At 60.8% G+C, this 115,343-nt stretch carries 90 protein-coding genes, 2 tRNA genes and 1 other RNA gene (2 of these 93 running past the window's edge); 70 read left to right on the forward strand and 23 right to left on the reverse strand.

Annotation, left to right across the window (positions count from 1 at the left end; genetic code table 11):
• Positions 1-1,470, forward strand: the 3' portion of a protein-coding gene (locus ACUIAD_RS05550; RefSeq protein ID WP_445343016.1) for an HAD-IC family P-type ATPase. The gene continues 1,017 nt to the left of window position 1, outside the view; only the last 1,470 of its 2,487 coding nucleotides appear in the window; the start codon falls outside the window, past its left edge; its stop codon occupies positions 1,468-1,470.
• A gap of 110 nt (positions 1,471-1,580) precedes the next feature.
• Complete coding sequence (acnA, locus tag ACUIAD_RS05555) at positions 1,581-4,307, forward strand: aconitate hydratase AcnA (RefSeq protein ID WP_445343017.1); 2,727 nt, start codon at positions 1,581-1,583, stop codon at positions 4,305-4,307.
• A 73-nt stretch (positions 4,308-4,380) separates the two neighbouring features.
• On the opposite strand, the gene ACUIAD_RS05560 is transcribed toward acnA, so the two are convergent.
• Positions 4,381-5,184: a Bax inhibitor-1/YccA family protein gene (locus ACUIAD_RS05560; protein WP_445343018.1), complete on the reverse strand. Its 804-nt coding sequence runs from the start codon at positions 5,182-5,184 to the stop codon at positions 4,381-4,383.
• 416 nt (positions 5,185-5,600) lie between these two features.
• Between ACUIAD_RS05560 and ACUIAD_RS05565 the strand changes: the two genes are divergently transcribed.
• Entirely contained in the window at positions 5,601-6,440 is an 840-nt protein-coding gene (locus ACUIAD_RS05565) for an aldo/keto reductase (protein WP_445343019.1), read from the forward strand.
• A 121-nt stretch (positions 6,441-6,561) separates the two neighbouring features.
• Here the strand turns inward: ACUIAD_RS05565 and ACUIAD_RS05570 are convergent, their stop codons facing one another.
• Positions 6,562-7,272 (reverse strand): GTP pyrophosphokinase, encoded by a 711-nt coding sequence (locus tag ACUIAD_RS05570; protein WP_258333156.1) that lies wholly within the window; start codon positions 7,270-7,272, stop codon positions 6,562-6,564.
• Positions 7,273-7,423: 151 nt separating this feature from the next.
• Here ACUIAD_RS05570 and miaB point away from each other — a divergent pair, with 151 nt between their 5' ends.
• The 3 genes from miaB to ACUIAD_RS05585 are packed head-to-tail and all read left to right on the forward strand — an operon-like array spanning position 7,424 to position 10,380.
• Positions 7,424-8,824 (forward strand): tRNA (N6-isopentenyl adenosine(37)-C2)-methylthiotransferase MiaB, encoded by a 1,401-nt coding sequence (gene miaB, locus ACUIAD_RS05575; protein ID WP_445343020.1) that lies wholly within the window; start codon positions 7,424-7,426, stop codon positions 8,822-8,824.
• A complete protein-coding gene (gene miaA, locus ACUIAD_RS05580) occupies positions 8,811-9,839 on the forward strand; it encodes a tRNA (adenosine(37)-N6)-dimethylallyltransferase MiaA (RefSeq protein WP_445343021.1) in 1,029 nt (342 codons plus the stop codon). Before miaB ends, miaA begins: the two co-directional genes overlap by 14 nt.
• 34 nt (positions 9,840-9,873) lie before the next feature.
• A complete protein-coding gene (locus tag ACUIAD_RS05585) occupies positions 9,874-10,380 on the forward strand; it encodes a MerR family transcriptional regulator (RefSeq protein ID WP_445343022.1) in 507 nt (168 codons plus the stop codon).
• Positions 10,381-10,411: 31 nt separating this feature from the next.
• On the opposite strand, the gene ACUIAD_RS05590 is transcribed toward ACUIAD_RS05585, so the two are convergent.
• Positions 10,412-11,131: a Fic family protein gene (locus ACUIAD_RS05590; protein ID WP_445343023.1), complete on the reverse strand. Its 720-nt coding sequence runs from the start codon at positions 11,129-11,131 to the stop codon at positions 10,412-10,414.
• Positions 11,132-11,231: 100 nt separating this feature from the next.
• On the opposite strand from ACUIAD_RS05590, the gene ACUIAD_RS05595 reads away from it, so the two are divergent.
• The 7 genes from ACUIAD_RS05595 to ACUIAD_RS05625 all read left to right on the forward strand — a co-directional run bounded on the left by ACUIAD_RS05595 (position 11,232) and on the right by ACUIAD_RS05625 (position 18,760).
• The gene (locus tag ACUIAD_RS05595; protein ID WP_445343024.1) at positions 11,232-13,958 is read left to right on the forward strand and encodes a DNA translocase FtsK; all 2,727 of its coding nucleotides are present in this window, start codon (positions 11,232-11,234) and stop codon (positions 13,956-13,958) included.
• A gap of 107 nt (positions 13,959-14,065) precedes the next feature.
• Positions 14,066-14,671: a CDP-diacylglycerol--glycerol-3-phosphate 3-phosphatidyltransferase gene (gene pgsA / locus ACUIAD_RS05600; protein WP_445343025.1), complete on the forward strand. Its 606-nt coding sequence runs from the start codon at positions 14,066-14,068 to the stop codon at positions 14,669-14,671.
• Complete coding sequence (locus ACUIAD_RS05605; protein WP_110451938.1) at positions 14,668-15,237, forward strand: CinA family protein; 570 nt, start codon at positions 14,668-14,670, stop codon at positions 15,235-15,237. Before pgsA ends, ACUIAD_RS05605 begins: the two co-directional genes overlap by 4 nt.
• Positions 15,238-15,417: 180 nt before the next feature.
• Positions 15,418-15,936 carry a helix-turn-helix domain-containing protein gene (locus ACUIAD_RS05610; RefSeq protein ID WP_445343026.1) on the forward strand — a complete coding sequence of 173 codons (519 nt, stop codon included), beginning with the start codon at positions 15,418-15,420 and terminating at the stop codon, positions 15,934-15,936.
• Between the two features lie 234 nt (positions 15,937-16,170).
• Positions 16,171-16,404, forward strand: coding sequence for a DUF3046 domain-containing protein (locus ACUIAD_RS05615; protein ID WP_110451939.1), 234 nt, complete (start codon positions 16,171-16,173; stop codon positions 16,402-16,404).
• 225 nt (positions 16,405-16,629) lie between these two features.
• Complete coding sequence (recA, locus tag ACUIAD_RS05620; protein WP_110451940.1) at positions 16,630-17,784, forward strand: recombinase RecA; 1,155 nt, start codon at positions 16,630-16,632, stop codon at positions 17,782-17,784.
• 508 nt (positions 17,785-18,292) lie between these two features.
• A complete protein-coding gene (locus tag ACUIAD_RS05625; RefSeq protein ID WP_445343027.1) occupies positions 18,293-18,760 on the forward strand; it encodes a regulatory protein RecX in 468 nt (155 codons plus the stop codon).
• Between the two features lie 44 nt (positions 18,761-18,804).
• Here ACUIAD_RS05625 and rnpB read toward each other — a convergent pair.
• Positions 18,805-19,182, reverse strand: an RNA gene (gene rnpB / locus ACUIAD_RS05630) — RNase P RNA component class A.
• A gap of 177 nt (positions 19,183-19,359) precedes the next feature.
• Between rnpB and hpf the strand changes: the two genes are divergently transcribed.
• From hpf to trpD, 3 genes are all read left to right on the forward strand, one after another.
• Positions 19,360-20,034: a ribosome hibernation-promoting factor, HPF/YfiA family gene (gene hpf, locus ACUIAD_RS05635; RefSeq protein WP_110451941.1), complete on the forward strand. Its 675-nt coding sequence runs from the start codon at positions 19,360-19,362 to the stop codon at positions 20,032-20,034.
• A gap of 318 nt (positions 20,035-20,352) precedes the next feature.
• Positions 20,353-23,304: a preprotein translocase subunit SecA gene (secA, locus tag ACUIAD_RS05640; protein ID WP_445343028.1), complete on the forward strand. Its 2,952-nt coding sequence runs from the start codon at positions 20,353-20,355 to the stop codon at positions 23,302-23,304.
• Positions 23,305-23,564: 260 nt separating this feature from the next.
• Complete coding sequence (gene trpD, locus ACUIAD_RS05645; protein ID WP_110451943.1) at positions 23,565-24,665, forward strand: anthranilate phosphoribosyltransferase; 1,101 nt, start codon at positions 23,565-23,567, stop codon at positions 24,663-24,665.
• A gap of 82 nt (positions 24,666-24,747) precedes the next feature.
• On the opposite strand, the gene ACUIAD_RS05650 is transcribed toward trpD, so the two are convergent.
• Entirely contained in the window at positions 24,748-25,293 is a 546-nt protein-coding gene (locus ACUIAD_RS05650) for a hypothetical protein (RefSeq protein ID WP_445343029.1), read from the reverse strand.
• Between the two features lie 48 nt (positions 25,294-25,341).
• On the opposite strand from ACUIAD_RS05650, the gene ACUIAD_RS05655 reads away from it, so the two are divergent.
• Positions 25,342-26,031 carry a lysophospholipid acyltransferase family protein gene (locus ACUIAD_RS05655; RefSeq protein ID WP_445343030.1) on the forward strand — a complete coding sequence of 230 codons (690 nt, stop codon included), beginning with the start codon at positions 25,342-25,344 and terminating at the stop codon, positions 26,029-26,031.
• Positions 26,032-26,043: 12 nt separating this feature from the next.
• On the opposite strand, the gene ACUIAD_RS05660 is transcribed toward ACUIAD_RS05655, so the two are convergent.
• Together ACUIAD_RS05660 and ACUIAD_RS05665 are read right to left on the reverse strand one after the other, a co-directional pair.
• Positions 26,044-28,284, reverse strand: a complete 2,241-nt coding sequence (locus ACUIAD_RS05660) for a protein kinase domain-containing protein (protein ID WP_445343031.1) — start codon at positions 28,282-28,284, stop codon at positions 26,044-26,046.
• Entirely contained in the window at positions 28,277-29,503 is a 1,227-nt protein-coding gene (locus ACUIAD_RS05665) for a polyprenyl synthetase family protein (RefSeq protein ID WP_445343032.1), read from the reverse strand. Before ACUIAD_RS05665 ends, ACUIAD_RS05660 begins: the two co-directional genes overlap by 8 nt.
• Before the next feature lie 189 nt (positions 29,504-29,692).
• Between ACUIAD_RS05665 and ACUIAD_RS05670 the strand changes: the two genes are divergently transcribed.
• From ACUIAD_RS05670 to ACUIAD_RS05685, 4 genes are all read left to right on the forward strand, one after another.
• Positions 29,693-30,316, forward strand: a complete 624-nt coding sequence (locus tag ACUIAD_RS05670) for a DUF4192 family protein (RefSeq protein WP_445343033.1) — start codon at positions 29,693-29,695, stop codon at positions 30,314-30,316.
• A 113-nt stretch (positions 30,317-30,429) separates the two neighbouring features.
• The gene (locus ACUIAD_RS05675; protein WP_445343034.1) at positions 30,430-31,851 is read left to right on the forward strand and encodes an RNA polymerase sigma factor; all 1,422 of its coding nucleotides are present in this window, start codon (positions 30,430-30,432) and stop codon (positions 31,849-31,851) included.
• 130 nt (positions 31,852-31,981) lie between these two features.
• On the forward strand, positions 31,982-34,402 hold the full coding sequence (locus ACUIAD_RS05680; protein WP_445343035.1) for a DNA gyrase/topoisomerase IV subunit B: 2,421 nt from the start codon (positions 31,982-31,984) through the stop codon (positions 34,400-34,402).
• Between the two features lie 47 nt (positions 34,403-34,449).
• Complete coding sequence (locus ACUIAD_RS05685; protein ID WP_445343036.1) at positions 34,450-39,351, forward strand: ATP-dependent helicase; 4,902 nt, start codon at positions 34,450-34,452, stop codon at positions 39,349-39,351.
• 17 nt (positions 39,352-39,368) lie between these two features.
• Here the strand turns inward: ACUIAD_RS05685 and ACUIAD_RS05690 are convergent, their stop codons facing one another.
• Entirely contained in the window at positions 39,369-42,002 is a 2,634-nt protein-coding gene (locus ACUIAD_RS05690; RefSeq protein WP_445343810.1) for a DNA gyrase/topoisomerase IV subunit A, read from the reverse strand.
• A 114-nt stretch (positions 42,003-42,116) separates the two neighbouring features.
• On the opposite strand from ACUIAD_RS05690, the gene ACUIAD_RS05695 reads away from it, so the two are divergent.
• A complete protein-coding gene (locus tag ACUIAD_RS05695) occupies positions 42,117-43,340 on the forward strand; it encodes an alkaline phosphatase family protein (protein WP_445343037.1) in 1,224 nt (407 codons plus the stop codon).
• A 46-nt stretch (positions 43,341-43,386) separates the two neighbouring features.
• On the opposite strand, the gene sepH is transcribed toward ACUIAD_RS05695, so the two are convergent.
• Complete coding sequence (gene sepH, locus ACUIAD_RS05700) at positions 43,387-44,508, reverse strand: septation protein SepH (protein ID WP_445343038.1); 1,122 nt, start codon at positions 44,506-44,508, stop codon at positions 43,387-43,389.
• A 167-nt stretch (positions 44,509-44,675) separates the two neighbouring features.
• On the opposite strand from sepH, the gene ACUIAD_RS05705 reads away from it, so the two are divergent.
• The 3 genes from ACUIAD_RS05705 (at position 44,676) to ACUIAD_RS05715 (ending at position 47,876) form a co-directional block, all read left to right on the forward strand.
• On the forward strand, positions 44,676-44,969 hold the full coding sequence (locus ACUIAD_RS05705; RefSeq protein ID WP_110451955.1) for a DUF4193 domain-containing protein: 294 nt from the start codon (positions 44,676-44,678) through the stop codon (positions 44,967-44,969).
• Positions 44,969-45,433: a dUTP diphosphatase gene (dut, locus tag ACUIAD_RS05710; RefSeq protein WP_445343039.1), complete on the forward strand. Its 465-nt coding sequence runs from the start codon at positions 44,969-44,971 to the stop codon at positions 45,431-45,433. The genes ACUIAD_RS05705 and dut overlap by 1 nt, the downstream gene beginning before the upstream one ends.
• Positions 45,434-45,515: 82 nt before the next feature.
• On the forward strand, positions 45,516-47,876 hold the full coding sequence (locus tag ACUIAD_RS05715) for a RelA/SpoT family protein (RefSeq protein ID WP_445343040.1): 2,361 nt from the start codon (positions 45,516-45,518) through the stop codon (positions 47,874-47,876).
• 153 nt (positions 47,877-48,029) lie between these two features.
• Here the strand turns inward: ACUIAD_RS05715 and ACUIAD_RS05720 are convergent, their stop codons facing one another.
• Positions 48,030-49,601 (reverse strand): DUF349 domain-containing protein, encoded by a 1,572-nt coding sequence (locus tag ACUIAD_RS05720; RefSeq protein WP_445343041.1) that lies wholly within the window; start codon positions 49,599-49,601, stop codon positions 48,030-48,032.
• An 82-nt stretch (positions 49,602-49,683) separates the two neighbouring features.
• Here ACUIAD_RS05720 and hisS point away from each other — a divergent pair, with 82 nt between their 5' ends.
• From hisS to ACUIAD_RS05755, 7 genes are all read left to right on the forward strand, one after another.
• Entirely contained in the window at positions 49,684-51,069 is a 1,386-nt protein-coding gene (gene hisS, locus ACUIAD_RS05725) for a histidine--tRNA ligase (protein WP_445343042.1), read from the forward strand.
• A gap of 39 nt (positions 51,070-51,108) precedes the next feature.
• Complete coding sequence (aspS, locus tag ACUIAD_RS05730) at positions 51,109-52,911, forward strand: aspartate--tRNA ligase (protein WP_445343043.1); 1,803 nt, start codon at positions 51,109-51,111, stop codon at positions 52,909-52,911.
• A 182-nt stretch (positions 52,912-53,093) separates the two neighbouring features.
• On the forward strand, positions 53,094-53,909 hold the full coding sequence (locus ACUIAD_RS05735) for an amino acid ABC transporter ATP-binding protein (RefSeq protein ID WP_445343044.1): 816 nt from the start codon (positions 53,094-53,096) through the stop codon (positions 53,907-53,909).
• A gap of 43 nt (positions 53,910-53,952) precedes the next feature.
• Positions 53,953-54,783, forward strand: coding sequence for a glutamate ABC transporter substrate-binding protein (locus tag ACUIAD_RS05740; protein WP_445343811.1), 831 nt, complete (start codon positions 53,953-53,955; stop codon positions 54,781-54,783).
• A gap of 1 nt (position 54,784) precedes the next feature.
• Positions 54,785-55,462: an amino acid ABC transporter permease gene (locus tag ACUIAD_RS05745; protein ID WP_110451961.1), complete on the forward strand. Its 678-nt coding sequence runs from the start codon at positions 54,785-54,787 to the stop codon at positions 55,460-55,462.
• A 6-nt stretch (positions 55,463-55,468) separates the two neighbouring features.
• Positions 55,469-56,662, forward strand: a complete 1,194-nt coding sequence (locus tag ACUIAD_RS05750) for an amino acid ABC transporter permease (RefSeq protein ID WP_445343045.1) — start codon at positions 55,469-55,471, stop codon at positions 56,660-56,662.
• Between the two features lie 96 nt (positions 56,663-56,758).
• On the forward strand, positions 56,759-59,362 hold the full coding sequence (locus tag ACUIAD_RS05755) for a DEAD/DEAH box helicase (protein WP_445343046.1): 2,604 nt from the start codon (positions 56,759-56,761) through the stop codon (positions 59,360-59,362).
• A 10-nt stretch (positions 59,363-59,372) separates the two neighbouring features.
• Here ACUIAD_RS05755 and ACUIAD_RS05760 read toward each other — a convergent pair whose 3' ends face one another.
• Positions 59,373-60,098 carry an amino acid ABC transporter ATP-binding protein gene (locus ACUIAD_RS05760; protein ID WP_445343812.1) on the reverse strand — a complete coding sequence of 242 codons (726 nt, stop codon included), beginning with the start codon at positions 60,096-60,098 and terminating at the stop codon, positions 59,373-59,375.
• A gap of 86 nt (positions 60,099-60,184) precedes the next feature.
• A complete protein-coding gene (locus ACUIAD_RS05765) occupies positions 60,185-61,699 on the reverse strand; it encodes an amino acid ABC transporter substrate-binding protein/permease (RefSeq protein ID WP_445343047.1) in 1,515 nt (504 codons plus the stop codon).
• Between the two features lie 267 nt (positions 61,700-61,966).
• Between ACUIAD_RS05765 and ACUIAD_RS05770 the strand changes: the two genes are divergently transcribed.
• Together ACUIAD_RS05770 and ACUIAD_RS05775 are read left to right on the forward strand one after the other, a co-directional pair.
• Entirely contained in the window at positions 61,967-63,361 is a 1,395-nt protein-coding gene (locus ACUIAD_RS05770) for a replication-associated recombination protein A (protein ID WP_110451964.1), read from the forward strand.
• Positions 63,362-63,599: 238 nt separating this feature from the next.
• Complete coding sequence (locus ACUIAD_RS05775; RefSeq protein WP_445343813.1) at positions 63,600-64,940, forward strand: MFS transporter; 1,341 nt, start codon at positions 63,600-63,602, stop codon at positions 64,938-64,940.
• 107 nt (positions 64,941-65,047) lie between these two features.
• Here ACUIAD_RS05775 and ACUIAD_RS05780 read toward each other — a convergent pair whose 3' ends face one another.
• On the reverse strand, positions 65,048-65,488 hold the full coding sequence (locus ACUIAD_RS05780; RefSeq protein ID WP_445343048.1) for a MarR family winged helix-turn-helix transcriptional regulator: 441 nt from the start codon (positions 65,486-65,488) through the stop codon (positions 65,048-65,050).
• Positions 65,489-65,891: 403 nt separating this feature from the next.
• On the opposite strand from ACUIAD_RS05780, the gene ACUIAD_RS05785 reads away from it, so the two are divergent.
• Positions 65,892-66,470: a haloacid dehalogenase-like hydrolase gene (locus ACUIAD_RS05785; RefSeq protein WP_110451967.1), complete on the forward strand. Its 579-nt coding sequence runs from the start codon at positions 65,892-65,894 to the stop codon at positions 66,468-66,470.
• 325 nt (positions 66,471-66,795) lie between these two features.
• On the opposite strand, the gene ACUIAD_RS05790 is transcribed toward ACUIAD_RS05785, so the two are convergent.
• The 5 genes from ACUIAD_RS05790 to ACUIAD_RS05810 are packed head-to-tail and all read right to left on the reverse strand — an operon-like array spanning position 66,796 to position 69,934.
• Positions 66,796-67,842: a Gfo/Idh/MocA family protein gene (locus tag ACUIAD_RS05790; protein ID WP_445343049.1), complete on the reverse strand. Its 1,047-nt coding sequence runs from the start codon at positions 67,840-67,842 to the stop codon at positions 66,796-66,798.
• Positions 67,808-68,299 (reverse strand): very short patch repair endonuclease, encoded by a 492-nt coding sequence (locus ACUIAD_RS05795; protein WP_445343050.1) that lies wholly within the window; start codon positions 68,297-68,299, stop codon positions 67,808-67,810. The genes ACUIAD_RS05790 and ACUIAD_RS05795 overlap by 35 nt, the downstream gene beginning before the upstream one ends.
• 12 nt (positions 68,300-68,311) lie before the next feature.
• Positions 68,312-68,851 carry a peptidylprolyl isomerase gene (locus tag ACUIAD_RS05800; protein ID WP_110451970.1) on the reverse strand — a complete coding sequence of 180 codons (540 nt, stop codon included), beginning with the start codon at positions 68,849-68,851 and terminating at the stop codon, positions 68,312-68,314.
• 13 nt (positions 68,852-68,864) lie between these two features.
• Entirely contained in the window at positions 68,865-69,236 is a 372-nt protein-coding gene (locus ACUIAD_RS05805; RefSeq protein WP_110451971.1) for a YccF domain-containing protein, read from the reverse strand.
• Entirely contained in the window at positions 69,227-69,934 is a 708-nt protein-coding gene (locus tag ACUIAD_RS05810) for a TetR/AcrR family transcriptional regulator (protein ID WP_445343051.1), read from the reverse strand. The genes ACUIAD_RS05805 and ACUIAD_RS05810 overlap by 10 nt, the downstream gene beginning before the upstream one ends.
• Before the next feature lie 207 nt (positions 69,935-70,141).
• On the opposite strand from ACUIAD_RS05810, the gene ACUIAD_RS05815 reads away from it, so the two are divergent.
• From ACUIAD_RS05815 to ACUIAD_RS05885, 15 genes are all read left to right on the forward strand, one after another.
• Positions 70,142-71,824, forward strand: a complete 1,683-nt coding sequence (locus ACUIAD_RS05815) for an MFS transporter (protein ID WP_445343052.1) — start codon at positions 70,142-70,144, stop codon at positions 71,822-71,824.
• Between the two features lie 90 nt (positions 71,825-71,914).
• Positions 71,915-73,594: an NAD+ synthase gene (locus ACUIAD_RS05820; RefSeq protein ID WP_445343053.1), complete on the forward strand. Its 1,680-nt coding sequence runs from the start codon at positions 71,915-71,917 to the stop codon at positions 73,592-73,594.
• A 5-nt stretch (positions 73,595-73,599) separates the two neighbouring features.
• The gene (locus tag ACUIAD_RS05825; protein ID WP_110451975.1) at positions 73,600-73,836 is read left to right on the forward strand and encodes a hypothetical protein; all 237 of its coding nucleotides are present in this window, start codon (positions 73,600-73,602) and stop codon (positions 73,834-73,836) included.
• A gap of 241 nt (positions 73,837-74,077) precedes the next feature.
• Positions 74,078-76,453, forward strand: coding sequence for a formate C-acetyltransferase (gene pflB / locus ACUIAD_RS05830; protein ID WP_110451976.1), 2,376 nt, complete (start codon positions 74,078-74,080; stop codon positions 76,451-76,453).
• A gap of 97 nt (positions 76,454-76,550) precedes the next feature.
• Positions 76,551-77,432, forward strand: coding sequence for a pyruvate formate-lyase-activating protein (pflA, locus tag ACUIAD_RS05835; RefSeq protein ID WP_445343054.1), 882 nt, complete (start codon positions 76,551-76,553; stop codon positions 77,430-77,432).
• A 255-nt stretch (positions 77,433-77,687) separates the two neighbouring features.
• Positions 77,688-78,974, forward strand: coding sequence for an HRDC domain-containing protein (locus tag ACUIAD_RS05840; RefSeq protein WP_445343055.1), 1,287 nt, complete (start codon positions 77,688-77,690; stop codon positions 78,972-78,974).
• A gap of 49 nt (positions 78,975-79,023) precedes the next feature.
• Entirely contained in the window at positions 79,024-80,400 is a 1,377-nt protein-coding gene (gene tig / locus ACUIAD_RS05845; protein ID WP_110451979.1) for a trigger factor, read from the forward strand.
• A gap of 177 nt (positions 80,401-80,577) precedes the next feature.
• A complete protein-coding gene (locus tag ACUIAD_RS05850) occupies positions 80,578-81,165 on the forward strand; it encodes an ATP-dependent Clp protease proteolytic subunit (RefSeq protein WP_181414463.1) in 588 nt (195 codons plus the stop codon).
• A gap of 9 nt (positions 81,166-81,174) precedes the next feature.
• Positions 81,175-81,843, forward strand: a complete 669-nt coding sequence (locus ACUIAD_RS05855; protein WP_110451981.1) for an ATP-dependent Clp protease proteolytic subunit — start codon at positions 81,175-81,177, stop codon at positions 81,841-81,843.
• A gap of 141 nt (positions 81,844-81,984) precedes the next feature.
• A complete protein-coding gene (gene clpX, locus ACUIAD_RS05860) occupies positions 81,985-83,298 on the forward strand; it encodes an ATP-dependent Clp protease ATP-binding subunit ClpX (RefSeq protein ID WP_110451982.1) in 1,314 nt (437 codons plus the stop codon).
• 69 nt (positions 83,299-83,367) lie between these two features.
• The gene (locus ACUIAD_RS05865; RefSeq protein ID WP_110451983.1) at positions 83,368-84,306 is read left to right on the forward strand and encodes an NAD kinase; all 939 of its coding nucleotides are present in this window, start codon (positions 83,368-83,370) and stop codon (positions 84,304-84,306) included.
• Positions 84,306-86,078, forward strand: coding sequence for a DNA repair protein RecN (locus ACUIAD_RS05870; RefSeq protein ID WP_445343056.1), 1,773 nt, complete (start codon positions 84,306-84,308; stop codon positions 86,076-86,078). Before ACUIAD_RS05865 ends, ACUIAD_RS05870 begins: the two co-directional genes overlap by 1 nt.
• Before the next feature lie 428 nt (positions 86,079-86,506).
• The gene (locus ACUIAD_RS05875) at positions 86,507-86,914 is read left to right on the forward strand and encodes a GntR family transcriptional regulator (RefSeq protein ID WP_110451985.1); all 408 of its coding nucleotides are present in this window, start codon (positions 86,507-86,509) and stop codon (positions 86,912-86,914) included.
• Positions 86,915-86,936: 22 nt separating this feature from the next.
• Positions 86,937-87,893: an ABC transporter ATP-binding protein gene (locus ACUIAD_RS05880; protein WP_258333132.1), complete on the forward strand. Its 957-nt coding sequence runs from the start codon at positions 86,937-86,939 to the stop codon at positions 87,891-87,893.
• Entirely contained in the window at positions 87,890-88,612 is a 723-nt protein-coding gene (locus ACUIAD_RS05885) for a hypothetical protein (protein WP_445343057.1), read from the forward strand. Before ACUIAD_RS05880 ends, ACUIAD_RS05885 begins: the two co-directional genes overlap by 4 nt.
• Positions 88,613-88,673: 61 nt before the next feature.
• On the opposite strand, the gene thrC is transcribed toward ACUIAD_RS05885, so the two are convergent.
• Positions 88,674-90,155: a threonine synthase gene (gene thrC, locus ACUIAD_RS05890; RefSeq protein ID WP_445343058.1), complete on the reverse strand. Its 1,482-nt coding sequence runs from the start codon at positions 90,153-90,155 to the stop codon at positions 88,674-88,676.
• Between the two features lie 203 nt (positions 90,156-90,358).
• On the opposite strand from thrC, the gene glyA reads away from it, so the two are divergent.
• The 12 genes from glyA to ACUIAD_RS05950 all read left to right on the forward strand — a co-directional run bounded on the left by glyA (position 90,359) and on the right by ACUIAD_RS05950 (position 101,383).
• Positions 90,359-91,666, forward strand: coding sequence for a serine hydroxymethyltransferase (gene glyA, locus ACUIAD_RS05895; protein ID WP_045935291.1), 1,308 nt, complete (start codon positions 90,359-90,361; stop codon positions 91,664-91,666).
• 118 nt (positions 91,667-91,784) lie between these two features.
• The gene (locus ACUIAD_RS05900) at positions 91,785-93,098 is read left to right on the forward strand and encodes a glutamate-5-semialdehyde dehydrogenase (RefSeq protein ID WP_445343814.1); all 1,314 of its coding nucleotides are present in this window, start codon (positions 91,785-91,787) and stop codon (positions 93,096-93,098) included.
• Entirely contained in the window at positions 93,095-93,652 is a 558-nt protein-coding gene (locus tag ACUIAD_RS05905; protein WP_110452289.1) for a phosphoribosylglycinamide synthetase, read from the forward strand. The genes ACUIAD_RS05900 and ACUIAD_RS05905 overlap by 4 nt, the downstream gene beginning before the upstream one ends.
• Before the next feature lie 5 nt (positions 93,653-93,657).
• Positions 93,658-94,338, forward strand: coding sequence for a nicotinate-nucleotide adenylyltransferase (nadD, locus tag ACUIAD_RS05910; protein WP_110451989.1), 681 nt, complete (start codon positions 93,658-93,660; stop codon positions 94,336-94,338).
• 103 nt (positions 94,339-94,441) lie between these two features.
• A complete protein-coding gene (locus tag ACUIAD_RS05915; protein WP_110451990.1) occupies positions 94,442-95,458 on the forward strand; it encodes a ribose-phosphate diphosphokinase in 1,017 nt (338 codons plus the stop codon).
• 81 nt (positions 95,459-95,539) lie between these two features.
• Positions 95,540-95,610: transfer RNA gene (locus ACUIAD_RS05920), tRNA-Gln, on the forward strand.
• A gap of 67 nt (positions 95,611-95,677) precedes the next feature.
• Positions 95,678-96,475, forward strand: coding sequence for an HAD-IIA family hydrolase (locus ACUIAD_RS05925; protein WP_110451991.1), 798 nt, complete (start codon positions 95,678-95,680; stop codon positions 96,473-96,475).
• 14 nt (positions 96,476-96,489) lie between these two features.
• Positions 96,490-97,866 (forward strand): bifunctional UDP-N-acetylglucosamine diphosphorylase/glucosamine-1-phosphate N-acetyltransferase GlmU, encoded by a 1,377-nt coding sequence (glmU, locus tag ACUIAD_RS05930; protein WP_258333157.1) that lies wholly within the window; start codon positions 96,490-96,492, stop codon positions 97,864-97,866.
• A gap of 41 nt (positions 97,867-97,907) precedes the next feature.
• A complete protein-coding gene (gene rsfS / locus ACUIAD_RS05935) occupies positions 97,908-98,387 on the forward strand; it encodes a ribosome silencing factor (protein WP_110451993.1) in 480 nt (159 codons plus the stop codon).
• Positions 98,380-99,120 (forward strand): histidine phosphatase family protein, encoded by a 741-nt coding sequence (locus tag ACUIAD_RS05940; RefSeq protein ID WP_181414436.1) that lies wholly within the window; start codon positions 98,380-98,382, stop codon positions 99,118-99,120. Before rsfS ends, ACUIAD_RS05940 begins: the two co-directional genes overlap by 8 nt.
• 95 nt (positions 99,121-99,215) lie before the next feature.
• Complete coding sequence (locus ACUIAD_RS05945) at positions 99,216-100,169, forward strand: hypothetical protein (protein WP_445343059.1); 954 nt, start codon at positions 99,216-99,218, stop codon at positions 100,167-100,169.
• A 128-nt stretch (positions 100,170-100,297) separates the two neighbouring features.
• Positions 100,298-101,383 (forward strand): glycerol dehydrogenase, encoded by a 1,086-nt coding sequence (locus tag ACUIAD_RS05950; protein ID WP_110451995.1) that lies wholly within the window; start codon positions 100,298-100,300, stop codon positions 101,381-101,383.
• Between the two features lie 86 nt (positions 101,384-101,469).
• Here the strand turns inward: ACUIAD_RS05950 and ACUIAD_RS05955 are convergent, their stop codons facing one another.
• The 3 genes from ACUIAD_RS05955 to ACUIAD_RS05965 form a co-directional block, all read right to left on the reverse strand.
• Positions 101,470-102,459, reverse strand: a complete 990-nt coding sequence (locus ACUIAD_RS05955) for a PfkB family carbohydrate kinase (RefSeq protein ID WP_110451996.1) — start codon at positions 102,457-102,459, stop codon at positions 101,470-101,472.
• Positions 102,452-103,918, reverse strand: a complete 1,467-nt coding sequence (locus tag ACUIAD_RS05960; RefSeq protein WP_110451997.1) for a purine-cytosine permease family protein — start codon at positions 103,916-103,918, stop codon at positions 102,452-102,454. Before ACUIAD_RS05960 ends, ACUIAD_RS05955 begins: the two co-directional genes overlap by 8 nt.
• A 132-nt stretch (positions 103,919-104,050) precedes the next feature.
• Complete coding sequence (locus tag ACUIAD_RS05965; protein WP_445343060.1) at positions 104,051-105,061, reverse strand: ADP-ribosylglycohydrolase family protein; 1,011 nt, start codon at positions 105,059-105,061, stop codon at positions 104,051-104,053.
• A 585-nt stretch (positions 105,062-105,646) separates the two neighbouring features.
• Between ACUIAD_RS05965 and ACUIAD_RS05970 the strand changes: the two genes are divergently transcribed.
• Genes ACUIAD_RS05970 through ACUIAD_RS05980 form a run of 3 tightly spaced genes read left to right on the forward strand, consistent with a single transcriptional unit; the run spans position 105,647 to position 109,249 of the window.
• The gene (locus ACUIAD_RS05970) at positions 105,647-107,068 is read left to right on the forward strand and encodes an MFS transporter (RefSeq protein ID WP_445343061.1); all 1,422 of its coding nucleotides are present in this window, start codon (positions 105,647-105,649) and stop codon (positions 107,066-107,068) included.
• A gap of 52 nt (positions 107,069-107,120) precedes the next feature.
• Positions 107,121-108,230, forward strand: coding sequence for a LacI family DNA-binding transcriptional regulator (locus ACUIAD_RS05975; protein ID WP_445343062.1), 1,110 nt, complete (start codon positions 107,121-107,123; stop codon positions 108,228-108,230).
• Positions 108,227-109,249 carry a nucleoside hydrolase gene (locus ACUIAD_RS05980; RefSeq protein ID WP_445343063.1) on the forward strand — a complete coding sequence of 341 codons (1,023 nt, stop codon included), beginning with the start codon at positions 108,227-108,229 and terminating at the stop codon, positions 109,247-109,249. Before ACUIAD_RS05975 ends, ACUIAD_RS05980 begins: the two co-directional genes overlap by 4 nt.
• Before the next feature lie 493 nt (positions 109,250-109,742).
• Here ACUIAD_RS05980 and ACUIAD_RS05985 read toward each other — a convergent pair.
• Positions 109,743-109,815: transfer RNA gene (locus ACUIAD_RS05985), tRNA-Ala, on the reverse strand.
• Between the two features lie 212 nt (positions 109,816-110,027).
• Here ACUIAD_RS05985 and ACUIAD_RS05990 point away from each other — a divergent pair.
• The 5 genes from ACUIAD_RS05990 to leuS all read left to right on the forward strand — a co-directional run.
• The gene (locus tag ACUIAD_RS05990; RefSeq protein WP_445343064.1) at positions 110,028-111,053 is read left to right on the forward strand and encodes a D-2-hydroxyacid dehydrogenase; all 1,026 of its coding nucleotides are present in this window, start codon (positions 110,028-110,030) and stop codon (positions 111,051-111,053) included.
• Positions 111,054-111,058: 5 nt separating this feature from the next.
• Entirely contained in the window at positions 111,059-111,892 is an 834-nt protein-coding gene (locus tag ACUIAD_RS05995; protein WP_445343065.1) for a DUF1287 domain-containing protein, read from the forward strand.
• A 106-nt stretch (positions 111,893-111,998) separates the two neighbouring features.
• The gene (locus ACUIAD_RS06000; RefSeq protein ID WP_445340349.1) at positions 111,999-112,949 is read left to right on the forward strand and encodes a magnesium transporter CorA family protein; all 951 of its coding nucleotides are present in this window, start codon (positions 111,999-112,001) and stop codon (positions 112,947-112,949) included.
• A gap of 9 nt (positions 112,950-112,958) precedes the next feature.
• Positions 112,959-113,789 carry a glutamate ABC transporter substrate-binding protein gene (locus tag ACUIAD_RS06005; protein ID WP_029676253.1) on the forward strand — a complete coding sequence of 277 codons (831 nt, stop codon included), beginning with the start codon at positions 112,959-112,961 and terminating at the stop codon, positions 113,787-113,789.
• Between the two features lie 75 nt (positions 113,790-113,864).
• Positions 113,865-115,343: the 5' portion of a leucine--tRNA ligase gene (gene leuS / locus ACUIAD_RS06010; RefSeq protein ID WP_445343066.1), read on the forward strand. 1,491 nt of this gene lie beyond the right edge of the window; only the first 1,479 of its 2,970 coding nucleotides appear in the window; its start codon is at positions 113,865-113,867; the stop codon falls past the right edge of the window.

Raw genomic sequence — 115,343 nt, forward strand, 5'->3', positions numbered from 1 at the left:
GCCGAAGACCTGCCGGCTCAGCAGCTGCGGCAGGCCCTGGTGGATGTCTGCGCGGAGGAGAGCCCCAACGCCACCGGCCGTGCCATCCTCAAGGGGATGGATGATCTGCGCCCGGGCAGGGCCGTCAGCCGTCTACCTTTCTCGTCTGCCCGTAAATGGAGCGCTGTGGCCGACCAGTCCGGGCGAATCTGGTACTTCGGCGCCCCGGAGGTACTCCTGGCATCCCAAGTAGGCAGATGGCCTAAGGTGGACAAGCAGGTGGCTGACCTGGCCGATCGTGGCTACCGTGTGCTGATGCTGACGGCCCCCAATGGGTATCCGAGCACCGACCAGCCTGACTACTTCACCAGCAGCCCCGAACTGCCTGGGAGTCTGAAGCCTCTGGCGCTGATCACCTGTTCAGAGCACATTCGCGACGACGCTGCCGAGACTCTGGCCTGGTTCCGCCAACAGGGCGTGCGCTGCCGGGTCATCTCAGGCGACAATCCGGCTACTGTGGCGGCCATCGCCAACAAGGTGGGCCTGACCGGCGACCGGGCGCCTCGGGCCATGGATGCCCGTCAGCTGCCCGAGGACACGGCGGCCCTGGCCGAGGTCCTGGAGAACGTCGACGTGTTGGGCCGGGTCCTGCCCGACCAGAAGAAGGCCATCGTTCAGGCCCTGCATCTGAAGGGCCACACGGTGGCTATGACCGGCGACGGAGTCAATGACTCCCTGGCCCTGAAGGAGGCGGATCTGGGCATCGCCATGGGCAATGCGGCAGCCGCCACCAAGGCCGTGGCCCAGCTGGTCCTAGTGGATTCGCGCTTCTCGCACCTGCCAGACGTTGTGGCCCGGGGTCGGCAGGTCATGGCCAACATGGAGCGGGTGGCCGGCCTCTTCCTGGTCAAGACCGTCTACTCGGCCCTGATCTCCCTAGGGGTGGTCCTGACCGGCATCCCCTTCCCCTACCTGCCCCGGCACATCACCTACATCGGTGCTTTGACCATAGGAACGCCGGCCTTCTTCCTGGCGTTGGCCCCCAACACCAGGCGCTACCGGCCCGGCTTCCTGCGGCGGGTGGTCACCTTCGCCCTGCCCTCGGGCATCGCCACAGCCCTGATCGTGCTGGCGGCGGCCTGGAGCTTGCCCGGCCTGCTTGGCATGGATCTGGCCCGGCCTGGCGATCTGGAGCGCTGGCGGTCGGTCTGCGCCATCGTTCTCTTCTGCATGGGCGTGCTGGTCCTGACCCAGGTGGCCCGGCCCCTGCGTTCCTGGAGGGGCCTGCTGGTCCTCTTCTTTGCTGCAGCCGGGGTGATCGGAGCCCTGATCCCTATAGTGGCGCGGTTCTTCGCCATAAGCCGGCCCACAGGTCCGGCCCTGGCCGCCACCGCGGCCTTCGCCCTAGTGGGAGCTGTGCTCATGGTCCTGGCGGTTCTGGGTTATCCGGCATGTGCACGTTACATCCGTCAGGTAACACATAGGCGCTAAGAATGAACCGCAAAAGCACAGATAAGCGTCGCTGACGGCTTGGGGTTCTCCCGCCGCCGGTCCACATGGGCGCAAGGGCCAATCCTCAGCGTCCAAGGAAGGGGTGGTGCATGTCAGAATCCGCACAGAATACCGGCCGTTCCAAGCTCAAGGTGGGCTCCGAGGAGTTCGAATACTACCGGATCAGCGATCTGCCGGGAATCGGCCACCTGCCCTATAGTCTGCGCATCTTGGCTGAGAATCTGCTGCGCCACCAGAACGGGACCACGGTGACCCGGGACCAGCTGGATAGGCTTCTGGCCTGGGACCCCAAGGCCCAGCCCGACAGAGAGATCCAGTTCACCCCTGCCCGAGTGCTTATGCAGGACTTCACCGGCGTACCCTGCATGGTCGACTTGGCCACCATGCGCGATGCCGTCAAGGCCATGGGTGACGATCCCTCACTGGTCAACCCGCTCATCCCCGCGCAGATGGTCATCGACCACTCCGTCCAGGTGGACAGCTCGGGCGCGCCCGGCGCCCTGGAACACAACATGGACCTGGAATACCAGCGCAATAGTGAGCGTTACCGCTTCTTACGCTGGAGTCAGCAGGCCTTCAGGAACTTCCGCGTGGTGCCTCCGGGCACCGGCATCATTCACCAGGTCAACCTGGAGTACCTGGCCCAGGTGGTCATGCGCAGGGACAGGACCCGGGGGAAAAACCCAGCCTTGGTCTACCCGGACTCCTGCGTCGGCACTGATTCCCACACCACCATGGTCAACGGCCTGGGCGTGCTGGGCTGGGGCGTGGGCGGCATTGAGGCCGAGGCGGCCATGCTGGGCCAGCCTATCTCCATGCTGGTGCCCCAGGTCTTAGGCTTCAAGCTGACCGGATCCATCCCCGAGGGAGTCACCGCCACCGACGTGGTGCTGACTGTGACCCAGATGCTGCGCGAGGTGGGCGTGGTGGGCCGGTTCGTGGAGTTCCATGGCAAGGGACTGGCCCAGGTCCCCTTGGCCAACCGGGCCACCCTGGGCAACATGAGCCCCGAGTTCGGCTCCACCTGCGCCATCTTTCCTATTGACCAAGTTACCCTGGACTACCTGCGTCTGACCGGTCGCAGCGACGACCATGTGCGCCTGGTGGAGGCCTATGCCAAGGCCAACGGCCTGTGGATGGATCCGGACGATGCTGACTGCCTCGAACCTGAGTATTCCCAGGTGCTGGAACTGGATCTGTCCACAGTGCGTCCGTCCATTGCCGGTCCCCGGCGGCCCCAGGACCGCATCCTGCTGGACCAGGCCCAGAAGACCTACCAACGGGATCTGAAGGACTACAGCGGCCAGGGGAGGGACAGCGAGCCTGTGCCGGTCAGGAAGGCTGACGGCAGCGAGTTCAGCCTGCGCGACGGGGACGTGGTCATTGCGGCCATCACCTCCTGCACCAACACCTCGAACCCTTCAGTCATGGTGGCTGCCGGACTGCTGGCCCGCCAGGCGCGTGCCCGTGGACTGCGACCCAAGCCCTGGGTCAAGACGTCGCTGGCTCCTGGATCCCAGGTGGTGACGGATTACCTGAATCGGACCGGCCTGAGCGAGGACCTGGACGCCTTGGGCTTCGAGCTGGTCGGCTACGGGTGCACAACCTGCATCGGCAACTCCGGTCCCCTGGATCCGGCCATCCACCAGGCCATCGCCGATCATGATCTGACGGTGACGGCCGTGCTTTCGGGCAACAGGAACTTCGAGGGGCGCATCAGCCCTGATGTGAAGATGAACTATCTGGCCTCGCCGCCCCTGGTGGTGGCATACGCCCTGGCCGGCACCATGGACTTCGACCCCTGGCACGACCCTCTGGGCCGGGACAGCCAAGGCAGCCCGGTCATGCTGGCGGACATCTGGCCCTCCCAGGAGGCCATCGAGTCCGTGGTGGGCACCGCCCTCGACCGGGATATGTACCTGCACGACTATGCAGACGTCTTCGGCGGGGACGAGCGCTGGCGGAAACTGGATGTGCCGGAGGGAGAGCTCTTCCACTGGGATCAGGATTCCACCTACATCCGTCGCCAAACCTTCTTCGACGGCATGAAGGCCCAGCCCGACCCCTTGGAGGACATTCATGGAGCTAGGGTGCTGGCCCTGCTGGGGGATTCGGTCACCACCGACCACATTTCACCCGCAGGGGCTATCAAGGCTGACGCTCCGGCTGGTCGCTACCTGCAGGAACACGGCATAGCCCCCAGGGATTTCAACTCCTATGGCTCTCGGCGTGGCAACCACGAGGTCATGGTCCGAGGCACTTTCGGCAACATTCGTCTGCGCAACCAGCTGCTTGCCTCGGTGGGATTGGGCGTGCGCCCAGGAGGATTCACTTACGACTTCCTGAACGGTCAGGAGACGACCATCTTCGAGGCGGCGCAGGACTATGCCGGGCAGGGCACGCCCTTGGTGGTACTGGCCGGCAGCGAGTACGGCACGGGCTCCTCAAGAGACTGGGCGGCCAAGGGCACCCGGATGCTGGGCGTAAGGGCTGTGATCGCCAGGTCCTTCGAGCGCATCCACCGCAGTAACCTGATCGGCATGGGTGTGCTGCCGCTGGAGTTTCCTGCAGGTCAGTCGGCCCAGAGCCTGGGGCTGGACGGTCAGGAGACCTATGATCTGATCGGCGTCGATGCCCTGAACAGCTCCCTGCCCGAGCAGGTCCAGGTGCGGGCTCAGCGGCCTGACGGCAGCAGGGTGGAGTTTGCGGCCAAGGTGCGCATTGACACCCCTGGCGAGGCCGAATACTACCGCAACGGCGGCATCCTGCAGTACGTGCTGCGTGGTCTGCTGGCCAGGGCCGACCAGGCGGCCTGAAGAAGATACGAAAATCCCCCGCCTCAACGCTTTTGATTAATTTCGGAAGCGCTAGGGGTGGGGGATTTCTTTGTCAGTTGCGGTCGCCAAGCAGATTCAGGATGTAGAGGAAGAGATTGACGAAGTCCAGGTAGAGGTTGAGAGCGCAGAGGATCGAGACCCGCTTGATGGCTTCCGGCCCCTGGCTGCGGTAGGCGGCGAAGATGACCCTGGTCTGCTGGGCATCGTACATGGTAAGCCCGGCGAAGAGGATGATGCCAATGGCCGAAACCACGCGCAGGGCCGTGTTGGACGGGGCCAGGAAGAGCATGACCGCCTGGACCAGGATCAGCATGAGCAGGCCGACCATGAAGACGGAACCCAGGCTCAGCATGTTGCGCCGCGTGGTCAGTCCCAGCATGCTGAGGACGAAGAAGAAGCCTGCGCTGATCACCAAGGTCAGCATGATGGATGGCAGGGAGTAGGTTATGAAGATAGTGCTCAGGGTGAAGCCCATCAGAGCCGCATACACGTAGAACATGACTCGGGCGGTGGAAGTGCGTATGCGCATGATCCGGGCGCTCAGGACCATGGCGAAGACCACCTGGACCACGGCCATGCCGATCCAGCCCAGGGCGCCTGTGGCCTGCATGAAAGCCAGGAGCAGTCCGGTCCGGGCAGTCAGGTAGGCCGTCAGGGCAGTGACCAGCAGGCCGACGGCCATCTCCGCATAGGCGCGCGACATGGAGACCCGCTCCGCCTTTTCAAAGCTGTATGCTGCGTTCGTATCGATGGGCGAGCTCATGCCGTAGGGCTGACCGCCCTGCATGGTCGGCATCGGCTGCTGCGTGTACTGACTGTATGGGGCCTGCGGCCCCGGGTTCCCGTTGAATGCCATCTGCTGCTCCTTTGTCATTGCCGCCTGTGGCGGATGGTCATCTTGTTCAAGTATACATGGCGGGTTTAGCGTTATACAGGGTGTTTGCTCTGACTGGAAACAGGCTGGAATTGCTGCTATGGCGGGCTGGTCGCATACCCCCTGTTTTTGTCAGTAGGTTGTCCGTCCTGGCAATGCTTGTCATTGGCTCAAATGCATAAACTATGGCGCAAACCAGCCGTCTTACCTGCAACCCCGCCCCACAACACCACCCAGCCGATAAACAACGCACAAGAAGTGATTGTGCGAGGAGAGCCTACACGACAGCCGCTAATCAATACATGCCGTGATCAGGTGCTGCTTCCATCTTGTCTTGCGGATAGAATGAGCACACAATACGTCTCGGCCTGAGATTGGCCAACAAGGAGCATGCCCATATGACCGGAAACGTCACCGACACCGCCATCACCCTCAACAATGGGGTCAGCATTCCTCAGCTGGGGCTTGGGGTCTTTCAAACCCCCGACGGCGAGGCCACCAGCCAGGCCGTCACCTGGGCCCTGCAGTCGGGCTATCGCCACATCGACACCGCCATGATATACGGCAACGAGCAGTCCGTGGGGGAGGGTCTGCGCCGCTCTGGGGTTGACAGGAGGGATGTCTTCCTGACCACCAAGCTCTGGAACGACGACATTCGCGCAGGACGAGCCAAAGAGGCCTTCAAGGAGAGCTTGGACCGGCTGGGCGTGGACTATCTGGACCTCTATCTGATCCACTGGCCCGCCAAGGGCTGGCAGCAGGCCTGGGAGGACATGGAGGAGCTCTATACGCAGCGGCGGGTGAGGGCCATCGGGGTCTGCAACTTCCAGAAGCACCACCTGGACGAGCTGCACACCATCAGCGGCACCAAGCCGGCGGTCGACCAGATCGAGTCTTCGCCCCAGTTCGTCAACGGCGACCTGATCGATTATTGCCATGGCATCCTGCGTGTGGATGTGGAGGCCTACAGTCCCTTGGGTGGCACCGGCGGCAACCTGCTGGCTGATCCCAGGCTCAGGGCCATCGCCGAGCGCTACGACCGCTCCCCGGCACAGATCGTGCTGCGCTGGCACCTTCAGCGCGGGGTGATCGTCATTCCCAAGTCCACCCACAAGGAGCGGATCGAGCAGAACGCGCAAGTCTTCGACTTTGAGCTGAACGAGGATGACATGAAGACCATCACCGCGTTGAACAGAGACGAGCGCACTGGCGCGGACCCCGACAACTTCGACTTCTAGGGGATAGCGATGCGGGAGGAGGCCCGACCTTGCAAGCGGTGCCTCCTCCCGGTGACCCGTCGGGAAGCTCCAACCTTCCGCCTGACCCGAATCCTATGGTCAATGATTTGACGGAATTCAGCTATTCAGCATTGCCGCTGATGGCATCGTCATCAGACTCCTGCTCCTGGGGCGAGCCTGAGATGTCGCGGTGGATCGACTGCATCTGCACCTCGATGTTCTGCAGGGAGCGGGCGCAGTCCAACAGGGTCTGTGAGTGCTCGGCCAGGCGGGCGTCGGGCAGGTCGGACTTGTAACGCAACTGGTGCTCCAGGGAGGCCCAGTAGTCCATGGCAATGGTGCGGAACTGCACCTCGACCGGCGTGTAGTGAGGGCCTGAGGTCAGGAAGACCGGCACGGCGTAGATGACGTGCAGGCTGCGGTAGCCATTCATCTTGGGATTGCGGATGTAATCCTTGACCCGCAGCACCTGAATGTCCGACTGGTCGGAAAGGTAGCGGGAGACCGAGTAGACGTCGTCCCGATAGTTGCAAATGACGCGCACGCCGGCCACGTCGAAGATGTGATCGCGCACCGAGGGGATGGTGACAGGCAGGTTCTTACGGTGCAGCTTGCCGATCAGAGAGTCCACGCTCTTGAGCCGGCGCTCCATGTGGTGTATGGGGTTGTGGCTGAAACGGACCTGGAATTCGGTGTCCAGCACATCCAGCTTGGTCGAAATCTCGTACATGGCCCCCTCGTAGGTCTGCATGAGATTGACGAATTCCGTTATCTCGTCGATGTCCAGCTTGGGGCGGTCATTCTCGTCCAGGTCGGACAGCCGCTGCTTCATCTCGGATGCGCTCATGGCACTGTTACGGTCGAGTATCACGCGAACCTCCCATGCCGACGTTCGTAACCATGACTCATGGTACGCACAGGTCACGATGGCTGCGGGACCCGGCCTGCGCATACAATCGTGGCTTATGGAAGCAGGCGAAGACATGAGCGTCACCGCTCAGCATAAGGACAGCAGGGGCGTCTACTATGTGCGGACTCTGGGCTGTCAGATGAACGAGCACGATTCTGAACGGATTGCCGGGGTGCTCCGGGCCCAAGGCTATCAGCAGGCCACGCCCGAGCAGGTCCGTGCGCGCGAGGTCGACGTGATGGTGCTCAACACCTGCGCTGTACGCGACAACGCCACCAAACGCATGTATGGGACCATCGGGCGCTGGCATAGGTTTAAGCAGCACAAGCCTGACACTCGCATCGCCGTAGGCGGCTGCATGGCTCAGAAGGACCGAGAGCGGATCGTGCGAGCGGCGCCCTGGGTTGATGCAGTCTTTGGTACCAGGGACATTGGCTCGCTGCCCGGTCTGCTGGACAAGGCCCGCGAGTATGGACAGCCCCAGGTGGGGGTTTCGAAGGAGCTCCGGGATCTGCCCGGTCGGCTGCCAGCGGTCAGGGCCTCGCGCTCGCAGGCCTGGGTGTCCATTTCGGTCGGCTGCAACAACACCTGCACCTTCTGCATCGTGCCATCGGTGCGCGGGCGGGAGCGAGACCGGTCCATGGACGACATCCTGCAGGAGGTTGAGGGCTGCGTGCGCTCCGGTGCCCGCCAGGTGACGCTGCTGGGGCAGAACGTCAACTCCTACGGCTGGGCCACGGGGGACCGCTACGCTTTTGCCCGGCTCCTGCGCGCCTGCGGCCGGGTGCCTGGGCTGGAGCGGGTCCGCTTCACCTCGCCCCATCCTGCGGCATTCACCGACGATGTGATTGCTGCCATGGCCGAGACGCCCACGGTCATGCACCAGCTGCACATGCCCCTGCAGTCTGGTTCCGACCGGATTCTGCGGGCCATGCGGCGCTCCTACCGGTCCCAGCGCTTTCTGGACATACTCGACAAAGTACGGGCCGCCATGCCCGATGCCCTGATCACCACCGATATTATCGTGGGGTTCCCCGGGGAGACCGAGGAGGATTTCCAGGCCACCATGGACGTAGTGCGCCGGGCGTGCTTCTCGTCGGCCTATATCTTCGAGTATTCGCCCCGTCCGGGCACTCCGGCCGCGCGCATGCCGCAGCTGCCCAAGGCCGTGGTCCAGGACAGGTTCGAGCGCCTGCAGGCCCTGCAGGAGTCCATCACCATGGATCACATGCAGGACTTCCTGGGCAGGCAGGTGGAGGTGCTGATCGGCGACGGGCACGGCCGACACGACGGCAGCACCCATCGGGTGACTGGCCATGAGCGCACCGGAGTGCTGGTCCATGTCGGTGCGCCCCATGGGATGCCTGCGCCAAAGCCTGGGGACCTGGTCACCTGCACCGTCACTCAAGCCGGGCCCCACTATCTGATCGCTGACCCGGATCCCCAGGCGGGGCAGGTCTATGACGTCCGCTGAGCAGGAGCAGCCTGCCGGTCAGGGACCTCGCATCGTCTCCATCGTGGGCCCCACTGCCTCGGGCAAGACCGCCCTGGGAGTGGCTCTGGCGCAGGCTCTCCAGGCACGCGGGCAAAGGGCTCATATCATCAATGCCGATGCCTACCAGATGTACCGGGGGATGGATGTGGGGACAGCCAAGCCTTCGGTCCAGGAGCGGCAGGCGGTGGTCCACCACCTGATCGACATCATCGAGCCGGAGGAGGCCATGAGCGTGGCCCGCTTCCAGGCCATGGCCCGGTCCTTGATAGCCGACCTGCGGGCGCAGAAGATTCGCCCCATTCTGGTCGGCGGCTCCGGGCTCTATACTCGGGCGGTCATCGATGATCTGTCTTTCCCTGGCACCGATCCGGCGGTCAGGGCCAGGCTGGAGGAGCGGGCCCAGGAGGAGGGCCCCGGGCTGCTCTTCCGCGAGCTGCAGGAGCGCGATCCGGAGGCTGCGGCCAGGATGGATCCTAGGAATGTGCGACGAACCGTGCGGGCTCTGGAGGTCATGAACATCACCGGACGGCCATATTCGGCCAGTCTGCCTCGATACCGCTACCTGTTGCCCGCCCTGCAGCTGGGCCTGGATCTGCCTCGGGAGGAACTGGACAGCAGGATCGACCAGCGAACCCAGGCCATGCGCGACCAAGGACTGGTCGATGAGGTGAGAGGGCTGCAGAACCGTCTGGGGACCACGGCTGCCCGCGCCCTGGGATATCAGCAGATTCTTGACTATCTGGAAGGCCGCACCGACCTGGTTTCAGCCTTCGAGCTGATAGCGCAGAAGACCAAGCGTCTGGCCCGCAAGCAGATGGGCTGGTTCGGCCGGGATCCGCGCATCCACTGGCTGAATGCCCTGGCTCCGGACCTGGCTGAGCAGGCCCTGAGCCTGGTGGACCAGGCCGACCAAGGCCGCTTCGACCAGGCGGACGCTCAGGTCGACCAGACGGACCAGGGGAGGGTGACCAGACACCATCTGGGTGCCCTTTGACTTCAAGTACTTGAAGTTCCTAAGCTGGACGGATATGACCTCTATCACGCAGCCCCAGGCTGAAACCCAGACCGCCCAGGAATCCGGACCCTGGTACAGCATTCGCCAAGCCTCGCTCATGTCCGGGATGCCGGAGACCACCCTGCGCTACTACGAGACCATCGGCATCATTCCGCCCATCACCAGGGATCCATCAAGCGGACATCGTTGCTACAGCCAGGAGGATCTGGACCTGCTGGAGACCATCTCCTGCCTGAGCGCCACGGGCATGTCCCTGGAGCACATGCGAGAGTACCTGGGCAACCGGGCGGGGGGAGCCGAGGCTGCTGGACGGCAGATCGATCTCCTGAACGAGCAAGGACGGCGGTTGGACCAGCGGATGGCCGATCTGCGTGCACGGAAGCGGTATGTAAGGCTCAAGATCGAATACTGGGGGCACATCCGGGACCACGATCAGACTGGTGCAACCCGCCTGATCAATCAAAGCGCCCAGATTATCGAGGCTGCCAAGCGCAGCGGCAACGAACGGCTCGCAGGCTGAGACTGCCGGAATTGCTGGGTGGCGTATCGACTCAGTGGGCTGGACCCTGGTCCCATCCGGCGATCAGAAATATTCTGGTTGGGTTGACCGGGCGGACCATACCCGCGATCAGAGCTCGCAGCTCATCGGTATTGCCCAGTAGCGCTCGGTGGATGGCTCGGCGGTGGGCACCCGGATCAGCCCGTCCCCAGTCCAGGTCCCAGCCTGCATCGTGGGACAGGCGCGACAGGAAAATGCGCAGGGTCATGTCGTCACAGTCGGCGAAGGGGTGCAGGTAGGAGAGCTCATCGTAGAAATGGGCCAGGCTATCCACGAAGACCGGGCGGTCCAGGCTAACCAGGTTGTGTTTGGCCGCCAGCTCTTGGCTAATGGCCGCAGCACCATGCTCCAGCATCGACGCCGGATATAGGCTGGCGCCGCCGTCCGGTTGAGTTCGGCGCAGCATTCGCCCTTCCGGCAGGCTGGGCAGCAGTCGGCGGTGGATGGCTTTCAGCTCGTCAAGATCGCCCTCGGGCGCCCATGGCCGCTCGCAGACCAGGATGGTCCGCAGAAACAGGGCATCTGTATGGGCATTCCCATGACTGGTCTGGGCCTCTAAGTGTTGAGCCTGGTCAGACAGCTCCTCGGCTACCGCTCTGCCCGCCACGAAGTCGTTCGCCGCTTCAAGAATCGAAGAACCGGGCTGACAGTAATCCAGAAACAGGTTGCGCAGGGCGAAGGCCACGGCGCTCTGGCGTTCGGCTGGTGTCATGTCAACGATGCTAGCCCTGGCAGCCCCCGTCTGAAAGTGTTGTGCATGCTGACCCTGCGAGCCCGATGCGGACCGGGGTTCTGGGTAGGCTGAAAGGGTTATGACACGTAAGCAGCAAGCAGACGCACATCGTCGCGGCCGGACCGCATCCAAAGGCGGCCAGGACTCGGAACCTTTCTGGCACAAGGCCTTGCTGGCCTTGCCTCGGGGCTTGGGATCCCTGGTGCGTGGCGTGGCCGGCAAGAAGGGCGACGACTCCGCCTACCGCAAGGATGGGTTCTGCTTCGTTCTGGTCATCCTGGCCGTGCTCTTCTGTGCCAGCGAGTGGTTCCGAGTCGACGGCTTCCTGGGGCGTGGACTGCATGTCTTGGCTGCGGGCGTTCTGGGACGATGCAGCATCATCCTGCCGGTGGTCCTGCTTTTTGCAGCTTTCCGGCTGGTCTGCTACACCGGGCGCGAGGCGGGCAACCTGCCTGTGGTGGGCGGCCTCTTGGTGGTGCTCTGGTCGGTCTGTTCCATTCTGGACGTGCTTATGGCCTCGGACTATCGCGGCTTCGATATGACGGCCATTATTGATTCAGGCGGACTTCTTGGGTTCGCCTTGGGTTCGCCCCTGGCCTGGGGGCTGTCCAAGGTCTTTGCGGTCATCATCTTCGTCCTTGTGGCCATTTTCGGCCTCTTCATCACCTTTAGATTCCACATGAGCGACTTTGTGGCTTCGATGCAGGGCAAGAGGACTCATGCTTCCAGTTCGGCGCAGACTGCCCCCAACGAGGTCAGGCTGGGGGATGACACCCTGCCTCTGGCACCAGGCGTGCCCACCCATCAGGAGCCGGAGCAGGAGGAAGCTCAGAACTCCGGTAGGAGCGGGGTGGTCGGCTGGTTCAGTCGGTTGCTGCATGGCCGCATCGGCAAGGACACGGATACCCGCCTTGAGCGTTATGAGGCTGACGAGCCCTTTTCCCAGGCGGCTTCTCTGGAGGGAGCTGGCCAAGGTGATCAGTCGCAAGCGTCCACGCAGGCCTTGCCTGAGGTGGAGGCTCCGGCTACGGCAGCCCTCATGGATGCCAGAGAGCAGGAGCATCCCAGGGTTGACCCGGCCGCCTTGTCCGGAGTAGGGGCTTCGGATCCATGGGCCGCTGCCGCTGCTGCAGCCGACACCGTGCAGATGGAGGCCCAGCCCGCTCCTGGAGCAGGTGCCGCCGCCAATGGTCAGGCTGCAGATCAGACGACTGGAGCCCAGGGTGCCGGTGCGTCAGGCTCCTCTGGTGACCGTCAGGTGGACGAGAGCCGTCCCTATGTGCTGCCCAGCACGGACCTGCTGGTCAAGGGCAAGCCCCACGCAGTCAGAACCTCGGCCAATGATGCGGTGATTAAAGCCCTGCAATCAACCTTCCAGCAGTTTGACGTGGATGCCAAGGTGGTGGGCTTCCTGCGCGGCCCCTCGGTCACCCAGTACGAGGTGGAGCTGGGTCCGGGAGTCAAGGTGGAGAAGGTCACCAACCTTCAGCGCAACATTGCCTACGCGGTGGCCAGTTCGGATGTGCGCATCCTTTCGCCCATCCCCGGCAAGTCGGCCATCGGCATCGAAATCCCCAATGTGGACCGCGAGATTGTCCACCTGGGCGACGTGCTGCGCTCCGACAAGGCCAAGCAGGACGACAACCCCATGATGACCGCCGTGGGCAAGGACGTGGAAGGCCATTATGTGACCGCTGACCTGACCAAGATGCCCCACTTGTTGGTGGCAGGTGCTACGGGTTCGGGCAAGTCCAGCTTCATCAACTCCATGCTGGTCTCGCTGATCATGCGGGCCACCCCGGATCAGGTTCGTCTGATCATGGTGGATCCCAAGCGCGTGGAGCTGAGCGCCTACGCCGGCATTCCCCACCTGCTCACGCCCATCATCACCGAGCCCAAGAAGGCCGCCCAGGCCCTGGAGTGGGTGGTCAAGGAGATGGACGCCCGCTATGACGATCTGCAGTTCTTCGGATTTCGGCACATCAAGGACTTCAACAAGGCCGTGCTGGAGGGCAAGGTTCATGCTCCGGCCGGCTCCAATCGCAAGGTGGCCCCTTACCCCTACCTGGTCGTGGTGGTCGACGAGATGGCCGATCTGATGATGGTGGCCAAGAACGATGTGGAGAGCTCCATCCAGCGGATCACCCAGCTGGCACGTGCCGCCGGCGTCCACCTGGTACTGGCCACCCAGAGGCCCTCGGTGGATGTGGTCACCGGTCTGATCAAGGCCAACATCCCATCCAGATTGGCATTCGCCACATCGTCTTCCACTGATTCCAGGGTCATCCTGGATGCCACTGGCGCTGAGACCCTGATCGGTCAGGGCGATGCCCTCTTCCTGCCCATGGGTCAGGCCAAGCCCACCCGTGTCCAGGGGGCATGGGTTTCCGAGTCCGAGATCCGCAAGGCAGTGGATTATGTGCGCACCCAGCGCAAGCCACACTACCGTGAGGACATCGAGCAGATGGCTGACAAGGCCGACCATAAGAACGAGATCCAGGAGGAGATCGGCGACGACATGGACGAGCTGCTCCAGGCGGCCGAGCTGGTGGTGACCACCCAGTTCGGATCCACCTCCATGCTCCAGCGCAAGCTGCGTGTGGGCTTCGCCAGGGCAGGAAGGCTGATGGATCTGCTGGAGTCAAGGGGGATCGTAGGGCCATCGGAGGGTTCCAAGGCCCGCGAGGTGCTCATTCAGCCGCCGCAGCTGCAGCAGGCTCTGGCCTTCATCCGCGGCGATGCCTCCTCCATGGACCCTGTCCCGGATCAGGGCTCAGCCTCCGCGGATGGGCAAGCGCAGGGCTGAACATCGGTCCAAAAAGCTTGGCTTGGTCTACCGTTATGATGACATTGCCGCCCGGCATGTATTGTTGGACGGCCCGAGCGCACGAGAATCGCGTATAAGGAGTGGCAATGCAGGAGCATGCCGAGTCAGAGACCGGTCGTGAGAGGCGCAGGCTTCTCGAAGGATGGAACTCACCCCCAAACCTGGTCACCTACACCCGTATCCTCCTGGTCCTGGTCTTTATCGCCTTGGATCTGATGGCCGGTCCCTGGGGCGAGCGCAGGCCTGGCATGCGGTGGACCGCCGCCGTGCTCTTCATTTTCGCGGCCTCGACCGACAAGCTGGACGGATGGCTGGCCCGCCGGTACAACCAGGTGACCGAACTGGGCAAGCTCATGGACCCCATTGCCGACAAGCTGCTGATCTGCTCGGCACTCATTGTTGCATCCGTCTTCGGCGAGCTCTGGTGGTGGGTCACCCTGCTCTTCCTGGTGAGGGAACTGGGCATTACCCTGCTGCGTGTCCTGGTCATCAACAAGCAGGGACGGGTCATCGCCGCCTCCCGGGCTGGCAAGTACAAGACCCTGTTTGAGTGCATCGGCCTGGGCATGCTCATGGTGCCCCTGTCTCCGGTCTGGCCCTGGTACCTGGTGACCGCCCGCGTGGTCATACTGGTGGCCTTGGCCCTCTGCCTATACTCGGGTGCGGAATACCTGATAGGGATGCGGCGATGATCGGCAAAAGCGTGCAGGGCCGTTGCGACGACCTGGCTGGACGGATCATCGACACCTGCCGTGATTCGGGCCTGCTGCTGGCGGCCGCTGAATCGCTGACCGGAGGACTGCTGGCTGATGCCTTTGTCAGAGTTCCCGGCGCATCAGACGTCTTTCTCGGGTCGGCCGTCACTTACGACATAGCTGCCAAGGCCGCCATCCTCAAGGTGGATCAGGATCTGCTGGCCACTCAGGGCGCAGTCCATCCGCGGGTCGCCCAGGAGATGGCTGAAGGCACTGCCAGGCTCTACACCAGGCCGGGGCACGAGGATACGGTCATCGGCATGGCCACTACCGGTGTAGCCGGGCCAGGCCCGGACGGGGATGATCCGGCCGGACTGGTCTACATTGGTCTGGCTCTGCCCGTACGAGTGACAGGGAGACGCTCAGAGACCGGCCTCCAGGCTCATGCCTACCGTACCTATGCCTATGAGCTGCATCTGGACGGGGACCGCGAACAGGTGCGCCGGGGTACGGTCATGCGGATTCTCGACCAGCTGGATCGGGCCCTGTACTCGAGGGTCTGACTGTAGCCTTGCAGACTGAGGCAAAGTGGCGGCTGTATATATCCTTGCCCCTTTTCTTTTATTTATGTGATCTTGGTCACAAAATGGGTCTCTCGGGTTCCTCCCCTGGAATAATTCACCGGCTCGACTGTTGGTCACTGTGTAAATCGTTGAACAAGATATATGGCGAAAGGGGCTGCTATGGCCAGCACCGAGACCGTGATGACTCGAACAAACGATATGTATGATGTCAAGCCGGCCGCACCTGGAGTGGAGCGCAATGCGCGGGTTCGTGATCTGACGCCTGCTCAGCGTCGCGCCGTCGTCTTCGCTCAGCAGCAGGTAATCCGGGCCAAGGCCGCTAAGAAGGCCAAGGAGGAGCGCCAGGCCAACCTGAACAAGATGTGGATGGAGGAAGACGGCGTGGAGTCCAGCCGTCAGCGTGCAGCATCCACCAGCGACGGCCGGGCCATCACCCATACTGTCTCCCTGCGTGAGGCCTTGGGCCACGTGCTGCGTGAGCTGAGGACCAATGATCATAAGACCTTGCGCGAGGTCAGTGAAAAGGCTGGTGTGTCCTTGGGCTATCTGTCCGAGGTGGAGCGTGGCCAGAAGGAAGCTAGCTCCGAACTGTTAAGCTCAATCGCCGACGCGTTGGGCCTGGGTGTGCCGCAGACTCTGCGGATGGTGGCCGACTACCTGGAGTCGGCTCAGGAGTAAATATAATCGGTCCAGCTGGTTGGCTCGGCGGACCATTCTGGAGGGCGTCCGGTTCCTAGGAACCAGGCGCCCTCTTCTGCTGACGGTCTGCTGCCAACGGTTTTTGTCGATTGGTCTCTGCCCATGGTTGTCGATTGGCGGTTGTCGGTTAATTCCATGAGTTGGTTGCTGTCGAATGGTTGCCGTTGCAGAAAGGTTGTGACAGGGTGGGTCTTGGACGAAAGGTGATGCCGAGTGCGTGAGCGGGAGTTCTGGCAGCTGCTGGAGGAGGTCTTCGGCCGGGTCTACGGACGCAGTCTGGCTCGCGACCAAAGGCTGACCGACTTGGATGATATGACCGTGGTGGAGGCCCTGGATGCGGGTGTGGAGCCACGCGTGGTCTGGAACGTGCTCTGCGATCAGATGGAGATTCCCGATTCCAGGCGTTGGGGGAGGGACCACAATGCGCCGCCCATGCCTGCAGCCTGATGCATGTTGTATTCCCCGCGGATTTACCGCTCGTTCCAGGCAATTTTCGAACATTTGTTCGCATGGTCGGGTATACTGATGCCCATGGTCCGGTGACCACCGACACGTTCGACCACATTGGGCGCCGGGACCGCAGACGGGTTCCGACGACGATAGGCTGTCAATCGTGAGGTCGTCAATCAGGATGTCGGCATCGTGAGGTCGGTTACGAAGAAGGAGAGCCATATGGCACGTCAGAGCAGCAGTGGCAAGGTGAAGAAGGAAGAGGAGGGCAGGATTGACCCCCGTCGTCAGGCAGCCTTGAACACGGCCCTCGCGCAAGTGGAGAAAAGCTTCGGCAAAGGTTCGGCCATGCGTCTGGGCGACAAGCCTGCTCAGGACGTGGAGGTCATTCCCACAGGGTCCCTGGCTTTGGATATGGCTTTGGGCATTGGCGGGCTGCCCCGCGGTCGCATCGTCGAGATCTATGGTCCGGAGTCCTCAGGCAAGACCACCCTGGCCCTGCATGCGGTGGCCAATGCGCAAGCTGGCGGGGGCGTTGCCGCTTTCATTGATGCCGAGCACGCTCTGGATCCAGAGTATGCCAAGAAGCTGGGCGTGGACACGGACAACCTGATCGTCTCCCAACCGGACAATGGCGAGCAGGCGCTGGAGATCGCCGACATGCTGATCCGGTCGGGCACCTTGGATGTCATCGTCATTGACTCGGTGGCCGCCCTGGTGCCCAAGGCCGAGATCGAGGGTGACATGGGAGACAGCCACGTGGGTCTGCAGGCCCGCCTGATGAGCCAGGCCCTGCGCAAGATGACCGGTGCCCTGTCCCAGGCCAACACCACGGCCATCTTCATCAATCAGCTCAGGGAGAAGATCGGTGTCTTCTTCGGCAGCCCGGAGACCACCACCGGCGGCAAGGCCCTGAAGTTCTATGCCTCGGTACGCCTAGACATCCGCCGTATTCAGACCCTGAAGAACGGCGACGAGGCGGTAGGCAACCGCACCAAGGTCAAGGTCGTCAAGAACAAGATGGCCCCGCCCTTTAAGGTGGCCGAATTCGACATCCTCTATGGGGAGGGCATCTCTAAGGAGGGCTCGGTTCTGGATATGGCCCTGCAGACCAGCATCATCAAGAAGTCGGGCTCTTGGTTCACTTACGAGGGCGATCAGCTTGGTCAGGGAAGGGAGAACGTTCGCCAGTTCCTCAAGGACAATCCCGGTCTGACTAAGGAGATTGAAAATAAGGTCAAGGTTGCCTTCGGACTTATTCCCAACCCCTCTGAGGACGATAAGGCCGATCGGACTGATTCTGACCACGGCAGCAAGGAAGACGACTCGGCTCCTGCCGGTGGCAACAACACTGTGCCCACTGCCCAGGCTGCATGACCCGATGATCTCAGTTGAGGACTTCCTCAAGGACAATCCGGCCCGTCTGGCGCAGACTGAGGGCTCTGCCGACTCCGACGAGGGGTCGAGGGATTCCTGGTCGGATCGGTTCCAGACAGACTCTGCTGGTTTGGCGGGTCCAGCAGGTTCAGTCACAGTCATTGATCCTGCTTCTGACTCACGGGCTGCCTCAGAATCTCTGCACGCCTCGAGCCCCCTGTCTGTCGCAGAAGCACGCCCTGCTTTTGCCCAGGAGGATGACCGCCGCTCAATGCAGGCCCGTGCCTTGGGTCTGGGGCATGGTGCTCGGTTCGGAGGAAGTCTGGAAGATGTCGATGCTTCTGCCAGTACTGATATCAGTGCCAAATCCTTAACGGGGCACCATTCCCGAAGGTGTCCTTCCGCCCAAGGCTCCGGTAGAAGCAACCACCGTCGTGGTCGTCGCCTACGAACCGGAGGCTTTGGCGGTGGTTCTGCGCCTGCAATCCAACAAGCAGATGCCGATGACATGGATGCTTGCCGAGAGGCTGCTCTGACCCTGCTTGATGCGGCGGCCCGTTCAAGCGGGGCTCTGGCCCGTCGTCTGGTCGACAAAGGGTTTGATGCGAAGGTGGTCGATCAGGTGATCGACCGGCTGATCAGGCTGGGTCTTGTGAATGATCTGGCCTATGCCCAGGACCTGCTGCGCATCTGTCTGCGTCGAACCATGGGGGAGCGGGGCGTGCTCTCGGAAATGACCCGCAAGGGTCTGGATCCAGGACTGGCTGCACAGGTGGTGGCCCAGGCCTCCCGTGAGGGGCTCTTCGTCGACTCCGCCTATGAGCTTGGTCGCAAGGTGGCCCGAAAGACAGCCGGGCTTGACCTCAAGGTGCGCAAACGGCGATTCTGGAGTGCTGGATCCCGCAAGGGCCACAGTCCTGGCCTCCTTAGCCAGGTCGCAGCAGATCTTTTTGTCTCTGACGATCCTCTCGATTGAGTTGATTGTTGCCAAGACGCTGCGGACACTGCAATATAAAAGGAAAATGAGACCTCTCATATACCCCGGGTTCTGTCGTCGGCCGGATCGGAATCCTGCTGACGGATGGCCATCCATCTCGACCTGACGTTGCCGCCAGGCTCTAGCGGCCTACCCGAAGGCGGGACGAGCAGCCCCTGAATGCCTTCTGCTTGGCCTTGCTCCCGATGAGGCTTGCCATGCGGTCGGCGTTACCGTCGACCCGGTGGTCTCTTACACCGCCGTTTCACCCTTGCTCGCCTTGACAAGACGAGCGGTCTGTTCTCTGTTGCGCTATCTCTCAGGTCGCCCTGGGCGGACGTTGTCCGCCATCGTGCTCTGCGGAGCCCGGAAGTTCCTCAGCCCTTCCTGGGAGAAGGGGCCGCGGCCATCCGAGAGGTCTCGGGGATACAGCATAGCGGAACTGAGCGACTGAACCAGCAGCCAAAGCTCCGCTGTGGCCTCAAGCTCAATCAGTGAGTCAGCCTCGCTCTTCGGATACAATCGGAAGCACAGTCGATGGTGACCAAGTCTGCCATCGCACCAGCGGTTCGTCCGCTCACAAGTGCAAGGAGATTCCCATGGAGATCGTCATTACCGGTCGACATACCCAAATCAAGCAGCGGTTCCGTGATGTCGTGGACAGCAAGATGAACAGGGTGACGGCCATCGCCCCCGATGCACAGCGCATCCAGGTCGTTCTGACACATGAAGGCAATCCCCGCCAGGCTGACAGTGCCAAAAGGGTGGAGCTGACCGTCCAGGCCGGCAAGACCGTGATCCGCGCCGAGGCCTCCAGCGCCGATGAGTTCAGCGCATTGGACATGGCCTTGGACAAGCTGACCCAGCGTCTTCGTCGAGTCCGCGATCGTCGTAAGAACCACCGCCGTGGCCTGGAGCATCCGCCTGTGCCCGTCGATCTGCCCGTGGATGATCATTCAGGCGATCAGGGGGATCAGAGTCGCGAGCCTAACCCAGACAACAGCGCCCAGACCGCCGTAGCATCGGACCTGGAGCCTGGCCAGTCGGTCGAGGTGCAGGTGGGGGATACCCCTATCGTCATCCGCCGCAAGCTACACATCGCCGAACCCATGAGCATTGATGAGGCACTTTACGAGATGGAACTGATAGGCCACGACTTCTTCCTCTTCGTCAACAAGGAGACCAACCGACCATCGGTGGTCTACCGGCGGCACGGATGGAGCTACGGCGTCTTCGAGATCGATACTCCTGAGCATGTAGGCCGGAAGCAGTAACAAAAAACAAATATTTATTGTGGGGCGATTCCTTGGTGTTATGTTCGACTGACCTCCGGGGAATCGCCCTTCTTCAATGCCTGATTCGCTGGCAATGTCGCGGCTTTGCGGACCTGGAAACGGCGGGGGTTGGGTCCTCTCTTCGGCGTTTATTGGTGCTGGTCCAAGTGGAGCTTTGATCGGTATGGTGCTGCTCGGCTGGGTTGGTAGAACAATCGGTTTCGAGAAAATCGGTGCATTCGCGTAAGATAATCAAGGTCTAGGCCTACGTCAGCTGAGGGCGTGCGAAGGCCATAAAAGAACGGTAGGGAGCGCAACGTGGTAGCAGTCTTGGACAAGGTCCTCCGTATGGGCGAGGGTCGTCAGATTCGCAAGCTTCAGGGGGTGGCCAAGGCGACCAACGCCTTCGAGGATCAGATCTCGGCCATGAGCGATGAAGAGCTCAAGGCGCAGACGCCTAAGTTCAAGCAGCGACTGGAGAACGGCGAATCCCTCGATTCCCTGATGCCCGAAGCCTTCGCCACGGTCCGCGAAGTTTCCAAGCGTACGCTGGGCCAGCGGCATTTTGATGTCCAGCTGATGGGCGGCGCAGCCCTGCACTGGGGCAATATTGCCGAGATGAAGACTGGCGAGGGCAAGACCTTGGTGGCCACCCTGCCCAGCTATCTGAATGCCCTGGAGGGCAAGGGCGTGCACGTGGTCACGGTCAATGACTACCTGGCCTCCTACCAGAGCGAGCTCATGGGGCGTATCTTCCGCTTCTTGGGCATGAGCGTGGGATGCATCATCACCGACCAGCGTCCCGCCGAGCGTCGCAAGCAGTACCAGGCGGATATCACCTACGGTACTAACAACGAATTCGGCTTCGACTACCTGCGCGACAACATGGCATGGGACAAGGACGAGCTGGTTCAGCGCGGACATCACTTCGCCATCGTGGACGAGGTGGACTCCATCCTGATTGACGAGGCACGAACTCCTCTGATTATTTCCGGACCGGCCGAGGGCGACGTGACCCGATGGTATCGGCAGTTCGCCAAGCTGGTCCCTAAGCTCACCAGGGATGAGGACTACGAAGTTGACGAGAAGAAGAAGGTCGTCGGCATCCTGGATCCCGGCATCACTAAGGTGGAGGACTATCTGGGCATCGACAACCTCTACGAGCCCGCCAACACTGCCCTGATCGGGTACCTGAACAACGCCATCAAGGCCAAGGAGCTCTTCCTGCGCGACCGCGACTATGTGGTCCAGAACGGCGAAGTTCTGATCGTAGACGAGCATACCGGCCGTCTGCTTAAGGGACGTCGCTACAACGAGGGCCTCCACCAGGCCATCGAGGCCAAGGAGGGTGTGGAGGTCAAGGCCGAGAACCAGACCTTCGCCACTATCACTCTGCAGAACTATTTCCGCATGTATGACAAGCTGGCGGGCATGACCGGAACGGCCGAGACCGAGGCTGCCGAGTTCATGAACACCTACAAGCTGGGCGTGCTGCCCATCCCCACCAACAAGCCCATGATCCGCAAGGACCAGGACGATATGATTTACCGCTCCAAGAAAGAGAAGCTGGCCGCCATCGTCAGGGATGTGGCTAAGCGTCATGCCAAGGGCCAGCCCATCCTGCTGGGCACCGCATCCGTGGAGTCCTCCGAGGTGGTCTCCTCCCTGCTGGACGTGGCTGGCATCGACCATCAGGTCCTCAATGCCAAGCAGCATGCGCGCGAAGCAGCGGTGGTGGCCGTGGCTGGGCGCAAGGGCGCAGTGACTGTAGCTACGAATATGGCCGGGCGCGGCACCGATATCATGCTGGGAGGGAACGTTGAATTCCTAGCCGATCAGAAGCTCAAGGAGCAGGGCTATTCGCCCGATGACACTCCCGAGGAGTACGAGAAGCGCTGGCCTGAGATGCTGGATTCCGTCAAGAAACAGGTCAAGGACGAGCATGAGGAGGTTGTCAACCTGGGTGGCCTCTATGTGCTGGGAACTGAGCGGCACGAGTCCCGCCGCATCGACAACCAGCTGCGGGGCCGTTCCGGTCGTCAGGGCGATCCTGGCGAGTCCAGGTTCTACCTGAGCCTGGAGGACGATCTGATGCGCCTCTTCAATACCGGGCTGGTGGCTCGTTTCATGTCCAAGAACTTACCTGAGGGTAAGCCCGTCGTCCAAAGGAGCGTCTCCAAGGGCGTGCGTAACGCACAGAAGTCCGTCGAATCCCGCAACTACGAGATCCGCAAGAACGTGCTCAAGTACGACGACGTGATGAACAAGCAACGCCAAGTCATCTATGGCGAGCGTCAGGCTGTGCTCAAGGGCGAGGACATTCACCAGGACATTCTTCGCTTCATCCGAGAGACCGTGACCTCGTACATCCGAGGTGTGCAGAATGGCTCGGACAAGCCTCAGGATTGGGATTCGGATGGGCTCTGGAAGGCTCTGGCCTCCGTCTATCCGATCAGTCTTGACCAGGATGAGACCATGGACTCCTTGGAAGGCCTGAAGGGCGACAAGGCCATCAAGGCCCTGGCTGACAAGGTCGTGGAGGATGCCGAATCCATCTACCAGGACCGTGAGGACGAGCTGGGAGAAAAGGGTTCCAGGCAGCTGGAGCGTCAGGTGGTCCTCTCCGTCCTGGACAGCAAGTGGCGTGAGCACCTCTACGAGATGGACTACCTTAAGGACGGCATCGGTCTGCGCGGCATGGGTCAGCGTGACCCCTTGGTCGAGTACCAGCGCGAGGGCTACCAGATGTACAATTCCATGATTGATGCCATCAAGGAGCAGACTGTACAGCTGCTCTTCAACGTGGATCTCAAGCAGATCGCGGCCAGCCAGGAGAACGAGCGGCGGGCCCGTGAGGAGCGTGAGGACAGCCAGTCCGAACCGGTCAGCTACCAGGCGCCTGAGGAGCCCGATGCTGAGGACGAGACTACAGACATCGACGAAACGGCCCAGGAGCTTGATGATGAAGCTCCGGCGGGCAGTGTTCAGGAGGATTCCGGCGAGGATGCTGCTGACGCAGAAGAGAGCTTGAGCGAGTCCTCAGAGGATCGCGGAGCTGCTGACAATGCAGCTGCTCCGGCCCCTGTCGGTCCTGCGCCAATCAGCCATGCCGAGGGGAAGGTTCCAGCCAACAAGCGACCCAAGGCCGAAGAGGACCACTCTCCTTGGGCCGATGGCCGCACCTTCCCCGGAACTCCACGCAACGCCCCCTGTCCCTGCGGTTCTGGACGCAAGTACAAGATGTGCCACGGACAGAACGAGAAGAAGTAACGAGTTCGCGTAATCGTAAAGCGCCTAAAGGCTAGCCAGGGGGGTTCGACAGCTGGGCTTGCAAACAAGGTGCCGATCTCATCGACGGTCATCGCTCACAAGAGCGGTGGCCGTTTCCATATATTGGATTCCTAATTTTCATATGTTGGTAACCAAGTGACCGGAATATGGGATAACCATGTCCAGGAGAGAGGCGGGAAAGTAAACCTAGAGCAAACAGCGGGGCATCCGGCTCCGCTTCATCAAAGGAAAGAGTCATCATGCGGCCACTCAGCTGGAAATCCGTTCTGAACTCCTTGGTGTCCGGTCGACACCTGAGCGCGGATGAGGCCGAGTGGTGCATGAACGACCTGATGGACGGAAATGCCGACCCGGTGCAGGTGGGAGCCGCACTGTCCATGCAGTCGACCCTTGGGCTGACCAGCCAGGAGGTCGAGGGGGCAGCCAAAGCCATGGTTGGCCACGCGGTTCCGCTGAAAGTCAAAGGTAATGTGACTGATATCGTTGGCACCGGGGGTGACGGGGCTGCAACAGTCAACCTGTCGACCATGGGTGCCATCGTGGCTGCCGCAGCCGGGGTCAGAATCGTCAAGCACGGCAACAGGGCCGCATCTAGCAAGAGCGGTACAGCCGACTGTCTGGAGCAGCTTGGCCTTCCCTTGGATCTGCCGCCTCAGGAGGTGGCTGCCATGGCTGAGCGCTACGGCATCACCTTCGTCTTTGCCAAGACATTTCACCCTGCCATGCGTTTTGCCGGGCCTGTCCGCTCGTCTCTGGGAATTCCGACCGTTTTCAACCTTCTGGGACCCCTGACCAACCCGGTCAACCCGCGCTATGTGGCCATCGGATGCGCCCAGCGTCAGCTAAGTCCCATGATGGCCCAGGTCTATGCCTCACGCGGCCAGGAGGGCATGGTCTACACCTCGGTTGAAGGCCTTGACGAGATGGCCCCGACAGGTCCGGTTTCCATATGGGAGATCCACCAGGGCAAGGTGAAGGAAAGTTCCTTCGATCCGACTCGTGAACTGGGCATCGACCCTGTTGATCTGAACGATCTGCGCGGCGGCGACCCCGCTTTCAACGCCAGCGTCGTCAGGGATTTCCTTGCTGGAAAGGCTGTTCCCTCCCGTTCCACGGCATTGCTCAATGCGGCATCGGCAATCGTGGCCGACGGCTCGCAGATCGATGCTGGTCCAGAAGATGATCTGAGCGTCCGATTTGCGCAGGCCTATCAGCTGGCTACGGAGGTTGTGGACCAGGGCAGGGCTGCAGACCTGCTTGCAGCTTGGATCCATGGAGCCCGGGAAGCGCAGTCGCGTTGCCGGAAAGAGGACCGGACGCATAGTACGGTCTTAGTATAGGTTCGCGGTTGCTGGGTCTGTTCGGGTCCCGCTGGCTGATAGTTCTGCCAGCGGGACCCGTCTGTTCTGGCGGCTCACAGCATCATCGCCGGTACAGCCGATCGTCATCATCGAAGAGACCGCTTGACGCATCCCGGAAGTTCTTCCGGTCGATGATCAGTCCTGCGATGCCTATCAGCAGGAGCAGACCTGCCAGCAGACCTGTCAAGCCGGACCAGCGGGGGATGAAGATGGTGAGGAAAAAGCATACCAGGCCCAGCACCGTCATGATGATGAAGGCCACCCGCCTTCTTCCCAGACCGCTCAGGTCGGGGTTGGGCGGAATAAAGCTCGACGACTGGTCCATGACCTCGTCGGTATCCAGCCAGCTTCTGCCTTGGAAATCGCGCGGTCCGGCACCGCCGACGAATGAGTCCTGTCTGAGGTCCTCGGTTTTCAGCGCCGCTTTTTTCTCGGACTTCCGGGCCTTCTTTTCGAATTCCTTGGCCGTCCTGGACGATTCCAAGGGATTGAGCTCGTCAGCGTGCGAGTTCAGGAAGTCCTCCCACTCATCATCCCCCTGTGAGGATCCGGTTCCCGCCTCGCTGTTATACTGTTTCCCGGCGTCGTTATCCTTGTGCTCGGTCATAGAACCATCGTAACCTCGGCCGAACCCATTCGCTACCAAGGAGTCTCTGTGCTGTACTGGTTCTTCGTCAAACTGCTCGGTCCATTGGCGCGTATCTGGTTCAGGCCGACCGTTGAAGGCACAGGGAACATCCCTAGGCAAGGGGCTGCCATCATTGCCTCCAATCATCTGGCCGTCATCGACGACGCCCTCCTGCCCATCACCTGCCCTCGGATGATCCACTTCATGGGCAAGGCCGAATACTTCAACGGCAAGGGTGTAAAGGGCAAGTTCAAGAAATGGTGGTTCAGCTCAGTCGGTGTCTTTCCCGTCGATAGGTCAGGAGGGTCCAAGTCGCTGGGAGCCATGGAAACGGCGCGTTCCATCCTTGAGCATGGGCATATCTTCGGCATTCATCCTGAGGGTACGCGCAGCCCTGACGGCAGGCTCTACCGTGGGCATACCGGGGTGGCGCGTCTTGCCTTTGAGACGGGAACGACAGTGGTGCCCGCAGCGATCATCGGCACCAGGGAGCTTCAGAAGCCCGGTCATGTGCTTCCGCACCGTGGCAGGACCAAGGTCATCTTCGGCAAGCCCATCACCGTGCCTTCCGTTCCGGTCAACAGCCTCACCCACGAGGAGATCCGCAATCTGACCGATAGGATTATGCAGGAGATCCAGGAGATGAGCGGGCAGCGCTACGTGGATGTGTATGCCCAGGTCATCAAGGCGCATGAGAACAAGGAAGAGCTGGACTGATTTCTCAGGGGCTCAAACCACGGTCAGGGTCACGACGGCTGGCGAACCGTCATCATTGACCACCTTGACCCGGGTGTCAGGGTCGGGGTCCTGGATTCGCACCGTGTGGGTCAGGTTGCCCAGCGGTGCGGAAATGTTGACCTTGAGGCCGTATCCCTCCAGGATCCGGGTGGCCTCATCCTGACTCTTGCCTTTTACGTCAGGCATGTTGATGAATTGCGGCCCCTTTGAGATCACGACGCTGACCGCATCACCCCAGTGCAGCTGCTCCTGGGCCTGATGCGAGGCGGATATGACCTGGTTGCGGGGCACCGTGTCGGACCAGTCCTCACTGTAGTCGACTTTGAGCTTGAGGGCTTCCAGGGCCGCCTTGGCATCATCCCCTGCCTTGCCGATGATATCGGGCATGGCCACAGGCATCCGACCCTTGGAAAGAACCAGGCTGACCTTAGTATCGTGACGGGTCCTGGTCCCTGGGGCTGGCTGCACGGAAATCGCGGCCCCCTCTGGTATATCCATGGAGTACTGGTCCTTGGAGGAGTCATGGTCGATCTTGTCGAACCCAGCCGTCTTCAAAGCTTGCAGTGGGTCCTTTCCATTGGATGTGTCCGGCATGAGGATATCCGTGGGCACTGTGGCCTGTCGCACCCCCTTGGATACGGTCAGGTTGAGCCTGCCGCCCCGCTTGCTGATACGGGCTCCGACGGTATCAGGATCCGCGGCTATGATGCACCCCTTGGGCACTTGGTCGCTGAAGTCGTAGTCGGTGTCGACATCGATGCCTGCGACCTTGAGAGTGCGGGCGTACTTGGCGAAATCGGCGCCGATGACCTTGCACTCCTGATTCTCGGAACAGGAGATGTCATCCGGCTTGGGCAGAGCGTAATAACTGCCTGGGCCCAGGAAGTACCACCAAGCGCCACCGCCACCTCCGGCCAGGGCCAGTACCAGCAGGACCCCCAGCATGATGATCAAGCCATGATGCCGGTGCTTGGGTCGAGCCACTTCAGCGTCTTTTTGCGCGGTCTGGATTGGCGCCGGGATGGTATTAGCATCGGCGGGGGATGCTGCCGGTTTCTGAGGCTGCAGGACGGTTGTGGTTTTGGCTTTGGAGGGAGAGTCCACATCATTGAGTCGATAGCGTCTGGTCGCTGCATCTATACCGGTTTCGGGCGGGGCTGGCACAGACAGGAGTGCGTCCGAGTTCTCAGGGTCGGTTGCTGTCGCAACCGCCTCCGTGGCTGCATCTTCGGCATTCTTGCTGGCTGATGTAGCCGCCCGTGTTGACAATGCGGTCATCTCGGAGTTGTAACCAGGGGTTCCGGCCACGGCGGATTCAGGCTGTCCGCTTGCCGCGCTCGCTGTAGCCGTCGCGGGCAGCACATAGCCCATAGCCTGTCCGTCCAGTCCATTGACTACCTTCTTAAGGCTCTCCAGGGCTTTGCTTGCGTCTTCCGGACGATGCTCAGGGGAGCGGTCGGTCAGCCCGGAGATCAAGGCGGCCACGGATGGGTCGATTCCAGGACAGACCCTGGTCAGGGAGGGGACGTCCTCGTGAACATGCTTGAAAACGATGGTTACCGGGTTGTCGCTGGCGAAGGGGACCGTGCCGGTAAGCATTTCATAGGCGATGATGCCTACGGCGTACAGGTCGCTCTGGGGGGAGGCCTCATTGTTCTCGATGGTTTCGGGGGCCAGGTAGGCGGCTGTACCCATGAGCATGCCCGTTGAAGAGAGGGTGGCCTGAGCAGCGGCGCGGGCCAGACCGAAGTCGGTGATCTCCACGTGGCCGCGGTCGTTGATGAGGATGTTTTCCGGCTTGATGTCGCGGTGGATGACACCGGCTCGATGTGCAGAGGCCAGACCGTCCAGGATCTCGCCCACGATGCGCAGGGTCTCCTTCAAGGGATAGATGCCCTGACGGGCCATGTCCCGCCGCAGGCTGATGCCGTGGACATACTCCATGACCAGGTAGTCCAGTCCACGGTCGACGCCGGTGTCGTAGACCTGAACGATGTGAGGGTTGGCTATGGCGGCCGCGGATCTGGCCTCCCGGCGGAAGCGCTCTTCGAACTGGGCCCTGTGCGGCCCTTGGGCCAGCATGGTATGCATGATCTTGACCGCCACATGTCTGGACAGCCGCTGGTCCATGGCCTCGTAGACTGTGGCCATGCCGCCCTGCGCGATCTCGCGCAGAATGCGGTAGCGCCCGTCAATGATCCGGTCGCTGGTCCTCTCGTCCGCTTCACTCATGCTCGTCTTGTCCGGCCCTCTGCACCTCGGAGGCCTGACCGGCCTCGGCATCAATGGAAGATACACATTCATGATACCCGGCGGTGGTGGCAAGCGGCAGGAAGCGCTGGCAGGCGTTCATGAAGATGATTCGGCCCCTTGTAGGCAGATGCAGATCATCGGCCAGGGCCCGGGCTTGAGCTTGGGCTTGGGAGGACAGGTCGGCAATGCGCTGGCGACTGGCCTCTACAGCGCCGCAGGACTGCATCAGATCACGGACCATGTTCACCTGGGCATTCTTGCGGCGTTGAGAGGGGTAATCGTACAGTCGGCGGATCTGCCTGGTTTGATCAGGATCGGCCATGGTCAGGGTGTCGGCCAGGAGGACGGTCCGCTTGCCCTCGCGGATATCGCCGCCCACAGGTTTGCCGGTGCGGCGGTCGTCGCCTGTTGCATCCAGCAGATCATCCCCCAGCTGAAAGGCCAGCCCCAGATCCAAACCCAGGGTGCGCAATGTCTTCTTGTGTTCTTCCAGATCTGCCCCTGCGGCCAGCAGGCCCAGAGCCAAGGGGGCCAGGGTGGTGTATGAGGCGGTCTTCCACGCCATGGTGCGCAGAGCCTGGCGGCGCAGGCGTTCCGGATCGTCCAGTCCGGCCTCTTCCATGCCCATATCCAGGATCTGGCCGGTGACCACGGCAGTCTGCATGGCTTGAAAGACCCTGTCGATGGTCGGTCTATGGGGCAGGTCGGCAGCCGCCTGCAGGGCCATGTCTGTGCTCAGCGATGCCAGCAGATCTCCCAGGAGGATGCCCAGTCCGGTGCCACGGGCATCGGACTGGGCAGGGGGCCGGTCGCTCCGATCGCTTCCAGCAGCAGGCTTGCTCAGCGCCAGATGGGCGGCCGGGCGACCTCGACGACGGAGGGAGCCGTCGATGATGTCGTCGTGGACCAATGCGCTGGTCTGATAGACCTCCAAGGCGCAGGCAAGGTCCACTACCGCCTGTTCACGGTCCGGATTCTTCTCGGAATCCAGTGCTTGCCAGACGTCGCAAAGCAGCAGAGCGCGCAGCCGTTTGCCGCCGCGGCCGGCCTTGATTGCCTGGAGGATGACCTCCTGTAAAGCCTCCTGTGAGGGGTCCTTATCGAGGGGATAGTCCGGTTCGGGCTCTGAAGCAGTCAGGCGGTCGCAATGGTGTTGGAGCAGTTCCTCCATACGCTGTTCGATCCGTGCTGCAGTCACGCTCTTCATGTCTTAGAGCCTATCCGCATATCTGCCCATCGGACAGGCTGCAAGGACTTTGGTGGATGGGTGGCCCACTTGACCACATGACTGGCTGCGGCCTGTCTGACGGTTCGGACTGGATCAGGATGGTGCCAAAGCTCCCCGGTCCGGTCCGACTGATTGGACCGATTCATAGGCCAGGAGCCGATGGAAGGCGATGATGGCATGAACCAGGCGCATGAAGACGGCATGAAACGAATGGTGGAGAACTACCGTGAGGGTCGACGACGATGGGGTGTTGAAGAGGCTGACAGGCGATGGCTGCGGCAGCCCTTGACTGATTGGACTAGTGGTTTGAAGGTGCAGCAGGCGCAACCGCATTTGGATTCCGGCTCTATGGACCATCTGGCCGTGGCCATCAATGAGACGCTGGCTATACGTGACGGGCTTATTCTATCCATCTTGGCGCCTGAGCCTGGCCTGGACAGCGGTCGGCTGCTGGACCTGTGTGTTCGCCCCAACGAGCCGTCCAACGTAACGGCGCTCTACAGTATTCTGGATGCGGTCTTCAAGGATCCTTCGACACAGCCGGGTCATACCCGGTGCCGGGCCGGGCTTGCCATACTTCGAGCCATGGCAGATCAGGTTCCGCCGGGGTTCCGGGCACAGCCACTGGCGGTCGCTGCCTATGTCGACTGGTGGAGCGGGGGATCCCGTGCATCCGGGCTTGCAGATGAAGCCCTGGCAGATGACCGCTCATGCAGCCTTGCTGCCATCGTTTTGGCCTTGGTCGGTCGTGGCATCGTCCCGGCTTGGAGACAATCTAGCTGAATCGGGAATAATCGTCCCCCTGGGGTGGTTCACTTAGTGAGTCTACGATTTGACCTTGCCATAGCTGTGCCTTGAAAGCAGTTTCGGCGGGTGGGATGATCCAGGAGGAGAATTTGGCCACGAAGGACACCAAGTCAGCCAAGACAGCCGCAGTGGATACCGGAAAGGGACGGAAAAGTTCAACCGTCGGCAAGACCAAGACCGCCACCAGATCCAAGACCAGCAGCAAGGCGTCCCGCAAGACCACAGTTCGCAAGGCCACAGCTGCCAGCACTTCGAGGGCCAAGACGAACCGTCACCCAGCCTCCAAGACCACGAAGAAGGTCGAAGAGGAGCCCATCCTGCAGCAGGAGGAGCAGGAGCCCGACGAGGATCTGCTCGAGGACCAGGAGGATGACGACCAGCTGGACAAGAGCGAGGATCAGCTGGAGGACGAGCCCGACGAGGACGATCAGGAGGAGGACGAGGTCTCCCAGGTCGAGGATGAGGCCGAGGAGGACCGCAAGGCCGCCCATGCCCTTGCTGCTAAGGTCAAGGGAGCCTTTGTCGTTGACGACTCCGATGACGATGAGAATATCACCCCCTCAGGCAACCCCAAGCGTCGTGTGGTCACCGCTGGCGCTACTGCCGATCCTGTCAAGGACTACCTTAAGCAGATCGGTCGCGTCAGCCTGCTGAATGCCGAGCAGGAGGTGGATCTCTCCGAGCGTATCGAGGCCGGTCTTTACGCCCAGCATCTGCTGGACACCGAGAGCGAGGGCATGGACTTCAAGCGTCGCCGCGAACTCAAGTGGGCCGCCAACGACGGGAAGAAGGCCAAGGATCATCTGCTGGAGGCCAATCTGCGACTGGTGGTCTCTCTGGCTAAGCGTTACACCGGCAGAGGCATGCTCTTTCTCGATCTGATCCAGGAAGGCAACCTGGGTCTGATCCGCGCCGTGGAGAAGTTCGACTACACCAAGGGCTACAAGTTCTCCACCTATGCCACCTGGTGGATCCGTCAGGCCATCACCCGTGCCATGGCCGACCAGGCCCGCACCATCCGCGTGCCCGTCCACATGGTCGAGGTCATCAACAAGCTCTCCCGCGTCCAGCGTCAGATGTTGCAGGACCTGGGCCGCGAGCCCACGCCCGACGAGCTGGCCCGGGAACTGGATATGCCTGTTGAGAAGGTCCAGGAGGTCCAGAAGTACGGGCGCGAGCCCATATCCCTGCACACTCCTCTGGGCGAGGACGGCGACTCGGAGTTCGGTGACCTGATCGAGGATACCGATGCCATCGCCCCCTCGGATGCTGTGGCCTTCTCCCTGCTGCAGGAGCAGTTCCAGCAGGTTCTTGAGACCCTGAGCCCCCGTGAAGCCGGCGTCATCAAGATGCGCTACGGCCTGGAGGATGGGCAGCCCAAGACCCTGGACGACATTGGCCGCGTGTACGGAGTTACCCGTGAGCGCATCCGGCAGATCGAGTCCAAGACCATGTCCAAGCTTCGGCATCCTTCGCGCTCGCAGACCCTGCGTGACTTCCTGGATCAGTGACTTTCGCAACCGGCAGGGAAGTATAGATGCTGTCGAGGCCTCCTTGCTAGAAATGGTCATCGGTGCATTAGCGACTGCCCAAGTGGGGGCCTGTGTTCCCCTGGGCGCCATGAGGTGAACGGCGAGGTAAATGGTGGCGAAAAAGGCTGATACGGGAAAGTCCTATGGTGCCGGAAGTCTGACGGTTCTGGATGGCTTGGACGCAGTGCGCAAGCGTCCAGGCATGTACATCGGAACCACGGACAGCCAGGGGCTCATGCACTGTCTTTGGGAGATCATCGACAACGCTGTGGACGAGGCCCTGGCAGGCCAGTGCGACCACATCACGGTCATGCTGCACCAGGACGGATCCATCGAGGTGGACGACAACGGCCGAGGCATTCCCGTCGATATTGAACCTAGGACGGGCCTGACCGGGGTTGAAGTGGTCCTGACCAAGCTTCATGCCGGCGCCAAGTTCGGCAACTCTTCTTATACGGCTGTGGGTGGCCTGCACGGAGTTGGCTCTTCGGTGGTCAACGCTCTGAGCTCCCGACTGGATGTGGAGGTTGATCGGGACGGCAAGACCCACCGGATGCGGTTCCATCAGGGCCACCCCGGCACCTACCAGGACCCTGATCCGGAGCATCCCTCGCCTGACTCGCCCTTCAAGCGCACCAGGAAGAACCGGCCTACGCCCCTGGAGGTGGTGGGCAACGTGCCCAAGTCTCGAACCGGTACCAGGGTTCGCTACTGGGCCGACCCCGAGATATTCAATCCCACGGCCAGGTTCAGCTACGACCAGCTGATCGATCGGGTTCGCCAGACCAGCTTCCTGGTGCCCGGTCTCAAGATCACCGTGATCGACGAACGCATCCCTGCCACTGGAAGCGCTGAGCAGGACCTGCGTTTGGAGGTCGACGGCGAATCTGCTGCGGAGCCGGACGATCAGGACGTTCAGGAGAAGCTTCGTGAATCGCCTGACAGCGGCTACATCGCTGAAGAAGGTGCCAGAGACGAACGTGCCGAAGACGCGCAGACGGATAAAACGCTGACCCCGGACGAATATTCCGATGGCTCCGATTCCGACGGATCGGATCAGGCGGCTGACCAGGATGATGCTGACCTTTCGGTCACCGAACAGGCAGACCGGGCCATGCTGAAGCCGGAGGACGAGTCCGGCCATCAGCGGGTGGAGGAGTTTTTGCATACCGGCGGGGTGACGGACTTCGTGGACTTCCTGTCCAAGGGCGAGCCGGTCAGCGACATCTGGCGGATCAGCGGCCAGGGGACCTACCAGGAGGAGACCCAGCGAGTGGGCCCCGATGGAGAGCTGCACGCCGAGCAGGTGGAACGGATCTGCGGGGTGGATATCGCTCTGCGCTGGGTCAACGATTACGATTCAGTCGTCCGCAGCTTCGTCAATGTTGTAGAGACGCCTGGCGGCGGCATGCATGTGGACGGGTTCATGAACGCCATGACCCGCCAGGTGCGCAAGGCCGTGGAGGCCAACGCACGCCGCCTCAAGGTCAACCTGAAGGATTCCCATACCAAGGTGGAGCGCGACGATGTCCTGGCCGGGCTGGTGGCCGTTGTCACCGTGCGCATCGCCGAGCCGCAGTTCCAGGGCCAGACCAAGGACGTGCTGGGTACGGCACAGGTCAAACCCATCGTCACCCGAATGACTGACGACCAGTTTGGCCAGATGATCAGCGGATCCAAGCGCGGCTTCAAGGAGCAGTCCGGTCAGGTTCTGGAGAAGATCGTCGGCGAGATGCATGCCCGGGTCCAGGCGCGCAAGACCAAGGAGGTCACCAGACGCAAGAACGCTCTGGAATCAGCCTCTATGCCCTCTAAGCTCTCGGACTCCATGCCCGGCAATGACGACATCGCCGAGCTGTTCATCGTTGAGGGCGATTCCGCCTTGGGCACGGCCAAGGCCGCCCGAAACTCCATGTTCCAGGCTCTGTTGCCCATCAGGGGCAAGATCCTCAACGTGCAGAAGGCCTCCCTGTCCCAGATGCTGACCAACAAGGAGTGCGCCTCCATCATCCAGGTGGTCGGCGCCGGCTCGGGAGCCAGCTTCGACATAGACCAGGCTCGCTATAACAAGGTCATCATGATGACCGATGCCGACGTGGATGGCGCCCACATCCGTATCCTGCTGCTGACCCTCTTCTACCGCTACATGCGTCCACTGATTGAGAACGGGCGAGTCTACGCCGCCGTGCCCCCCCTGCACCGAATCGCGCTTGCAGGCAAGAACAAGGGGAAATTCATCTACACTTATTCAGATGATGAGCTTGAGGGCAAGCTGGCCGATCTGCAGACCAAGCACATCGATTACAATCCCGATGTGCAGCGCTATAAAGGTCTGGGCGAGATGGACGCCGACCAGCTGGCCGACACCACCATGGATCCCAGGACCCGGATGCTGCGCCGCATCCGCATGGAGGATGCAGTACAGGCGGCAGGCATCTTCCCCCTGCTTATGGGCGACGACGTGCCGCCTCGCAAGCGGTTCATCGTGGACAATGCCGACGACTTCGATCGGAGCAAGATCGACACCTGATCGACCTTCAGAAAATCTCAAAATGGCGGGAGAGGAGTGTGACGCATATGGGTGAACTCCTGGCTGGTTTCTCCCCGCAGACGGCCGACTGGTTTCGCCAGGCCTTTCCCGACGGGCCCACGCCGACCCAGGTTCAAGCCTGGCCGGCCATCCGCTCAGGCGGCGATGCGCTGATCATTTCGCCAACTGGTTCTGGCAAGACCCTGGCAGCCTTTCTCTGGGCCATCGATGAGCTTATGACCAGGCCCAGAAGCTCCCGGAAGCCTGGGGTCGCCGTGCTCTACGTCTCGCCCATGAAGGCCCTGGGGACGGACGTGGCCCGCAACCTACAGGCTCCGCTGGACGGTATCGCTGAGCGCTTTCAACGGCAGGGGCTCAAGGCGCCCAAGGTCCGGACGGGCATCCGCACCGGGGACACTGATGCCCGCGGTCGCAGGGCACTGGCCGCCCATCCGCCGGATATTCTGGTCACCACCCCCGAATCCCTCTATTTGATGCTGACCTCCAAAGCGGAGAACACGCTGAAGAACGTCCAGACCGTTATCGTGGACGAAGTCCACGTTTTGGCGGGCAATAAGCGCGGGGCCCATCTAGCGCTGAGCCTGGAGCGGCTGGACGACCTGATCGGTAGGCCCGTCCAGCGAATCGGCCTGTCGGCTACGGTCCGGCCGCCCGAGCAGGTCGCGCATTTTCTGGGCGGCAGCCGTCCGGTCAGCCTGATCCGGCCCCAGTCGTCCACGGCCATGGACCTGCGCTTGGTCGAGCCCCTGGAGGACATGGGAGATCTAGCTGCTCCGCCCAGCGAATCCGAGCAGGAGGGACGGGAGAGCGACCAAAGGAGCGGATCCATCTGGCCGGCCGTCGAGCGGGCCATTCTGGACCAGGTTCTGGCCCATCGCACCACCTTGGTCTTTGTCAACTCCCGAGGCCTCGCCGAGCGTCTGACTGCCCGGCTGAACGATCTGCACCAAACCGATTTGAACCAGGGCAGTCGGGGTTGGAAGGGGCGTGACGGGCTGATTCCCTCCGTCAAACCCGGCGAACTCAAAGACAGGTCCGAGCAGGCTAGAGAGCACGTCCACTACGATTCGGCCGCCGGCTCCACTTCCGAGAGGACCTCCGGTCAGACTATCGACGAACCAATTGCCATGGCTCACCATGGTTCGGTCTCCAAGGAACGTCGCCGACAGGTGGAGGACGATCTCAAGGCCGGCAGACTGCGGTGCGTGGTAGCCACCTCCAGCCTGGAGCTGGGCATCGATATGGGCTCGGTCGATCTGGTCATCCAGGTCAACGCCCCTCCGTCGACCGCTTCGGGGCTGCAGCGAGTGGGCCGTGCCGACCACCAGGTCGGTCGGGTATCGCAAGCCAGACTTTTTCCGCTGACCCGCAAGCAGATCCTGGAGTGCACGGCCAGCATGGAAAGCATGGTCCAGGGCGACATCGAACCCACTGTCATGCCCGGCAGTCCCTTGGACGTTCTGGCTCAACAGACGGTGGCCGCGGCTGCCATGGGGCCGCTCAGGGAGCGAGACTGGCTGGCCACGGTCAGACGGGCCGCGCCCTTCGCTCACCTGGACGAACAGGTCTACCGGTCGGTGCTGGGCATGCTTAGCGGCGCCTACACCTCCCAGGACTTCACCGCCTTCCGTCCCATCCTGGTCTGGGACCACCAGACAGGCACCCTGACTGCTCGCCCCGGCGCACAGCGTCTGGCGGTCACCTCTGGAGGCACGATTCCCGACCGCGGCTCCTACAGCGTGGTAATGCCCTCTGAAGCTGCCGGTGGCAAGCCGCGGCGAGTGGGGGAGCTGGACGAGGAAATGGTCTACGAGTCCCGCAAGGGGGACGTGATCACCCTGGGCACTACCTCCTGGAGGATTCAGCAGATCACCCACGATCGTGTAGTGGTGGTACCCGCTCCCGGACGCTCCGCTAGGCTGCCCTTCTGGCATGGGGAGGGCGCCGGCCGTGACCCAGCCTTCGGCCGTCGCTTGGGTAGGCTTGCCAGGGAACTGTCACAGGGTCTGATACCAGCAGTCCAGACTGCCTCCGGTCGGCCGAGCTTCACGCAAGACGTCTGCTCTCGTCTGCTGGAGGACGGTCTGGATCGTGCTGCGATCGACAATCTGGCCGCCTTTCTGGCTGAGCAGCAGGCCTCCACCGGCCAGGTTCCCGACGATCGTCACCTGGTGGTCGAGCGCTGCCCCAACGAAGAGGGCGACCTGAGGCTGATCCTCCACTCGCCTTACGGCCGCAGGGTCAACGAGCCCTGGGCCCTGGCCATCGCCTCCAGGCTCTCCCGCGAGCGCGGTTACGACGGATCTGTATGGGCGGGAGAGGACGGCATCGTCGTGCAGATTCCGGGCACCGATGCCTTCCTGGAAGATCAGCGAATATTCGGATTCACCTCCGATCAGGTGGAGCGCGAGGTTAGACGACATCTGGCTGGCTCAGCGCTCTTCCATGCCCGCTTCCGCCAGTGCGCAGCTCGCTCGCTCTATATGCCTAGGATGGAGCCCGGCCGCAGGGTTCCGCTCTGGCAGCAGCGCCTGCGGGCCTCTCGTCTGCTGGACGCGGCCCTGAAAGAGGATGACTTCCCCCTGGTTCTTGAGACCATGCGCGAATGTCTGCAGGACGTCTACGACATGCCTGCTCTGCGCGAGCTCATGACTGACCTGGAGCAGGGGAGCGCCAGTCTGGTTCCGGCCTCGACCCGGACCCCCTCGCCTATGGCCTCAGGGCTGCTCTTCGGCTACTTGGGGACCTTCATGTATCAGTACGACATGCCTAAGGCCGAGCGCGACGCCAGCATGCTGGCCATCGACTCCGATCTGCTGGAGCGGATGGTAGGCCGGGTGGATATGGCCGACCTCCTGGACCAGGAGACTGTCAACCAGGTGACTGCTGATCTCCAGCGGCTTTCGCCTAGGACCCAGGCTAGGGGGGCCGAAGGCCTGGCCGACCTGTTGCGCACTCTGGGACCCATGGATCTGGCCGATATTCGTCGGCGCCTGCATGGGCAGAAGAACGAACCGGTGACGGATGCACAGGTCCGGGCCATGCTGGAGGATCTGCAAACCCAGTCCAGGGTGATTCAGATCAGGCTAGGCAGACGCGACTGCTGGGTATGGGCCGGTCAGGCAGGGCGGCTGGCGGCGATCCTGGGCACTGACATTCAGCCGTCCGCCCAGACCAAAACGGAATCAGACAGCGAGGCCTTCGACCAGCTGGTCCGGCAATATGCGGCAGTCCATGGGCCATTCACCACTGAAGATCTGGCCGGTCACCTGGGTCTGGGCAGCGCTCTCCTGGAGGACAGGCTGCGCTCCCTGGCCGCTCGCGAGCTGCTTATGACCGGGGTTTTCCCCAGGCCTGACCTGAGTGCCTACGGTGAGCACGGATGGGAGGGGGGCGAGCCGCGTCGAGGGTGGCTGGATCCCGAGGTCTTCCGTCGGCTGCGCTCGCGGTCATTAGCCAAGGCTAGCAAGGCCGCCAGCCCGGTCCCGGGCCATGTCTACAGCGACTTTCTTCTTCATCGTCAGGGTTTAGCGCCTTGGGGCCAAGAGCCTTTGATGGGTACCGAGGGGCTTCTGGAGGTGGTCGGGCAGCTGGAGGGGCTGGTTCTGCCGCCTGCGCTCTGGGAGTCGGCCATCTTTCCGGCCAGGGTGCGCGATTATGGTCCCGCATTGATGGACGATCTGCTGGCCTCAGGTCAGGTGGTATGGGTGGGCGGCGACCAGGGTGATGGCCCCCTGGGTGCCATGGCCTTTTATTTGACCGAGGATTTGGATGCAGAGCTTTCCCGGCAAGTCACTGGTTCACCACATGCCGTTGATGAGGAGGGCAAGTCGAGCGACTCCGGCGATCTGCAGAAGGTCCTGCTGGATGTTCTGGCTGACGGTGGAGCATACCGCTTCGATCGGCTTCTACGCGCCTGCGCCGGCCGGGGCGGCAGTGATCCTGAATCCCCCAGCCAGGAGAACCTGGCTCGCTCTCTCTGGGGGCTGGTCAGGCATGGACTGGTCACCAACGCTTCCCTGGCTCCGGTTCGGCGTCTGATCCGCGGATCAAGTCCTCATTCCTCGGGAAGGGCCCGTCGTTTGCCGCACGCGTTGCGCGGACGGGGCGCTTACCTGGGCCGTTCGGCATTGGCACGGGAGACTGGCTCATCAGCGCTGTCAGCGGCCTCGGAGGGATTCTGGATTCTGGTTGCAGATGAGCACAGGGCTGCAGAAGGCGCAGCGGGGCTTGGCACGGCTGATCCAAGAGACAGACCTAAGGACAGCCAGGTCGATGACCGGCAACGAACTGTTCGTCTGGTCCAGGACGGGCAAGCCATCCTGGACCGCTATGGGCTCCTGTCCCCGGTTCTGCCTGAGGTGCGATCAATTCCGGGCGGATTCTCGGCTCTCTACCAGGTTTGCAGGCGCATGGAGGAGGCCGGCCAGCTGACACGTGGGATCATCGTCGACGGTTTCGGCGGCGCTCAATTCGCCCCCAGGGAGGTCATCGATCAGCTCAGAGGCTTCCAAGAGGACGAGCGCAACGATGGTGGTGGCGTGGAGCATCGGCCGCCTGAACCAGTTGTCATGGATGTGACCGATCCTGCCAACCTCTATGGCACGGCCCTTCCATGGCCTGCCACATCGGGGGATGGCGGCAGTCGTCCCATTCGGAGGATGGGGAACCTCTTAGTGCAGAGTCGAGGCCGAGCCCTGGTCTATGCGGCGCCCAAGGGGCATCATCTGCTGGTCTTCGGGCAACCCGACCGTGAATTGCTGGAGGCTGCTTTCTCCCAACTGGTCTCATGGCTGAGCCGGGATGGGCGGGGACGCATCCTCTTCAGCGATGCCAATGGCCGACCTTTGACCATGCGCGAACCAGTGGGCATGGCCCTGGCCGCCGCTGGATTCACAGCCGGGCCGGGCGGCATGGCTCTCTACTGAGTGTCTGCTGAGCGTTCTCAGGCTACGAAGGCGATGGGCGCTGCCAGCTCCTGGCCGGAGGCATCGCGACGCATGTCCACGTCGGGCAGCTCGATCGGCGATCCGGCGGCGGTGCTGGCATGCAGCGGCCAAGCGCCTACTCGAGCCAGCAGCAGGGTGTCCTGCCCCTTGAGGAAGCGCTGGGAGCGTACGCCGCCCGTGCCACGGCCCTTGACTGGATACATCTCCAGCGGAGTAAGCTTGGCTGCCCCGTTTTCGGTCCCGGGCAAGGCCTCGGAGTCACCGGCTACGGTCAGGACCACGGCCCCGGCCTGGATGCTCATGCCATCCTCGCCGGTCTCCTCATAGGTCCAGCTGATCTCTCCGGCCGACACGACCGCGAAAGTGACGACCTGGCAGCCTTGGCTCAAACGGATGCCCGCCATGCCGGCCGCATTGCGACCCTGGGGTCGAACCTTGTTTCCAGTGAAGGTCAGCAGGCTGGCATCCGAGGAGATGAACACCATGCGGTCCTGTTCCTGACAGGGGGCTGCGAAGACCACCTGGTCCTCCCTCTTCAGGTCGATGATCGACCAGGAATCCATGGTGGTCGGCGACTCCCTGTTCCAGCGCTTGACCGTGCCAAGACGGGTGCCTAGGGCCAGAGGCCGGGAGTCTGCCATGTCGATGACGGTGATGGCGTGCTCGTCGGCTTGGGTGTCGGTGCTGGTGGTCCAGCCAAGGAGCTCGTCAGCCACGATGCCCCCGCTCAGGTTGGGGTTAGCGGTGGCGGGGATCATCGGCAGGTCGGCCACGGGGGCGGTGATTAGCCGTCCAGCCGTGGTGACCAGGCCATAGGTAGCCAAGGTGGTGGTGGCGAATATGGCGATGATCTGGTCGTCATGCCCCCGATCCTGGTTACGGGGCCGAGATCGCCAGGCATCCAGGGCACCCGATGTGCTGCGTGCCAGCAGACCTGTGGCGCTCATCATGACCGTACAGGGCTTATCCTCCATGTGCAGGTCGCCGCCGTCACCGCTGAGGATGGCTTTTCCGCTGGCCAGTAGTGCAGACTGGTTGCCAGCAGCAGCCTTGCCGGGGGTTTGCTGAGCCGTCTGCTGATCGCTGGCTGCCGACTGCACTGGGGACAGGTCTCCGGAAGGCTCCTGGTCCAGGATGACTGTGCGCCTGGGCGTGCCCCACTGGGCCACCGCCTGATCCATCTCCTGGATGACCACCCGGTCCAGCTCGGCCGAGGAGTCCAGAATCCGCTCAAGTTCCTCTAGCTGCTTGTTGAGGTCGTCGCGCTCACCCTCCAGCTCGATCCTGCTCATCTTGGTCAGCCGCCGCAGCCGCAGGTCAAGAATGTACTGGGCCTGGGTCTGATCCAGATCGAAGACCGCCATCAGCTTGGTCTTAGCAGCATCCGCATCGTCCGAGCTGCGGATGACCTGGATGACTTCGTCGATGTCGACCAGTGCCAGCAGGAGCCCCTCTACCAGATGCAGACGTTCCAGGGCCTTCTTGCGCCGGAACTCGCTGCGCCGATGGATGACCGTACGCCGGTGCTCTACCCAGACCTCCAGAAGCTCCTTAAGCCCCATGGTTCTGGGTCGTCCGTGGACCAGGGCCACGTTGTTGATGGTGAAGGAGTCTTCCAGCGGCGTGTATTTGAAGAGCTTGCCCAGCACCTTGCCTGGATCGAATCCCGTTTTGATCTCGATGACCAGTCGGGTTCCGTTGTGCCGGTCGGTCAGGTCGATGGCGCTGGAGATGCCCTCGAGCTTGTGGCTGCGCACCCCATCGGAGATGCGTTCCAGAACTCGCTCCGGGCCCACCATGAAGGGCAGTTCGGTGACCACGATGGCCTTTTTGCGGGCGGTCACGTTCTCCAGGTGGGTGACGGACCTGGTAACGAAGGCTCCCCGGCCGTGCTCGTAGGCCTTGCGAATGCCGTCCCGTCCAACGATGATTCCGCCGCCGGGCAGATCCGGTCCGGGCACATAGCGCATGAGTTCATCCAGCCCTGCGTCCGGGTGGGCCATCAGATATTTGGCGGCGGCCACCACCTCGCCCAGGTTGTGGGTAATCATATTGGTGGCCATGCCCACGGCGATGCCCGAGGCTCCGTTGACCAGCAGGTTGGGTATGGCCGAGGGCAGGACCTGAGGCTCCTTCAACTTGTTGTCGTAGTTGGGGGAGAAGTCCACCGTGTCCTGGTCGATGTCGGCGTTCATGCCCAGAGCCGCAGGAGCCAGCCTGGCCTCGGTATAGCGGGAGGCGGCAGGGCCATCGTCCAAAGATCCGAAGTTGCCGTGGCCGTCTACCAGGGGCAGACGCATGGCAAAGGGCTGGGCCAGTCGGACCATGGCCTCATAAATGGATGAGTCGCCATGGGGGTGCAACTTGCCCATGACTTCGCCCACGGCTCTGGCGGACTTCATGTATGGGCGGTCAGGGTTGAGGTTCATCTGCCCCATCTGGTAGATGATCCGCCGCTGAACAGGCTTGAGTCCGTCGCGAGCATCGGGCAGGGCCCGGGCGTAGATGACCGAGTAGGCATATTCCAGGAAGGACTTGCTCATCTCCTCGTTCAGAGGGGTTTCGACGATGTGCTCCTTGACCTGCCGGGGATCGTACCCTGACGCCTTGCTCCTGCGATGAGTTGCCATGCTCAAGCTCCTGCTCCTTTACGTTCCGCCTTATGATAACCGGACGGTCCGCCAAAGCGTGCGTGCTTGACCCCATGTGTCGACCTGGGGTCTGACCGTGCTTGAATGGGAGGCATGGGCCTGGATACACCTGACATGAAGGAACTGCTGCAGCCGAGTCTGCCTATCCAGTACGGTGACCGGGCGGAGCGCAACCATGTCGGGGGACCCCGGCATCTATCCGCCGTCCTGCCCGCCCTGAGCGCCTGTCTGGGGATGCCTGTGGCCACTGACGTCCACCCGTCCGCAAAGGCCCTTCAGGAGGCCCTGGAGCTGCCGGATGCCCGGTCAGTGGTCGTTGTCCTGGTGGATGGGTTGGGATTCTGGAACCTGGTCAGCCGTCAGGGCCATGTGCCCTATCTGCGCTCGCTGCTGTCCGAACCCATCAATCAGCGTCCCCTATACACCAGCCTGCCCTCGACGACCGTGGCGGCCATGGGGGTTTTCGGCACCGGAACCAGCCCTGGGCTGACCGGCATGACCGGTTACACTCAGCTGAACCCCGACACTGGCCAGTTGGGCCAGATGATCCAGTTTAGAGGAGCTCAGGATCCCGAACTCCTGCAGCGCCGTCCAACGGTCTTCGAGACTCTCCAGGCGCGAGGGGTCAGGGTGACTTCTTCGGGCCTGCCGCGTTTTCGCGAATCCGCCTTGACTCGTGCGGCTCTGCGTGGCGGGGAGTATCTGGCCCATAACCACTCCCGTCAGCGTTTACTGGCCGCCTGCCAGGCTGCTAGTCAGCCGGGGCTGACCTACCTCTACATTCGCGATGTGGACAAGGTGGGCCACCACAGCGGATGGGAGGGCGAGGAATGGGTGGCCGCTCTCGAAGCGACCGATGCCCAGTTGGCCGAGCTTCATCGCCGCCTGCCCGCCGGGACTCTGACGGTGATCGTAGCCGATCATGGCATGGTCGAAACCGATCCGGACCAGCGCATTGATATCGCCCAAGACCCTGAGCTGAACAAGGATGTGCGACTGGTGGGCGGCGAGCCCAGAGCGGTCATGCTCTATCTGGACAAGGGGGCGGATCCCCGAATCGTGGCTGCCCGCTGGCGTGATCGACTGGGGGAGCGGGCCTGGGTGCTGACCCGGGACCAGGCCATCAAACAGGGAATCTTCGGCCCTGTGGATGCTCGGATTCGCCCTGTGATCGGCGACCTTCTGGTTCTGGCCGGTGACCGTACTACTCTGGTGGATTCGGCTGATCAGACTGATGCAGCGACCAGGCTACCTGGCGTCCATGGTTCGTGGACACGTCTTGAGACACAGATTCCCTGCCTGATCGATCTGGTCTGACTGCTTCGGATAAAGAACACAGTCCTCATCGATGTGCTTTTTCGGCCTACTTGCCGAAGAGTATCTCATCCCAGCTGGGTACAGCTGAACGCCCTGAATGTTTTTTGTCGCTCTTATTGTGGCGACGCTCCCGGGGATCATTCCCCTGATTGTCCTGCAGGGCATCTTCGTCTTGATGCTGCCGCTGGAATCGCTCCTGACCAGCCCCGCTAGCGTTTTCCTCTTCCTGACCCCGTCCGTGGTTCAGCACAGGCAGGACTATGGTGGACTCGGTGTCACTGATGGGGTTATGCTCGCTCGTGTTTGGTTTATCGTTCAGCTCGGCACGGGGATGGTCTGTTTCTTGGCCTGCTGTATTTTCCTGGCGCTCCTTGGGATTGCCGTAGAGCCAGGCTGTGAGCGCTGCCTGACGCTCCCCATCCGCCTGGCTGCCACCGCCATTATTCGACGTCAGCTCTTCACGATCATCTTCAGCGGTTAGCCGAAAGGAATCCTCCTGGCTGCGTGGCTGTATGTCTGCCCAGTTGTCTGTCTCAGCGGCAGAGTTCTGATCCCAGGCGGGCCAATCCTGTCGATGCTCGTCTGTGGAATCATCCAGCAGCATCCTGGCTGCGCTGTTCAAACAGGTCACGGTGTTGTCTCGCATGTTCCAGGTCCAATGGGCATTGAAGATTCGATTGTCCAGAGTAAACACGCCATTGATGCTCCAAGGCTCGTACCCTCGCCTGGTAGCCTGCCAGGAAATCTGTCCCAGGCTGACTCCTGTACCGGATAGCACCTTGCTGATCAGATCCTGGTTGTTTCGGCCGCCCGAGCCCTTGGGCGCCGGCATGGTCAGGAACTGCTCGATGGCGTACTTCTTCTCCATTTCCACCGGGGCTGCGAAACGCCGTACCAGCGCTTCGTTGACAGCGTATTGCTGGGCCACCTGCTCCGGTCGAGCGCCGGCGCGCACAGCCGCTTGAATGGCAGAGACGGGCAGGGGCTTGGACTTGCCGGTCTGGGGGTCCACATCCTCTTCCTCTTTTACCTGCTTAGCCTCAAGAATGGCGCGATCAAGCGCATCGTCGACTCTTACGACGAAGTGCCGGTGGTCACAGATGAAGACCAGATCGCCCCTGTCATCGACATGGTCAAAGCTGGCCATTCTGGTCCCATTCTCAGACATGCACGCCCCTATCCTCTTACGGTTCCTTTACAAGGCTTTAGATATTTCCATTGTGCCTTACGGTTCGTATTTTACGTGCTTTTGAAATCGTGTATCCTATGCGCAGTACATATCGTGTGGAATGACCGGTGTGCAAGGTGCCTGGTCAAACAAGGAAAGGGTACACGATGGCACAGGATTACGATACCCCGCGAGACAAGGACGAAGACGAGGAATCCCTGCAGGAGCTGGGCAAAACCGGACAGGATGCCGGGGCCGACCTGGACGACGATGAGAACGCTATCGCCGAGGACTATGAGTTGCCTGGTGCTGACCTGAGCAATGAAGACTCCTCGGTGACTGTCATCCCCATGCAGGGCGATGAATTCATCTGCTCCAACTGCTTCCTGGTCAAGCACCGGAGCCAGCTGGCCTACACCACCCCTGATGGCAAGCCCGTCTGCAAGGAGTGCGCCGCCTAATGCTCTATGACGAGTCCTACAACGAGCCTGAAACGGTCGAGGTCCTGTTCAAGTCATTGGATGGGACCGGCACGCCGGAATACGCCATGCCCGGCGATGCTGGGGCCGATCTGCGGGCTAGCGTGGCTGTGGATCTGGCTCCCTTCCAGCGGGCGTTGGTGCCTACTGGCGTTGCCCTGGCTCTGCCCAACGGCTACGTCGGCCTGGTTCATCCTCGTTCGGGACTGGCAGTCAAAATGGGGGTGACCGTGCTCAACGCACCAGGAACGATCGATGCCGGGTACAGGGGCGAGATCAAAGTGCCGCTGATTAACCTGGACCCACATGAACCGGTCCACTTCGAGCCCGGGGAACGCATCGCCCAGTTGGTCATCCAGCGCTATGTGCAGGCCCGTTTCGTGCCCGCCGAGTGTCTGCCCGGCTCGGTGCGTTCGGATGGCGGATTCGGCTCGACCGGCCGCTGAAGCACGGTTCGGACACGTGTGGCCTGAATGAGCCAGGCGCAAGTGTAGGATTGGTGCATTATATCGGGCATTGGAGGTTTGAATGGTCACTCCGGAAGGTAGCGTCTGCAGCAATGATGTCGATGAGCAGGCTCCTTCCGGCCTGTCCTCCAGAGCATTGGGCTGCGAGATCAGCGATGATCCGATCAACCCCCTGATGCCTATCCGGGAAATCTGCGCCGCCCACCATCCTGGCGAGAATCTATCAATGCTTCAGCGCGCTTATGACCGGGCAGTTGTCCAGCATGCCGATCAAAGGCGCAAGTCCGGCGAGCCCTACATCATTCATCCGCTGGCAGTGGCTCAGATTCTGGCCGACCTAGGCATGGGGCCCACGGTGGTCTCGGCCGGTCTGCTGCATGATACCGTGGAGGATACCGACTACACCCTGGAACAGTGTCGCGATGAGTTCGGCGACACCGTTGCAGGCCTGGTGGACGGGGTCACCAAGATATCCAAAATGGACTACGGCGATTCGGCCCAGGCCGAGACCATTCGCAAGATGATCGTGGCCATGAGCCGGGATGTGCGCGTCCTGGTGGTCAAACTGGCCGACAGGGTCCACAACGCCCGCACCTGGCGCTACGTCAAGACTTCATCAGCCCAGCGCAAGGCCCGTGAGACACTGGACGTCTATGCGCCCCTTGCCAACCGTCTGGGCATGAATGCCATCAAGACCGAGCTGGAAGAGCTCAGCTTCAAGACCCTCTATCCCAAAATCTACAACGAGATCGTGGTTCTGGTATCCCGCAGGGCGGGCCAGCGGGAGGTCTATCTGAAGCAGATCCTGGACGAGATCCACGAGGATCTGGATGCCCAGGGCATCAAGGCCCAGGTGACCGGACGGCCCAAGGACTACTTCAGCATCTACCAGAAAATGATCGTGCGCGGACACGATTTCGCCAACATCTACGATCTGGTAGGCGTGCGCATCATTGTGGACACCATCCGTGACTGCTATGCGGCTCTGGGAGCCGTCCATGCCCGTTGGAGCCCTGTGCCTGGGCGGTTCAAGGACTACATCGCCATGCCTAAGACCAACCGCTACCAGTCCCTGCACACCACGGTAGTGGGCCCGGGCGGCAAGCCGGTCGAGATTCAGATACGCACCTGGCAGATGCACCGTCGGGCCGAATTCGGCATCGCCGCCCATTGGAAGTATAAGGAGAACGGTTCCGCAGGCCGCGAGCTTTCTCGGCCGGACAAGTCCGATGTCAAGCGTGAGCGCCAGGAGGGGGAGCTGAGCCAGGAGGACAACCTGACTTGGATCCAGCAGCTGGCTGACTGGACCAGCGAGACCCCAGACTCCAACGAGTTCCTGGGCTCCCTCAAGGACGACCTGGGTTCGGCGGAGGTTTACGTGTTCACGCCCAAGGGCAAGATCATCTCCCTGCCAGCCGATTCCACCCCCGTGGACTTCGCCTATGCCGTTCATACTGAGGTGGGTCACAGAACCATGGGCGCGCGGGTCAACGGCCGTCTGGTCCCCTTGGATACCAAGCTGCGCAACGGGGATACGGTAGAGATTCTGACCAGCAAATCCGACACCGATGGGCCCTCGCGCGACTGGCTCAGCTTCGCTAAAAGTCCCCGCGCCCGCAGCAAGATTCGTCAGTGGTTCAGCAAGGAACGGCGTTCGGAGACCATCGAGGAGGGCAAGGACGAACTTGTCCGCGCCATGCGCAAGCGGAACCTGCCCGTGGCGACCCTGCTGACTCCCGAAGCTATGGTGGGAGCCGCCGACGAGCTTAACTATCCCAATGAGAAGGCGGTCTACGCCGCAATTGGCGACGGGCAGGTCTCCACCCAGAACGTGATTTCACGGCTGGTCCATGACGCCGGTCGGTCAGCCCTCGAGGACGAAGTTGAGCAGGAGGCCATCCCCCTGCAGCGGGTCACCAAGGCCAGTCGGCAAGAGGCCTCCCAGGGGATTTCAGTCAAGGGAGTGGACGATGTCTGGGTCAAGCTGGCCCGTTGCTGCACCCCGGTGCCGGGAGACCCCATTACCGGGTTCATCACCCGCAACCAAGGCGTTTCGGTGCATCGGTCCGATTGCCAGAACCTCCTGGACCTGCGCAGGAAGCAGCCCGAACGGATCATCGAGGTTTCATGGACTGGCAAACAGGGCACCTTCATGGTCCAGATTCAGGTGGAGGCCCTGGACCGGCCCCATCTGCTCTCGGACATCACCCAGGTGCTGTCCGACCATGGCGTCAATATCCTGTCGGGAAGCCAGTCCACAGGCCGGGACCGGGTGGCGGTCAGTCAGTTCGTCTTTGAAATGGGCGACCCCCAGCACCTGAACACGCTCCTGTCGGCCGTCAGGAAGATCGACGGAGTCTTTGATGCCTACCGACTGACCGGAGCCAAGGGTTCGACCAGTCCCCATATGCGGTCCATCTGACCTTCCCCGATATGTTTACTTATCTGACCATTCTTTCGATTTGATCGCTTGTTCTTTTCCCTGAAAATCTGCTGGACCGCAGCCTGATGGACGGCTATAGAAAACCCCGGTGGTCAATGACCAACCCGGGGGTCCACAGGAAAACAGGCGCGATTAGCGCACGGCGTTCATCCACTGCTCCTTGGTGGCCTTCTCAGCTTCCAGCTCCTGCTTCTTGGTCGGATCCTGCTCGGCGGCAATCTGCCGGTCCAGGTCCTGAAGCTGGGCAGCCAGCTGCTGTTCGAAGCTGGAGACGCGGGCATCGGCCTCGGGGTCGGACTGGTTCCATGCTGCATCCTCCACGGCCTTGATCTGCCGATCCACGGCATCCATTCTGCCCTCGATCCGGCGCACGTCGTCACGGGGGACAAAGCCGATGCCGTCCCATTCCTCCTGGATCCTGGCCAGTTCCTGCCGTGCCTGCTTGGCAGCCTGGGCATCCTTGACGGGCAACAGGGCCTCGGCCTTGGCAACCAGGGCTTCCTTCTTGGTCAGGTTCTCGCGTTCGTTGACCGAGGTTTTATCCCGGTCTGCCTGACGGGCGTTGAAGAAGACATCCGCTGCCTGACGGAACCGAGCCCAGAGGGCGTCGTCATCCTGACGCCCCGCCCGTCCGGACTGCTTCCAGCGGTCCATAAGCTCGTTGAACTGATGGGAGGTGGGTCCCCAATCGGTGGAGTCCTTGATCTGGTCGGCCTCGGCGATGATCTCTTCCTTGACGCGCTTGGTCTCGGCTCGCTGGGCATCACGCTGCTGGGCCCACTTGCGTTGTGCCTGTTTGAATGTGGTGCGTGCGGAGGAGAAGCGCTTCCAGAGTGCGTCCGCATCCGCCTTGTCAATACGGATGGTGGTGCGCTGGTGTTGCTGCCATTGCTCGAAGAGGGAACGGAACTTGTCCGCTGTGGAACGCCAGTTGGTGGAGTCGCCCAGGGATGCGGCAAGCGCTTCGGCCTTCTCCACGATGGCGGTTCTCTCCTTGATGGCCTTGGCCATGGCATCCTTGCGCGCCTGTGCAAGCTCGTCCTTGCGCGCCTGCCCCTGCTTGGCCAGCTGATCCAGCTGTGCATGCAGAGCGGCGAGGTCTCCGACGGCCTCAGGCTGACTGGTCTCATTTTTGAGCGAGGCTATGGATTCGTCGATCTCTCGGGCCTTGATCTTGGGGCTACGCAGCCTGGATGCGAAGATGTTCAGTTTCTCCTTGAGGTCCAAGTACCGACGGACGTAGAGGTCCAGGGCCTCCTTGGCGTCAGCGTTGGGGAACTGACCGACCTGACGCTCCTGGTCGTCCTCGCGTACGAAGACGTTGCCCTGCTCATCCACCCGGCCGAAGGATTCAGCCTTGTCGATCTCCTCCTGGCTGTAGGCGGGAGCTGCAGGAGCGGCCTTGACACGAGGGGCCTTGTGCGCCAGAGCCGCAGGGGAGGGGATTGCAGTGGGTTTTGGCGGCTTTGGCGCAGCTGGTGCTGGTACAGGCGCTGGCGCTTCAGCTGCCGCAGGCTGGGGCTCAGCCGGTTCCTGTACGCTCTGGGTTGATGTGTCTTCAGCGGGAGCGGTCTGTCCGGGGGTTGTCTGTCCCTGCCTGGCTTCAGGCGCCGTCGCAGCGGCGACCTTGCCTGCTGCATCCGCGGTGTGCTCCTCCTGCGGTGTCGAGGTGTTCTCGGGTGTGATGGCGGTGTTGTCGGCCATGGCCAGCTCCTTAGGCTTGTGTTGGAGAGATCGCAAAATATGGCGGTACCATTTTCCTTGACCTCCTATAGTATAGGTTCTTATGGCAAAAGGCACATCTCTATCCGGTTTCCCTGAATGGCTTCCTTCGCAAAGAGTTGTGGAGCAGCGCATCATTGATACGCTCCGTAAGGTCTTCGAATTGAACGGCTACATCGGCATTGAGACCAGGGCAGTGGAAGCGGGTTCCAGCCTCCTCAAGAAAGGAGAGACCAGCAAGGAGATCTACTTGCTCTCCCGTCTTCAGGATCTGGGTCAGGAAAAGGATGTGCCAGTGGATCGTCGGCTGGGCTTGCATTTTGACTTGACCGTGCCGCTGAGCCGCTATGTAGTGGAGCATAGCAACGATTTGACCTTCCCCTTCAAGCGCTGGCAGATTCAGAAGGTCTGGCGAGGGGAGCGCCCCCAGGAGGGACGGTTCAGGGAGTTCGTCCAGGCTGATATTGATGTGATAGGCAATGGGGAACTGCCCGACCACTATGAGGTTGATGTGCCCCTGGTCATGCTGAGCGCCCTGGAGGAGCTGAGGGCCTTCGGCCTGCCCAAGCCTACTGTGCACGCCAACAATCGCAAGCTTTCCGAGGGATTCTACCGGGGTCTGGGTCTGGAGGACGTCGAGGGCGTCCTGCGCGAGATCGACAAGCTGGACAAGATCGGGCCTGCCGAGGTGGCCAGCCTGCTGGTGAGTGAATGCGGCGCCAATGAGGACCAGGCCAGGGCCTGCCTGGATTTGGCCGAGCTGACCGCTGACGATGGCAAGCAGCTGCGCCAGCGGTTCGATGCCCTGGTCGACAAGGTGGGCATCGACAAGCAGTCTCCTTCTTACACTTTGGCCATTGAGGGGCTGGAGACGCTGACCATGATCATCGACGAGGCCGCCCGCATCCGTCCAGGCTCGGTCATTGCCGATCTGAAAATTGCCCGCGGTTTGGACTACTACACCGGCTCGGTCTACGAGACTTTCTTGGAGGGGGCGCAGTCCTTGGGCTCCATCTGCTCCGGCGGCCGCTATGACAACCTGGCTAGCCAGGGCAACCGCACCTATCCCGGTGTGGGGCTGTCCATCGGGCTTTCACGCCTGCTCTCCTACCTGCTGGCCCAAGGGGTCCAGGCCTCCCGAGTCTCTCCGGCGGCGGTCATGGTCGCTGTCTGGGACGAGGAGGACCGCACGCTCAGCAATCACATCGCCCAGGACCTGCGTGCCCGGGGGGTCGCCGCTGATGTGGCTCCCACCGCGGCCAAGATCGGCAAGCAGATCCGCTATGCCGACCACCTGGGCATTCCCTATGTCTGGTTCCCGGCCAAAGAGGGCCAGCAGGAGGGCGACCAGGTTAAGAACATCATTACCGGCGAGCAGATTCCCGCTGACCTGGTGTCGTGGACGCCGGATAGCCTGTATGCCCGGCAGAGTGTGGAATACCAGGCCTGACGCAGGGGCAGGCCGAGCATTATGGAGGTACAGGAAAGCATGGGCCAGTCGGCTTACAGAACGAGCTACGCCACGGACGTCACTGAAGATATGGTCGGCCGCCAGGTGACGGTGGCTGGGTGGGTGGATCGCCGCCGGGATCACGGAGGCGTGGCCTTCATCGACCTGCGTGATCGCTCCGGTCTAGTGCAGATTGTCATCTACGACGAGGAAGAGGCCCGTCCTCTGCGCAGCGAATACGTGATCCAAGTCACTGGCAATGTCCGCGAACGTCCCGAGGGCAATGACAACGAGCATCTGTCCACCGGGCACATCGAGATTGTGGCCGACAAGATCGAGGTGCTGGCCAAGTCGTCTGCCCTGCCTTTCCAAGTGTCCACGGCCCTGGAGAACGAGGCTGAGAACAAGCTGCCAGGCGAGGATGTGCGGCTGCGCTACCGCTATCTGGATCTGCGCCGCCCCTCCATGCAGCGCAACATCCGTCTGCGGGCCGCCATGAACAGGGCAGCCCGCGCTGCCCTGGACAAGATGGACTTCTGCGAGATCGAAACGCCGACCCTGATAAAGTCCACCCCTGAAGGCGCTCGCGACTTCCTGGTGCCGGCCCGCTTGGTGCCCGGTTCCTGGTATGCCCTGCCGCAGTCCCCCCAATTGCTCAAGCAGCTGCTGATGGTGGGCGGCATCGAGCGTTACTACCAGATCGCCCGCTGCTATCGTGACGAGGACTTTCGGGCCGACAGACAGCCCGAGTTCACCCAGCTTGACATTGAGATGAGCTTCGCCTCCCAGGAAGACGTCATGGCTATGGCTGAGCAGGTCATTGCCGATGTCTGGAAGGCTGCCGGATTCGAGGTCACTCTGCCTATTGCCAGGATCAGTTGGCAGGAGGCCATGGATAAATACGGCTCCGACAAGCCTGACCTGCGCTTTGGCAACCCCATAGTCGAGCTGACCGAGTACTTCAAGGACACCCCATTCCGGGTCTTCCAGGCTCCCTACGTGGGTGCGGTGGTCTACCAGGGTGCAGCCAACCTGCCCCGCAGACAGTTCGATGCCTGGCAGGAGTGGGCCCGCCAGCGGGGTGCCAAGGGTCTGGCATACGTCCAGTTCACCGGCGACGGCACCCTCAAGGGTCCGGTGGCCAAGAACCTGTCCGATGCCGAGCGCCAGGGCCTCAAAGAGGCTGTGGGCGCATCGGATGGCGATGCCGTCTTCTTTGCAGCCGGACCTCGCGAGGCCTCGCAGACCCTGCTGGGTGCGGCCCGTGTAGAGATCGCCCGCCGCCAGGGGCTGCTCAAGTCTGACGAATTCGCCTTGACCTGGGTGGTGGACTTCCCGCTTTTCAAGCCTACCGACGACCCGGACGACGACGATGTCGCCGTTGGCCATTCCAAGTGGACCTCCATGCATCACCCCTTCACCATGCCCTCGGCTGACTGGATCGATCGCTTCGACAAGGATCCTGAGCACGCCATGAGCGACTCCTACGACATCGTCTGCAATGGCGAGGAGATTGGCGGCGGCTCGGTGCGTATCCATCGCGATGACATTCAAGATCGGGTCTTCAAGGTGCTGGGCATCGGTCCCGAGGAGGCGCAGGAGAAGTTCGGCTTCCTGCTGGAGGCCTTCAAGTATGGCGCTCCGCCCCACGCAGGCATTGCCTTTGGCTGGGACAGGACCGCACAGATCCTGACGGGTGCGGACTCCATTCGCGATGTCATCGCCTTCCCCAAGTCCGGTGGCGGACAGGATCCCATGACCGGGGCTCCGGCACCCATCTCCGACCAGCAACGCGCCGAGACCGGTGTGGACTGGGAGCCGGATCAGGAGGATGCTGACTGAGCGCTTCCGCCACTGATCGACGGGAGTCTAAGAGGGCTGGAATCCTGCGGGGTTCCAGTTCTTGGTTTTATGACCTTTTATACCCTGACCAGTCAATCGTGCGGGCTTGGTCAAGGACTCCGCTTTCCAATATGACTGTTTCTATGGCCGTTCCGCAACAAAGGGTGAGTAAACTGCCCACTATGAGCGAAACAACCAAACAGCCGTCGGAGCGGATTCTGCCGGAGAAACCGGTCTCGGACCGCCCTGCCAAAGACAAGTCCGGGCCGCTGGTCGAGCTGGCCCACGTCGAGAAGCATTTCGGCAGCCTGCATGTCCTTAAGGACATCAACCTGCAGGTTGACACCGGCGAGGTGCTGGTGGTGGTCGGGCCTTCAGGCTCCGGCAAGTCCACCATGTGCCGGACCATCAATCGTCTGGAGTCCATCGACTCGGGTGTCATCAGGATCGAGGGGGAGCCCCTGCCCCAGGAGGGGCGCGACCTGGCTCGGCTCAGGGCCGAGGTGGGCATGGTCTTCCAGTCCTTCAACCTGTTCGCCAACAAGACCATCCTGGAGAACATGACCCTGGCGCCCATCAAGGTGCGCCACATGCCCAAGAAGGATGCCGAGGACATGGCCATGGATCTCCTGGCTCGGGTAGGCGTGGAATCCCAGGCCTCCAAGATGCCCTCGCAGCTCTCCGGCGGCCAGCAGCAGCGTGTGGCCATAGCCCGCGCTCTGGCCATGCAGCCTAAGATCATGCTCTTCGACGAGCCCACATCGGCACTGGATCCTGAGATGGTCAACGAGGTGCTGGACGTCATGATCCAGCTGGCTCAGGAGGGCATGACCATGATCTGCGTGACCCATGAGATGGGCTTTGCTCGTCAGGCCGCCGACCATATCGTCTTTATGGCCGATGGGCGGATCCTGGAAAAGGACGACCCCGACGACTTCTTCGACCACCCCAAGACCCAGCGGGCCGCCGACTTCCTGTCCAAAATTCTGACCCACTGAAGCAGGAGGGAAGCATATCCGTATGAATGCAAGTATGCATGGCATGGGCCGGCCGCTGAAGCGGCTGGCCAGGAATCTGGCCGCGATCCTGTGCGCTCTGGGTTGTCTGGTCTCTCTGGCGGCCTGCGGCTCCGACAAGGAGGCAGGCAAGATCCGGGTGGGCATCAAGTTCGACCAGCCTGGTCTGGGTTTCAAGAAGGCCGGGACCTATGTGGGCTTCGACGTGGATGTGGCCACCTACATCGCTGACAAGCTGGGTTACAGTCCCGATGACATCGTCTGGAAGGAGGCCCCCTCCAAACAGCGGGAGGCCATGCTCCAGAACGGCGATGTGGACATGATCCTGGCATCCTATTCCATAACGGATGAGCGCAAGCGGGCCATCTCCTTCGCCGGACCATACATCGTGGCGGGTCAGGATCTGCTAGTGCGTAAGGAGGATCATCAGATCCGAGGTCCCGAGGATCTCAACGGCAAGCGGCTGTGTTCGGTGACCGGATCCACTTCGGCTGTCACCGTCAAGAAGCGGTTTGCCAAGGAGGTCCAGCTGATGGAGCAGCCGGGCTACGCCGAATGTGCCACAGCCCTCTTCTCCGGCATCGTCGATGCGGTCACCACTGACGACATCATTCTGGCTGGACTGGCCTCCGCCTCCCGTGGAAGGCTGCGGCTGGTGGGCAAGCCCTTCACTCAGGAATACTACGGAGTAGGCGTCAAGAAGGGCAACACCAAGCTGGCCCATAAGATCAACGCGGCCCTGGCTGAAATGGAGGCCAACGGCTCCTGGCAGCGGGCGCTCGAGAACAACACTCGGGGCACCCACTACAAACCCGACCCCCGCTTCAACCCGCCCAAGCCCACGGAAGGAGAGTGAGATGTCAACCATTCTCGAACTGTTCACCGACTATGACATCCCGGCAGCCTTCTGGGTCAACATCCAGCTGACCCTCTGGTCGGCCCTCTTCTCACTGATTCTGGGCATCATCCTGGTGATCATGCGGATCTCGCCCATTTCCTCCCTGCGGGCGGTCGGTCGCGGGTATGTGGAGTTCTTCCAGAACATGCCACTGACCATCATCATGGTCTTCATGGTCCTGGGGGCCTTCGCTCAGCTCAAGATCAGCTTTTCGCCGGAATTCTCCGTCAACTTCTTCTGGCTGGCGGTGACGGGCCTGTCCCTGTATACAGCAGCCTTCGTCTGCGAATCCCTGCGCTCCGGCATCAACACGGTGCCTCTAGGCCAGGCCGAGGCGGCCCGCGCTCTGGGGCTGAGCTTCTTCCAGTCGGCCTCGCAGATCATTCTGCCCCAGGCTTTCCGTGGGTCGGTGGCGCCTCTGGGCAACACTTTCATCGCCCTGCTGAAGAACTCCACCGTGGCTGCAGCAGCCTCTGTGGCCTCCGAGAGCTCCTCCCTGATGAGCGAGATGATCGAGTTTCACGCCAACGCCATCGTAGCCATCTTCCTGATCTTCGCTCTGGGCTACGTAATTCTGGTTCTGCCCATCGGGGCTTTGACCACATACCTGTCCAACAAGCTGGCAGTGAGGAGGTGAGCGGCTATGGCACAGGACAATGAGAGCTCGCTGCTCTTCGATCAACCCGGTCCCAAGGGCCGGCGCACCATACGAATTGTCAACTGGATAGCTGCCATCATCTTCGCCATAGTCGTCATTCTGGTGCTGATGAGGCTGCACAACCCTCCGGATGGCGAGAACCAGCTCAGTTGGGAGCTTTGGCGGCCGGCCCTGGACTACGAAGCCTGGTCGGACTTCTATCTGCCCGGACTTTGGCTGACCATCAAGGCTTCGGTGGTTGCTGTGATCGGCTCAGTCATCTTTGGATTCGTCTTCGGCCTTGGCCGTCTGTTGCCCAATGGGCTGGTAAGAGCCGTGTCAGGCATTATTGTGGAGTTCTGCCGGGCCGTCCCAGTGCTGATGATGATGATCTTCTTCTGGCGTTGGTTCGCCTTCGCGGGAGTCAGCCAGGCCTCATACTGGGCCGTCGTGCTGGGCCTGATCCTCTACAACGGCTCCGTGGTGGCCGAACTGATCCGTTCGGGCGTGGGCAACCTGCCCAACGGCCAGCGTGAGGCCTCCCTGGCCTTGGGGTTGACCAGGACCCAGTCACTGATGCAGATCGAAGTTCCGCAGGCCGTATACGCCATGCTGCCGGCGGCCGTAACCCAGTTGGTCGTAGTCCTCAAGGACACGGCGTTGGGCTCCATCATCATGTACACGGATCTGTTGCAGGAATCCCGTCGTCTGGGTTCCATGTACTTCAACATCCTGCAGACCCTGGTGGTGGCCTCGGTGATCTACTTCTTCGTCTGCTTCCTGCTGTCGCACTTCGCCCGCTGGCTGCCCAAGAAGATGCAGGAGCGCACCGCTGCCCCCGCTGACTTCGTGGAGCCGGCAGCGCCCGTGGCCATCATGGATCCCTCCAATGTCAACCAGATAGCCGTAGCCAAGGAGGTGGACGAGGACCGGTACGGCGGCGCGCCGCTGAAGTACCACGCCCACCACCGCGGATCCAATGCCTCCATCCAGCACTGGAGGAAGACCCGCTACATCCAGGGCTATGACAGGACCCAGCCCGACACGCTGGTCGATCCACGCAAGGGGATGGAGATTCCGGACTTCCTCAAACCTGGACGTGGCGGCCGCTCCAGCGGTGGTCAGAAAGCCGAGGGCGAAACCAAGAAAGGCGAGAAGAAGGAAGCCCGGCGCAATAGTGAAAGCAAGAAAAAGGACTGACTAGCCCCTAGCCCTTGTAGCTTGCTTAGATTGGCCCTATGACCCGCAGCTAGCTTCCGGTCGGGCTTGTGTGCCTGGCCGGATAGACTGGTGAACATGGTCCAAGAACATGCTGATCCCTCAACCGCATCAACCGACCAGCCCGCCTCCTTGGGTGATCTGGTCCCTGAGGCGGGAGGCCTCCGCAACCTGACTGAGGATCAGATATACGACCGCTTCTTCTCCTGGGTGGCTTCCCGAGGCATCACCCCCTGGCCGCATCAGGAGGAGGCTGTCCTCTCCCTGGTTTCAGGAGACCATGTTATTCTGTCCACTCCGACCGGGTCGGGCAAGTCCATGGTGGCCCTGGCCATGCACTTCATCGCCCTATGCACCGGGCGGCGCTCCTACTACACGGCCCCCATCAAGGCCCTGGTCTCCGAGAAGTTCTTCGACCTGGTATCGATCCTGGGCCGCGACCGGGTGGGCATGATCACCGGCGACACCCACATCAATACCGATGCCCCGGTCATCTGCTGCACGGCCGAAATCCTGGCCAACCAGGCCTTAAGGGAGGGTCGGCGAGCCGATATCGGCTGCGTGGCCATGGATGAGTTCCACTACTACGGGGATCCGGACCGCGGCTGGGCCTGGCAGGTGCCCCTGCTGACCATGCCCGATGTGCAGTTTCTGCTTATGTCGGCCACCCTGGGCGATGTGGATCAGATTGCCCAGGACCTGGAACGCAAAACCGGGGTGGGTGTGGACATCGTCGCCGACGCCCCTCGACCGGTGCCACTGGATTACCGTTACGTGGATACCCCTTTGCCCACGACTGTGGAATCCTTGCTGGCTGATGGGGATTCGCCGGTCTATATCGTTCATTTCTCCCAGGACGCCGCCCTGGAGACGGCTCAGGCCCTGTCCAGTACGGGGGTCTCTGACCGAGGCCAGCGCGACCGGATCAAGGAGGCTATGACCGGCACCCGCTTCACCACGGCCTTCGGCAGGATTCTGCAGCGGCTGCTGCACACCGGGGTCGGTGTCCACCATGCAGGTATGCTGCCCCGTTATCGGCGCCTGGTGGAGCAGCTGGCCCAGGATGGTCTTCTACCGGTCATCTGCGGCACGGACACCCTGGGGGTCGGCATCAACGTGCCCATTCACACTGTCCTGCTGACCGGACTGACCAAGTTCGACGGTTACAAGATGCGCCGTCTGCGGGCCCGGGAGTTCCACCAGATTGCAGGCAGGGCCGGGCGCATGGGCTTCGATACCAGCGGACTGGTCGTGGCCGAGGCACCTGAATACGAGATAGAGAACGCCAGGGCCGTGGCCAAGGCGGGCAACGACCCCAAAAAGCTCAAGCGAATCAAACGCAAGAAGCCCCAGGAGGGTTTTGTCACCTGGGGCAAGGGGACCTTCGACAAACTGATCGAAGCACGTCCTGAAACCCTGACGCCGCACCTGAAGATCACTCACGCCATGGTCCTCAACGAGGTCGGCCAAGGCGGGGATGCCAGAAGGCGGGTGGAGGATCTGATCGAGGACTCACGTCAGACTCCGCAGCAGAAGGAGCATCTGCAGGACCGAGCCGACGAAATCTTCCGGACCCTGGCCGATACCGGGGTCATCGAGACGGAAAGGAACCCGGACGGCGGGCTGGACTACTTCACGACCGTGGACCTGCCCGAGGACTTCGCCCTCGATCAGCCTCTTTCTCCCTTCCTTCTAGCTGCCTTGGAACTGCTGGATCCCGAGGACGCTGATTACGATATGAATCTGGTCTCCATGGTCGAGGCCACCCTGGAGGATCCTCGGCAGATACTCAAGGCTCAGCAGCGGCAGGCTCGCGACGCGGCCATCCAGCAGATGAAGGAGGATGGCCTGGAATATGAGGAACGGATGGAGCGACTCCAGGATGTGACCTGGCCCAAGCCTCTGGAGGAGCTGCTGGGGGAGGCCTTCGACCGCTACCGTAGAGATGTTCCCTGGGCCAACGACTATGAGATCCACCCCAAGTCCGTTCTCCGGGACATGATCGAGACGGCATCGGACTTCAACGGCTACATCGCCCGCTACGGAATATCCCGGTCGGAGGGGACCCTGCTGCGCTATCTGTCCGATGCTTATCGGGCTCTGAGCAGGACGGTACCGGAAGAGTTCATGGATGAGCGGCTGGAGGACATCCTAGCCTGGCTGGGACTGATTGTGCGCTCGGTCGACTCCAGCTTGGTTGACGAGTGGGAGGCCACAGGCAGAGCCGAAAATGGCGAAGTTCCGAGCGGACTGGATGCCGCCCCGCCCAAGGTGGAGAACCCAGTGGTTGCGGACCGGCGTGGGCTGACTCTGCTCGTGCGTAATGCCATGTTTCAACGGGTGGAGCTGGTTGCTGCTGACCGTCCAGAGGCCCTGGCCGACCTGGATGCGGACTGGGGCTACGGACTTCGACCCTGGAGCGATGCACTGGACGACCTCTACGAAGATCATGAGCAGATCCTGACCGATGGCCAGGCCAGATCCTCGGATTTCTTCAACCTGGACGATCGGGACGAGCGCAAGGGCCACACCTGGCGGGTTCGACAGATCTTCGATGATGTGGAGGGGGAGCGCGACTGGGGCATCGCCGGCATCGTGGATCTGGATTACACCCAGGAGAGCGGCCAGGTGGTCTTCAAGGAATACAGGGTAGGTCCCATCGAGGAGCTGATGGACCTCTAGACCCGAGTCCTTAGAGGACCTTGGAGAGGAAGGATTGCAAACGGGGGCTCTGTGGATGGCCAAAGATCTGCTCGGGCGTGCCTTCCTCTTCGATGATACCGGCATCGGTGAAGATCACCCTGGAGGAGACCTCCCGGGCGAAGGCCATCTCGTGGGTGACCAGAATCATGGTCATGCCGCCCTCGGCCAAGGAACGGATAACTTCAAGCACGTCGCCCACCATCTCCGGATCCAGGGCCGAAGTGGCCTCATCGAAGAGCATGATATCGGGTTGCATGGCCAGTGCCCGGGCGATGGCCACACGCTGCTGCTGACCGCCAGACAGATCCGTAGGCCGCGCATCCGCCTTCTCCTCCAGCCCGACGATCTCCAGTAGGTCCAGGGCCTGCTGTCGGGCATCCTCCTTGGGGGTCTTGTGCAACATATGGGGGGCCAGCATGATGTTGTCGGCCACGCTCATGTTGGGGAAGAGGTTGAAGTGCTGGAAGACCATGCCCACATGCTCGCGCAGCTTGTCGATGTTGGTCTTTGGATCGGAAACGTCGATTCCATAGACGCTGATCGTGCCCGAGGTCGGCATCTCCAAGGCGTTAATGCAGCGCAGAAGGGTGGACTTGCCCGCGCCCGAGGGGCCGATGATGGAGATGACCTCGCCCGGCTTGACCTCCATGTCGATCCCCTTGAGGACCTCGGTGTCGCCGTAGCGCTTGTGCAGATCGCGGATGGATACGGCCATCTGGGATGTTCCCTGGTTGCGGCGACTTTGGTTCTGACGGATGCGACGGGTTAGTCGTCCGGTGTCCATGTCCGGGTCCTCGAAGTTCATCGATGCAGCCTCCTATCGAGCATATTGGCCATCCAAGTCAGGGCGCTGATGGCGACGAAGTAGATGACGCCCACCATGAACAGGGTTTCGGTCACGCGGAAGTTGGCCGCGTAGATCTGCTGGGCCTGATAGAGCAGTTCGCCAAAGCCGATGGCCAGCAGCAGGGAGGAGTCCTTGAGCATGATGACCAGCTGGTTGATGATGGAGGGCGTGGCGATTCTGACGGCCTGGGGCAGGATAACCCGGCGCAGAGCCATGCGACGTGTCAGGCCCAGGCTGCGGGCCCCCTCCATCTGCCCGACGTCCACCGATTCGATGGCTCCGCGCACGATCTCCACCAGGTAGGCTCCGGAGTTCAGAGCTAGTGTCAGCGCGCCGGCCAGCCAGATGCTGATGCGATGGCCGATCAGCTGGGGAACGCCCAGGTAGAAGAAGAAGGCCCAGACCAGGACGGGTGTGCCTCTGAAGACCGCCACGTAGATCCGGGCAATCCAGGACAGGATCCGGTTGGGGCTTATCCGCCACAATCCCAGGATGATGCCGATGGCCAAGGCGATGACGAAGGATATGGCCGTGATAGCCAGGGTGTTGCGCAGGCCCAGCATCAGGGAGGGGAAGGCCTGGCGGACCAGATCGAAGAATCCTGGCCGGGAGGCGGAGGCCTTCTTGCCGGAATGACCGCTGCCCACATAGGAATCAACCAGCTTTTTATAGCTGCCGTCGGCCTTCATCTTGGCCAGACCCTCGTTGAAGGCGGCCACAAACTCCTGATTCTCCCCCTTGCGGACGGCCGCTCCATAGGAGGCGCCAGGCTCCTTCTTGGTCACGGTCTTCAGCCCGTTGCCCTGGGCGATGCCGTAGGCTAGGACCGGGTAGTCGTCGATGACCGCTTGCGCGTTACCGGACTTGACCATCTCGTACATGGTGGAGGACTGATCCACCGCCTTGACGCTAAATCGGTACTGGGCCGCACGTTGCTTGGCGAAAGCCTCGCCCTCACTGCCCGTTTTGACGGCCACCACGCTGCCTCGCAGATCCTTGTAGCTGTGGATCTGGTCGTTGTCCTTGGCGATGGCCATCTGTACGCCGGAGTCGAAATAAGGGTCTGTGAAATCGTAGACCTGCTTGCGCTGGTCGGTAATGGTCATGCCGGCTATGACCGCATCGGCCTGCTGGGAGTTCAAGGCCTGGAGGGCGGCATTGAAGCCCAGGGACTGGATCTGCACCAAGAAGCCTTCAATATCGGCGATCTTGCGGATCAGATCCATGTCGATGCCAACCAGGTTGCCGGACGAGTCGCGGAACTCGAAGGGGGCGAAGGTGGTGTCGGTGGCGATGCGGAAGGTGCGTCCATGGACAGCCTGCGCGGCGGGGGAGTCCTGGGCCGCCTGCGCCGGCGTCGCCATGGGAGTGACGACCAGGACTGAGAGCTCCAGGATCAGGGCCAGCAGGCCGACGGCCCACCTGCCTGGACCCGATGTCCATCCCTGGCGAACATGCTTGGCGATCACTGGCTATTCTCCTTATTGGTCCGACCTGTGCCGGTCCCGTTTTTCAGGCGGCAGGCCTTGCTGCCGCCCATGGCCTACCTGAAGATATCCAGGCTAACGACCAGTAAACTGTACACATACCGTGCTTCAGGAACCCAACTACGCGCTGGGCGATATGGCGATATGGCTTCCCAGTCTAGCGCGTTCATCTTTCTGATTGCGGCAGATGCAGGCCTATGCTGGTGGGGGCGGGGAGCTATAGGGACCCCGAGGAATGAGGTATTGCAGATGGTTGAAGATCTCTTCCAAGCGGCGGATCCCCCCGAGGAGCATACCCTGCCTCTGGCGGTCAGGATGCGGCCCGGAAGCCTGGACGAGGTGGTCGGTCAGGATAAGGTCACGGCTCCTGGAACCCCTTTGGAGCGGCTGGCCCGGTCAGATCCGAACAACCGACTCACAGCTCCTAGCTCGGTCATTCTTTTTGGTCCCCCTGGGGTGGGCAAGACCACCTTGGCCTACATCGTGGCTCGACAGTCCGGGCGGCATTTCGAGGAGCTTTCGGCCGTCACCTCTGGGGTCAAGGAGGTGCGACAGGTCCTCGCCCAGGCTCGGGAGCGGCTGGTCAGCCAGGGGCAGGAGACGGTTCTCTTCATCGATGAGGTCCACCGCTTTTCCAAGTCCCAGCAGGACGCCCTGCTGCCCAGCGTAGAAAACAGGGATGTGACTTTTATTGCAGCCACCACGGAGAATCCCAGCTTTTCGGTCATTGCGCCCCTGCTTTCGCGTTCCGTGGTGGTCAAGCTGGAGGCCTTGGACGACCAGGACCTGACCACTCTGGTCAGTAGAGCCGTCAAGGACCAGCGCGGGCTCAAGGACCAGGTGCGGCTGGACCCTCAGGCCCTGGACCAAATTGTGCGTTTTTCCGGGGGAGACGCCCGCCGGGCCCTGACTATTCTGGAGGCTGCGGCCGGTGCCGTCACCGAGGACGGACCTCGTGCCAAGGGGGCGCGTCGTCCGCTGATCAATGCCAAGGTCGTCTCCTCGGTCATGGACGTGGCCGCTGTCCGCTATGACAAGAAGGGCGACGATCACTATGATGTGGCCTCAGCCTTCATCAAATCCATGAGGGGTTCCGATGTGGATGCTGCCCTGCACTACCTGGCTCGGATGATCCGGGCGGGAGAGGACCCGCGCTTCATCGCTCGACGAATCATGATCGCCTCCGCCGAGGAGGTGGGCATGGCCGCTCCGCAGGTGCTGCAGATCACGGTCGCAGCTGCTCAGGCCGTAGCCATGGTCGGCATGCCAGAGGCCCGGCTGATCCTGGCCGAGGCAGTCATCGCTGTGGCCACCGCACCCAAGTCCAACGCCTCCTATCTGGCCATCAACCAGGCACTGGAAGACGTGGATGCCGGGCATATCGGCCAGGTTCCCCTGCACCTGCGCAACGCTCCCACCAAGCTGATGAAGGCCTGGGGCAACCATGAGGGCTATCAGTATGCGCATGATGCGCCGGATGCTGTGGCGCCCCAGCAGTATATGCCCGACGAACTGGTCGGACGGCGTTACTACCACCCCAATGATCGGGGCTATGAGCGTCAATTGGTTCCCCGACTGGAGGCCATCAGAGCCATCTTGGACAGGGCTGTCAAGTCGAAGGGAAACGCCGGGTCTGGGCAATGATCGCCGAAACTCCTATACTGGACATCCAATAGACGTTGCATAGCCACACAATGACCGAAACGCCGTAGGGTCCAGACTTTCCACATTGATGGTCGTCACGCTCCCACAAGGAGTCCGTCGCCGTCGGCAGGTCTGACATGGACGCATGGGGTCCGCCTCATGCACGGGCGCGAAGGTGACGATGTCGACAGCGGTCATTGACAATGCAGACATATCCGAACAATCGAAGGGTCTCGGCATGGTCGAGGCCGATCTGGCGGTTCGCGAGATTACCCAGCGAGTAGATAATGCTCATGAATCGGCTACTTTTTACAAGATCGTAGCCCTAGTGGCCGCAGGAATGCTCATGGACAGCATCGATGTCTATGTGGGCAGCGCAGTAGCCAGTTCGGCTTTGAGCACCGGATGGTCCACGGTCGCACAGAATTCCCTCTTCCTGTCGGCTGGTTTTCTGGGGCTGCTGGTGGGCTCGCTGCTGGCCGGGTTCATCGGGGACCTGCGGGGGCGCAAAACCGCCTATCAGATCAACCTGCTGCTCTTTGGCGGTTTTACCCTGCTGGGCGCTCTGGCACCGAACATGGCCGTCCTCTCGGTCTGCCGTCTAGGGGCCGGTCTGGGACTGGGCGCAGAAATTGTCACCGGTTTCTCCATGGTCAACGAATTCGCTCCAATCAAGCACCGCGGCCGCTGGAGCGCCATCGTCTCGCTGGTGGCCAACACTGGAGTGCCCCTAGCCATGCTCCTGTGCGCCTGGATCATTCCGCGCTGGTCATGGAGGCCGCTCTTTGTCGGCATTGGCCTAGCAGCTGCACTGATCTGGTACCTGCGGCGCGACATTCCTGAGTCCCCTCGCTGGCTGGCCCTGCATGGGCGAGTGGACGAGGCCGTCCAGGTGGTCGAGCTTTTGGAAGCCGATAATGGTCAGGGAGGGTCAGACCCCGGCTTTGGCGGCGTCTCCGCACTTGCTGGGAAGCATGGGAACGTCGAAACACCTGCCAAGGCGTCGGGAAGTGTGATTCGCGGCCTGATCGTGGCCACTGTGGCGGTTTCAGCCACCAATGTCTGCTCCTACGCCTTCACCTCCTGGGTCCCCACCATCCTGCTCAAGCGAGGTATAGATTTGAGTGGATCCTTGTGGATCAGCACCCTGATGATGTTGGGCGCCCCACTGGGCTGCCTTATTGGTTCACTGCTTCTGGACCGGATAGGACGCAAGCGCATCATCGTTACGGCCTTCCTGCTGACAGCGGTCTTCGGTCTGCTCTACGCGGCGCAGACGAGCCAGGTCATGGCCATCATGGTGGGTATCCTGCTCATGGCCAGCCTCTACGTCCTCATGTCTTCGGTAGTGGCCGTCTACGCGCCAGAGCTTTTCCCGACCACAGTCCGCTTCCGTTGTGTGGGCATTGCCAACGCCGTTGCCAAGCTCTGCAATGTGCTCATGCCTGTGCTTATCGGTGCCATGCTCAATGTATGGGGGAGTACTTCAATATTCGTCACCATCAGTCTGGTGGCCCTGGCCTCCATGCTGGTTGTCGGATTGATGGGCTGGGAGACTTCAGGCCGTTCGGTGGGCTGACAGGCCAAATAATAAAGAGCCTAAAGGGCAAACGGGCCTGATGCGAACCCAGGGACCGTCCAAGGGGCGGCGAAGGGATCGGTCAGGTCTTTTGCTTGGCAAGTCGATCAGAGCTGATTGGCCAGGAGCCGGTTGTAGACGCAGCGCAGCTCGGCCTGAAAGGTCTCGGGGTTGATATCAGGATTCTGATTGAACAGGTCCGTCCACCAGTTGTTGATCGATCTGATCCGTCTGCGGGCTATGTCCGCGCCCGGCCTGGTCAGGGCGATGATGTTGACCCGGTGATCGGCGGGGTTCTGTTCACTGCTGACCAGTCCCTGGGCTTTCAAGGCTTTCAGATCGCGGGCAAGCAGACTGGGGTCTACGCACAGGTCACGGGCTATCTGGCGCTGACTGAGGCCTGGATGATCATAGAGGTATACGATCAGATCTCCCTGAGTGCCCCGTAAAATGGATTCGCCCGTGTACTGGCTGGCATCGTTGCGTGCATGCCGGTAGATTCCGGCTATACAGGTGCTCAGATTGTGGTAGTGGCTCTTCTTCAACATTGCTGTTCCCCCTAGCTGGTATGAAAGATCAAAGAGTTCGGCGGGCGCGATTGACCGCATAACCGCATAGACCCCTTCGGCATCGTTCCCCTTCCGGGCCTATTCCGACATGTCCCTAGCCACGACCCATTACGAACGACGCATTTTTCATCATATCAATACCGTCGACACCATGGGGATAATCCACGATAGGGACATGAGCCAGGCAGGCCATGATTTCCCGGGCCCCTCCTGCTTGGTCCCGGGCACAGACGGCTATGGAAGCCGTCCTGGCTTCTTTAGTCTCTTGGGCTATGAGTGATTGCCTCTTCTCTGGATCGGTCAGAGTCGGGGACTATCACCGTCATTGCTCCACGGTATGCTAAGATATCTCTTTTTGCGGCGAGATCTGGAAAGGACTGGCATGCGGGTACTGGACTTCGACGGCACCATCTACGATGGCGAGAGTCTGCTTGACTTCTACCTGTTCACTGCCCGCAAGGATCCGCGGGTGCTGCCTTACCTGCCGGTCGCCCTCTTCTATGCCGTACGCTATCGCCTGGGCAGGGTCACCCTGGAGCAGCTGGATGCGGCCATGCGTCGGGCGGGTTCGCGCTACTTGCGTCGTCTGACCTCGCGTCCCGGCTTTGATATGGACCGGCTGGTCAGCCAGTTCTGGGATGCCAATATGCACAAGATCATGGATTGGTATACCCCTCAGGCCGACGACGTAGTAGTCACCGCCTCTTTCGATCTGGTGGCGGGGGAGGCATGTCGCCGACTGGGAATCGCTCGCTGCATCGGATCCACCTTGGATTTGGAATCCCTGACTGTGGGCTACCTCAATTTCGGACCCGACAAGCCCCTGCATTTTCAGCGGATCCTGGGCCAGGAGACGGCCATTGACGCCTTCTATACCGATTCGGCCTTCGACCTGCCCATGATTGATCTTGCCCGGCGGGCCTACCTGGTCGAACATGGCCAGGTTCGGCGTATCAAATAGATCAAGCCAGTCCATTTCTACCACGATCTGTCGGCAGGTTCGTTCCAGGCCAACCCTGCTATCGTTCTGCTTAGAAGCAAGCGAGCATAATGGTATGCCAAGAACACCATGGGCGTCGGTTAGGGACTGGACGCCGTGGCAGCAGTCACCATCGTGGTTGGCCTGATGATTCTGGTCTTCGTCATCCTTCAGCGTTTGGTGACCCTCCGTAAGAAAGGAATGAAGCAGAGTTTTCCGGATGATCTGAATGAGGGCCGATGCCGTGATGATTGCGACATCAGCCCCCATTCGCATGCAGGTAGCAGAGAACGCCCCATTTATTAGTTCATGATTCGAAGGGATAGACCAGCCCCCACTGGCGGCGAAGGGAGTCCATGAGCTCCATGATGCGCAGAGTGTCCTTATGGGGCATCTGGTCGCACTCGGTCTTCCCGTCTAGGATGGCCTGTGCGGCGCTGGCCACCTCGTACTCATAACCGGTCAGCTGGTCGGGGACAGGGTAGCGCTTCCTGAGTTTGTGGTCCCCGTCGTACAGGTCGATGGACTCTACGTTGTTGATATTGATGCACTGCAGGTAACCCTGGTCACCCCATATGCTGCCGGTCCGGTCGCTTTCCGAGACCATGGAGCTGGTTGCTGCGCCCATGGATCCATCCTGGTAGAAGATAGTCGTGGAATTTTGGCTGTCCACGCCTTTCGGGGTGCGTACCCAATCTGTGCAGACCCGTGTAATGGGCTTGGGCCCCATGACCATGTCGATGAAATTAAGAGGGTAGACGCCCACGTCAAGCAACGCCCCGCCGGCCAGGGCCGGGTCGGTCATTCTGGCCTTGCTGGTGGTCATATAGCCCAGGTTGGCGGTGACTGTTCTGACGGTGCCGATCTCCCCTGAGGAGACGATGTCGTCGATGATGGAGCGCGAGGGCATGTACCTGGTCCAAATGGCTTCTGTGCAGAGCAGGCCGGTACGCTCGGATGTCTCAATAGCCTGCCTGGCCTGTTCGGCGTTGGCTGTAAAGGACTTCTCGACCAGAACGTTCTTTCCGGCCTTCATGCAGGCGATGGCCTGCTCGGCATGGAGGCTGTGAGGCGTGGCGATGTAGACTAGATCCACTTCGGGATCATCCAGAAGTTCCTGGTAGGACCCATAGGAATGCTTGAATCCATATTTTTGGGCGAAAGCGGCTGCTCGATTCTCATCCCTGGAGGCTACGGCGTAGGGAGCGATCAGATGGCTGTACCGATGGTCTTCAGCCATCATGACTACGGTCTTGGCCAGTGCATTGGCTATCCGTCCGGCGCCGAGAATGGCGAAGTTGACCCGCATGCCCTTCCGCTCAGCCTCCTGTCGTTTGCCGTTCAATCTGCTCATCCTTGACTCCTTCGTTAGGATCGCCATCTGCTGTGATGGCCTTATACAATTTCTGCAAGGTACTCTCGGCATGGCCGGCGTCCAGCTGGCACTCCCAGACCGTGAAGACCCTCCAGCCCATGGCTCTCAGTTTTTTACTCTGCTCCTGGTCCCGCAGACGGTTCCTTGTCAGCTTTGTGGTCCAATACTCCACATTGGATTTAGGAATGGAGCATTTGGCACATCCCTGATGCATGTGCCAGAAACAGCCGTTGACAAATACTATGGCCTTCCACTTGGGCAGCACCACATCAGGATGGCCCGGATACCTCTTGTCGTTTTTGCGAAACCGCAGACCTCGCGAAAAGAGATAGGACCGGACCTGGCGCTCTATAGATGTCTCAGTGCCCCTGATTCGGGACATGGTGTAGCTGCGTGTGCCGGGCTGGAATCTGCTGGGTCTCTTTTTTGAAACCATCCCCGGCCTGGCTCAGAGGATTTCGACGCTGTTGATGAAGACCGGCTCAAGGGGACGGTCGCCCGAGTCGGTGGCCACAGCGTCCAGCTTGTCGACCACCTTCTGGCAATCCTGATCGACCACTTGGCCGAATATGGTGTGGTGCCCGTTCAGCCAGGGGGTGGGCACGGTGGTGATGAAGAACTGTGATCCGTTGGTGCCGTGGGTCCTTCCCGTGGCGGGGTCCCGGCGTAGTCCTGCATTGGCCATAGCCAGCTTATAGGGTTCATCAAAGGTCAGAGAGGGGTCGATCTCATCATCGAACTCGTAGCCGGGGCCGCCTGTTCCCGTGCCCAACGGGCAGCCGCCCTGGATCATGAAGTCCTTGATGATTCGGTGGAAGGTCAACCCGTCATAGAAGGGATCCTGACGCTTCTGATGCGTCTCGGGATCAGTCCATGCCTTGCGGCCGGCGGCCAGATCCAGGAAGTTGGCTACGGTTTCAGGGGCCTGATCGTCAAAGAGTTCCAGGCGGATATCGCCCTCTGAAGTATGCATGATCACTGTGCTCATGATACTGATCCTCTCATAAGACGGCGACGCCCACCGAGGATCCGAAGGGCATCAGGGCCAGGCGGGCCATCTTGAAGGCTTGTATGCCGAAGGGTATGCCGACCACTGTCAGCATAGTGATCAGTCCGGCAGCCAGATACGCCAGAGCCAGCCACCAGCCGCCCAGGATGATCCAGAGGAGGTTGGCCAGCCAGGATCCCATCCCGCCTCCATAGGTAACCTGTCTGCCAAAGGGGGTCAGGGTCAGTCTGGCCATTTTGAAAGCCTGGACGCCCAGTGGGATGCCCACCACGGTAAGGCAGAGCAGGATGCCCACCAGGATCCAGGCCAGGGCGATGGCCAGTCCGCCCAGCAGCAGCCAGCAGATGTTGCCGATCAGGCGCATGTCGGTCCTTCCGTCAGAGTGGCGGTGACGGCCTTGGCGCAGGCGGTCACCTTCCCGATGATGATGGTCAGTCGGGTCTGTCGTTGCTCAGTCGCAAGTTCCTGCTCCAGGGCATCGATCAGCCGCATTCCTGATTGGACAATGCCTCGCGTCACCTCCACGCCCATGGCTGGATCTGCTGGGCGCAGGGTTGTCCATGCCTGAATCAGCGGCTGGTTGACCTGTCGGTGGAAGTTCAGCAGGGTTTGGATATGCCGGTCTGTGGACTGATCGCTTTGGAGGGCGGGATTATGGGCATTTGATGGGCTGCCGTAGATCAGGGCCTGGCGCAGCTGTTCGTCGTGCTGCTCGGCGTAGAGGTTCATCAGCCAGCCATGTCCATGCATTCCTGCCTGCTCCAGATTGGTACGGGTCCAGACCTCGATCGTCCGGTGCGGGCCGTCCGCCTGGTCCAGGGCCTGCTCCAAGGCATGACCCCAGTCAGGCAGGTGACGCTCCATGACCATATCGCATAGCTGGTCGGCATCCCGGGCGTAGCGGTAGAGGGAGTTCCGGGCCAGATTGGTGCGTCGAGCCACCTCGGCCATGGTCAATCGGCCGCGTCCGCCAGTGCGCAGGATGGTTTCGGCAGCGGCGATGATCTGGTCCAGGGTTTTGGCGCGATGCTCCTGGAGCGTGGATTCGCGGATCCTGGGCATGGTCCTCCTTGGTCCGGCCGACTGGGTGCAGCGATCGTGAATCAGCTTCGGCCGGTCATAGGGCATATGATATGGCCTATTTGCGATCGAGCCAAGCGGTAGAAGCTTGTTCGGCGTGCGGCTTGTCCGCGCTGAGTGAACTTGCCAGAAGGATTTTTGAGACGTATAGTCGCAAAAAATTCGCAGACCGGGGTGAGGGGAGATCTGATGACCGGATCGACAAATACGGACTTGAAAAAGGACAGTCAGGGGTCTCAGGAGGCGGCGCCGCCCTGGCGCGCACTCTGGGTGTTGGCCCTAGGGCTGGCCATGATCGTGCTGGATTCGTCCATCGTCAATGTCTCCATACCTTCCATCATCGCTGCCATCCATATCAACTTGTCTCAAGCCCAATGGGTGACCGCCCTTTACAGCATCGTCCTGGCAGCCCTGCTTCTGCCTTCCGGTCGGCTGGGGGACATGATTGGACGCAAGCGGATCCTGCAGGTGGGTACGGTCATTTTTGTGCTGGGTTCCGTCTTCGCCGCATCGGCCTCCTCTGGCACACTGCTGCTTTTGGCCCGGCTTATTCAGGGAATCGGCGGATCCCTGGTCATGCCTTCCACCCTGTCCACAGTATCTGCCACCTTCCGGGGCCGTCACCGGGCCATTGCATTCGGGATCTGGGGGGCCGTCATGTCCTCCGCGGCGGCGGTCGGTCCATTCCTGGGCGGGGTCTTCACCAGCACTGTCGGATGGCGATGGATCTTTCTGGTCAATCTGCCACTGGGGCTGATCGTCCTCCTGGCTAGCGCGGTCTTTGTGCCCGAAACCAAGTCATCGCATCGGTCGGCCGGCGGCCGGTGGGGGATGTTCGCCGACTGGAAGGGCATACTCCTTTCGGCTTTGGGATCGGCCCTGGTGGTCTTCGCTCTGATCGAGGGACAGACCTACGGCTGGTGGCATCCACTCGCCGCACTTGAACTGGGCCCTCTGTACTGGTCGGTATCGGCGCCTCTGTCGCCTGTTCCGGTCAGTCTGATCCTCGGATTGGCTCTGCTGGCCGCTTTCGCGCTGACTGAGCTGGTCAGGGCGCGCAAGGGCAAGATGGTCATTCTGGACGTATCCATGTTCACCATTGGCACCTTTGGTTGGGGCAACCTAACGGCCGCCATTGTCAACGCTGGTCAGTTCTCGGTCATGTTCATCCTGCCCCTTTATCTGATTAATGCCAGAGGTCTGAGTCCTTTGGGGGCCGGATCCATTCTGGGCGTCATGGCTCTGGGGTCAGTTGTCTCCGGGGGCCTGGCACGGGTGGTTGCCACCCGTCTGGGAGCCGGCGGCACGGTGCAGATAGGCCTCTTGATGGAGATCGTCGGCGTGGCCCTGTCCATTCTGCTCATGCGCGGGTCTGTGCCGGTCTGGCCCATGACCCTGACTTTGATCATCTACGGGGGCGGTCTGGGCTTTGCTTCAGCACAGTTGACCAGCCTGGTGCTTTCGGGCGTCCCGGTGGCCCAGTCCGGCCAGGCTTCGGCGACCCAGTCCACTATTCGTCAGTGGGGGACAGCCCTAGGCGCCGCAGTCTCCGGTTCCGCCCTCTCCCTGGCTTTGAGCCTGGTGCTGCCAAGGCACCTGACGGCGCTCAAGGGGATCTCAGCGCAGATGGCTGATGTCCTGGTCAGATCGGTCCAGTCCTCAGCCGGAAACGCCATCGTCGGCCTGCGTGCCCAAGGTACCCGAGGCCGACTGGGAGCTCTGGGTCCTCAGGTGACCAATGCTTTGACCGAGGGATTTACGCAAGGCGCCCAGTGGGCCATGGGCTTCGCGGTCCTGCTGCTCCTCCTGGGGCTGATCGTCTCGGTGCTGGTACGCCGGGCCGCTCGTAGGGCTGGTGCCGATAAGGTCTAAGGTCTGAGGCTTCTGCAATCCTTCCTTCCTCGCATCAGTCCTCGCATGGGACTGTCTGCCCGTCATGCGACCTAGGCACGGTTTAGAATCATGAATATGGGCATACAAGAGGAACAGTCACAGCAGGACGGCGATCTGCTGGTGGCTCTGGCTCAGATCGACACCTGTGTGGGCGATCTTGACGGCAACGCCGACATTATTCTGGACTACTCCCGTAAGGCAGCTGAGCAAGGGGCGACCTTGGTGGTCTTTCCTGAGATGAGCCTGACTGGCTACCCAATCGAGGATCTGGCATTTCGGGCCAGCTTCCGCCGAGCCGCCTGGTCTCGGGCCGACCGTCTGGCCAAGCAGCTGGGCGACCAGGGTCTGGGGCATTTGTATGTGATCGTAGGGACTGTGGGCACCGACACGGATCAGGACCGGCCCCGCAATCGGCTGGTGGTCCTGCATCAGGGTCGGGTCGAGGCCGGCTACGACAAGCATTTCCTGCCCAATTACGGGGTCTTCGACGAGTACAGGATTTTCACTCCTGGGGATAGGACTGTGGTCCTGGAGGTGCGAGGTCATCGGATTGGGCTGGCTATCTGCGAGGACATTTGGCAGGAGGGCGATCCTATCAGCGACTTGGCTGGCAGGAACATCGACCTCTTGGTGACCATCAACGGCTCCCCCTTTGAGGAGGGCAAGGGTCATGTCCGCTATGAGCTGGCGACCCGTCGAGCCAAGCAGGTCGACGCACCCCTGCTCTATCTGAATCAGGTGGGCGGGCAGGATGATCTGGTCTTTGACGGCGGCAGTTTCGTAGTGGACAAGGATGGCACCCTGCTGGAGCGCTCGCCCAGATTTGTTCAGGACCTGTCCACTTGGACCCTGCCTGCACCAGGGAAGCGCCCACTGCCCAGCAAGTCATGCATGGCCGAAGAGATGCCTGGGGACGAGGAGGTCTATCAGGCCTGCGTGCTGGGGCTGAAAGACTATATGGCGAAAAATCACTTCACAGGCGTTTGCCTGGGGCTGTCAGGCGGGATCGACTCGGCCCTGGTGGCTACCATGGCTGCCGATGCCTGCGGAGGGGAGCATGTGCGCGGCATCTCCATGCCCAGCCGCTACTCCTCGGAAGGCTCCCGGGATGATGCAGCCGACCTGGCTCAGCGTCTGGGGGTACGCTATGCGGTCCAATCCATAGGCCCGGAGTTCGGCGCTTTCCAAGGTCAGTTGCATCTGCAAGGAGTTGCTGAAGAGAATCTGCAGGCCCGGATACGCGGTGTCATCGTCATGGCCTATGCCAATGCTGAAGGGCTTCTGGCGCTGGCCACAGGCAACAAGTCCGAGCTGGCCTGCGGCTACTCAACGATCTATGGTGATGCGGTCGGCGGCTACGCGCCCATCAAGGATCTGCTCAAGACCCGGGTCTGGCAGCTGGCCCGCTGGCGCAACGCCCAAGCCCGGGCACGGGGTGAACGTGAGCCCATACCGGTCAATTCCATCGTCAAACCGCCATCGGCCGAGCTGCGCCAAGGGCAGAAGGACTCTGATTCTCTGCCTGACTACAACCTGCTTGATCGGGTTCTGGAGGCGTACATTGAGCATGCGCACGGTCGCGCCGACCTTCTGGCCGACGGCTTCGATACCGATACAGTTGACACGGTCATGCGGCTGGTGGATCGGGCCGAGTGGAAGCGGCGGCAATACCCGCTGGGACCCAAGGTCACCTCTCTGGCTTTTGGTCGGGACCGTCGACTGCCTGTCACCAACGCCTTTAGGGAATGATCGCCATGAGTTCCGAACGCGAGCGGAAAGTCTGGTACTTCAACACCGTCACCGGCATACCCGAGCAGGGCAAGCTGTCTCCACAGGATAGACGGATGGGCCCCTACAACAGCAGGCAGGATGCTCTTGATGCATGGAAGATCGCCAAGCGGCGGAACAAAGACTGGGATGAGGAGGACCGTCGTTGGCGGCAGGCTTGGGATGGTGATTCGGAGCAAGGACAGTCATCAGCTGACAGATGAAGCTCGCCGTGGGTCGCCCGCCAGCGTTGGCGACCAGTTGGCCGTGCGATCAGAACGGATCGGAGCTCAAGCCGTGTGCTGGGCTATCTCGCAAGACCTAGGAGAGGCGCCCATTGCGTGTCTGCTCGCAGTGTGATATAGCTCACGTTCCTATTCAGTTTCTCGTGGTAGGGCGCACCCTATACTTGAAGTGACAGTGGTGTGAGGAAGCGCCATTGACCATATCAACAAGGAGTTGACTATGACAGCAGTTGAGACCAGCACCGTCTCTCCCGCAGAGCTGCAAGCCAAGGCTTGGAAGGGCTTCAAGGGCGAGGACTGGAAGAAAGATATCGACGTCCGCGACTTCATCCAAAAGAACTACACGCCGTACACCGGTGACGAATCGTTCCTGGCGCCGGCCACAGAGAAGACCAAGTTCCTGTGGAATTACCTGGACGACAATTTCCTTGCCGTGGAGCGCAAGCAGCGCGTCTACGACGTGGATACCCATACCCCGGCGGGCATTGACGCCTTCCCTGCCGGATACATCGATGGCAAGCCGGCCGGCGAGACTCGTGACGACGTGATCGTCGGTATGCAGACCGACGTGCCCTGCAAGCGTGCGATGATGCCTTACGGCGGCTGGCGCATGGTTGAGCAGGCCCTTAAGGAGGCTGGCAAAGAACCCGACCCCGAGGTCAAGAAGATCTTCACCCGGTATCGCAAGACCCACAACGATGGCGTCTTCGACGTCTACACCAAGAGGATCAAGCTGGCCCGCCACAACAAAATTCTGACCGGTCTGCCCGATGCATACGGCCGTGGCCGCATCATTGGCGACTATCGTCGTGTGGCCCTCTACGGCATCGACGAGCTGATTGCCCGCAAGAAGGCCGACAAGGATTCGATTCCCTACCGCAACGACTTCACCGAGGAGGAGATCGAGCATTGGATCCGCTTCCGTGAAGAGCACGCCGAGCAGATCAAGGCTCTGAAGCAGCTGCTGAACCTGGGCAAGGAGTACGGCCTGGATCTGAGCCGTCCTGCCATGAATGCCAAGGAAGCAGTCCAGTGGACCTACATGGCCTACCTGGCCTCGGTCAAGAGCCAGGACGGCGCTGCCATGTCCATCGGCCGCCTGTCCGCTTTCTTCGACGTCTACTTCGAGCGCGATCTGGCCGCCGGCCTGATCGACGAGACCGACGCCCAGGAGATCATCGACAACATCGTGATGAAGCTGCGCATTGTGCGCTTCCTGCGGACCAAGGACTATGACAACATCTTCTCCGGCGACCCCTACTGGGCTACCTGGTCTGATGCCGGCTTCGGCGACGACGGCCGGCCCATGGTCACCAAGACCTCCTTCCGTCTGCTGGCAACCCTGACCTTGGAACACCTTGGACCCGGTCCTGAGCCCAACATCACCATCTTCTGGGATCCGAAGCTGCCTGAGGGCTACAAGCGCTTCTGCGCCCGTATCTCCATCGACACCTCCGCTATTCAGTACGAGTCAGACAAGGACATTCGCGCCCACTGGGGCGATGACGCTGCCATCGCCTGCTGCGTGTCCCCCATGAGGGTCGGCAAGCAGATGCAGTTCTTCGGCGCCCGCGTCAATTCCGCCAAGGCTCTGCTCTATGCTATGAACGGCGGCCGTGACGAGATGACCGGCATGCAGGTCATCGACAAGGACGTAATCAAGCCTGTCACCCCCAAGGAAGACGGTTCACTAGACTTCCAAGAGGTCAAGGACAATTACGAGAAGGCCCTGGAGTGGCTGAGCGAGACCTACGTCGAGGCTCTGAACATCATCCACTACATGCACGATAAGTACGACTACGAGTCCATTGAGATGGCCCTGCACGACAAGGAGGTCTACCGTACCCTAGGTTGCGGCATGTCCGGCCTGTCCATCGCCGCTGACTCGCTGTCGGCCATCAAGTACGCCAAGGTCTACCCGATCTACAACAAGGATGCCAAGGGCACCCCGGAGTATGTCGAGGGTGCTGACGACGACCTGATCGTCAACTACAAGACCGTTGGCGAGTTCCCGGTCTATGGCAACGACGACGATCGCGCCGACGACCTGGCCAAGTGGACCGTTTCCACCGTCATGGGCCAGATCAAGCGCCTGCCTGTCTACCGCGGCGCTGTGCCGACCCAGTCCATCCTGACCATCACCTCCAATGTGGAGTATGGCAAGAACACGGGGTCCTTCCCTTCCGGCCACAAGAAGGGCACTCCGTACGCTCCCGGTGCAAACCCCGAAAACGGTATGGATTCGCACGGCATGCTGCCCTCCATGTTCTCCGTAGGCAAGATCGACTACGACGACGCCCTGGACGGCATTTCGCTGACCAACACGATTACCCCTGACGGCCTGGGACGTGACGAGGATGAGCGCATCAACAACCTGGTAGGCATCCTGGACGCCGGCAACGGTCACGGGCTCTACCACGCTAACATCAACGTCCTGCGCAAGGAGCAGCTGGAGGATGCTGTCGAGCACCCCGAGAAGTACCCCCACCTGACCGTGCGCGTATCGGGCTACGCGGTCAACTTCGTCAAGCTGACCCGCGAGCAGCAGCTTGATGTCATTTCCCGCACCTTCCATCAGGGCGCGGTGACTGACTGATCGCCTTTGCGAGATAGTCAGCCGTTGACGTGACGGTGATCATGGGGCGGGGCGCACCAGGGCCCCGCCCCCTTTTCGTCTTTTTCAGGAGGATCCGATGACGGAGACCACCACCTTCCATACCACACAGCAGCACATGCTGAAGGAATCCAAGGTCTATAAGAGCCAGACTCTGATGGGCGGCCTTTCCGGGTTTGAATCGCCGATTGGACTGGACCGGCACGACCGCATGAATGCTTTGCGCACGGGCGACATTGGTTTTGTTCATTCCTGGGACATCAATACCTCGGTGGACGGGCCAGGTACAAGGATGACCGTCTTTATGAGCGGATGCCCCCTGCGATGCCAGTACTGTCAGAACCCGGACACCTGGAAGATGCGCGACGGCCAGCCTGTATATCTACAGGCCATGATCGACAAGGTGGCCCGCTACCAGGATCTCTTCAAGAGCACGGGAGGGGGAATCACCTTCAGCGGTGGCGAGTCCATGATGCAGGCCGCTTTCGTCTCACGGGTCTTTCGAGCTGCCAAGGAAATGGGCGTTCACACCTGCTTGGACACATCGGGTTTTCTCAATCGTAACTACACCGATGCCATGATTGACGATATCGACCTGTGCCTGCTGGATGTCAAATCCGGTGACGAAACCACCTATAAGAAGGTGACTGGCGGCACGCTGGCCCCCACGATCGAATTCGGCAAGCGTCTGGCTGCCCGAGGCAGCAAGATCTGGGTTCGCTTCGTGCTGGTGCCGGGACTGACCGATTCTGAAGAGAACGTCGAAAATGTTGCGCGGGTATGCGAACAGTTCAAGGATGCCATTGAGCACATTGACGTGCTTCCCTTCCACCAGCTTGGACGGCCCAAGTGGCATGAGCTGCGCATTCCCTACCCGCTGGAGGATGCCAAAGGCCCTTCGGCGGCCCTGAAGGATCGGGTAAAGAAGCAGCTGGAAGCCCACGGATTCGTGGTCTACTGAGCCGCAAATAGAAGCAAACAAGGATAAGTTTCTCGTAACTCCCTACGGCGAATGCCGCGGGGAGTTTTCCATGCTCAGTTGAAGATTCGCCTTCTAATTAAACGATGGTCGGCTCAATGAATGACCGACGGGGATTGCTTAGGGAAGGGGCTGCCATCGGGTTGAGACCATGGACTATGCTGTCAGACGTATGTTTCCGGGCCTGGTCGGCCCGGTGGCGTGATGTCCGACAAGAAATAAAGAGGTTAAGCGCAGGTGACCACGGATCCTCAGACGCAGCTGCTTTCAGAGCCCGCCCAGGGTGTGCCGTCGGTCATTGATGACATGGTCGGATACCGCCGGGCCTGTCGGCTGCTTGCTCAGGGGAGCGGTGCACTGGCTGCGGATGCTGAACGTGCATCGGGATTCCGCTATGGCCACGATGATTATCTGGTCCAATTCAAGCGCCGGGGAGCAGGGATATTCCTCCTGGATCCGCCGGCTCTGGTGCAGGCGGGCTGCGACTGGTCGGAATTCAATAGAGCAGTCCAGGACGTTCAATGGATCATTCATGACTCTCCTCAGGATCTGCCAGGTTTTTATGCACTGGGCATGAGGCCCTCATCGCTCTTCGACTCCGAACTGGCGGCCAGGATGCTTAATCTTGGTCATTACGGCTTGTCTGCAGTGACATCACACTATTTGGGGCTGACCCTGGCCAAGGAGCACTCTGCTGCAGACTGGTCCTACCGCCCTCTGCCCCGTGATTGGCGCAATTACGCCGCCTTGGATGTCGAACTGCTGGATCAGGTACGATCACGCGAGCTGGAGGATCTGCGCCGCCATGGCAAGGATGAATGGGCCAGGCAAGAATTCGCCTGGCTGTTGAGACAAGGCAAAATACCCAAGCCGGAGCCTGAGCAGCCCTGGCGGCATATCTCGCACATCAACGCCCTACACAACGACCGTCGAGGCCTTGCAGTGGCCCGTTCGCTGTGGACCACCAGAGACCGGCTGGCCCGACGCTGCGACATAGCTCCGACGCTTCTTCTGCCGGACAAGGCCATTATCGAGGCTGGAAGGCTTAAGCCACATAACAACGCCCAATTCCGAGCCATCCGGTCCTTGAATGAACGTGTCAGGATCCATACCGGCGGTGAGCAGGACCGCATGTTTGAGCGCTATGCGCCCATTCAGCGCCGGGTCAAGCCCTCGGTCTGGAAACAGGCCATTTTTGATGCGCTGCGTCTGCCCATTGAAGAGCTGCCGGTGCCTCCCAAGCCTCGTGTTGAAGAGACCAACGCCCCCAAGTCAATGCAGGTCTGGCGGCATCGCCACCCTGACCGACTGGTCAGGCTGGAGGCGGCGCGCAAGGCAGTGACTGATGTAGGCCGTAGGACCAACACTCCTGATGAGATTCTGATCAAGCCCCGCTACCTGCGCAACCTCTGTTGGACCGACGAACCGGATAAGCGGGACGTGGCCGACTTTCTGCGCGAGGAGGGCGCCCGACCTTGGCAGGTTTCACTTCTGTCAGAGTCCCTGACTCGCGCTATTATGTAACGGTTGCCTTACTGGCAGATCAAACGGTTTGGATGAATTGGAGCGCAGCGTGAAAATCAGCGTCAGAAACCTCGAGCCCACTAAGGTCAGGCTCACCATCACCGTCGATCCCGATGAGCTGAACCCCTACCTGGATCAGGCCCGTAAGGAGATCGGCAAGCAGGTGACCATCCCCGGCTTCCGAAAGGGCCATGTGCCTGGACCCATCATCGATCAGCGCGTGGGCTTTGCCAGCGTGGCGGGCGAGGCCGTCAACGCCGGCGTGCCAGAGCTTTACTCAAAGGCTCTGGAGGAGAAGCAGCTGCACGCCATGGCACAGCCGCAGATCGACGTCAAGGACATACCTTCCTCGGCCAAGGACGATACCAAGCTCAAGTTCACCGCCGAGGTCGAAATTCGTCCCAAGTTCGAGCTGCCCGAGATTGATGGCATGGAGATTGAGGTCCCTAAGCCAGCCGTCACCGATGAGGACGTGGACAAGCGTCTGGACAATCTGCGTCAGCGCTTCGGCACCTTGGTCAGCGTGGATCGTCCCGCTTCCAAGGGTGACTACGCCAACATCGACCTGGATGCCGTTATCGACGGCAAGTCCGTGGACTCCCAGCAGGGAGTCAGCTACGAGCTGGGCTCCAACACCATGCTGGACGGCCTGGATGAGGCCTTGGATGGGCTGTCCGCCGGAGAAGAGACCACCTTCGAGGGCACCTTGGAGGCCGGTGAGCACCAGGGCGAAAAGGCCCAGATCAAGGTCAAGGTGAACTCGGTCAAGGCTGAGGAGCTGCCCGACTTGGACGACGAGTTCGCCAAGGAAGCTTCGGAGTTCGAGACTCTGAAGGAGCTGCGCGAGGATGTGCGCAAGCAGTGCCAGGTGGATGCCGAGGGCCGACAGGCCACCGATGCCCGTGATGCCTTCATCGCTAAGCTTCAGGACGGCTTGGACATTCCGGTGCCCAAGGGCATCAAGCAGTCCATGGTGACCGATCAGCTCAAGAACACTGGCAAGGACCCGGATAAGGCCAGCAAGGACGAGAAGGCCGAGGCCGAGCGGACCGTGGAGAAGGAACTGCGCGACCAGATGACCCTTGACGCCCTGGCGGAGAAGCTTGGCATTACGGTCAGCCAGGCTGACGTAACCAACTTCCTGGCTTCCATTGCTCAGCAGTACGGCATGGACCCCAGCGCCTTCATCAACGGCATCGTCCGTAATGGTCAGTTGGGCTCGGCTGTGCAGGAAGTCGGTCGCTCCAAGGGCATGCTGGCCGGAATGCGTGCCGTCACCTTCAAGGATCCCGACGGTCAGGAGGTCGACCTGAGCCGCTTCTTGGGCGAGGACCAGCCCGAGGCTCAGGAGGAGCAGGATGAGAGCGTTCAGGCTGCCTCGGCTGCAGCTGAAGTAGCTGACCAGCTCTCTCAGGATCAGGAGTAGCTTCCCAGGCAGCGAACAGGCCGCACCCCGTGGCAAACAGCCTGGGTGCGGCCTTGTCGTAGCGGTTGCGCAAAGAGCGGAAAGGCTGGGACCGCGTCGATTGCGAGGGCTAGGCTCAATACAGATACGTTTATCGAAGGAGACAGGGTGAACAACTCATTGGCAACCAGTCCCGTGATGGAAGATGGGGAGGCCCCCACGCCGACCGATCCCATCTTCAACCGACTGCTCAAGGACAGGATCATCTGGCTGGGGGACGAGGTCAAGGACGCCAACGCCAACGTCATCTGCGCACAGATGCTGATGCTGGCGGCCGAGGATCCCAAGAAGGATATCTGGCTCTACATCAATTCGCCAGGCGGCTCAATTACAGCGGGCATGGCCATCTACGACACCATGCAGCTGATCGAGCCCGACGTGGCCACAGTCGCGGTCGGCATGGCGGCTTCCATGGGCCAGTTCCTGCTCTCCAGCGGAGCCAAGGGCAAGCGTTTCGTAACCTCCCATGCACGTGTGCTCATGCATCAGCCCTCGGGTGGTGTCGGAGGCACGGCCACTGATGTCAGGATCAACGCCGAACTGATCATGGACATGAAGCGCACGCTCTCCCAGCTGACGGCCGAGCAGACTGGCCACACCCTGGAGGAGATCTACCGGGATAACGAATACGATCACTGGTTCACGGCCCAGCAGGCCTTGGAGTACGGCTTCGTCGACCGGATCGTGACCACCCACGGCACTATGACCGCAGATCAAGGGAAGTGAGCACTCCACATGGCATCTGAAGAAGCGCAATTCGTTGCACGGGCCCGTCGACTGGCTGGCCCTCGCGGCCTGGGCGCCATGCCCACCGACCGCTATGTGCTGCCGCAGTTCGAGGAGCGAACCCCCTACGGCTACAAGCGCCAGGACCCCTACACCAGGCTCTTCGACGACAGGATCATCTTCATGGGCGTCCAGGTGGACGACACCTCCTCGGACGACATCATGGCCCAGCTCCTGGTTCTGGAAAGCCAGGATCCCAACCGTGACGTGATCATCTACATCAACTCGCCGGGGGGATCCATGACGGCTATGACCGCCATCTATGACACTATGCAGTACATCAAGCCCGATGTACAGACTGTCTGCCTAGGTCAGGCTGCCTCGGCTGCTGCAGTTCTTCTGGCGGCAGGCACCAAGGGCAAGCGCCTGATTCTGCCCAACGCCCGTGTGCTGATTCACCAGCCGGCCATGGAGCAGGACTTCGGCAAGGCCACCGAGATCGAGATCCAGGCCAAGGAGATGCTGCGCATGCGCACCTGGCTGGAGGAGACCCTGGCCAAGCATACCGGTCAGAATGTCGACAAGATTCGTAAGGACATCGAGGTGGACACCATTCTGACCGCCCAACAGGCCAAGGATTACGGGATGGTGGACGAGGTCCTGGAGCACCGCGATTAGCTTCAGTGACTGCGTGCATGATTGTTCGTCCGGATGGCGGCGGGTCCTTGGGTCCACGGCCTCCGGGCGTTTGGCATAATGGACGATGCCAGTCAAATATGTATTTGGCGATCCTTGCGGATTCTCCGGGAAGGGAGAGCCATGGGCCGTGTGGTCAGCTACAATGACGGACTGAATCGCTGCGAGTTCTGCGGCAAGGACGAGCACCAGGTGCGACGCTTGGTCAAGGGGCCTTCCTGCGCCATTTGTGACGAATGCATACGTCTGTGCGCCCAGATCATCCAGGAGGACATGGCTAAGGATGCCGCCGACCAGCGGCTGACTCTGCCAGCGCCCTCAAAGATATTTGCCTACTTGAACCGGTATGTCATCGGCCAGGAGGCCGCCAAGCGCACCCTGTCGGTGGCTGTTTACAATCACTACAAGCGCGTCAATATGGACATTGGCGACCGTGGCCGTGCTGCGGGCACAGCATTGAAACGCAAGGATGCGGCCCCGCGCGTCCAGGTGGACAAGTCCAACATCCTGCTCATGGGCCCTACCGGCGTAGGCAAGACATATCTGGCACGGACCCTGGCTACCATCATGAACGTCCCCTTTGTCATTGTGGATGCCACAAGCCTGACCGAGGCTGGATATGTGGGCGAGGACGTGGAGTCCGTCCTGCAGGGGCTCCTCCAGGCTGCCGATGGCAACATGGACCTTGCTCAGCGCGGGATCATCTACATTGACGAGATCGACAAGATCGCCAGAAAATCGGGGGAGAACACCTCCATCACCAGGGATGTGTCCGGCGAAGGGGTCCAGCAGGCTCTGCTCAAGATCATCGAGGGCACTCAGGCCCGCGTGCCGGTACAAGGTTCCCGGCGGCGCGGAGACGTTCGCACGGTCGTCATGGATACGGCCAACATTCTCTTCATTTGCGGCGGCGCCTTCGTTGGTCTTGAGGATATCGTTCGCCAGCGGCTGGGCCTGCGGGAGAGCGGGTTCTCGGCTACTCAGGGGAGCGAAAGGGTGTCTGGTGGCCGGGTCATGAGCCAGGTCAGGGCCGAGGATTTGGAACAGTTCGGCCTATTGCCCGAGTTTGTGGGACGGCTGCCTGTCATTTCCACTTTGGAGCCTCTGGGCGCCGATGAGTTGCGACGCGTGCTGACCGAACCGGACAATGCCCTGGTTGATCAGTACCGGCGCATGTTCATGGATGATGGGGCTGATCTGGTTTTCACCGACGCTGCCTTGGACCGTGTTGCCGCCATCGCCCTGGAGCGCAAGGTGGGCGCCCGTGGACTGCGAGGGATCATTGAACGCACTCTTGAGGCGACTATGTTTGAGCTGCCCGATAGGCCGGATGTCTCCCGTGTTGTGGTGGATGCCGATGCAGTGGACGGGACAGGCTCCCCCCGGTACGAGACCAGGAAGGGTGTGGCCGCAGCTACAGGTCGTCGTTTGGCCTGATTCAGGCAATAGAGCGCCGCTGTTGGCCGGGCCCGATAGGATGGTCATTGATGCCGGAAGGGAGGCCCCATGGGTGCTCGTAGCGCTGTCGTAGTTACGCACAGTCGGGTCCGGGCAAGCGGTCACCTGGTGGATGAGGTCGAGGAGCAGCTGCGCCGGGACGGATTTAGCGTCTCGATTGTCGACAACATCGCCGCCCCTGAATTCGGCAGCCCTAGCCAGAAGGTGGCCGACGACACCGAGATCGTCATCGTTCTGGGCGGCGATGGGACCATTCTGCGGGCTGCAGAGCTGGTCAAGGGCACTGAGGTGCCCATCCTGGGGGTCAACTTGGGTCATGTGGGATTCCTGGCAGAATTCGAGAGCTTCCAGATAGGGGAAGCCATTCGTCGGGTGGCTGATCATGACTACTCCATCGATGAGCGCATGGTGGCCCATGTGGACCTGTGGATACCCGGAGCCGATCGTCCACTGAGCGATTGGGCCCTCAACGACATGACCCTGGAACGATATGATCGGGGCAAGATGATTGAGGTGTCGGTCCGAGTAGACGATGTGGAGATGAGTTCCTTCGGCTGCGACGGCATGATTGTGGCCACCCCGACCGGTTCAACGGCCTACGCCTTTTCGGTGGGCGGGCCCATTGTCTGGCCGGATGCGCAGTCGCTGCAGATGGTGCCCATAGCTGCTCACGCCCTTTTCGCCCGATCCCTGATCATCGGTCCGAAGTCACAGTTCACTTTAGACATTCTGGGTGATTCCCAGTCGGCTGGCTGGATCTGCAATGATGGGCGCCGTCAGCGGCCAGTGCCCAAGCGCTCCCGCATTGTGGTGCGGCAGTCCCACGACATCCTGCGGCTGGCCAGGCTGTCCGGGGTGCCGTTCACTAGACGGCTGGTCTCCAAGTTCGACCTGCCGGTGGTCGGCTGGAGGGAGCAGCATCGCTCCTCGGCAGCTGCAGACGGACAGGACCAGGGGGAGCCGCCAGAGTCGAATAAGGAGCACTGATGCTGGAAGAGCTGGAAGTACGCGACCTGGGGCCAATCCATCATGCCCTGCTACGGCCCGCTGCTGGCATGACGGCCATCACGGGGGAGACCGGAGCTGGCAAGTCCATGCTCCTCAATGCCATCAGGCTGATCTCCGGATCCACCGCTCGTCCGCAACTGGTAGCACCTGGTGCTCGGGAGTCCTGGGTGCAGGGGATTTTCGATGCCGGAACGACAGGAACCGAGAATTCAGTGACCGCGGTTATAACTGAGGCTGGTCTACCCGTGGAGGAGGAGGGGCAGATCTTCCTTGCACGGACCATGCCCGTCAAGGGGCGTTCCCGTGCCGCGCTAAACGGCAGGACGGCCCCTCGCGGTCTGCTGGAGGAGGTGGCTGGAATGCTGGTCACTGTCCATGGTCAGGCGGATCAGATGCGCATGGCCAGCCCGGCCCGGCAGCGCGAGTTTCTGGATGCCTATGCTGGTGACGGTCCGCAGCTGGAGACCTTTTCCAAGGCCTTCAGGCAGTATCGACAGGCGCAGGAACATCTGGAGGAGCTACGCAACCAGCAGTCCGGCGCTATGGCCCAGGCTGATTATCTTCGTGAATCCATCGCCCGGATTGATCGGCTCGACCCCCATTCCGGCGAGGATCGTGAACTCAAGGCCCAGCGGGACAGGATCGAGCATGCTGCCCAGATCAGTCAGGGAGTCATGTCAGCGTTGTCCGCCTTGGACTCCAGTCAGATCGACCCTGATGCCGACGCATCATCGGCCACTGCCCTGGTCGAACGAGCCATTGCCGCCCTGGAGGGCATCGGTGTGGAGGGTGTCTTTCAGGAGTCGGCCCAGCGGTTGCGGTCGCTGAACGCCGACCTGTCTGACCTGGTCTTCACCCTGAGCAGTCAGCTGGATGACGAAGACCAGGAGGGTGATCTGGACAAGATCAATGCCCGCATCCATGATCTGGATGAGCTGACCCGTCGCTGGGGACCAAAAATCGACGACGTTCTGGCCTGGCGCAAGAAGGCTGCGTTTGAGCTTGAGGACATGGATGCCTCACCCGAGAAGCTAGAGGAGCTTCAAGGACAGGTTGAGCAGCTTCGTGGAAGCGCCTTGAAGGCCGCACGGAGTCTGTCTGTGTCAAGAGCCAAGGCTGCACGAAGGCTGAGCGATCTTGTCGACAGCGAATTGCACTCCCTGGCCATGGCGGGAGCTGGGCTTGAGATTCACGTCATGCAACGCCAGGACCAAGACATGGATGGGCATGGTCTGGACCGAATCGACTTTCTCTTCAGGCCATATCCGGGTTCAGATCTTCTCCCCATGGGCAAGAGCGCCTCGGGCGGCGAACTCAGCCGGCTCATGCTGGCCTTGGAGCTGGTAGCCGCTGAAGGCCGGACCTCATTGGGATCTGATGGGCGTAGTGAAGGGCATACCGGCCTTGACTCCCAGGCTGGCGATCCGACGATGACTTTCATTTTCGATGAGGTGGATGCTGGTGTAGGCGGTCGGGCAGCTGTGGAGCTGGGTCGTCGTCTGGCCCGATTGGCCGTAACCGCCCAGGTGATTGTGGTCACCCACCTGCCGCAGGTGGCTTCTTGGGCCGACCGACAGTTCGTCGTGGCCAAGGGACAGGAGGGCGGCGATACTGTAGAGACTCTGGTCCGCCAGGTAGAGGGCAAAGGCAGGGAGCGAGAGATCGCCCGGATGCTGGCCGGCAGCGAGTCCACCACTTCTCTGAAGCACGCACGAGAGCTTCTAGCCTCCAGCAGACTTCAGCGCAGATAAGCCTAGTTGCCGCCTGTACTTTGTAGCGCCAAAGTCCATCGATTTGACGACTTAGACAAGTATCGAAAGCTTTGCTGTTTTTTGCGGCTTGCAATTGCATGCTCGACATCCGCCACTTTGATGCTTCGACAGTAGGCGAGTGGTTGTGAACGGTTGTGCGGTACCGACTGTATTTGATTTTCGTTGATGACACCTTATCCCTCCTTGGTATCAACAATGGGGCGACGACCCGGTTCGGATGGTATCTTGTCTGAATTCGTGATCAGGTAGAATTTCAGCAATACAGCGCTGTTTCTGCGGAATTCGTGAACCATGGCCGTAGAAGAGCAGTGGCGAGGTTGTCTCCATGATTAAACTGTTATAGTGTATACATGAACACCGGTACAGCTCAGCCAGAGTCGTGCCGACCATCCATGAAAGGGGCTTGGATGAAGCTGATCATCTCATCCCTGTCCGGACAACCGATTTATCGGCAGATTGAGGACCAGATACGTTCGGCCATCCTGCTCGGAGACTTGAAAGCCGGGGAGGGACTGCCTTCCCTGCGACATCTCTCGCAGGAGCTCAGGGTGTCCGTGCTGACCGTGACCCGTGCCTATACCGAACTCGCTCAGGAGGGCTTGGTGGAGAACATCCAAGGCAAGGGGACCTTCGTGGCTGACAGCGGCGACCAGGTCATGCGGCAGCATCTGGAGGACCGCGTGCAGTCCCTGTTGGGGGAGGCGGTTGATACGGCTCGTCGGGCCGGCATGGAGCCGGACCGAATTCGCAGCCTGCTCGACGGCCTGCTAGGCGACAAGGGTTCTGCACCCGCGTCCAAAGAAGGAAAGGAATAGCAGCATGTGCGCATCACCGTCGATGACAATTTCTGGTGAAGATGTCGACTATGCCTTGCGCGTCAGTGACCTTGGGAAAAGCTACGTCAAGGCTGACGGCACGGGATTCCGCCTGCATCGAGTCACTATGGATCTGCCCATGGGCTACATCATGGGATTGATTGGCCCCAACGGCGCGGGCAAATCCACCTTGATCCGGCTCTTGCTGAATATGATCCGCCGAGACAGTGGAGAAATCAGCATTCTGAACCGTGATCCGTTGAGCCAGGAGGAGGAGGTCAAGGCAGACCTGGGTGTGGTCTTCGATTCCATTTATTTCCTGGAAGCATGGAAGGTCAAGGCCGCCGAGTCAGTGATGGCACCCATGTATCCCTCTTGGAACAGTGATCGCTATCAGGGCTATTTGCGTCGGTTTGGTCTGCAAGAAAACCGCAGAATTGGCAAGCTTTCCCGTGGCATGCAGATGAAACTGATGCTGGCCGTCGCTCTCAGTCACGATGCGAGGCTCTTGATTCTGGATGAGCCTACCAGTGGTCTGGATGTCCTAGCCAGGGACGAGCTCATGGATATTCTGCTGGACTACATCGGAGACGGTCGTCACTCAGTACTTTTCTCCACTCATATCACCACGGATCTTGAACGGGTGGCTGACTTCGTTACCTACATCAATCGGGGGTCAGTCTTCTACACCGGCCCCAAGGACGAGTTGATGGAGGCTTTCCAGGTTGTGAGAGGGGGGCCGGACGATCTGGCTAGAGCGCAGATACCTCATCTGATGGGCCTGCAGCGTTCCGCCACAGGTTTCGAGGCTTTGGTGTCTACTGAACACTTGGAGGATTTTCTGGCATCGGCTTCCCCTGCCGACGTCGAGCCTTCAGAGGAACGCTATCTGGTGGAGCGGGCCGATTTTGACAACATCATCAGACTGACCACGGGCTCACGTGCTGCGGCCAACAAGAGTAAGGAGATGGAGGCATGAAGGCGATAGCCAAGCAGATCAGGCTGGACATGCAACGTTGCAGTGGAGGAGCCGGAGGCTGCTGGTCGTGTATGCTGCTCTTCATCGCTGCACCGCTGGCAGGAATCATCTTGAAGGGCGTCCTGGTCGTGACTGGCCACAACCAGGATGGAAATTTAGACTTGGTAAATGGAATGGTCACGGGTTCCTGCGTTGCAACTGCTGCCGTCGCGCAGATCCAATTATTCATTGATTTTTACTCTCCAGCAGCTCGCCTGAATGGCATTGTGTCTATTTCGCGTGGTCATCAGGTGCTGGGACGCTATTCGGCTATTGTGCTAATGGTCTTGGCTCAATGCTGCTGTTTTGCGATCTATTTTCGGATAGCTGGAGGTCTGCCTTGGAAGGGTTCGGATCCTTGGCAGGCTGTGACTCTTTTTACCTTGGCTATCTTCATGTTCGAAATGCTGCTTTTTGCCTTGGCTGCTCCACTTTTCTACTGGCTTGATCCAGTAAAAGCTTTACGTGCCCTGTTGGTGCTCTTCGCTTTTATTGCCTTGATCGGTATTGTCTTGGCCTGGCTGCCTTTGGACTGGGGAGCTCTCATGACTAAACTTGGACGTTTCCTTATAGGAGACCTGTGGAAACCTGTAGCTCTTGGTCTGGCCATAGTCTTGTTGGCGAACCTGGTCTCTGGAGCCGTTTCCAGCAGGGTCTATGCGCGCAGGGAGATTGATTGACGCCAGACTTTCAATCTGACCGCGATTATGGTGATCTATGTCCTCGCAGTCCTGGGCCAGCTCAGGACTGCATGACCGCGTGGCGGACGTAGTCAGACATGTCGCCGGGATCGATGCAGTCCTGGAAACGCACAGGTGCGTTTTCCAGGGCGCGCAGAGCCTTGGGGGGCATGGTGTTGGTGGCCTCGGCCAGGATGTCCATGCACTCGAAGTCGCTGTCAGGGGTCTCCAGACCCAAGGATTGGCAGACCACCCGGGGGAACTTGTAGGGGCTTGCTGTAGACAGCAGCACCCGGGGCACGGCAGGATCCCTGCCGGTCTGGACGGCCATGACGTGGTAGCCGCAGGCCGTGTGCGGATCGATCAGATATCCTCGGTCCTCCCAGCAGTCGCTAATGGCTGAGGCCACTTGGTCCTCGTCGGCCCAACCGCAGGAGAAGAGCCCACGGATTCTGGTCAGCAGGGCTTCAGGCACCTGATAACGCCCCGCGGACTCCAGATCGGCCATAAGCGAGACAATCAGTTTGGTGTCGCCGTCGGCCATGTAGTAGAGCATCCGCTCCAGGTTGGAGGAGATCAGGATGTCCATGCTGGGAGAGGTAGTGATGTAGAAGGGGCGGTTGCGGTCATAGACGCCTGTGGTCAGGAAGTCGTTGAGGACTCGGTTGCGGTCCGAGGCTACGGTCAGGCGAGCAACTGGAAGTCCCATCATCTTGGCGTAGTACCCGGCCAGCACATCGCCGAAGTTGCCGGTGGGCACGCAGAATTCGACCGAATCCCCAGGTCTGATCACTCCCCGTTCCATCAGAGACCCATAGGCTCGGAAGTAGTAGACGACCTGCGGTGCCAGGCGGCCCACATTGATGGAATTGGCCGAAGAGAGAACGGTTGAGGCCTTCTTACCCAGCTCACGAGCCAGATCAGCGTCGGCGAAGATGGACTTGACTGTGGACTGGGCATCGTCGAAATTGCCTCGAACTGCACAGACCCGCAGGTTGCCGCCCTCCTGGGTGACCATCTGCAGACGCTGGATCTGGCTGACCTTGCCCTGCGGGTAGAAGACGGTGATGCCCGTGCCCGGCGCGTCTGCGAATCCTGCCAGCGCCGCCTTGCCTGTGTCTCCGGAGGTGGCTGTGAGCACCATGATCCGCTCGCCATCCTCCCCGGCCAGGGCCATAAGTCTTGGCAGAAGCTGCAGGGCCACGTCCTTGAAAGCCGAAGTGGGCCCACGGAAGAGCTCCAGTACGAAGTCGTTGCCGCCCAGGTCCACCAGAGGGGTGATTGCCGGATCGGACCACTGTTCTCCGTAGGCTGCTTCCAGGCAGGAGTCCAGCTGACCGGAAGAGTAATCACTCAGCAGTCTTGAAAGGACCAGCTTGGCCGTACCCTTGTAGTCCAGGCCGGCAACCGAGGCAGGGTCGATGGTCAGAGCGTCCAGTTCATCGCTGACGTAGAGTCCGCCGTCAGGAGCCAGGCCTCGTCTGATGGCTTGCTTGGACTGCAGCTGTTCTTCGCCGCCCCGAGTGCTGTGGTATGTGCTCATGGTTGCCTGCCCCTCCGCCATGTCGCCGAACAGATCATTACCAAGGCATTCTACCCCGTGCAAGAGTCCGAACCATTGACCTGCTCGGCTCGCGAAGGAAACCGTCTATGGACGCGAGGGCCTGCCAGGGGTCGGCATGGCGTACAGTATTGCCCACCAGCCCCTGTATCCGAGGCTGTAAGTCAAAGACAAAGGAGCGACCCATGGTCGAAGAGAACCCGGTACAGCAATCCTACGATGTCCTGAACTCTTCGATCTCGCAGGTGGATCCGGAGATAGCTGCACTGCTGGATGGGGAGTTGGAGCGTCAGCGAGGCGGTCTGGAGATGATCGCCTCTGAGAACTTCGTGCCCAAGGCTGTCTTACAGGCCCAAGGATCCGTGCTGACCAACAAGTATGCCGAGGGCTATCCTGGCAGACGCTACTATGGCGGATGCGAGTGGGTGGACCAGGTCGAGAACCTGGCCCGGGACCGGGCCAAGGCCCTCTTCGGCGCCGAGTACGCCAATGTCCAGCCTCATTCGGGTGCCCAGGCCAACGCCGCTGTCTATCAGGCCCTGATCAAGCCTGGCGACACTGTGCTGGGACTGGCCCTGGACCATGGCGGCCACCTGACCCACGGCATGAAGATCAACTTCTCCGGACGCTTTTACCATGCTGAATCCTATGGGGTGGATCCGGACACTTTCCGCATCGAGCCTGAGATCATCCGTCAGCGGGCCCTGGAGACCCATCCGGCCCTGATCATCGGCGGGTGGAGCGCCTATCCACGCATTGAGGACTTTGCAGCCATGAAGGAGATCGCCGACGAGGTGGGGGCCAAGTTCTGGGTGGATATGGCCCACTTCGCCGGCATGGTGGCAGCCGGTCTGCATCCCAGCCCGGTGCCCTATGCCGATGTGGTCTCCTCCACGGCTCACAAGACCCTGGGCGGACCCCGCTCCGGATTCATCCTGGCCCGTCAGGAGTATGCCAAGAAGCTCAACTCCTCGGTCTTCCCCGGCAACCAGGGCGGCCCGCTCATGCATGTGATCGCCGCCAAGGCTGTGGCCTTCAAGCTGGCCGGCACGCCTGAATTCAAGGAACGCATGGAGCGCACCTTGGAGGGCGCAAAGATTCTGGCTGAGCGCCTGATGGCCAAGGATGTGGCCGACAACGGCATCACCGTGCTCACTGGAGGCACGGACGTCCACCTGGTCATGGTGGATCTGCGCAACAGCGAGATGGACGGCCGTCAGGGGGAGGACCTGCTGGCTAGGATCGGCATCACCGTCAACCGCAATACGGTGCCCTTCGATCCGCGCCCGGCCTCTGTGGCCTCCGGTCTGCGCATCGGGACCTCCGCCTTGGCTACTCGCGGATTCGGCCCGGCCCAGTACGAGGAGGTTGCCGATGTGATCGGCACTGCGCTGGCCCAGGGTCCCCAGGCGGATCTGGATGCCCTCAAGGCCCGGGTGGATCGGCTGGTCGAGGCCTTCCCGCTCTATCCTGAGCTGGATCAGACCCACTGATTGGCCCTTGAAGGAGGGAGGTGCAGCAATGCCCTCCCTCCTCCTGTCGTCATTGCCCTCGCTGAGGGTTACAATCGGTACAGAAATGGGTCTGGCGGACCCGTGAGGGCGAAAGGATCTGACGAACATGAGTGAACACGAGAACTCCGATCGTCAGGATGTGTTCGATCGGGTCTGCGCCATGGCCGATGCGGCGGCTGCCGCACAAGCTAGCCTCGCGGGCGTGACCGGCCAGATCAGAAGTGCCCTCTTGCTGGCCCTGGCCGATGCCTTGATCGATCGGGCCGATCAGATTGCCGCAGTCAATGAGCAGGACTGCACTCAAGCTTTTGAAGAAGGAATGAGCGCCGGTCTGATCGACCGTCTGCGCTTGGACGAGGTTCGTATCGCGGACGCCGCCCGTGGCGTGCGCATGGTGGCGGGGCTGACCGACCCCCTGGGCGAGGTGGTTCGTGGTCATGACATGCCCAACGGCCTGCGGCTCAATCAGGTGCGGGTCCCTCTGGGCGTGGTCGCCATGATCTACGAGGCCCGTCCCAACGTCACCATTGATGTGGTGGCCCTCTGCCTCAAGTCCGGCAATGCGGCCCTCCTGCGAGGAGGCCACGCAGCTGAACGTACCAATCGCGCCCTGGTGGAGCTGATAGGCGGGGTGCTTCGTGAGCAGGGGCTGGATTCGGCTCTGGTGGCTTCCGTGGACCGATACGGTCGCGAAGGGGCTCAGGCTCTGATGAAGGCACGCGGTCATATCGATCTGCTGGTGCCCAGGGGTGGCCGAGGGTTGATCCGCAGTGTAATTGAGCAGGCTACCGTGCCCACCATCGAGACTGGTGCCGGTAATGTCCATATTTATGTGGATCGCTCAGTGGATATGGATCAGGCCATCCCCATCATCGTCAACGCCAAGACCCAGCGGGTCGGCGTCTGCAACGCTGCTGAAAAGCTGATCGTCCACCGGGGCGTGGCCGCCGACCTCCTGCCCCGTGCGGCCCAAGCGCTGACACGGGCCCAGGTTGAGTTGCACCTGGACGCGGTCTCCATGGATATCCTCGCCGGGCATGGTCTGCCTGAAGAACTGCTGGTCCGCGCAGAGGAGGCTGACTGGGACCGCGAATATCTGGATTTGAAGATGGGGGTGCGTGTGGTGGACTCCCTGGACCAGGCCATCGAGCACATCAACCGTCACTCCACCGGCCATACCGAGGCCATCCTGGCCCGGGACTACGAAGCTGTTGAAGAGTTCTCACGTCGGGTAGATTCGGCTGTGATTATGGTCAACGCCTCAACCCGATTCACTGATGGCGGCATGTTCGGCATGGGCGCCGAGCTAGGCATCTCTACCCAGAAACTGCATGCTCGAGGACCCATGGGTCTGCAGGAGCTGACCACAACCAAATGGATCGGCTACGGCAGGGGGCAGGTGCGGCCGTGAACGAGAAGATCGAAGAGCTCTTCCAACGCGAACACGACAACCCGCGCATCTGGCTGAGGGTGGCTTCCGAACGACTGAGCCTGCTGCGGTACGTTTTTCTAGTGCAAATCGAGGACGGCATCCCGGATGCAGACCAGCGCTCCTGTTTGGAGTATGCCGATGCAGTCCTGATCGGATGGCCTGACGAACATGCCGATGATGTGCACGACCTGGATCAAGACCAGCTCAACCAAGTCAGACATGACATCACCGTCATGGAAGAGCGGGTGCCTGTCTTCCGCAAGCAGGAGCAGGAGGGACGCATCGCCGACCTGTCCGACTCTCTGGTGGCCATTACGGGATGCGTAGCCCAGGTTCGTCGGGCCTACCAGCCAGGCTTCCCCCTGCCCACCTACTCCGAGATTCGCCGTGTGGTCCAGGAGGAGTGGAATGCCGACATGGAACGGATCGATCCTGACCGGGTCAATCCCAGTGCCGAGCAGATGCGCCAGGAGGCCGAGTCAGAGAATGAGGAGAACGCCTCGGAAGCCAGACGGGAGGACGAGCAGGCGTGAACCGGATGATGTCTGAACTGTCCAAGGAGGGGGAATCCGGGCAGGATCCATCAGATATTGATGGTGTCTCTAGGCCTGCCCACCATAACCGGCGACCTCGGGTGGGAATCATGGGCGGCACCTTCGACCCAATTCATAACGGACACTTGGTCGCTGCCTCGGAGGTGGCCTGGGTCTATGACTTGGATGAGGTCGTCTTTGTGCCCACCGGCCGCCCGGCATTCAAGCTGAACAAAACAGTGACCAATGCTGAGGACCGCTATCTGATGACCGTGATCGCCACGGCCTCCAACCCCAAGTTCACGGTCTCCCGGGTGGATATCGAGCGCCCTGGCATCACCTACACAGTGGATACTCTGCGTGACATCAAGCGGATGCGTCCCGACAGCGACCTCTTCTTCATCACCGGGGCGGATGCTGTGGCCGAGATCATGCGCTGGAAGGATGCCAACACGATGTGGGATCTGGCCAAGTTCGTAGCCGTTTCCCGTCCCGGCTATTCATCAAGTCTACGTGATCTTCAGGTGCCCGCCCAACGAGTTGATACCTTGGAGATTCCGGCCCTGTCCATCTCGTCCACTGATGTGCGCCGTCGTTCGGCTCGAGGCATGCCCGTCTGGTATCTGGTCCCGGACGGGGTGGTGCAGTACATCAACAAACACGGACTCTACCGCTCGGCCTCCTGAGCTTCGCATACCATCGGACTCGCCAACACGGACTGCCCTGCTGTGTCAGCGCGCGCCATTATTATGGAGTTTGTCCGCTTCAGCGAAAACAACGTTTGGAGATATGGTGAGCGCGATACTCAAAGGCAGACCAGGAAAAAATCTCATACTTGTCACAGGCCGGACCCATCCCAGACTCGCGGCGGACGTGGCCGATCAACTCGGCATTGACGTCCTGGAGACGACAGCATACGACTTTGCCAACGGCGAGATGTATGTGCGTTATACGGAGTCGGTGCGTGGAGCCGATGTCTTCGTTTTGCAGACCCATTCCGACCCGGTCAACAAGTCCATCATGGAACAGTTGATCATGATCGATGCCCTCAAGAGGGCCTCTGCGCGCTCCATTACCGCAGTCTGTCCACTCCTGGGCTACTCCCGTCAGGACAAGAAGCACCTGGGCCGCGAGCCCATCTCCTGCCGACTCATGTTCGACTTGCTCAAGGCGGCCGGTGCGGATCGAATCATGTCGGTCGACCTGCACGCTGCCCAGTCCCAGGGCTTCTTCGATGGTCCTGTGGACCATTTGATCGCCATGCCTGTTCTGGTGGACTATGTGCGTGACAGGATGGATCTGTCCAAGGTGGCTGTAGTCTCTCCTGATGCAGGCCGCATCCGGGTGGCTGAGCAGTGGGCCCAGCGCCTAGGGGGCGTGCCCCTGGCCTTCATCCACAAGACTCGTGACATCACTCAGCCCAACAAGGCTGTGGCTCATCGCGTAGTGGGCGACGTACGCGGCCTGGATTGCGTGCTGGTGGACGACCTGATCGACACTGGCGGCACCATTGCCGAAGCCTGCAATGTGCTGGATGAGGCTGGCGCCAACTCCATCACCATCGTGGCCACCCATGGCGTCATGTCTGGACCCGCCGTGGAGCGGCTCAGGTCCTGCAAGGCCAAGGAGGTCATTCTGACTGACACGGTCCCGATTCCCCAGGATAAGCGCTGGGACGGCCTGACTGTGCTGTCCATCGCACCGTTGCTGGCCTCGGCCATCAAAGCAGTCTTCGAGGATGGTTCAGTGGCTCGGCTCTTCGATACCTACCCAGCCCATCACGGCCAGGGCTTCCTCTTCGCCTAAAGCCTTGCCTGCCCGGCATGGCGTGGCGTAATCGTCCGGCTGTGGCATAATAAACCTGGCGGGGCCTTAGAGCTCCGTCTTTCCCCCATGGTGTAAAGGCAGCACACGGGTCTTTGGAACCCTTAGTCTTGGTTCGAATCCAGGTGGGGGAGCTTACGCTCGCCGATTCCGGTCGGAGACGGCCTCCTTGGGGTCGGTGACCAACCGAAAGGAACTGTCTTGGCAGTCAAGAAGATCGAAACCTGGCTCACCGACATGGACGGCGTGCTGGTGCACGAGAACACGGCCCTGCCCGGTGCTGCCGAATTCATCGACACGCTCAAGCGCAATAACCGTCAGTATCTGGTGCTGACCAACAATCCCATTTATACCCCGCGTGATCTTTCGGCTCGCCTTGGGCGTTCAGGCATTGACGTGCCCGAGGACCGGATCTGGACATCCGCCCTTGCTACTGCTGACTTCGTGTCACGGACCATTCCGCGAGGGTCGGCCTATGTGATCGGCGAGGCGGGGCTGACCACAGCCCTGCATGAGGCTGGATTTATTCTCTCTGACATCAATCCCGACTATGTGATTCTGGGCGAGACCAGGACCTATTCTTTCGAGGCCATCACTACGGCCATCCGCCTGATTCTGGGCGGGGCCCGCTTCATCTGCACCAACCCGGATGCCACCGGTCCCAGCGAGAATGGCGTTCTGCCTGCGGCAGGCGCTGTGGCGGCTCTGGTAACCAAGGCCACTAATCGCGAACCCTACTTTGTGGGCAAGCCCAATCCGATCATGTTCCGTACGGCTCTGAACAGGGTGGGCGGCCACTCCGAGACCACGGCCATGATCGGTGACCGTATGGATACCGATGTGGTGGCTGGAGTCGAGGCTGGTCTGAACACCTTCCTGGTGCTGACCGGCATCACCACCCGTCCTGAGGTGGAGACCTTCCCCTTCCGGCCTGACCAGGTGGTGGATTCCATTCAGGATCTTATCGGCATTGCAGATAGCGGGGTGGTGGAGTTTTGAACGGCGGGCAGACGCTGACCGCTGGCATCATTCTGGCAGCAGGCGAGGGCACTCGTATGCGCTCTGCCCATCCTAAGGTTCTGCATACGCTGGCCGGCAAGACTTTCCTGCAGAGGGTCATGACTTCGGTGACTGCCTTGAATCCTGAGCTGACGGCCGTAGTAGTGCATCATCAGGCTGACCTGGTGGCACAGGCTGCAAGGTCCTATGATCCCCAGGTGCACATCGTGCGCCAGGACAGCAGACCAGGTACGGGACGTGCTGTCCAGTGCGCTGTAGACCAGCTGGATGGGGAGCTCAGGCACGACGGCCAGGTGCTGATCGTGGCCTCGGACATGCCCCTGCTGGACACGGATACGCTGCATAGTCTGCTTGACTACCATGTGAGCTCAGGTGACGGGGCCACGGTGCTGACGGTCAATTTGGAAGACCCCACCGGGTACGGCCGCATCATTCGTGACCAGGATGGACGGGTTCTGCGCATTGTCGAACAGCGTGACGCCACCGGCACTGAACTGGCCGTCAAGGAAGTCAACACCTCCGTTTATGTCTTCGAAGCGGACCTGCTACGACAAGCGGTTCGCGGTCTGGACGACAGCAATGCCCAGCGGGAGTTCTATCTGACCGACGCCCTGGAGATGGCCCGCCGTCTAGGCAGGGTCGGGGCCTATGCAGCTCCTGATCCGCTCAAGGTCGAAGGCGTCAACGATAGGATTCAGTTGGCTGAGTTGGCTAAGGCCCATAATCTTCGGGTCTGCCATGAGTTTATGCGCCAGGGGGTGACCATTCTGGACCCGTCCACCACCTGGATCGAGGACGATGTGGTTATCCAGCAGGATGCCGTCATTCTGCCTGGATGCTTCCTGCAGGGGCATACCGAGATAGCCTCGGACGCAGTCATCGGACCCTATGCCACCTTGATCGATGCCATCGTCGAGCCGCAGGCCAAGGTTGAGCGTTCCCGTGTGCAGGAGACCAGGATCGGAGCCCGTGCCAACATCGGCCCCTGGACCTATCTGAGGGCTGGCAACGTGCTTGCCGAGGACACCAAGGCCGGGGCCTTCGTGGAAATGAAGAAAGCCACCATCGACCACGGGACCAAGGTGCCCCATCTTTCCTACGTGGGGGATGCCCACATAGGCCATGACAGCAACGTGGGGGGCGGGTCCATCACTGCCAACTACGACGGTGTGCACAAGAACCGCACCGAGATAGGGTCTGAGGTGCACGTAGGTGCTGGGAACCTCTTCGTAGCCCCCGTTCAAGTGGGCGACGGGGTCACCACTGGGGCCGGATCAGTCATCCGTCATCCGGTCGAGGATGGGGCCATGGTCTACTCCACCAATGACCAGCATCAGGTTCCGGAGTGGAAGCCCGCCTGGGAGCGGTAACCATGACAGCATCTGCTTGACAACAAGGAAAGGCGTGACAAGTGCCAGCATTGCAGGAATCCATCGACGCGATTCGAGTGGCCGCCCGGGCCGCTAACGATGTCAAAGCCATGGACATCGTGGCTTTCGACGTCTCACAGCCTATCGCCATCACCGACATCTTCATGGTGGCAACCGGCAGCAACGAGCGTCAGGTCCTGGCCATTGCAGAGGAGGTGGAGAAACAGCTCCATCTGCAGAAGAATCTGGATCCTCGCTCGCGCGAGGGCGTACAGGAGGCCCAGTGGGTTCTATTGGACTACGGTGACTTCGTCATTCATATCATGCACAAGCAAGCCCGCGCCTACTATGATCTGGAGCGGCTCTGGAAGGACTGCCCCCAAGTGGACCTGCAGCTGGAGCACCCCTTCACTCTTGCTGATGATGACTCGGATGGCCAGTTGGCCTCCAAGGCAGATGATCTGAATGGGAACGATCTGCGCAGCCGTTTCACTGACCTTCAGGAAAAAAGCCATGACTGACTCGGCTATCGCCGCCGAGGGTGGACGGCATGTGCGCTCCATGACCGTGGTCCGGCATGGGCAGACCTCATACAATGCAGGGCACCGAATGCAGGGACAGATCGACATTCCGCTCAACAGCGTTGGTCGCTGGCAGGTGGAGAGGACCGGCGAGGAGCTGCGAGCGGAGTATGTGGATGGTGTTCCTGGCGACCGTCACCTGCTGGTGGTCTCCTCTGATCTGGGTCGTGCTGCAGCCACCGCTCATGCTTTTGCTGATCCCCTAGGGCAGCCGGTTCATCTTGATCCCGGGCTGCGCGAACGCAGCTTCGGCGAGTGGGAGGGAGCCAGCGCCGAAGAGGTTCGTCAACGCTGGCCCGAGGACTACGAGTCCTGGTCCCGAGGCGGCGGGGGAGAGCTCCTTCACGGTGCCGAGACCAAGGCTCAGGTGGGCAGACGCGGTTTGGAGACCCTGAGCCGTTGGATCCATCGTGCCGGTCCGGACACGGATCTTATGGTCTTCTCCCATGGGTCCTTCATAGCGCAGGCCCTCCAGGCTCTGCTGGGCATGGCCAGTGAATATCCCGAATACTTGGGCCTGGTCACCATGCGGAATGCCCACTGGGCCCGATTGATGCCGCGAGATCTGCCAGACGGCGGTCTGCGCTGGTCCATGATCGACTACAATCGTGGTCCGGCCATCGCCATGCGGGGAGACTGGGACGATCCGCGGGGGCTGGTCCAGACCGACTGAAGTTATTGTGGGGTCGGCCGACCATCACAGGATCGCCATGACGACCAGCTACCATAAGAACGCAGCCACCAGCCGTTGGATTAAAAGGGGTCGGAGTGAAGCAGTTCTTTCATGACATTTCCTGGGCGCAGATCGTTGCCGGCGCTCTTGCAGCCATGACCTCCTTTTGGCTGGCCGCCAAGATCGGCGTGGCGGGATCCATCATTGGCGTGGCCATTGGTTCCATTGTCTCTGCCGTGGCTTCGCAGATCTACAAGAATGTTTTGGAAGCCTCTGGCCAGAAGTTGCAGGAGTCCGTAACAGGCAGTGCCGGCCAGGACGATGACGGCTCCGAAACTGACTCGGATGCCGATTCAGCCGACGATGGACAGACCACTGCCATGCCGGCTCAGGGGAGGCGTCATTCGGACAATTCCAGCGATGCTGCCGACGGATCGACCCGTGTCATAGCTCCAGTAGATGGATCTACACAGGTCATGCCTCCTGCCGATGGCCCGACCAAGGTCATGCATGGCACTGACAAGGAATCCGCTGCCAAGACGGGCAGGACCATCTCATCCAGCAATGGTCCCCGAACCCATGCAGCTCCCATTGCAGCAACCAGCAGGAAGAAGCTGGATCGGCGCCGCCGCAACGTCATCATCGTCTCAGTGGTCAGCGCTCTGGTGACCGTGCTGCTGTCTGCACTGGTCATCAATGCTCTGACCAAAGGTGAAGGCACCGACAAGGTCGTTCGGAACGTGGTCAGTCCATCGACCAGCCAGGTAACTCCCAGCCAGGAGGAAGAGACCCCCTCCAAGCCCGGGTGGCGCACCGAGGAGCCAGAAGACCAGGCGACCCCGAGTGCCCCTCAGAATCAGCCTTCAGGAACGAATCAGAATCAGGGGAACGATCAAGGATCCGGGCAGGGGCAGCAGCAGGGACGAAATCCCACGAGCACGCCTTCGCCGTCTGCCGACGCGACAGGCTCCACGCCCAGCCCCTCAAGCACGGCTTCCACGCCACAGTCGTCGCCGACGAGCACGACCAACCCCTCGCCTCATAACTGATTTGCTGCTCGGCGCGGCGCACCCATCCCACCATGTAATGTGACTAGGGTCACTTTCAGACGGGCCAAGAGGCTCGTTCCCAAGGATCTGGTCCCGAAGGCGGGATCAGCAATGAGAAAGGTGTGTATATGCGCAAGGTTCTGTGCTCTCCCGGCTCCTATGTTCAGCAGGAGGGCGCCATGGGAAAGCTGGCCGGTGAATACGCGGCTCTGGGCACCAAGGGCGCCCATCTGATCGTCGACCCGGTCATCGACGGGCTCTACCACGACGACATCGTCGTCTCCTTTGAGCGCGATGGGATCCCCTATGAACTGATGAAATTCGGCGGCGAGTGCTCTATGGAGGAGATCGACCGCCATCGAGCCCATTTGGCGGACAGCGACGCTGTGATCGGCATCGGCGGCGGCAAGACCTTGGATGCCGCCAAGGCCGTGGCCTACTTCGCCCACTTGCCTGTCATGATTGTGCCCACGGCAGCCTCGTCGGATGCCCCCTGCTCAAGGCTTTCAGTGCTCTACACTCCCGAGGGTGTCTTTGACCGTTATCTGCCTTTACCTGCCAATCCCAACGTGGTTCTTATGGATACCGATGTCATCGCTAAGGCTCCGGTGCGCTTCCTGGTATCAGGACTGGGCGATGCCTTCGCGACCTACTATGAGGCAGCCGCTTGCGTGCAGTCGAACGCTGTGACCATGACCGGGGGCCACGCCACCATGGCCGCCTTCGCCCTGGCCCGTCTCTGCCGCGACACCCTGCTGGAGGATGGGGTCAAGGCCGTGGCCGCGGCACAGGCCGGTGTGCGCACAGCCGCCCTGGAGAAGATCATCGAGGCGAACACCCTGCTGAGCGGTCTGGGCTTCGAGAGCTCCGGACTGGCTGCGGCCCATGCAATCCATGACGGTATGACCGCCCTGAAGGGCACGCATTCCATGCTGCATGGCGAAAAGGTGGCCTTCGGCACTCTGGTCCAGCTGGTTCTTGAGGACCGCTCTCTGGAGGAGACCCGTATGGTCTACGATTTCTTCCGCAGCGTGGGTCTGCCTACCTCCCTGGAGCAGATCGGCATTGGACAGGCCAGCGATGCGGATCTGCTCAAGGTCGGGGAGCATGCGTGCGGTCCTGACGAGACCATGGGCAACATGCCCTTCGAAGTGACCCCCACTGATGTGGCACACGCCCTGCGCGCAGCCGATCAGCTGGGTAAGCAGCTCTGATCTTTTTCTCTGATATATCCTCTTTGGCGGGCAAGCGGTCGTCGGCATGAAGTCGGCGGCCGCTTGTATTTTTCTGGTTGCACTGGTTACCCTTGCAGTGAGGCAGCAGCCTTTCGTATGGCTTCCTCACTTGGGCATGTGGCTGGGCCTTGCTGCGTAGTGGAAAGCGCTCCTGCGCAGTTGGCCAGTATCAGCGCCTCCTGCATGGGCAGGCCTTGGAAGATGCCCGCGCACAGGGCGCCCGAGTGGGCATCGCCTGCACCGTTGGTGTCTATGGCATGGATCTGTGGGGTAGGAATATGCATGCTCTGCATTGCATCCTTGGGTTGGCAGTACCATGCACCACGGGCTCCGGCCCGGAGAACCACCGGACTGTCCAGTTTCAGCGAAAGGGAGCGGCAGGTGGATTCCAGCTCGGCCTCATCACGAACGTGGGACCGGCACCTCAGACGTTCCGCCAGCATTGGTCCCTCACGTTCATTCAGCGACCAGATCGGATGCATGCTGTTGACAGCTTTAAGCACATCCAGTTCAATATCAGCTACCATAGGTCCCGCATCGAAGAGCACGGGGAATCCTTCATTTTGGTGTCTTTCGGCGAAACCGAGCAGACTACGGGTATTGTCCCTGTGACAGAACGAATACCCACTCAGATAGATGACATCACCGGAAACCAGATTCATGCTTTCGTAGGTTCCCTCCGGTATGCGGGTCTCTGCTCCCCTTGCTGAAACAAAAGTGCGTTCACCCGAAGGCTCGATCATGGCGACCGAATATCCGGTATCACAATCATCCAGAACAGGTCCCTCAGCGGGAACCTGCAAGGCGGCAAGGGTTCGGCGGGCCATGTCTGCCATTGGACCTGTGCCAATCGCCCCCATATAGGCTATAGGCGCTCCCATCTGCCTGGCTGCGTAGATTACGTTGTATCCACCGCCGACCTTTATGGCGCTTCGCCTGGCGAAAATGTCGCCTCCGCGTTCCGGGAGGTGGTCGATGTCCATGCTCAGGTCAACGACCACCTGACCCAGATGGAGGATCCTTGCTTCTCTGGTGGTCAGATTGTATTCAGTCATTGCCGTTGCTTCTCACAGCCGCAGAATCCTTGGAGAGAAGGTGCAAAATGGCGTAGAGGATTCCTCCCAGGAGCAGGGAGATCAGCCAAGCCAGGCCGTTCCTGCCCAGGAAGCTGCCGGCCAGCGGTCCTGAGAACCAGACCTCGTTCTTGGAGACCTGGGCCGTCACGAACAAAAAGCCGACGACTATCCCCACCAGCCAGCTGATGATGGCTGGGAGGTTGACTCCGTGCCAGTACCAGTAGGGGGAATCGGCTTGAAGGTTCAGAAGGCCGTCCGAATCGTAGCGCTTGCGGAAGATCATATCTGACAGGAAGATGCCTGCCCAGGTGCTCAACGGCACTGCCAAAAGGGAGATGAAAGTGACAAAGGGGCCGTAGAATCCGTCGGAACCCAGCGTAAAGTACAGGGCTCCGCAGGTGGTCACCACCACATCGACGACAACCGCATAGACGCGAGGAATTCTGATTCCCAGGGTGATGGTGGTCAGACCAGCCGAATACACGGAGAGGTTGTTTGACATAAGCAATCCTGCAAATGCGGCAATCAGGTAGGGGATCGAAACCCAAGCAGGCAGAGCGCTTCGAACCGCAGCGACCGGATCGGCGGCGGAGGCAATGGTGGAGTTGCCTGCTGTCAGGACCGAGCCCAGACCGATAACGACCACCAGGGGGATGCCGGCACCGGCCGCTGCAGTCAGGATCAGAGAGCTGGATTTCACTGAGGTCTTCTGGTAACGGGCCATGTCTGCACCGGAGTTGACCCAGCCGATGCCTGTCCCCGCGGCTATGGTGCCTACACCGATAAGGAAGGCGCTGGCTGATCCGGGGGCATTGCCGATGAAGGAAGACCAGTCGACGGTCGAGGCCAGATAGATGGCGACCAAGAGGGTAAGAGCTCCGAATATCCAGGTGGCCCACTTCTGCACAGTGAGAATGAAGGCGTGACCGGCGGCGGAGACTACCACGGTCAAAGCTACGAAGACGGCAATGCAGACGAAGGTCAGGACAGGGGAGCGCTTGGCATCAGCTGAAGTGCCGAAGATGATGGCGATGAGGGAAAGCAGCGCAAAAGCGCCGGTCATCGTATTCACCGTCTCCCATCCCAGTCTGGACAGCAGGGCTACCAGGGTGGGGCCTGCATTGCCTCTGACGCCGAAAATGGCCCGAGACAGGGTCAGCGTCGGAGCCCCTCCTCTTCTGCCGGCTATGGAGATTATCCCGACAAGTGCGAAGGATCCAAAGGCTCCGATGGTTGTGGCGAGCACGGCTTGCCAGAGGTTGAGGCCTTGGGCAATCAGGGTTGCTCCCAGAGGGATCCCCAGGATCGAAATATTGGCAGCGAACCAGACCCAGAAAAGCTGACCGGGCGATCCGTTCCGCTGGTCCTCAGGCACGGGTTCAATGCCCCTTTGCTCAACCCTGGAGAGGATGGTGCCCTCTTTTCGTGCAGTTGACATGGATTGTCTCCTTTGACTCAAGATGTACTGGTGAACTGTCCGGTCGACCCGGTGGAGTGTTCTGGGTATGCCCCATGGTCTTCGGGGTTGACTGAATTTTACACTGTTGTATTTCTGACGGATTCAGCCGTATCAGTTTGCGTTTTGCTCCCTTAGGGCAATCAGACTACGGGCGGGTTTCTGCAGGTCGAGGTGAGATATCGAAGCCACTTGGGAGCAAAGTGCACGGTCAAAGGCTTCTGGACCGGTGCACGCGCCGGTCATTGCTCCGGTCATTGCAGCGATGGTGTCCGTATCGCCGCCAAGGTTGACTGCGGTCAACAGAGCCGATTGAGGATCGTCGGCGAACCTCCAGGCCAGGGCAAAGGCGGCCGCCACAGACTCATTGGACTCGACAGAGGTGCCGCAGTCTTCAATGAGGTGGTGCTCGAAGTCGTCCTCATCGCTGAATTCCTCGGACAACCGCATTGCCTGGCGGGCACGAGCGGGAACCGATGCCTTGGGAGTCCAAGCCCCAGACGCTGCCATAGCGGGCACTAGGCGCAGGGACTCGCTCAGAGCCTGGCGAACGGTCATTCCCTCAAGTCCAAGACTGACTGTCGTAGCGATGAGCGCGGCGCTTTGGAATCCTGCAGTCGTATCATGCGTGACTCGGCAGGACTCGTAGATACGATTGGCCAGTCGTCTGATGTCTTCGGGACTGTTGGCTATCCCTACCGGGGTGACTCGCATGGCGGCACCATTGGTGGTGCCGGTTCTTCCTGTAGTCGTGATATCTGCGCCACGGCGAACTTGTTCCAAAGCCAGCTTGGTGGAGGGCCCCAGCAAATCGAGCGATCCGCGCGACTTCATGTCGTCCTCCCAGGCGAGAAGGCGCTTGGCGAACTGTTCTGAATCGATGCGTCCTCTGCCCTTGATGATCAGATCCGCTACGATCAGCGTCTGCTCGGTGTCATCGGTCACAGAGCCCGCAGGCATGCCAGGTGCGATGGGCTGATCCGCAATAGCATCACGAAGGGTATCGACCCTGCCATAGGTCTCATGTATGGCTGCTGGACTCATGCTCTGCGTGGGCATGCCCAGCGCATCCCCCAAGGAAAGCCCAGTCAGTGCGCCAAGGGCGCCTTCCTCAATCGTGCTCATTGCTGTGCAAGCCTTCCTATAAAGATCTTGGCAGTGTTTTAGTTCAGGATTATCTTACTCTGAATGAAAATTATCGATGCAATAAGTCCAGTCAGCATGATAAGCACAATTCGCCATGAAGTATAAGGTCCATATCGGTCTTTTGCCATGTAGTGCATCTGTAGTGATCACAGAAGCATTGAGCAGGTACCCTCATTGGGTAAAACGAACCAGGATGGTTGCTTGGGCATGCGTTGCCTCCGAATGCTGGAAGCTTGCTTTCGTTGGAACTCATCGATCACTCTGACTGCTGCTTTTGCTGCGTTCGGCCAGGGCTATGGATATGGGCTTGCTATGACTGATTAAGCAGTCATTAGGCAGGGTGTGATCAGTGATCGGAAGTCCGCCTTATGCGCCTATGAACCGCATTCTGTTTGTTTGCATGTATATAAGACAGCAAAGATCTGAATTTGACAAGAAAAACTACGCGCGTAGAATTCTGTCATGTAAGTAATTGGAATGCGAAATATGTCGCTTTCCTATCTACGCGGGTAGAACTACGGTATACGCAGTTATTTCGTAGCAATCCTTTGCAAGGAGGCATAAATGGGAGCGAACCGGACCAAGAGAGAAGAACCCGAACCTGTGAATCAGCGATCCAGGTCAGATTCCGAAGCGGCTGATCAACAGGAGCAGGCAGCTGATGTCAACTTCCGCACCAAGGAGGGCAGGAAGAGCTTCTGGACCAATATCGTGGCTGTATGGTTGGGCACAACCATGGAATATGTTGACTTTGCCTTGTACGGTCTGGCTTCAGGGCTGGTCTTTGGAGATATCTTCTTTCCTGGGCAAACGCCGGTCATCGCTCTGCTTTCCTCATTCGCGACTTATGCGGTCGGCTTTCTAGCCAGGCCTGTCGGAGCCTTTGTTCTGGGCAAGATAGGCGATAAGCGCGGACGTAAGTTCATCATGGTCTTCACGGTCATGCTGATGGGTCTGTCGACTACAGCCCTGGGACTTTTGCCTACGTACCAAATGGTGGGCATTCTTTCGCCCATTCTCTTGATACTTTGCCGCGTATGCCAGGGATTCGGCGCTGGGGCCGAACTGTCAGGCGGAGCAGTGATGCTCGCCGAGTATTCCCCTGTCAACCATCGCGGCCTGGTTTCCTCATTGATTGGGATCGGATCCAATTCGGGCACTCTGCTGGCTTCTGCCGTCTGGCTCCTGGTTCTGCTTTTGCCACACGACAGCCTGATCACCTGGGGGTGGAGGATTCCCTTCCTGGTCTCGATCCTGATTGCGCTTTTCGCTGTCTACCTGCGTCGCTCCATGCAGGAGACGCCGGCATTTCGTTCCTACCAGGCCAATAGGAAGAAGGAAGAGGCTATCCTGGCTGCCGCAGGCAAGCAGGAGAAGAAGTCCGAGGGTGGCTGGAAGGCCTTCTTCGTCATGCTTGGTCTGCGTATAGGAGAGAACGGCCCCTCGTATCTTTCACAGAGCTTCCTTATCGGATATGTGGTCACACTAGGCGTGAACAAGTCAGTGCCGACCACAGCCGTGCTGATTGCCTCTTTGCTGGGCTTCCTGATCATCCCCTTCTCCGGATGGCTTTCAGACCGGTTCGGCCGCAGGATTGTCTATCGCGTCTTCTGCCTGCTTCTGGTCCTTTACGCCTTCCCGGCCTTTGCCCTCCTGCAGTCGAAGAACACCATTGTTGTCAGCCTGGTGATCATCGTCGGCATGGGTGTGGCTTCGCTGGGCATCTTCGGGGTCCAAGCAGCCTATGGAGTTGAGCTCTTCGGCATTCAGCACAGGTATTCCCGGATGGCAGTCGGCAAGGAACTTGGTTCCATCCTCTCCGGCGGCACAGCTCCGATGGTCGCCTCAGCGCTGCTCGCGGCCTTCGGCTCCTGGGTGCCCTTGGCTGTCTACTACTGCCTGATGGCGGCGATCGGTCTGATAACGACATTCTTCGCTCCTGAGACCCGTGGAAGAGACCTGACCTTGGTTGACGATGCAATCTGATGAATCTCCATTGAATCGGTAATCTGATAGGAGACCAGTTGCAAGGAGGGGCATGGTGACAAGGCGTCCGACAAGGGATGATGTGGCCAAGGAAGCGGGTACCTCATCCGCTGTGGTGAGCTATGTGATCAATCATGGTCCACGTCCAGTCTCCGAGCAGACCAGGCGCAAGGTCTTAGAGGCCATCAGGCGAACCGGCTATGTGCCTAATAATATCGCCAAGTCGCTGGCCAACGGGACCAGCGATACCTACGCCCTGCTGGTGACAGACCTCGCCAATCCCTTCCTGGCTCAGATGACCAAGGCTTTGGAGCTCAAGCTTTTCTCCCTGGGCAAGACCCTCCTGGTCGGCGATTCCAGCGATAACCCCAGTCGCCAGATGGAGCTCTTGGAATCCTTCCAACGTCAGCAGGTCTCTGGTCTGGTTTGGTATGGCGTGGACCAGCCTCTTCCCATGGATGCCCTCGAAACCTACCCGGGGACCGTGGTTATGCTCAACCAGCCGGAAGGACAGGATCTGAGCCTCTCTGCAGGGCGCCGAGTTCGGTTGGGCCTTGACGAAAGCGAAGAGGCCTGGATGGCCACAGCCCATCTGATAGAGCATGGCTATCGGCGGCTGGCCATCATTGCCGGCCCTCGGGGGCGTCTCAACTCGCGGGAAAGAATCCGTGGGTGGAAGAGGGCCATACGTGAATCCGGCCTTGAGCCGGGGCAGGAGATTTTCGTTCCCTACACCTGCCAGGGGGGATACGAGGCGGCGGAGCTGGTCGACGATCAGGTTGAGGCTGTCTTTGCTTCGAATGAGCTTCAGGCCATGGGTTTCCTGGCAGGCATGGCCCAGCGCGGTAAAAAGGTGCCCGATGATGTGGCTTTAGCGGCGATGAATGGGACGGACCAATCCGCATATTTGATCCCGTCACTGACAGCCGTCCAGCTGTCTGAGGGTGAGATAGCAGACAAGATTGCCAAAGTGCTGCTGAAACCGGACGGCTCCTATCAGGACAATGGCGATGAAGAAGACGACAAACCAGAGGGCTGCGAGACTTCCGTCGCTGCAACGAATTGTTCGGATGCTCCTGTCCGCACTGGCTTAGACACAATTCCGGCAGCTCCACAGCTGGTCATAGGCCGTAGCTGTGGATGCAGCCAAAATGAGGTGTGAAAACAGAAATGGAAGATACAGTCAACATTATCGTCGACTGTGACCCGGGCAATGGTGTGCCTGGAGCCAACGTCGATGATGCCCTGGCCATTGCCTATGCCTTGCGTTCCGAAAAGCTCAAGACCAGAGCAATATGGACCGTGTTCGGCAACACCACATCCGATCTTGGTTATTCCAGTGCAGAGGCCTTGCTGAGATCCATGGGACGCATGGATGTTCCTGTCCGTCGAGGGGCGGACGGCCCGCTGCAGGGATCACGCCAGCCTTGGCTGACCAAGAGGCTGAATGCGGCCAGCAGCTCTGAGGCGCCAGAAGTATGGAGAAATGCCGTGGTAGCGCGGGCAGGGTTCCATGCATCAAGCCCAGATATGGCATCCGCTGTCCCGGAGGTTTCCGGGTCTGATCAGCTTGCGCAGGATGTGCTTGCTTGCAGCGGTCCGGTGTCCGTTGCCGCCATAGGACCACTTACCAACATAGCCAGGTTGATCAGGGATGAGCCGCAGGTTGTTGGCCATATCGAGAGGGTCAGCATCATGGGCGGTGCCCTCGGTTTTGGCGATGAGGTGGACACCAACTTCGCCGTCGATCCGGTGGCAGCCCGGCGGGTGCTGGAATCCGGCATTCCCATCACCTTGGTCCCGCTCGATGTGACCAGGACCACGCATCTAAGCCAGCGATGCTGGGATCGTATGATCGACGAGGCCGATGCGAGCAAGGCGCCATGGAAGAACTCGATGAACGACTGGTTGAGACCGTGGCTGACATACAGCAGTCAAACTCGACCGGTTGATGGCATGTGGCTTCATGACCTGGTATCCGTATTGGCGCTGGCTGAAAGGGAGCTGGTTTCTCTGCGTTCTGCACGGGTGAATCTTGCCGACAGCGGCAAGCTGTTATTGGCTGACAGGAATAGTGACCAGCCTGGCAGTGATGTCGAATCATGTGAGGTGGAGCTCTGCACTGGCGTGGATAATTCGCGCATGATTCAGGTCTGGCAGCAGGCTGTTCTGCCTCGCTGAAGCCGCGGGGATCTGACCTCAATCCGACCCGAGCCCTTTTCGCTATCTTACGAGTTAGTCATGAGGACTGCAGCCTTGTATGCGTCCGGTCATTTCGTAGGTAGGCGGACTTTGCAGAGGCGTCCATGTGCTGCTGGCAGTCTCCTGGACCTTCCGAAATCCCAGGATCACTATCAATCTGCATACAGTTGCGGCCTAAAATGCTGCTCCGTATCACTGTCGCCAGTCATAATGACCAATTGCTCGTGGATTGCGAGCCTAGGCTGCCTTGGTGCGGCTATGCCAAAAACGATTGGAAAGCCGCATGCCATGGTGCTTTCACAGATCGATCCTCGTCAATGATGGCAGTTTGACTGTGCGAAAACACAGGTATGGCAATGATCCTGGCCTGTACTGGCTGTGGCTAAGCATGAGGAAGGAAGAGAGGGCCGTGGCATTGGCAAATGTGCCGGATATCAAAAAGGATTCCGAGGTGACCTCGGAATCCTGTCTGTGGAGCTAGGGGGGTTCGAACCCCCGACCTTCTCCATGCCATGGAGACGCGCTACCAGCTGCGCCATAGCCCCGTACTTATCTTGCTTGGTGAAGCCTTGCTTATAGTACACCGCGATCGGCAAATGGGGCAACTTAGAGTGTTGCCCTGGAATTGCAGGGATTTGAGCCAATTTGATGGATTTTATCCTCGAATAGGCCTCAGCCATACCTGAGCCTGCAAGTGCGCTAGCATGAGGACAAGGGGCGACCAAGATGGTCGGCGTCAGCGGAAAGGCAGTGGGCTATGGCAAGCAAAAACAATGCCGGAGGGCAGATTGAAAAGCATGACGGAGGCCATCCCGGTGACCAGCTCATTGTTAACTGTCTGCCCTTGGATCAGGGAGAGCGGCAGGAATTCCTTCAGGCAGCCCCGGGCATTCGTCAGGTGTTCATGGTCGGCACGGACATGCGGCAGAGCATGCAGTGGCCTATGGGCGTACTCCAGTCCTGCCAATCAGAGGCCACGATTATTCTGGGCAATCCGCCGACCGACCAGGTCGCTGCCTGCCGTAACTTGGTCTGGCTGCAGACCAGCAGCGCGGGCGTGGATGCCTACCTGAAGCCAGGAGTCCTGCCCCCGGATGCCATGCTGACCAGTGCTTCCGGCGCCTACGGGCAGTCGGTCTCCGAGCACATGTTCGCCATGATGTGGACCATAATGAAGGATCTGCCAGGATACAGGGATAATCAGCGCATGGGCCGTTGGCAGCCTCGTGGGGCAGTTCTTTCGCCGCATGGCTGCCGGGTTCTGGTTTTGGGCACGGGAGATATCGGAGCCTCTTTCGCCCGTCTGTCCAAGGCCGTCGGCGCTCGGACCATCGGCATCAGACGCCATCCTGACCAGCCTGTGGAGGGATTCGACCGTCTGGCCGGTTTTGACGATCTGGATGCCCTGTTGCCCGACGTGGATGTGGTGGCCTTGGCCCTGCCCTCAACGCCGCAGACCAGGCACATCATCGACGGCCCTCGCTTGGAAATGATGAAATCCACCGCCGTCCTGATCAACGCGGGCAGGGGCGATGCCGTGGACTGCATGGCTCTGGCCCAAGCTTTGGATAAGGAAGATATTTTCGGCGCCGGCCTGGATGTGACCGAACCGGAACCCCTGCCGGAAAATCATCCGCTCTGGAGCCAGCCACGCTGCTTGCTCACTCCGCATGTAGCTGGGGGAGCCCACCTGGCCTCCAACGTGGACAAGATTCTGGAAATCTGCCTGGACAATCTTCGGCGGTTCATGGACGGCAGGCCTCTTCGCAACCGGATGAGGTAACCGCCATGCTGGCAGAGCGAGACCGCAGCGGCCGCGGCCATCGGCCAACGGTGGTTCTACGGTGGGCAGCCGTCCTGCTGGCGCTTGCCTTGATTGCGGAGGGCTCCTTGGCCTTGGCTGACAGGCTGATGGGTGGCGGGCCTGCTCGCCATTCAGACAATAATTCCGGCAGTCAAGCCGAAAGCTCCTCCGCAAACGGGCGCAAGACAGCTTCCCACAGCCCTCCAGGGTATTCTCCCGAGCAGACTGCGGCCCATCCGCCTCTGTCCTCGCCTGTGGACTACGACCATGACGGTGTGGACGACTACACGGCCATGGTGCGTGGAGCCCATCAGGAGGCCCGCCGCCGTCCTCGTTATGACAGCGGCTACTATCAGGGCGGCTACCCGCCCAATGACCGAGGCGCCTGCACCGATGAGATCTGGAGAGCCTTCCGTCAGGCCGGCTACGATCTGAAGGCTATGGTCGACGCCGACATCGCCTCGTCTCCTGGGGCCTATGCCGGAGTCATCAGTAGTCCTGATCCGAATATCGACTTCAGGCGCACCAACGTCCTCGGCGTATTCCTGTCCCGGCATGCCCAGCGTCTGACCAACGATACTTCGGCGACTGACCAGTGGCAGCAGGGCGACATCGTCATTTTCGGCACCTCTTGGCATATCGGTATGGCTTCCGATAGAAGGGACGGCCGGGGCGTTCCCCTGCTTCTGCACAACATGGGTCAGCGCGCCAGGGAGAACGACTACCTGGGATCGCCGGGTCACCGTCCCATCACCGGGCATTTTCGCTTCGACGCCTCCAAAATCCAACCCGCCGTCCTTCGGCCATGGCGGGGATGACCGGGGACTACCCTGCGGAATTGAACACGGCGGTAACTGGTTATCTGCTACTATCGGTTCGGCCAGAAACGTCGGCCAGGTTTGAGCACGAGAGGCGGTGATGGCGATGATGAGAGTATTCAGCACCATGAACGGGCAGATCGAGCAGATCGGCAAGGCTTCCAAGGGCTCATGGATATGCTTATCGGCGCCCACCGATGTAGAGCTGGCCAACGTCTCCCAGGCCACCGGCATCGACCTGGCTGACCTGCGTGCCCCCTTGGACGATGAGGAGCGCTCGCGTGTGGACGTGGAGGACGAGTACACCATGGTCATCGTCGACATTCCCCGTGCTGAGGAACGCGACGGGCGGGACTACTACGAGACCATCCCTTTGTCCATCATCGTCACCGAGGATCTGATCGTCACTGTCTGCATGCAGGACACCGTCCTGCTTCATCCCTTTATGGAGGGTACCATCCGGGGGTTCAACACCTTTATGAAGTCCCGCTTCATCCTGCAGATCCTCTACCGCAACGCCACCCTCTATTTGCGCTACCTGCGCATCATCGACCGCGAATCGGACCGGCTGGAGCTCAAGCTGCGCCACTCCATGCAGAACCGCGAGATCCTTATGCTGCTGGAGCTCAACAAGACCTTGGTCTACTTTGCCACCAGCCTCAAGTCCAACGAGATAGTCCTGGAGAAGCTGACCGGGCTGGAGCGGATCAAGCGCTACCCGGACGACGAGGACCTTCTGGGCGATGTGATCACCGAGAACAAGCAGGCCATTGAGATGGCCAACATCTACTCAAGCGTGCTTTCAAACATGACCGATGCCTTCGCCTCCATCGTCTCCAACAACGTCAACAACGTCATGAGGATCTTCACCATCATCTCCATCAGCCTGTCGGTGCCCACCCTGATCTTCTCCATGTATGGCATGAACTTCAACCAAGGCATGTTCGGCATGCCCTTCACCGACAAACCTTGGGGCTTCGCGGTCGTGGTCATTCTCTCGGGTCTGGTGACCGCCTTGGTAACCTGGTTCCTGACGCGTTCGAGAATGTTCAAGTAGGGGCCGATCATGTTTGCACGCAGGATTGCGGCGGCTCTGGCGGCACTGGTTCTGGCGGTGCCCCTGAGCGGGTGCGGCCGCCAGGAGGATCGTTACCGGGCGGGTTCCATCGGGCCCAAGATCAGCGTGGGTATCTCCTTCGACCAGCCCGGGCTTGGATTTGCCCAGTCCGGCCAGTACCGGGGTCTGGATGTGGATGTGGCCCAGTACGTGGTTCATGAGCTGGGATACGCCCAGTCGCAGATTGTTTTCCGCCAGGTGAAACCTGCGGATCGCGAGCGCATGCTCGAACAGGGTCAGGTGGACATGGTCGTGGCCGGCTACTCCATCACCCAGGAACGGCAGAAGCTGGTGGATTTCGCCGGGCCCTACCTGGCTGCCGGGCAGGACCTTCTGGTTCGTCGCGCTCAAAACGACATTGCCGGGGTGGAGGATCTGGCCCAAAAGCGGGTCTGCGTGGCAGCGGGATCCACCTCCGGGGCTCTGGTGCGCTCGCTGGCACCCCAGGCCCAGGTCCAGGAGCGGGAGGAGTTCCCCGAGTGCATTACGGCCCTGCTCAGCGGGGATACGGATGCCGCCAGCGGTGACGACTTTGCCCTGGCCGGACTGGCTCATGTTCGTGGCGGTGGCCAGCTGCGCCTGGTTGGTAAGCCCTTCTCCAACGAACATTACGGTATCGGCGTGCCCCACGGGGATCCGGAGCTGGTGGATGTCATCGACCAGGCCTTGAAGAGGATGATGCGGGACGGGTCCTTCAAGGCCGCTCTGGGCCGGGCCTCCAAGTCCATTGGCTATTCCATTGATGCCGCCGCCCGCACCCTGCGGCCCGGCGATCGCTGAGCAAGGCTTCCGCCAGGATGACGGATGCTGGACATTGGCTCGGCCGTGTCCATGTGAATGGCGATAATTCAGCATATGAACGCGAATGAAGACAGGGATCATCAGCAGCCCCAGGAATACGATCAGCCCAAGTTCCGCTACGATGCCGCCATGGCGCAGACCATCGAGGAGCACTGGCAGAAGCGCTGGGACAAGGAGGGCACCTTCTGGGCAGCCAACACCAAGGGTGATTTGACCGATGCCCAGGGAGATCACGCCGGAGGCCGCAGTCCCTACTTCGTCATCGACATGTTCCCCTATCCCTCGGGCAAGGGGCTGCACGTGGGCCACCCCCTGGGCTACATCGCCACCGACGTGGTCAGCCGCTATCACCGGATGAAGGGCGAGAACGTTCTGCACGCTATGGGCTACGATGCCTTCGGCCTGCCCGCCGAGCAGTATGCGGTCCAGACTGGCCAGCATCCCCGGGTCACCACCGAGCAGAACATCGCCAACATGCGCTGGCAGCTGCACCGGCTGGGGCTCAGCTTCGACGACCGCCGCTCCTTCGCCACCATCGATACCGACTATGTGCGGTGGACCCAGTGGATCTTCTCGCGCATCTACGAGTCCTGGTATGACCCCGACTACCACCGTGCCGACGGAGGTACGGGCTCGGCCAGGCCTATCAGCGAACTGGTCGAGGCTTTCAAGTCCGGGAGCAGGCCCATCCCCGGTCATCCCGATGCCTCCTGGGAGGACCTGGACGAGGCCGAGCGCTCCGAGGTGCTCAACGACTTCCGTCTGGCCTACATCTCGCGCTCGCCGGTCAACTGGTGCCCCGGACTGGGCACGGTCCTGGCCAACGAGGAGGTGACCGCTGAGGGGCGCTCCGAGCGCGGCAACTACCCGGTCTACCAGCGTGAGCTCAAGCAGTGGTCCATGCGCATCACCGCCTACGGTCACCGGCTTCTGGAGGACCTGGACATTCTGGACTGGCCCGAAAAGGTCAAGCTCATGCAGCGCAACTGGATCGGGGAGTCGCACGGGGCCTCGGTGGACTTCACCGTGCCCAGCCCTGACGGCGATCAGACCATGGAGGTCTACACCACCCGTCCCGATACGCTTTTCGGTGCCACCTTTGCCGTGGTCTCTCCCGAGCACGACCTGCTGCAGCACCTGCCCCAGGAGTGGCCTGAGGATGTGCCTGAGCAGTGGAAGGGCGGTTATGCCAATCCTGCGGAGGGCGTGCAGGCCTATCGACGGGCCGCCGAGGCCAAGACCGCCAAGGATCGTGTGGACGAAGGCGGGGCTAAGACCGGCCTGTTTACTGGGCTGTACGCTCTCAACCCCATCACCGGTGCCAAGTTGCCCATTTTCACCGCCGACTACGTGCTGATGGACTACGGCACTGGAGCCATCATGGCTGTGCCAGGCGGCGATCAGCGCGATTACGATTTCGCTGTCAAGTATGGCCTGCCCGTCGTCTACACGGTCAGCCCGCTGGATGATTCCGGACAGACCCTGGACGATTACCGGGGCAAGGCACCTTTCGTCGCCCATGACGGTATTGTG

This window comes from Bifidobacterium sp. ESL0819 (assembly GCF_052606245.1).

Excerpts from the sequence above, each read along its gene's own strand:
- hisS (WP_445343042.1), top strand. The coding sequence starts at position 49,684 with ATGGCAAAAGGCACATCTCTATCCGGTTTCCCTGAATGGCTTCCTTCG.
- clpX (WP_110451982.1), top strand. The coding sequence starts at position 81,985 with ATGGGCCGTGTGGTCAGCTACAATGACGGACTGAATCGCTGCGAGTTC.
- ACUIAD_RS05760 (WP_445343812.1), bottom strand. The coding sequence starts at position 60,098 with ATGGCCGTATCCATCCGCGATCTGCACAAGCGCTACGGCGACACCGAG.
- ACUIAD_RS05750 (WP_445343045.1), top strand. The coding sequence starts at position 55,469 with ATGGCACAGGACAATGAGAGCTCGCTGCTCTTCGATCAACCCGGTCCC.
- ACUIAD_RS05850 (WP_181414463.1), top strand. The coding sequence starts at position 80,578 with ATGGAAGATGGGGAGGCCCCCACGCCGACCGATCCCATCTTCAACCGA.
- ACUIAD_RS05680 (WP_445343035.1), top strand. The coding sequence starts at position 31,982 with ATGGTGGCGAAAAAGGCTGATACGGGAAAGTCCTATGGTGCCGGAAGT.
- ACUIAD_RS05915 (WP_110451990.1), top strand. The coding sequence starts at position 94,442 with ATGGTGAGCGCGATACTCAAAGGCAGACCAGGAAAAAATCTCATACTT.
- ACUIAD_RS05885 (WP_445343057.1), top strand. The coding sequence starts at position 87,890 with ATGAAGGCGATAGCCAAGCAGATCAGGCTGGACATGCAACGTTGCAGT.
- ACUIAD_RS05605 (WP_110451938.1), top strand. The coding sequence starts at position 14,668 with ATGATCGGCAAAAGCGTGCAGGGCCGTTGCGACGACCTGGCTGGACGG.
- recA (WP_110451940.1), top strand. The coding sequence starts at position 16,630 with ATGGCACGTCAGAGCAGCAGTGGCAAGGTGAAGAAGGAAGAGGAGGGC.
- aspS (WP_445343043.1), top strand. The coding sequence starts at position 51,109 with ATGGGCCAGTCGGCTTACAGAACGAGCTACGCCACGGACGTCACTGAA.
- ACUIAD_RS05940 (WP_181414436.1), top strand. The coding sequence starts at position 98,380 with ATGACTGACTCGGCTATCGCCGCCGAGGGTGGACGGCATGTGCGCTCC.
- ACUIAD_RS05740 (WP_445343811.1), top strand. The coding sequence starts at position 53,953 with ATGGGCCGGCCGCTGAAGCGGCTGGCCAGGAATCTGGCCGCGATCCTG.
- ACUIAD_RS05805 (WP_110451971.1), bottom strand. The coding sequence starts at position 69,236 with ATGCGCCTGATCGGCAACATCTGCTGGCTGCTGCTGGGCGGACTGGCC.
- ACUIAD_RS05775 (WP_445343813.1), top strand. The coding sequence starts at position 63,600 with ATGGTCGAGGCCGATCTGGCGGTTCGCGAGATTACCCAGCGAGTAGAT.
- ACUIAD_RS05690 (WP_445343810.1), bottom strand. The coding sequence starts at position 42,002 with ATGGCAACTCATCGCAGGAGCAAGGCGTCAGGGTACGATCCCCGGCAG.
- ACUIAD_RS05955 (WP_110451996.1), bottom strand. The coding sequence starts at position 102,459 with ATGACTGAATACAATCTGACCACCAGAGAAGCAAGGATCCTCCATCTG.
- ACUIAD_RS05695 (WP_445343037.1), top strand. The coding sequence starts at position 42,117 with ATGGGCCTGGATACACCTGACATGAAGGAACTGCTGCAGCCGAGTCTG.
- miaB (WP_445343020.1), top strand. The coding sequence starts at position 7,424 with ATGAGCGTCACCGCTCAGCATAAGGACAGCAGGGGCGTCTACTATGTG.
- trpD (WP_110451943.1), top strand. The coding sequence starts at position 23,565 with ATGCGGCCACTCAGCTGGAAATCCGTTCTGAACTCCTTGGTGTCCGGT.
- ACUIAD_RS05995 (WP_445343065.1), top strand. The coding sequence starts at position 111,059 with ATGCTGGCAGAGCGAGACCGCAGCGGCCGCGGCCATCGGCCAACGGTG.
- ACUIAD_RS05625 (WP_445343027.1), top strand. The coding sequence starts at position 18,293 with ATGGATGCTTGCCGAGAGGCTGCTCTGACCCTGCTTGATGCGGCGGCC.
- dut (WP_445343039.1), top strand. The coding sequence starts at position 44,969 with ATGCTCTATGACGAGTCCTACAACGAGCCTGAAACGGTCGAGGTCCTG.
- ACUIAD_RS05780 (WP_445343048.1), bottom strand. The coding sequence starts at position 65,488 with ATGTTGAAGAAGAGCCACTACCACAATCTGAGCACCTGTATAGCCGGA.
- ACUIAD_RS05865 (WP_110451983.1), top strand. The coding sequence starts at position 83,368 with ATGGGTGCTCGTAGCGCTGTCGTAGTTACGCACAGTCGGGTCCGGGCA.
- ACUIAD_RS06000 (WP_445340349.1), top strand. The coding sequence starts at position 111,999 with ATGATGAGAGTATTCAGCACCATGAACGGGCAGATCGAGCAGATCGGC.
- ACUIAD_RS05565 (WP_445343019.1), top strand. The coding sequence starts at position 5,601 with ATGACCGGAAACGTCACCGACACCGCCATCACCCTCAACAATGGGGTC.
- ACUIAD_RS05720 (WP_445343041.1), bottom strand. The coding sequence starts at position 49,601 with ATGGCCGACAACACCGCCATCACACCCGAGAACACCTCGACACCGCAG.
- ACUIAD_RS05855 (WP_110451981.1), top strand. The coding sequence starts at position 81,175 with ATGGCATCTGAAGAAGCGCAATTCGTTGCACGGGCCCGTCGACTGGCT.
- ACUIAD_RS05610 (WP_445343026.1), top strand. The coding sequence starts at position 15,418 with ATGGCCAGCACCGAGACCGTGATGACTCGAACAAACGATATGTATGAT.
- glyA (WP_045935291.1), top strand. The coding sequence starts at position 90,359 with ATGGTCGAAGAGAACCCGGTACAGCAATCCTACGATGTCCTGAACTCT.
- miaA (WP_445343021.1), top strand. The coding sequence starts at position 8,811 with ATGACGTCCGCTGAGCAGGAGCAGCCTGCCGGTCAGGGACCTCGCATC.
- ACUIAD_RS05795 (WP_445343050.1), bottom strand. The coding sequence starts at position 68,299 with ATGGTTTCAAAAAAGAGACCCAGCAGATTCCAGCCCGGCACACGCAGC.
- pgsA (WP_445343025.1), top strand. The coding sequence starts at position 14,066 with ATGCAGGAGCATGCCGAGTCAGAGACCGGTCGTGAGAGGCGCAGGCTT.
- ACUIAD_RS05810 (WP_445343051.1), bottom strand. The coding sequence starts at position 69,934 with ATGCCCAGGATCCGCGAATCCACGCTCCAGGAGCATCGCGCCAAAACC.
- ACUIAD_RS05950 (WP_110451995.1), top strand. The coding sequence starts at position 100,298 with ATGCGCAAGGTTCTGTGCTCTCCCGGCTCCTATGTTCAGCAGGAGGGC.
- ACUIAD_RS05670 (WP_445343033.1), top strand. The coding sequence starts at position 29,693 with ATGGAAGGCGATGATGGCATGAACCAGGCGCATGAAGACGGCATGAAA.
- ACUIAD_RS05590 (WP_445343023.1), bottom strand. The coding sequence starts at position 11,131 with ATGACACCAGCCGAACGCCAGAGCGCCGTGGCCTTCGCCCTGCGCAAC.
- ACUIAD_RS05825 (WP_110451975.1), top strand. The coding sequence starts at position 73,600 with ATGAGTTCCGAACGCGAGCGGAAAGTCTGGTACTTCAACACCGTCACC.
- hpf (WP_110451941.1), top strand. The coding sequence starts at position 19,360 with ATGGAGATCGTCATTACCGGTCGACATACCCAAATCAAGCAGCGGTTC.
- ACUIAD_RS05685 (WP_445343036.1), top strand. The coding sequence starts at position 34,450 with ATGGGTGAACTCCTGGCTGGTTTCTCCCCGCAGACGGCCGACTGGTTT.
- ACUIAD_RS05960 (WP_110451997.1), bottom strand. The coding sequence starts at position 103,918 with ATGTCAACTGCACGAAAAGAGGGCACCATCCTCTCCAGGGTTGAGCAA.
- nadD (WP_110451989.1), top strand. The coding sequence starts at position 93,658 with ATGATGTCTGAACTGTCCAAGGAGGGGGAATCCGGGCAGGATCCATCA.
- sepH (WP_445343038.1), bottom strand. The coding sequence starts at position 44,508 with ATGTCTGAGAATGGGACCAGAATGGCCAGCTTTGACCATGTCGATGAC.
- ACUIAD_RS05755 (WP_445343046.1), top strand. The coding sequence starts at position 56,759 with ATGGTCCAAGAACATGCTGATCCCTCAACCGCATCAACCGACCAGCCC.
- ACUIAD_RS05800 (WP_110451970.1), bottom strand. The coding sequence starts at position 68,851 with ATGAGCACAGTGATCATGCATACTTCAGAGGGCGATATCCGCCTGGAA.
- ACUIAD_RS05975 (WP_445343062.1), top strand. The coding sequence starts at position 107,121 with ATGGTGACAAGGCGTCCGACAAGGGATGATGTGGCCAAGGAAGCGGGT.
- ACUIAD_RS05745 (WP_110451961.1), top strand. The coding sequence starts at position 54,785 with ATGTCAACCATTCTCGAACTGTTCACCGACTATGACATCCCGGCAGCC.
- ACUIAD_RS05560 (WP_445343018.1), bottom strand. The coding sequence starts at position 5,184 with ATGGCATTCAACGGGAACCCGGGGCCGCAGGCCCCATACAGTCAGTAC.
- ACUIAD_RS05880 (WP_258333132.1), top strand. The coding sequence starts at position 86,937 with ATGACAATTTCTGGTGAAGATGTCGACTATGCCTTGCGCGTCAGTGAC.
- ACUIAD_RS05650 (WP_445343029.1), bottom strand. The coding sequence starts at position 25,293 with ATGACCGAGCACAAGGATAACGACGCCGGGAAACAGTATAACAGCGAG.
- ACUIAD_RS05790 (WP_445343049.1), bottom strand. The coding sequence starts at position 67,842 with ATGAGCAGATTGAACGGCAAACGACAGGAGGCTGAGCGGAAGGGCATG.
- thrC (WP_445343058.1), bottom strand. The coding sequence starts at position 90,155 with ATGAGCACATACCACAGCACTCGGGGCGGCGAAGAACAGCTGCAGTCC.
- ACUIAD_RS05595 (WP_445343024.1), top strand. The coding sequence starts at position 11,232 with ATGACACGTAAGCAGCAAGCAGACGCACATCGTCGCGGCCGGACCGCA.
- ACUIAD_RS05770 (WP_110451964.1), top strand. The coding sequence starts at position 61,967 with ATGGTTGAAGATCTCTTCCAAGCGGCGGATCCCCCCGAGGAGCATACC.
- ACUIAD_RS05715 (WP_445343040.1), top strand. The coding sequence starts at position 45,516 with ATGGTCACTCCGGAAGGTAGCGTCTGCAGCAATGATGTCGATGAGCAG.
- ACUIAD_RS05585 (WP_445343022.1), top strand. The coding sequence starts at position 9,874 with ATGACCTCTATCACGCAGCCCCAGGCTGAAACCCAGACCGCCCAGGAA.
- ACUIAD_RS05660 (WP_445343031.1), bottom strand. The coding sequence starts at position 28,284 with ATGAGTGAAGCGGACGAGAGGACCAGCGACCGGATCATTGACGGGCGC.
- ACUIAD_RS05815 (WP_445343052.1), top strand. The coding sequence starts at position 70,142 with ATGACCGGATCGACAAATACGGACTTGAAAAAGGACAGTCAGGGGTCT.
- acnA (WP_445343017.1), top strand. The coding sequence starts at position 1,581 with ATGTCAGAATCCGCACAGAATACCGGCCGTTCCAAGCTCAAGGTGGGC.
- ACUIAD_RS05705 (WP_110451955.1), top strand. The coding sequence starts at position 44,676 with ATGGCACAGGATTACGATACCCCGCGAGACAAGGACGAAGACGAGGAA.
- ACUIAD_RS05785 (WP_110451967.1), top strand. The coding sequence starts at position 65,892 with ATGCGGGTACTGGACTTCGACGGCACCATCTACGATGGCGAGAGTCTG.
- ACUIAD_RS05970 (WP_445343061.1), top strand. The coding sequence starts at position 105,647 with ATGGGAGCGAACCGGACCAAGAGAGAAGAACCCGAACCTGTGAATCAG.
- ACUIAD_RS05735 (WP_445343044.1), top strand. The coding sequence starts at position 53,094 with ATGAGCGAAACAACCAAACAGCCGTCGGAGCGGATTCTGCCGGAGAAA.
- ACUIAD_RS05990 (WP_445343064.1), top strand. The coding sequence starts at position 110,028 with ATGGCAAGCAAAAACAATGCCGGAGGGCAGATTGAAAAGCATGACGGA.
- pflB (WP_110451976.1), top strand. The coding sequence starts at position 74,078 with ATGACAGCAGTTGAGACCAGCACCGTCTCTCCCGCAGAGCTGCAAGCC.
- ACUIAD_RS05870 (WP_445343056.1), top strand. The coding sequence starts at position 84,306 with ATGCTGGAAGAGCTGGAAGTACGCGACCTGGGGCCAATCCATCATGCC.
- ACUIAD_RS06005 (WP_029676253.1), top strand. The coding sequence starts at position 112,959 with ATGTTTGCACGCAGGATTGCGGCGGCTCTGGCGGCACTGGTTCTGGCG.
- ACUIAD_RS05820 (WP_445343053.1), top strand. The coding sequence starts at position 71,915 with ATGAATATGGGCATACAAGAGGAACAGTCACAGCAGGACGGCGATCTG.
- pflA (WP_445343054.1), top strand. The coding sequence starts at position 76,551 with ATGACGGAGACCACCACCTTCCATACCACACAGCAGCACATGCTGAAG.
- ACUIAD_RS05875 (WP_110451985.1), top strand. The coding sequence starts at position 86,507 with ATGAAGCTGATCATCTCATCCCTGTCCGGACAACCGATTTATCGGCAG.
- ACUIAD_RS05570 (WP_258333156.1), bottom strand. The coding sequence starts at position 7,272 with ATGAAGCAGCGGCTGTCCGACCTGGACGAGAATGACCGCCCCAAGCTG.
- ACUIAD_RS05965 (WP_445343060.1), bottom strand. The coding sequence starts at position 105,061 with ATGAGCACGATTGAGGAAGGCGCCCTTGGCGCACTGACTGGGCTTTCC.